The sequence below is a fragment of the Niallia yueguangensis genome, assembly GCF_052663115.1.
Window position 1 is genome coordinate 1 of record NZ_JBQTCX010000012.1, and the last position, 115,343, is coordinate 115,343.

At 36.4% G+C, this 115,343-nt stretch carries 100 protein-coding genes, 4 tRNA genes and 5 pseudogenes (1 of these 109 running past the window's edge); 40 read left to right on the forward strand and 69 right to left on the reverse strand.

Annotated features, from left to right (window positions below; translation table 11 throughout):
- Positions 1-90: 90 nt before the first annotated feature.
- The 3 genes from ACTYA4_RS12515 to srtD all read left to right on the forward strand — a co-directional run bounded on the left by ACTYA4_RS12515 (position 91) and on the right by srtD (position 1,931).
- On the forward strand, positions 91-333 hold the full coding sequence (locus ACTYA4_RS12515) for a processed acidic surface protein (protein WP_443482667.1): 243 nt from the start codon (positions 91-93) through the stop codon (positions 331-333).
- A gap of 153 nt (positions 334-486) precedes the next feature.
- Positions 487-1,266, forward strand: a complete 780-nt coding sequence (locus ACTYA4_RS12520) for a processed acidic surface protein (protein WP_445505683.1) — start codon at positions 487-489, stop codon at positions 1,264-1,266.
- A 2-nt stretch (positions 1,267-1,268) separates the two neighbouring features.
- Positions 1,269-1,931 carry a class D sortase, LPxTATN-specific gene (gene srtD, locus ACTYA4_RS12525; RefSeq protein WP_443482668.1) on the forward strand — a complete coding sequence of 221 codons (663 nt, stop codon included), beginning with the start codon at positions 1,269-1,271 and terminating at the stop codon, positions 1,929-1,931.
- Between the two features lie 83 nt (positions 1,932-2,014).
- Here the strand turns inward: srtD and ACTYA4_RS12530 are convergent, their stop codons facing one another.
- A complete protein-coding gene (locus tag ACTYA4_RS12530) occupies positions 2,015-2,686 on the reverse strand; it encodes a YdeI/OmpD-associated family protein (RefSeq protein ID WP_443482669.1) in 672 nt (223 codons plus the stop codon).
- Positions 2,687-2,895: 209 nt separating this feature from the next.
- On the opposite strand from ACTYA4_RS12530, the gene guaC reads away from it, so the two are divergent.
- Together guaC and ACTYA4_RS12540 are read left to right on the forward strand one after the other, a co-directional pair.
- Entirely contained in the window at positions 2,896-3,879 is a 984-nt protein-coding gene (guaC, locus tag ACTYA4_RS12535) for a GMP reductase (RefSeq protein ID WP_443482670.1), read from the forward strand.
- 206 nt (positions 3,880-4,085) lie between these two features.
- A complete protein-coding gene (locus tag ACTYA4_RS12540) occupies positions 4,086-4,943 on the forward strand; it encodes a hypothetical protein (RefSeq protein WP_443482671.1) in 858 nt (285 codons plus the stop codon).
- Between the two features lie 153 nt (positions 4,944-5,096).
- Here ACTYA4_RS12540 and ACTYA4_RS12545 read toward each other — a convergent pair whose 3' ends face one another.
- Complete coding sequence (locus ACTYA4_RS12545) at positions 5,097-6,809, reverse strand: AAA family ATPase (protein WP_445505677.1); 1,713 nt, start codon at positions 6,807-6,809, stop codon at positions 5,097-5,099.
- A 590-nt stretch (positions 6,810-7,399) separates the two neighbouring features.
- Here ACTYA4_RS12545 and ACTYA4_RS12550 point away from each other — a divergent pair.
- Positions 7,400-7,627 (forward strand): ferredoxin, encoded by a 228-nt coding sequence (locus ACTYA4_RS12550; RefSeq protein ID WP_443482673.1) that lies wholly within the window; start codon positions 7,400-7,402, stop codon positions 7,625-7,627.
- 88 nt (positions 7,628-7,715) lie between these two features.
- On the opposite strand, the gene ACTYA4_RS12555 is transcribed toward ACTYA4_RS12550, so the two are convergent.
- Genes ACTYA4_RS12555 through ACTYA4_RS12575 form a run of 5 tightly spaced genes read right to left on the reverse strand, consistent with a single transcriptional unit; the run spans position 7,716 to position 11,951 of the window.
- Positions 7,716-8,537, reverse strand: coding sequence for a PHP domain-containing protein (locus tag ACTYA4_RS12555; protein ID WP_443482674.1), 822 nt, complete (start codon positions 8,535-8,537; stop codon positions 7,716-7,718).
- Positions 8,538-8,559: 22 nt separating this feature from the next.
- Positions 8,560-9,378: an energy-coupling factor transporter transmembrane component T family protein gene (locus ACTYA4_RS12560; RefSeq protein WP_443482675.1), complete on the reverse strand. Its 819-nt coding sequence runs from the start codon at positions 9,376-9,378 to the stop codon at positions 8,560-8,562.
- Entirely contained in the window at positions 9,353-10,294 is a 942-nt protein-coding gene (locus tag ACTYA4_RS12565; RefSeq protein WP_443482676.1) for an energy-coupling factor ABC transporter ATP-binding protein, read from the reverse strand. The genes ACTYA4_RS12560 and ACTYA4_RS12565 overlap by 26 nt, the downstream gene beginning before the upstream one ends.
- Entirely contained in the window at positions 10,291-11,082 is a 792-nt protein-coding gene (locus ACTYA4_RS12570) for an energy-coupling factor ABC transporter ATP-binding protein (protein ID WP_443482677.1), read from the reverse strand. Before ACTYA4_RS12570 ends, ACTYA4_RS12565 begins: the two co-directional genes overlap by 4 nt.
- Positions 11,079-11,951, reverse strand: a complete 873-nt coding sequence (locus ACTYA4_RS12575) for a DUF8171 family membrane protein (RefSeq protein ID WP_443482678.1) — start codon at positions 11,949-11,951, stop codon at positions 11,079-11,081. The genes ACTYA4_RS12570 and ACTYA4_RS12575 overlap by 4 nt, the downstream gene beginning before the upstream one ends.
- Before the next feature lie 190 nt (positions 11,952-12,141).
- Here ACTYA4_RS12575 and ACTYA4_RS12580 point away from each other — a divergent pair, with 190 nt between their 5' ends.
- The 8 genes from ACTYA4_RS12580 (at position 12,142) to ACTYA4_RS12615 (ending at position 20,074) form a co-directional block, all read left to right on the forward strand.
- A complete protein-coding gene (locus tag ACTYA4_RS12580; RefSeq protein WP_443482679.1) occupies positions 12,142-12,975 on the forward strand; it encodes a MurR/RpiR family transcriptional regulator in 834 nt (277 codons plus the stop codon).
- A gap of 243 nt (positions 12,976-13,218) precedes the next feature.
- Positions 13,219-13,551, forward strand: coding sequence for a Na-translocating system protein MpsC family protein (locus tag ACTYA4_RS12585; protein WP_443482680.1), 333 nt, complete (start codon positions 13,219-13,221; stop codon positions 13,549-13,551).
- Between the two features lie 289 nt (positions 13,552-13,840).
- The gene (locus ACTYA4_RS12590) at positions 13,841-14,893 is read left to right on the forward strand and encodes a Rieske 2Fe-2S domain-containing protein (RefSeq protein WP_443482681.1); all 1,053 of its coding nucleotides are present in this window, start codon (positions 13,841-13,843) and stop codon (positions 14,891-14,893) included.
- A 55-nt stretch (positions 14,894-14,948) separates the two neighbouring features.
- Positions 14,949-15,944 carry an NAD(P)/FAD-dependent oxidoreductase gene (locus ACTYA4_RS12595; RefSeq protein WP_443482682.1) on the forward strand — a complete coding sequence of 332 codons (996 nt, stop codon included), beginning with the start codon at positions 14,949-14,951 and terminating at the stop codon, positions 15,942-15,944.
- A 304-nt stretch (positions 15,945-16,248) separates the two neighbouring features.
- Positions 16,249-16,488, forward strand: a complete 240-nt coding sequence (locus ACTYA4_RS12600; protein ID WP_443482683.1) for a ferredoxin — start codon at positions 16,249-16,251, stop codon at positions 16,486-16,488.
- A 130-nt stretch (positions 16,489-16,618) separates the two neighbouring features.
- Positions 16,619-17,629: an aromatic ring-hydroxylating dioxygenase subunit alpha gene (locus ACTYA4_RS12605; protein ID WP_445505678.1), complete on the forward strand. Its 1,011-nt coding sequence runs from the start codon at positions 16,619-16,621 to the stop codon at positions 17,627-17,629.
- A 155-nt stretch (positions 17,630-17,784) separates the two neighbouring features.
- A complete protein-coding gene (locus ACTYA4_RS12610) occupies positions 17,785-19,155 on the forward strand; it encodes an NCS2 family permease (RefSeq protein WP_443482685.1) in 1,371 nt (456 codons plus the stop codon).
- 574 nt (positions 19,156-19,729) lie between these two features.
- Positions 19,730-20,074 carry a Na-translocating system protein MpsC family protein gene (locus ACTYA4_RS12615; protein ID WP_443482686.1) on the forward strand — a complete coding sequence of 115 codons (345 nt, stop codon included), beginning with the start codon at positions 19,730-19,732 and terminating at the stop codon, positions 20,072-20,074.
- A 92-nt stretch (positions 20,075-20,166) separates the two neighbouring features.
- On the opposite strand, the gene ACTYA4_RS12620 is transcribed toward ACTYA4_RS12615, so the two are convergent.
- The 4 genes and pseudogenes from ACTYA4_RS12620 to ACTYA4_RS12635 all read right to left on the reverse strand — a co-directional run bounded on the left by ACTYA4_RS12620 (position 20,167) and on the right by ACTYA4_RS12635 (position 24,225).
- The gene (locus ACTYA4_RS12620; protein ID WP_443482687.1) at positions 20,167-20,877 is read right to left on the reverse strand and encodes a GntR family transcriptional regulator; all 711 of its coding nucleotides are present in this window, start codon (positions 20,875-20,877) and stop codon (positions 20,167-20,169) included.
- A 122-nt stretch (positions 20,878-20,999) separates the two neighbouring features.
- Positions 21,000-21,739: pseudogene (locus ACTYA4_RS12625) on the reverse strand (glycerophosphodiester phosphodiesterase).
- A pseudogene (locus ACTYA4_RS12630) lies at positions 21,714-22,532 on the reverse strand (inositol monophosphatase family protein). Before ACTYA4_RS12630 ends, ACTYA4_RS12625 begins: the two co-directional pseudogenes overlap by 26 nt.
- Positions 22,533-23,013: 481 nt before the next feature.
- Positions 23,014-24,225 (reverse strand): chromate transporter, encoded by a 1,212-nt coding sequence (locus tag ACTYA4_RS12635; protein ID WP_443482688.1) that lies wholly within the window; start codon positions 24,223-24,225, stop codon positions 23,014-23,016.
- Positions 24,226-24,470: 245 nt separating this feature from the next.
- Between ACTYA4_RS12635 and ACTYA4_RS12640 the strand changes: the two genes are divergently transcribed.
- The 7 genes from ACTYA4_RS12640 to ACTYA4_RS12670 all read left to right on the forward strand — a co-directional run bounded on the left by ACTYA4_RS12640 (position 24,471) and on the right by ACTYA4_RS12670 (position 31,089).
- Positions 24,471-24,890 (forward strand): MarR family winged helix-turn-helix transcriptional regulator, encoded by a 420-nt coding sequence (locus tag ACTYA4_RS12640; RefSeq protein WP_443482689.1) that lies wholly within the window; start codon positions 24,471-24,473, stop codon positions 24,888-24,890.
- An 18-nt stretch (positions 24,891-24,908) separates the two neighbouring features.
- Positions 24,909-25,301: a rhodanese-like domain-containing protein gene (locus ACTYA4_RS12645; protein WP_443482690.1), complete on the forward strand. Its 393-nt coding sequence runs from the start codon at positions 24,909-24,911 to the stop codon at positions 25,299-25,301.
- A 4-nt stretch (positions 25,302-25,305) separates the two neighbouring features.
- Positions 25,306-25,737: an EVE domain-containing protein gene (locus ACTYA4_RS12650; protein WP_443482691.1), complete on the forward strand. Its 432-nt coding sequence runs from the start codon at positions 25,306-25,308 to the stop codon at positions 25,735-25,737.
- A gap of 545 nt (positions 25,738-26,282) precedes the next feature.
- Complete coding sequence (locus tag ACTYA4_RS12655) at positions 26,283-26,855, forward strand: cysteine hydrolase family protein (RefSeq protein ID WP_443482692.1); 573 nt, start codon at positions 26,283-26,285, stop codon at positions 26,853-26,855.
- Between the two features lie 1,012 nt (positions 26,856-27,867).
- Entirely contained in the window at positions 27,868-29,055 is a 1,188-nt protein-coding gene (locus ACTYA4_RS12660; RefSeq protein ID WP_443482693.1) for an O-fucosyltransferase family protein, read from the forward strand.
- A gap of 28 nt (positions 29,056-29,083) precedes the next feature.
- Positions 29,084-30,130: an O-fucosyltransferase family protein gene (locus ACTYA4_RS12665; RefSeq protein ID WP_443482694.1), complete on the forward strand. Its 1,047-nt coding sequence runs from the start codon at positions 29,084-29,086 to the stop codon at positions 30,128-30,130.
- Positions 30,131-30,135: 5 nt separating this feature from the next.
- A complete protein-coding gene (locus ACTYA4_RS12670; RefSeq protein WP_443482695.1) occupies positions 30,136-31,089 on the forward strand; it encodes an O-fucosyltransferase family protein in 954 nt (317 codons plus the stop codon).
- Between the two features lie 185 nt (positions 31,090-31,274).
- Here the strand turns inward: ACTYA4_RS12670 and ACTYA4_RS12675 are convergent, their stop codons facing one another.
- The 14 genes from ACTYA4_RS12675 to ACTYA4_RS12740 all read right to left on the reverse strand — a co-directional run bounded on the left by ACTYA4_RS12675 (position 31,275) and on the right by ACTYA4_RS12740 (position 45,686).
- Positions 31,275-32,084, reverse strand: a complete 810-nt coding sequence (locus tag ACTYA4_RS12675) for an HAD-IIA family hydrolase (RefSeq protein WP_443482696.1) — start codon at positions 32,082-32,084, stop codon at positions 31,275-31,277.
- A gap of 14 nt (positions 32,085-32,098) precedes the next feature.
- The gene (locus ACTYA4_RS12680; protein WP_443482697.1) at positions 32,099-32,899 is read right to left on the reverse strand and encodes a sugar phosphate isomerase/epimerase family protein; all 801 of its coding nucleotides are present in this window, start codon (positions 32,897-32,899) and stop codon (positions 32,099-32,101) included.
- 259 nt (positions 32,900-33,158) lie between these two features.
- Positions 33,159-34,247, reverse strand: coding sequence for an ABC transporter ATP-binding protein (locus ACTYA4_RS12685; RefSeq protein WP_443482698.1), 1,089 nt, complete (start codon positions 34,245-34,247; stop codon positions 33,159-33,161).
- A gap of 12 nt (positions 34,248-34,259) precedes the next feature.
- Positions 34,260-35,084 (reverse strand): carbohydrate ABC transporter permease, encoded by an 825-nt coding sequence (locus ACTYA4_RS12690; protein WP_443482699.1) that lies wholly within the window; start codon positions 35,082-35,084, stop codon positions 34,260-34,262.
- A complete protein-coding gene (locus ACTYA4_RS12695; protein ID WP_443482700.1) occupies positions 35,074-35,982 on the reverse strand; it encodes a carbohydrate ABC transporter permease in 909 nt (302 codons plus the stop codon). Before ACTYA4_RS12695 ends, ACTYA4_RS12690 begins: the two co-directional genes overlap by 11 nt.
- A 157-nt stretch (positions 35,983-36,139) precedes the next feature.
- Entirely contained in the window at positions 36,140-37,438 is a 1,299-nt protein-coding gene (locus tag ACTYA4_RS12700) for an ABC transporter substrate-binding protein (protein ID WP_443482701.1), read from the reverse strand.
- Positions 37,439-37,468: 30 nt separating this feature from the next.
- Positions 37,469-38,365 (reverse strand): nucleoside hydrolase, encoded by an 897-nt coding sequence (locus ACTYA4_RS12705; RefSeq protein WP_443482702.1) that lies wholly within the window; start codon positions 38,363-38,365, stop codon positions 37,469-37,471.
- Between the two features lie 225 nt (positions 38,366-38,590).
- Positions 38,591-39,199: a glycerol-3-phosphate responsive antiterminator gene (locus ACTYA4_RS12710; RefSeq protein WP_443482703.1), complete on the reverse strand. Its 609-nt coding sequence runs from the start codon at positions 39,197-39,199 to the stop codon at positions 38,591-38,593.
- 632 nt (positions 39,200-39,831) lie between these two features.
- On the reverse strand, positions 39,832-40,395 hold the full coding sequence (locus ACTYA4_RS12715) for a DUF4825 domain-containing protein (protein WP_443482704.1): 564 nt from the start codon (positions 40,393-40,395) through the stop codon (positions 39,832-39,834).
- A 37-nt stretch (positions 40,396-40,432) separates the two neighbouring features.
- Positions 40,433-41,485 carry a YncE family protein gene (locus ACTYA4_RS12720; protein ID WP_443482705.1) on the reverse strand — a complete coding sequence of 351 codons (1,053 nt, stop codon included), beginning with the start codon at positions 41,483-41,485 and terminating at the stop codon, positions 40,433-40,435.
- A complete protein-coding gene (locus tag ACTYA4_RS12725) occupies positions 41,482-42,675 on the reverse strand; it encodes an ABC transporter permease (protein WP_443482706.1) in 1,194 nt (397 codons plus the stop codon). Before ACTYA4_RS12725 ends, ACTYA4_RS12720 begins: the two co-directional genes overlap by 4 nt.
- Positions 42,662-43,366: an ABC transporter ATP-binding protein gene (locus ACTYA4_RS12730; protein WP_443482707.1), complete on the reverse strand. Its 705-nt coding sequence runs from the start codon at positions 43,364-43,366 to the stop codon at positions 42,662-42,664. Before ACTYA4_RS12730 ends, ACTYA4_RS12725 begins: the two co-directional genes overlap by 14 nt.
- The gene (locus ACTYA4_RS12735; RefSeq protein ID WP_443482708.1) at positions 43,363-45,105 is read right to left on the reverse strand and encodes a hypothetical protein; all 1,743 of its coding nucleotides are present in this window, start codon (positions 45,103-45,105) and stop codon (positions 43,363-43,365) included. Before ACTYA4_RS12735 ends, ACTYA4_RS12730 begins: the two co-directional genes overlap by 4 nt.
- A 95-nt stretch (positions 45,106-45,200) precedes the next feature.
- Positions 45,201-45,686: a hypothetical protein gene (locus ACTYA4_RS12740; protein WP_443482709.1), complete on the reverse strand. Its 486-nt coding sequence runs from the start codon at positions 45,684-45,686 to the stop codon at positions 45,201-45,203.
- A gap of 652 nt (positions 45,687-46,338) precedes the next feature.
- On the opposite strand from ACTYA4_RS12740, the gene ACTYA4_RS12745 reads away from it, so the two are divergent.
- On the forward strand, positions 46,339-46,677 hold the full coding sequence (locus ACTYA4_RS12745) for an AAA family ATPase (RefSeq protein ID WP_443482710.1): 339 nt from the start codon (positions 46,339-46,341) through the stop codon (positions 46,675-46,677).
- Positions 46,678-46,915: 238 nt separating this feature from the next.
- Here the strand turns inward: ACTYA4_RS12745 and ACTYA4_RS12750 are convergent, their stop codons facing one another.
- The 5 genes from ACTYA4_RS12750 to ACTYA4_RS12770 all read right to left on the reverse strand — a co-directional run bounded on the left by ACTYA4_RS12750 (position 46,916) and on the right by ACTYA4_RS12770 (position 51,595).
- A complete protein-coding gene (locus ACTYA4_RS12750) occupies positions 46,916-47,947 on the reverse strand; it encodes an alpha/beta hydrolase (protein WP_443482711.1) in 1,032 nt (343 codons plus the stop codon).
- A 146-nt stretch (positions 47,948-48,093) separates the two neighbouring features.
- A complete protein-coding gene (locus tag ACTYA4_RS12755) occupies positions 48,094-48,252 on the reverse strand; it encodes a hypothetical protein (RefSeq protein ID WP_443482712.1) in 159 nt (52 codons plus the stop codon).
- A gap of 416 nt (positions 48,253-48,668) precedes the next feature.
- On the reverse strand, positions 48,669-49,334 hold the full coding sequence (locus tag ACTYA4_RS12760) for a response regulator transcription factor (RefSeq protein ID WP_443482713.1): 666 nt from the start codon (positions 49,332-49,334) through the stop codon (positions 48,669-48,671).
- Positions 49,327-50,517, reverse strand: a complete 1,191-nt coding sequence (locus ACTYA4_RS12765; RefSeq protein ID WP_443482714.1) for a sensor histidine kinase — start codon at positions 50,515-50,517, stop codon at positions 49,327-49,329. The genes ACTYA4_RS12760 and ACTYA4_RS12765 overlap by 8 nt, the downstream gene beginning before the upstream one ends.
- Before the next feature lie 547 nt (positions 50,518-51,064).
- Complete coding sequence (locus ACTYA4_RS12770; RefSeq protein ID WP_443482756.1) at positions 51,065-51,595, reverse strand: ABC transporter permease; 531 nt, start codon at positions 51,593-51,595, stop codon at positions 51,065-51,067.
- Positions 51,596-51,717: 122 nt separating this feature from the next.
- Here ACTYA4_RS12770 and ACTYA4_RS12775 point away from each other — a divergent pair, with 122 nt between their 5' ends.
- Both ACTYA4_RS12775 and ACTYA4_RS12780 read left to right on the forward strand, forming a co-directional pair.
- Positions 51,718-51,960, forward strand: a complete 243-nt coding sequence (locus ACTYA4_RS12775) for a MerR family DNA-binding transcriptional regulator (RefSeq protein ID WP_443482715.1) — start codon at positions 51,718-51,720, stop codon at positions 51,958-51,960.
- A gap of 16 nt (positions 51,961-51,976) precedes the next feature.
- Complete coding sequence (locus tag ACTYA4_RS12780) at positions 51,977-52,486, forward strand: DUF3995 domain-containing protein (protein ID WP_443482716.1); 510 nt, start codon at positions 51,977-51,979, stop codon at positions 52,484-52,486.
- A gap of 401 nt (positions 52,487-52,887) precedes the next feature.
- On the opposite strand, the gene ACTYA4_RS12785 is transcribed toward ACTYA4_RS12780, so the two are convergent.
- The 3 genes from ACTYA4_RS12785 to ACTYA4_RS12795 form a co-directional block, all read right to left on the reverse strand.
- The gene (locus ACTYA4_RS12785; protein ID WP_443482717.1) at positions 52,888-53,721 is read right to left on the reverse strand and encodes a hypothetical protein; all 834 of its coding nucleotides are present in this window, start codon (positions 53,719-53,721) and stop codon (positions 52,888-52,890) included.
- A 134-nt stretch (positions 53,722-53,855) separates the two neighbouring features.
- The gene (locus tag ACTYA4_RS12790) at positions 53,856-55,424 is read right to left on the reverse strand and encodes an alpha-amylase family glycosyl hydrolase (protein WP_443482718.1); all 1,569 of its coding nucleotides are present in this window, start codon (positions 55,422-55,424) and stop codon (positions 53,856-53,858) included.
- Between the two features lie 18 nt (positions 55,425-55,442).
- Complete coding sequence (locus ACTYA4_RS12795) at positions 55,443-57,974, reverse strand: glycoside hydrolase family 31 protein (RefSeq protein ID WP_445505679.1); 2,532 nt, start codon at positions 57,972-57,974, stop codon at positions 55,443-55,445.
- Positions 57,975-58,600: 626 nt separating this feature from the next.
- Between ACTYA4_RS12795 and ACTYA4_RS12800 the strand changes: the two genes are divergently transcribed.
- The 6 genes from ACTYA4_RS12800 to ACTYA4_RS12825 all read left to right on the forward strand — a co-directional run bounded on the left by ACTYA4_RS12800 (position 58,601) and on the right by ACTYA4_RS12825 (position 68,583).
- Positions 58,601-60,394 (forward strand): cache domain-containing sensor histidine kinase, encoded by a 1,794-nt coding sequence (locus ACTYA4_RS12800; RefSeq protein WP_443482720.1) that lies wholly within the window; start codon positions 58,601-58,603, stop codon positions 60,392-60,394.
- Position 60,395: 1 nt separating this feature from the next.
- A complete protein-coding gene (locus ACTYA4_RS12805) occupies positions 60,396-61,970 on the forward strand; it encodes a response regulator transcription factor (RefSeq protein ID WP_443482721.1) in 1,575 nt (524 codons plus the stop codon).
- Between the two features lie 245 nt (positions 61,971-62,215).
- Positions 62,216-63,415, forward strand: coding sequence for an extracellular solute-binding protein (locus ACTYA4_RS12810; protein ID WP_443482722.1), 1,200 nt, complete (start codon positions 62,216-62,218; stop codon positions 63,413-63,415).
- Between the two features lie 433 nt (positions 63,416-63,848).
- Positions 63,849-66,680: a response regulator gene (locus ACTYA4_RS12815; protein WP_443482723.1), complete on the forward strand. Its 2,832-nt coding sequence runs from the start codon at positions 63,849-63,851 to the stop codon at positions 66,678-66,680.
- Positions 66,681-66,902: 222 nt separating this feature from the next.
- On the forward strand, positions 66,903-67,220 hold the full coding sequence (locus tag ACTYA4_RS12820) for an Hpt domain-containing protein (RefSeq protein ID WP_443482724.1): 318 nt from the start codon (positions 66,903-66,905) through the stop codon (positions 67,218-67,220).
- Complete coding sequence (locus tag ACTYA4_RS12825) at positions 67,210-68,583, forward strand: diguanylate cyclase (RefSeq protein WP_443482725.1); 1,374 nt, start codon at positions 67,210-67,212, stop codon at positions 68,581-68,583. Before ACTYA4_RS12820 ends, ACTYA4_RS12825 begins: the two co-directional genes overlap by 11 nt.
- Before the next feature lie 140 nt (positions 68,584-68,723).
- Here the strand turns inward: ACTYA4_RS12825 and ACTYA4_RS12830 are convergent, their stop codons facing one another.
- Positions 68,724-69,365: a hypothetical protein gene (locus tag ACTYA4_RS12830; RefSeq protein ID WP_445505680.1), complete on the reverse strand. Its 642-nt coding sequence runs from the start codon at positions 69,363-69,365 to the stop codon at positions 68,724-68,726.
- Positions 69,366-69,782: 417 nt separating this feature from the next.
- Positions 69,783-71,246, reverse strand: coding sequence for a protein adenylyltransferase SelO (locus tag ACTYA4_RS12835; protein WP_443482727.1), 1,464 nt, complete (start codon positions 71,244-71,246; stop codon positions 69,783-69,785).
- Positions 71,247-71,667: 421 nt separating this feature from the next.
- On the opposite strand from ACTYA4_RS12835, the gene ACTYA4_RS12840 reads away from it, so the two are divergent.
- Both ACTYA4_RS12840 and ACTYA4_RS12845 read left to right on the forward strand, forming a co-directional pair.
- Positions 71,668-72,741 carry a sulfite oxidase gene (locus ACTYA4_RS12840; RefSeq protein ID WP_443482728.1) on the forward strand — a complete coding sequence of 358 codons (1,074 nt, stop codon included), beginning with the start codon at positions 71,668-71,670 and terminating at the stop codon, positions 72,739-72,741.
- A gap of 94 nt (positions 72,742-72,835) precedes the next feature.
- Entirely contained in the window at positions 72,836-73,498 is a 663-nt protein-coding gene (locus tag ACTYA4_RS12845) for a CAP domain-containing protein (RefSeq protein WP_443482729.1), read from the forward strand.
- Positions 73,499-73,794: 296 nt separating this feature from the next.
- Here ACTYA4_RS12845 and ACTYA4_RS12850 read toward each other — a convergent pair whose 3' ends face one another.
- From ACTYA4_RS12850 to ACTYA4_RS12870, 5 genes and pseudogenes are all read right to left on the reverse strand, one after another.
- A complete protein-coding gene (locus tag ACTYA4_RS12850; RefSeq protein ID WP_443482730.1) occupies positions 73,795-74,166 on the reverse strand; it encodes a hypothetical protein in 372 nt (123 codons plus the stop codon).
- Positions 74,167-74,192: 26 nt separating this feature from the next.
- Entirely contained in the window at positions 74,193-74,711 is a 519-nt protein-coding gene (locus ACTYA4_RS12855; protein WP_443482731.1) for an acyl-CoA thioesterase, read from the reverse strand.
- A 372-nt stretch (positions 74,712-75,083) separates the two neighbouring features.
- Complete coding sequence (locus tag ACTYA4_RS12860; protein WP_443482732.1) at positions 75,084-75,959, reverse strand: LysR family transcriptional regulator; 876 nt, start codon at positions 75,957-75,959, stop codon at positions 75,084-75,086.
- 230 nt (positions 75,960-76,189) lie between these two features.
- Positions 76,190-76,360 (reverse strand): annotated as a pseudogene (locus ACTYA4_RS12865) (ABC transporter permease); the annotation flags it as partial.
- Positions 76,287-76,854: pseudogene (locus tag ACTYA4_RS12870) on the reverse strand (ATP-binding cassette domain-containing protein); the annotation flags it as partial. The pseudogenes ACTYA4_RS12865 and ACTYA4_RS12870, both read right to left, overlap by 74 nt.
- 408 nt (positions 76,855-77,262) lie before the next feature.
- On the opposite strand from ACTYA4_RS12870, the gene ACTYA4_RS12875 reads away from it, so the two are divergent.
- Together ACTYA4_RS12875 and ACTYA4_RS12880 are read left to right on the forward strand one after the other, a co-directional pair.
- Positions 77,263-78,084: a glycosyltransferase gene (locus ACTYA4_RS12875; protein WP_443482733.1), complete on the forward strand. Its 822-nt coding sequence runs from the start codon at positions 77,263-77,265 to the stop codon at positions 78,082-78,084.
- A gap of 9 nt (positions 78,085-78,093) precedes the next feature.
- Complete coding sequence (locus tag ACTYA4_RS12880; RefSeq protein WP_443482734.1) at positions 78,094-79,056, forward strand: aldo/keto reductase; 963 nt, start codon at positions 78,094-78,096, stop codon at positions 79,054-79,056.
- Positions 79,057-79,781: 725 nt separating this feature from the next.
- Here ACTYA4_RS12880 and ACTYA4_RS12885 read toward each other — a convergent pair.
- From ACTYA4_RS12885 to ACTYA4_RS12900, 4 genes and pseudogenes are all read right to left on the reverse strand, one after another.
- Complete coding sequence (locus ACTYA4_RS12885; protein WP_445505684.1) at positions 79,782-81,050, reverse strand: cation:dicarboxylate symporter family transporter; 1,269 nt, start codon at positions 81,048-81,050, stop codon at positions 79,782-79,784.
- Positions 81,051-81,262: 212 nt separating this feature from the next.
- Complete coding sequence (locus tag ACTYA4_RS12890) at positions 81,263-82,117, reverse strand: MurR/RpiR family transcriptional regulator (protein ID WP_443482736.1); 855 nt, start codon at positions 82,115-82,117, stop codon at positions 81,263-81,265.
- 309 nt (positions 82,118-82,426) lie between these two features.
- Positions 82,427-84,168 (reverse strand): annotated as a pseudogene (locus tag ACTYA4_RS12895) (GMC family oxidoreductase).
- A gap of 291 nt (positions 84,169-84,459) precedes the next feature.
- Positions 84,460-84,597 (reverse strand): hypothetical protein, encoded by a 138-nt coding sequence (locus ACTYA4_RS12900; RefSeq protein WP_443482737.1) that lies wholly within the window; start codon positions 84,595-84,597, stop codon positions 84,460-84,462.
- Positions 84,598-84,939: 342 nt separating this feature from the next.
- Here ACTYA4_RS12900 and ahpC point away from each other — a divergent pair, with 342 nt between their 5' ends.
- The 3 genes from ahpC (at position 84,940) to ACTYA4_RS12915 (ending at position 88,101) form a co-directional block, all read left to right on the forward strand.
- Positions 84,940-85,503 (forward strand): alkyl hydroperoxide reductase subunit C, encoded by a 564-nt coding sequence (ahpC, locus tag ACTYA4_RS12905; protein WP_443482738.1) that lies wholly within the window; start codon positions 84,940-84,942, stop codon positions 85,501-85,503.
- A gap of 12 nt (positions 85,504-85,515) precedes the next feature.
- Positions 85,516-87,045: an alkyl hydroperoxide reductase subunit F gene (gene ahpF, locus ACTYA4_RS12910; RefSeq protein WP_443482739.1), complete on the forward strand. Its 1,530-nt coding sequence runs from the start codon at positions 85,516-85,518 to the stop codon at positions 87,043-87,045.
- A gap of 495 nt (positions 87,046-87,540) precedes the next feature.
- The gene (locus tag ACTYA4_RS12915) at positions 87,541-88,101 is read left to right on the forward strand and encodes a sugar O-acetyltransferase (RefSeq protein ID WP_443482740.1); all 561 of its coding nucleotides are present in this window, start codon (positions 87,541-87,543) and stop codon (positions 88,099-88,101) included.
- Between the two features lie 218 nt (positions 88,102-88,319).
- Here the strand turns inward: ACTYA4_RS12915 and ACTYA4_RS12920 are convergent, their stop codons facing one another.
- The 4 genes from ACTYA4_RS12920 to ACTYA4_RS12935 all read right to left on the reverse strand — a co-directional run bounded on the left by ACTYA4_RS12920 (position 88,320) and on the right by ACTYA4_RS12935 (position 92,449).
- Positions 88,320-89,840, reverse strand: coding sequence for a malate:quinone oxidoreductase (locus ACTYA4_RS12920; protein ID WP_443482741.1), 1,521 nt, complete (start codon positions 89,838-89,840; stop codon positions 88,320-88,322).
- Positions 89,841-90,201: 361 nt separating this feature from the next.
- A complete protein-coding gene (gene rlmH / locus ACTYA4_RS12925) occupies positions 90,202-90,681 on the reverse strand; it encodes a 23S rRNA (pseudouridine(1915)-N(3))-methyltransferase RlmH (RefSeq protein ID WP_443482742.1) in 480 nt (159 codons plus the stop codon).
- A gap of 80 nt (positions 90,682-90,761) precedes the next feature.
- A complete protein-coding gene (locus ACTYA4_RS12930; protein WP_443482743.1) occupies positions 90,762-90,923 on the reverse strand; it encodes a CxxH/CxxC protein in 162 nt (53 codons plus the stop codon).
- A gap of 317 nt (positions 90,924-91,240) precedes the next feature.
- Complete coding sequence (locus ACTYA4_RS12935) at positions 91,241-92,449, reverse strand: S1C family serine protease (protein WP_443482744.1); 1,209 nt, start codon at positions 92,447-92,449, stop codon at positions 91,241-91,243.
- Between the two features lie 212 nt (positions 92,450-92,661).
- Here ACTYA4_RS12935 and ACTYA4_RS12940 point away from each other — a divergent pair, with 212 nt between their 5' ends.
- Both ACTYA4_RS12940 and ACTYA4_RS12945 read left to right on the forward strand, forming a co-directional pair.
- The gene (locus ACTYA4_RS12940) at positions 92,662-93,138 is read left to right on the forward strand and encodes a DsrE/DsrF/DrsH-like family protein (protein WP_443482745.1); all 477 of its coding nucleotides are present in this window, start codon (positions 92,662-92,664) and stop codon (positions 93,136-93,138) included.
- A gap of 77 nt (positions 93,139-93,215) precedes the next feature.
- Complete coding sequence (locus ACTYA4_RS12945; protein ID WP_443482757.1) at positions 93,216-94,745, forward strand: aminotransferase class V-fold PLP-dependent enzyme; 1,530 nt, start codon at positions 93,216-93,218, stop codon at positions 94,743-94,745.
- A 221-nt stretch (positions 94,746-94,966) separates the two neighbouring features.
- On the opposite strand, the gene ACTYA4_RS12950 is transcribed toward ACTYA4_RS12945, so the two are convergent.
- The 17 genes from ACTYA4_RS12950 to rpsF form a co-directional block, all read right to left on the reverse strand.
- Positions 94,967-95,755, reverse strand: coding sequence for an MBL fold metallo-hydrolase (locus ACTYA4_RS12950; RefSeq protein ID WP_443482746.1), 789 nt, complete (start codon positions 95,753-95,755; stop codon positions 94,967-94,969).
- A gap of 6 nt (positions 95,756-95,761) precedes the next feature.
- Positions 95,762-96,574 (reverse strand): two-component system regulatory protein YycI, encoded by an 813-nt coding sequence (locus tag ACTYA4_RS12955; protein ID WP_443482747.1) that lies wholly within the window; start codon positions 96,572-96,574, stop codon positions 95,762-95,764.
- On the reverse strand, positions 96,561-97,883 hold the full coding sequence (locus ACTYA4_RS12960; RefSeq protein WP_443482748.1) for a YycH family regulatory protein: 1,323 nt from the start codon (positions 97,881-97,883) through the stop codon (positions 96,561-96,563). Before ACTYA4_RS12960 ends, ACTYA4_RS12955 begins: the two co-directional genes overlap by 14 nt.
- Positions 97,880-99,727: a cell wall metabolism sensor histidine kinase WalK gene (walK, locus tag ACTYA4_RS12965; protein WP_443482758.1), complete on the reverse strand. Its 1,848-nt coding sequence runs from the start codon at positions 99,725-99,727 to the stop codon at positions 97,880-97,882. Before walK ends, ACTYA4_RS12960 begins: the two co-directional genes overlap by 4 nt.
- Before the next feature lie 10 nt (positions 99,728-99,737).
- Positions 99,738-100,448 (reverse strand): response regulator YycF, encoded by a 711-nt coding sequence (gene yycF / locus ACTYA4_RS12970; RefSeq protein WP_443482749.1) that lies wholly within the window; start codon positions 100,446-100,448, stop codon positions 99,738-99,740.
- Between the two features lie 956 nt (positions 100,449-101,404).
- A tRNA-Phe gene (locus ACTYA4_RS12975) sits at positions 101,405-101,477 on the reverse strand.
- A gap of 120 nt (positions 101,478-101,597) precedes the next feature.
- Positions 101,598-101,674 (reverse strand) — tRNA-Asp (locus tag ACTYA4_RS12980).
- A gap of 13 nt (positions 101,675-101,687) precedes the next feature.
- Positions 101,688-101,759: transfer RNA gene (locus ACTYA4_RS12985), tRNA-Glu, on the reverse strand.
- 13 nt (positions 101,760-101,772) lie between these two features.
- Positions 101,773-101,848: transfer RNA gene (locus ACTYA4_RS12990), tRNA-Lys, on the reverse strand.
- Positions 101,849-102,057: 209 nt separating this feature from the next.
- Positions 102,058-103,350, reverse strand: coding sequence for an adenylosuccinate synthase (locus ACTYA4_RS12995; RefSeq protein ID WP_443482750.1), 1,293 nt, complete (start codon positions 103,348-103,350; stop codon positions 102,058-102,060).
- Between the two features lie 503 nt (positions 103,351-103,853).
- Complete coding sequence (gene dnaB / locus ACTYA4_RS13000; protein ID WP_443482751.1) at positions 103,854-105,218, reverse strand: replicative DNA helicase; 1,365 nt, start codon at positions 105,216-105,218, stop codon at positions 103,854-103,856.
- Between the two features lie 341 nt (positions 105,219-105,559).
- Entirely contained in the window at positions 105,560-106,009 is a 450-nt protein-coding gene (gene rplI, locus ACTYA4_RS13005; RefSeq protein WP_443482752.1) for a 50S ribosomal protein L9, read from the reverse strand.
- Positions 106,006-107,979, reverse strand: a complete 1,974-nt coding sequence (locus ACTYA4_RS13010; protein ID WP_443482753.1) for a DHH family phosphoesterase — start codon at positions 107,977-107,979, stop codon at positions 106,006-106,008. The genes rplI and ACTYA4_RS13010 overlap by 4 nt, the downstream gene beginning before the upstream one ends.
- Before the next feature lie 103 nt (positions 107,980-108,082).
- Positions 108,083-109,027, reverse strand: coding sequence for a YybS family protein (locus ACTYA4_RS13015; protein ID WP_443482754.1), 945 nt, complete (start codon positions 109,025-109,027; stop codon positions 108,083-108,085).
- 756 nt (positions 109,028-109,783) lie between these two features.
- Positions 109,784-110,020: a 30S ribosomal protein S18 gene (gene rpsR / locus ACTYA4_RS13020; protein WP_443483431.1), complete on the reverse strand. Its 237-nt coding sequence runs from the start codon at positions 110,018-110,020 to the stop codon at positions 109,784-109,786.
- 44 nt (positions 110,021-110,064) lie between these two features.
- Positions 110,065-110,580 carry a single-stranded DNA-binding protein gene (gene ssb, locus ACTYA4_RS13025; protein ID WP_443483432.1) on the reverse strand — a complete coding sequence of 172 codons (516 nt, stop codon included), beginning with the start codon at positions 110,578-110,580 and terminating at the stop codon, positions 110,065-110,067.
- 62 nt (positions 110,581-110,642) lie between these two features.
- Positions 110,643-110,933, reverse strand: a complete 291-nt coding sequence (gene rpsF / locus ACTYA4_RS13030; RefSeq protein ID WP_443483433.1) for a 30S ribosomal protein S6 — start codon at positions 110,931-110,933, stop codon at positions 110,643-110,645.
- A 398-nt stretch (positions 110,934-111,331) separates the two neighbouring features.
- Between rpsF and ACTYA4_RS13035 the strand changes: the two genes are divergently transcribed.
- Entirely contained in the window at positions 111,332-111,967 is a 636-nt protein-coding gene (locus ACTYA4_RS13035) for an NAD(P)-dependent oxidoreductase (RefSeq protein WP_443483434.1), read from the forward strand.
- Positions 111,968-112,079: 112 nt separating this feature from the next.
- Here ACTYA4_RS13035 and ACTYA4_RS13040 read toward each other — a convergent pair whose 3' ends face one another.
- The 4 genes from ACTYA4_RS13040 to ACTYA4_RS13055 all read right to left on the reverse strand — a co-directional run.
- Positions 112,080-113,234, reverse strand: coding sequence for a glycosyltransferase family 4 protein (locus ACTYA4_RS13040; protein WP_443483435.1), 1,155 nt, complete (start codon positions 113,232-113,234; stop codon positions 112,080-112,082).
- 417 nt (positions 113,235-113,651) lie between these two features.
- Positions 113,652-114,752, reverse strand: a complete 1,101-nt coding sequence (gene ychF, locus ACTYA4_RS13045) for a redox-regulated ATPase YchF (RefSeq protein WP_443483436.1) — start codon at positions 114,750-114,752, stop codon at positions 113,652-113,654.
- 330 nt (positions 114,753-115,082) lie between these two features.
- The gene (locus tag ACTYA4_RS13050; protein WP_443483437.1) at positions 115,083-115,280 is read right to left on the reverse strand and encodes a DUF951 domain-containing protein; all 198 of its coding nucleotides are present in this window, start codon (positions 115,278-115,280) and stop codon (positions 115,083-115,085) included.
- 12 nt (positions 115,281-115,292) lie between these two features.
- Positions 115,293-115,343, reverse strand: the final stretch of a protein-coding gene (locus ACTYA4_RS13055; protein ID WP_443483438.1) for a mechanosensitive ion channel family protein. The gene runs 819 nt beyond the window's last position; only the last 51 of its 870 coding nucleotides appear in the window; its start codon lies off the right edge, out of view — the gene reads right to left on this strand; its stop codon occupies positions 115,293-115,295.

A 115,343-nucleotide genomic window follows, 5' to 3' on the forward strand; every position in this document is an offset into this window, starting at 1 on the left:
AGTTTTGTAGAAACACTTTATTGTTTCTAAATCCATTTTTTACAATTATAATAATCTTGAACAAATCTATTTAAAATCTAGGAGGAAACCATGAAGCGCATATTATGTCTATTATCTGCTGTTATGATTGGATTAAGTTTTTCACCTGCTGCAACTTTTGCAATCGAATCTGATGACAAAGATTTAGAACTATTTTTACAAGATATTGGCTGGGATAAACAAGATTACATAGATTATTTAAAAAGCAAAGATTGGAATTTAGAAGAGTTTGAATCTACTGATGACCTAGGCACCCCTATTACGGAAGAATCTATTCAACCTGTCCTCGAGTAGTTCGGATTAGACCGGGAAAAGTTAAATGCTCTTCTTGTTGAAAACGGGGATTTAGAAGAGGGAGAAGATGTATTAGAAGGTACATCCATCCTTTTTAGCGAAGAACTATCTGATTATGTCGACTTTTACTTAAACGGCTCAGAAGGTACTCCGATTGATGATAACAATCTGCAAAAACTTTTAGATACGTATGGCTACAAGTCCAAAGATGAGTTAGAGAAGTTTTTACAAGAACAAAGTGATTCGATAGAAAACTATCAATTCATCGAAGACCTTGAGTATACCGTGGATTATTATCAAAATGGCGGTGGTGACATCGACGAGGAGATGTCAAATCTATTAAATGCAGTCCAATTATCAAAAGAAGAGAAAGAGGAACTATCTGCACATTTTGAAAAGCTTGTTGGAGAAGATCCAGCTTTCATAGAGAAGTTGACAGCACTTGGCGATCGAATGATGGCCTTTGAAAACTTTGATTCTGCTAATGACCTATCCGCTGAACAAATTGCCGAACTTCTAGGCATATCAAACAGCATGCTTCATCTTTTACAAGTAAATACAAAATACTATCTTGTACAAGATGGGGAGAAAAAGCCAGTATCTTTTGATTCGTTAATGACCATGACCACTACAAAAGGCGCTGACTTATTAATTGAAATATACAACAACCAAGGAGATTTCCTTGCTGATGTTTTGTTGACTGCCGATATGTTTAAATCCGAACTCATAAAAGAAACAGGAAATGACATAAAGGAAGTGGAGAAAGTAGTATCACATACTCCTGCAAAGGCGAAAACACTTGTTGTTAAAACAGTCAAAGGAGGCAAACTTCCAAATACAGCTTCCGATTACCTGCAAAACACTTTAGTTGGATTAGCATTTGTTTTCATTGGCATCGTTCTATTTCGCCGTATTCTGATTAAAGGAATGTAAAAATGAGAGCAAATAAAAAGAAGATTAGAAGCAAAAAAAGAAGACGTTTTCTGCTTCTTTCTCTATCTGCAGCAATCATTTTGTTTGGAATTTGGTTTAGCGGCACAAATGCTTATACTTTTTTAAAGGGCTACTTCCTTTTTAAAACAGGGCAAGTACACGCTGATGCTGACAAAAAACAACCGAATGAAAAGGTGGAGAAAAAACAGAAAGAAGAAAAAGAACAAGCTTCCCTTTATCCTGAAAGCCCTAAAAAAGGAGAAAACGTCGGGGAGCTGATTATTCCAAAGCTTAATGCTAACCTCCCTATTTTTCATGGAACAGATGAAGAGGAGCTGGAAAAAGGCGTCGGCCATTTTGCAGGAAGTGTTTTACCAGGGGAAAAAGACAATTCTGTGCTTTCAGGCCACCGAGATACCGTCTTTCGAAAACTTGGAGAAGTTGGCAAGGGAGACCTTTTAACGGTAAAAACCTCTGCTGGTGAATTTACGTATAAAGTGAAAAAAGTACGGATTGTCGATAAGGATGATCGAACAGTCATCGTGCCAAAACCAAAAGCGACGCTGACCGTTTCAACCTGCTATCCGTTTAACTTTATCGGAGATGCACCAAGGCGCTATATCCTTGTTGCCGATTTAGTTTCTTCGGAATTGGCTGAAGAGTAGCTGAGTATTATTAAAAAACGTGTCACTTCATTCCAATATGACACGTTTTTTTTTTATCGGAATGCATTCGTTTTAACAAACATTTATTTATTATCTCTACGATAAAGATCCCGACTTTTATATCCTTTCCCTAATATCATCTTCATTTCCTCGCGCCGTTTTTCTTTTGTCGCCTCTTGTTTAGCGCTGTACACATAACGAGCCCAATCTTTACGGTAACCTGGTGTAAGGGATTGATACAATGTCAGCAGCTCGGGAATATCTTGCAAATCTTTTTCTATATGCGGTATTAACTCTATATAATCATCTACACATTGACTTGGTGTTGTTGACTTTTTATGTCGATTTTTGCTATCTTCTTTCAAACCGACAACCGTAAAAACTTCATCCAGTCCTACCATTCGCGCAAATTTTATGTTGCTTGTCCCAACATACCCATCTTCATCTGCACCTAGACCAACTAATAATTCATCACGATGAATAAACGTTGGATATACTTTATTCCCCTTTTTTGGATACGCTGCGAATAAATAGCCATTTTTATTTAGATAGTTTTTTTCAATAACCTTGTTTACAAGCTCTTTTAAAGCATCCATCTCTAGTACAAAAGCAAAAATAAGATCATACTGCTCGTTACTGTTTAACTCAACCTCATAATTCGCTAACGTATCTAAATAATCTGCACCTTCTGGTAAATTGAGGACCGCTGCTTTTTCATATTTTTGCAAATTTAGTTTTTCTACTATTGTTTTCACTTCTACCCCCCCATTCCGTATCCTATCGTTTCTAGTATAAAATTCCTTCTTTTCATTCGCAATTATAAGGGTAAATAATATTAAGATCACTTTTTTATACATAAATTACAAAATACTTTGACATATTAATAAAAATAATGTACATTACCAAATGGACGAACAATTTTATATAAACAGTTTAAAATATTCGTGTTTAGGGAGTGTAAACCATGGAAAATGTGTTTGATTATGAAGATATTCAATTAATTCCTGCAAAATGTATTGTGAATAGCCGTTCTGAATGTGATACAACTGTAACATTAGGTAGACATACATTTAAACTGCCTGTCGTACCTGCAAATATGCAAACTATTATAGACGAAAAGATCGCTATTTATTTAGCGGAAAATGGCTACTTCTATATCATGCATCGTTTTCAGCCTGAAAAGCGTATTTCTTTTATTCAAGATATGCAGTCGCGTGGATTACTCGCTTCTATTAGTGTTGGTGTGAAAGAAGAAGAGTATGGTTTCATTCAACAATTAGCAGAAGAAAATCTTATTCCTGATTACATTACAATCGATATTGCACATGGTCATTCAAATGCTGTCATAAAGATGATTCAGCATATAAAACAATACTTGCCTGAAACCTTTGTTATTGCGGGAAATGTAGGAACGCCAGAAGCAGTAAGAGAGTTAGAACATGCAGGGGCAGATGCAACCAAAGTGGGCATTGGACCAGGTAAAGTATGTATTACAAAAATTAAAACAGGATTTGGAACTGGTGGATGGCAATTAGCAGCATTACGTTGGTGTGCAAAAGCAGCAAGCAAGCCGATTATTGCGGATGGAGGCATTCGTACAAATGGTGATATCGCTAAATCCGTTCGATTTGGTGCTTCTATGGTTATGATTGGTTCGTTATTTGCTGGACATGAAGAATCTCCAGGAGAAACATTTGACACAGATGGAAAGCTTTTTAAAGAATACTTTGGTTCTGCTTCGGAATTCCAAAAAGGCGAAAGAAAAAATGTAGAAGGCAAAAAAATGTTTGTCGAGCACAAAGGTTCCCTGCAAGATACGTTGACAGAAATGGAGCAAGATCTTCAATCCTCTATTTCCTATGCTGGAGGAAATAAATTAGAAGCAATCCGCAACGTTGATTATGTAATTGTTAAAAACTCTATCTTTAATGGAGATAAAGTATATTAAAAACACAAAAGAGGCGTAAAATACTATTTTTTAGTATTTTGCGCCTCTTTCAATCTAAAAAATTCACAAAATTTTCTAAATTTATCTCTTTTATATTAGTGAGATAACATGTATAATACGGATTAACTCCTAGTAACCCTCTTATTACCTCTCACTTAGTATTTTTCCTAATTAAAAAAATTGTATAGAAAGTTGGTTGATATTTCATGAAAGATTTTTCTTATTGTTTATGCGGCAGCGGAAAAGCAAAGGAAGATTGTTGTGAACGTACCCCTCAAACAAAAATCATGCTCCATCCTATTGAAAATTCTCAAGAACGCCAAAAATTTTTAAAGAAAATTCAAATTAGTTCTCATTTTAATATGAGGTTTCGTGCTCTCTTTGAATTTTATGGGGATGATTTAATCGAGTATAAACAAGATCATTTTTCAGATGACCATCGCAATGAATTTCTCCGGATATTCTCCAGTTATATGACCGATTATTTAGAAGATAAAATTCCTTCCTCTTGGAAAAAGTGCAAAACTCCCTTTTGGGAAAAACTAATTTTCCTCTATTTTCCTCTCTCTATCAAAATTACGCCAGAAAAAAAAGAAGCAGAAGCATTTATGTCAGAATTGCAGAAATTTAGCCAATGGCTTGATCATCGTGCCAATACAGGATTCTGTAAGGTAATAGGCAAGTATACAGAAGCATTTAATGATCTTAAAGCTTGTGAACAACTGCTAAACCACCTCTTTTTAAGTACTTTTCCGAACATTCACCAAAAAGATTGGGATTATAATCGTGATTTAGAAAAATTAGAAGAAGAGTTCTCCGAGTTTAAAGATACAAAAGACAGTTTATTTGAAGTAACTAGAATCTTTAGCGACACCATTGTATTAACAGATATACATTCTAAACGCATTTATAACATAAAAGGTTTGCCCCTTGATTTAGTCATACCAGGAATGATTTTACATGGCGTAATAGGTAAAAAGGCAAATAATTTATTTTGGAAATGGCATCACACAGACGGTGTTTATCCGCAAAAAGCGAAAAGATACTTTAGTTTTGTCAGCTGACAATTTATGAGAATCCCTGCAATTATTATGTTGAAAACATTTTTGCAATAATAATTCATAACCGATTAAGGATGTATGGAGTTTAAAAGCACATTTTTAGTATGTAAAAAGAGGCCACGATAAGTTGATCATACCAACTTATCGGACAACCTCTTATTCAACACGTTCAGATGAGTTTGCCGCTACTTGATCGATTGCATCAAATACGACATGTACTTTTATCTCTGGTACTTCTTGTCTAGCATGACCGTTTAACTGAATATAAATTTGCTCAATTTCCTCTCCCGTAAGATCGCCGCGCTTCAGTAATTCTTCGGCAATTTCGTGAACAAAGTTTGACTGTTCTTTTATTAACTTTTTGACTTGATTCATTTGGTCATCTAATAACTTATTAATCTTTGGTCGCAATTGCTTTAAGGCATCGGTATGAGATCCTGTTGTTAGCCAACTGAACAGCTCATCACCCATCCCAACCATACCAATATAAGCTCCAGCTAATTGTGTAGCTTGTTGTAGATCGGAAGTGACACCGTTTAATTTCTTCCCTAGGAATTCCTCTTCAGCGGCACGTGCTGCTAAACAAACTTGAATCTCTGCTAACATTTCACTGTCACTGCGGTTATAGCGCTCTTTCGTCGGTTTTGTTGCTGCAAGCCCGAGCGCACCGCCTCTTCGGATAATCGTCACCTTCCACACTCGTTCGTGAGGCTTTAGCAAGTATTGGGCTACCGCATGGCCAGCTTCATGGTAAGCGACATTTCTTTTCTCATCCTCACTCATGGAACGGAGAGGTTGTTTAAGCCCCCACTCATACGTCTCCATAGCATTACGGAAGTCCTCATAGCTGGCGTCTTGGGCACCTCGTTGATGAGCTATTACGATCGACTCATTAACGATATGTTTGATCTGTGCTGGACTATAGCCAATCGTGTCTAAAGCTACTCGATCCGCAGTAAGGGTAGCATCTCGCTTCACCTTTTTAAGATAATATTGGAAGACATCTACCCTTCCATCATAATCTGGTGTATCGACCCAAAGTTTCCGATCGAAACGACCTGGCCGAAGCAATGCTTGGTCTAGGACATCAGGCAGATTGGTTGCTGCAATGGTCAATACCGCTGGTCGATCTGCCTTTTTACGGCGCAGCCCAACTAAACGGAGCAATTTTGCAATCCTTGAGTTATCGATATTCGGCGGGTCCATTTGTAAAAGGAGCTCATTTAGTAGACCTGTGCCGCCGCCCATGCCGAACATTCCACCAGCTGCACCGCCGCCCGACTGACGCGACATTCCAATGGCGTCGACTTCATCGATAAAAATGATGCACGCACCATACACTTTTGCTAACTTTCTAGCTTTTTTATATAGTCCCATCACTTTTAAGTTTCCGACACCAAAAAACATATTTTGAAAACTTGGAGCTGAAGCATATGCAAATGGGACTTGAGCTTCATTGGCAATAACTTGTGCAAGATAAGACTTACCCGTTCCTGGAGGTCCACAAAGCAGCAATCCACGAATCGCTTCGCCACCCATTTGCTTAAATTCCTTCACACCCTTTAAAAGCGTCACGATCCGTTTTGCATTCTCAACGATTTCAGGATTGCCCCGATAATCATCCCAGGAAGAACCAGTCTCTCCCGGTAAAATCCAATACGTTCGTCCTCGAGCCAAAAACCAAAAGAGTGCTACAAATTGAATAATAATAAACACTACAGCAAAAAGTAATTGCAGCAAAACATTGAGAATGCTTAGTGCGACATTCCAGGCTTTTGGACCTCCCGCCCATAATAATATGCCTAAAGCGGCTAAAATGATGAATCTAATAAGGAAAGTACGCCACTTGATCCAATGAAATCTCTTCATGATCTCACTCCCATTCTGAAAATTTAGTTAATTTTTATGTTAGATCATGTCGAGTGGTGACACATATCTAATATAGTTCGTACATGGACACCCCTATATTAAAAGCACCCAATTTCCTTCCCCTTTTCTTCAAAAATCCCCAATATGAAAAAACCATACCTTCAAGTCATTTTTAAGATTCAGAGATTCAATAATTTCTATATTTTAAAAATAGACTTTCTATTCAGTGAAAAAACACTTACTCTTCATACGTGAATACTTATATTCATATGTATTTCATGCGTACTTTTATGCTAATATCGTCAACCATTCTAGTTTCATAATAAAAAGAATAGCCTCCCCATCATGGTTGTAAATAATTATAGTATACCTAAATTAAAAACGTAAGCGAATTGCTTGATAATGTCAGCATTTTTGTGATAAATCGTTTAATTCATTTTTGGCTCCATCTATGTTCTAAAATGAAGTTTCAAAAGATCCTAGAAACTATTCCAAAACATGTTAAAAAATAGCCACAATTTTCCGAAAAAAATTGTCGGTTTTAGAGTTACTATAATTATAGAAAAATCAGTTTGAAAGGAGAATAGATAATGGGGAAATTTACAATCGTTGAAAAAGATACTTGTATTGCTTGCGCAGCATGTGGGGCAATCGCTCCAGAAATCTTTGATTTTGATGAAGACGGCCTAGCTGAAGTTACCCTTGATAATAATACGGGTACCGCAACAGTAGAAGAAGAAATGTATGATGATTTAATGGAAGCGCAAGATAGCTGCCCAGCACAATCCATTAAAATAGAAGATCAGCCATTTTCATAGAACATTTATGTTGTCTGTTGAAAAAAGTGGGAGCTTGAAAATATGTTTCCTAAAAACTCCCACTCATTTACAAAAATCCGAACCTTCTCTAGTCCATTTCTAAAGTAACTGCTTCTTTTTCGCTGTTCTTCTTCTCTTTTGGTGTATATTGAACATCTGCTTTTAACAATTTTTTCAATAAATCTTTTACAAGAGTTGCTGATTTTACTTTTAACTGTAAATCTTGTGAAGTATTTACTTGATAGTTTCCAGAAGCAATACAAGCCTTTAAATCAGCAACATTATTGCATTCCTGCTCAAAATCATTATATACACTGCCATATTGTAAAAATTGATGTGTATCGCTTCCGCCAACAATCGAAAGACCAACCTTCTCTGCAAACGCGGTTAATTTTTCACGATATGGGTCTAGTCCTTGAGCATATAAATCTTTTCCGTTTAGATCAAAGGCATCTAAGCGGCGGAGCTGTTCTACTTTAAGATGATAGAGCGGCGTGCTTTCTCTAAACGGGTGTGCTCCAATCTTTAATACATGATACTGTTCCGCTATATCCATTAGCATATCAAAAGGGATAAAATTGTCTGCCTTTGTGTTGTTATCTAGTAGTTTTCTAATAGATAAAACATCTTCTCTGCTTCCTATAAGCAGAATATGACCAATCTCTTTCACATCTACTTCAATACCAGGAAAAAGCTTAAATCCTTCTATATCATAATATCCATTTTTATATGTGTAATGCTGTTCAAGATAATCATAAATATCAGTAAAACGTTTTGTATTAAAATGCTCAGTCAATGCCAGCGCTGTTAAGCCACTTGCCTTTGCCTCTTTCATCATCTCTTTGAAATATTCAGGCATAAAATTCGATTTTTTCGAAAATTTTACATGACTATGAAAATCTATTCTCATTATTTTAACTCCCTATAGTTTATTAATATAATTTAGCAAAAGTAAACAAGACCACGACATACAATATAGAAATAGCTAGAAAAAGGTAATCACGAGATTGAAGAGACAGATGTGCAAGCTTGATTTTCTTCACCTCAGGTCGGCTAAACGCATAAAAACTTCCCTTTGTTTCTAACGCTTCCACTGTTGTTCTCGCTCTTTTCGCTGTGCTTAAAAGCAACGGATAAAAGGATAATACGGCAATTTTCGAAAAATAAATAATCGAGCGCCAGTACAAAATACCGTTCTTCTTTGGAGCCTTTCCACGTAATCGAAAAGACAGAAATACATGGTGATACTCTTCTAATAAGCTAGGAAGCATGCGGTATCCGTAAGCGATGCTAAAAGATACTTGCCCCGGCACCCCTATCTTAAGAAGACCATTGCTTAATTTTTCAGGATCCATGGAGCAGAACACTGTAATACTTGCTAAAGAAATAATCGAAAGCTTTAAGGTAAGAATCATAAGCGGCAGAATCGCCTGTAAATTCCCTCCAAAAAACCAAGAGGCAATCAATAGATATCCTCCTTGCCCCAACAATCCTAAGCAGAGGATGATGATAATTAATAGTGATACTCTTGACATAAACGTTGTCACAATCATAAAAACAAACAAACCTACTAAGATAGTTTGATTATGAATAAACCAAGGAGCAACTCCGAAGAATAAATACCAGATAAATAGAGTTCGAGGATCTAACTTGGCTAAAAATGTTTCACTATTTCCATATGCTGTATTTAATAGTTCAATCTTTACCTGTTCTACTGATAGTTTTTCAGACAGTTTCCGAGTATACTCCACTTTCTCTTTCCTCCCTCCTCTTAATCGATTGAACAAAATCATCGACGGTATATGCTAGTGGTGACATATTCAGCCTTCTGCTTAACTCTAATATTTGCGGAGACTTAAGCCCTGCTTTCTCTAGTAACTCAACATTGCTGAATACCGTTTCACGGTTTCCATCATGAATAACCTCACCTTCATGTAAGACGATGATTCTATTCGCCCACTCTGCAACAAGCTGCATATCATGCGTAGCAATAATAACCGCACCTACTTGTTCTTTTAACGAGTCGATTAGTTTCGTGATATGCTTGCGTGTTGCAATATCAAGGTTCGCTGTCGGTTCATCTAACAAAATAACAGACGGATTCATTGCAACTCCTATAGCCAATGAGGCTCTTCTTTGTTGGCCGCCGCTCATTAAACGACTGTCCTTGTCTTGTAATTCTGTCAGTTCAAACTGCTCCAGAACTTTATCTACTGTCTTCTCATACCCAGGAATTTTCCGTGCTTTTAAAAAGAACTCCACATCTTTTCGAACACAATCTTCAATAAACATCTCTTCAGGGTTTTGGTAAATATACGTGACAATATCAGCCAACTTCTCAGGTGAAAAGTGGCGAGTATTCATCCCATGTACCATTACATCCCCTTGTTCTGGTTTAACAAGTCCAGTAAGCAGTCGCATTAATGTTGATTTTCCTGCACCATTATTGCCTACTAGTGCGATTAAGTCCCCTCGATGAATATCCAAGCTGTTTCCCTTTAATATCTTTCTTTTAGAACGGTCGATTATTTTATACGAGAAGCTGACATTTTTTATTTCAAGGATTTTCTCTTCCTTATCCTGAACACGGGTATGTTCACTAGGGAGCTCTTCTTGATGATTATTTACAGGCGACTTAAAAACCTCTTCCGCTTCTTCTAACGTCACCGGCAATTTAACTTTTTAAAAGGTTGTAATTGGTACGCTGCTTGTGTAACCTGCGGTGGATATATTTGGCTCATCATAAGCTCCTCTACCGCTGTTAAGGCATCCTTTGTCTGCCTTTTCCAAACAACTTGACCTTTATTCATTAATACGACTTGACTACAGTAATTAGCGATAAATTCCGTGTGATGCTCAATGACAATAATTGTTTTTCCAAAATCTTGATTGAGCTTTTTTAAAATTTTATATATTTCTTCTGCATGGACAGGATCAAGCTGTGCAATAGGCTCATCAATGATCAAGATTTCAGGATCAAGAGACAGTGCACCAGCTAAGGCAAGCTGATGCTTCTGCCCACCGCTTAGCTGCCAAACGAATTCATTATCATGACCATGAAGACCAACTATTTCTAGCGCACGTTTTCCTCTTTCTTTATAATCAGCATAACCAAAATTAAGTGGTGCAAAGCTAGCATCCTCCAACACACGTGGACTAACAAGCTGATTTTCAAAATCCTGATACACATACCCAACATGATGGGAGAGATCAGCCACCTTATGCTCTGTCGTTAATAACCCATTAACGACGACCTTTCCTGAGAAGTCACCTACATAATAATGAGGAATCAGTCCGTTTAGCAATTTACATAGTGTAGACTTCCCACTGCCATTACTGCCTATAATGGCCATAAAATCGCCTTTATTAATAGTCAAAGAGATATCATTTAAAACTGGTTGATCCTCTCCTGGATATCGAAAGGTAACTTGATCTAGTTCGATTTGTACCGTCATAAAGAAATCCTCTCATTAGAACTGTTTTTCTTTTTCATCTTCCGCATGATAACTACTGAGATCACAGCAACAATTGCAGCAGCACCAATACTTACCCAAATAAACCAATCTCCAATCGCTTCAACAAAATCTGCTTCCCACTCGACATTAAAACCAGCCTCAGATAAGTATTCAAATAAAAAGGCAGAGCATGCAAGCAGAATACCGATGATAAATAATTTTGGAGATACTACATCGCTAATTGAATATTTCATCTTGTTATCTCTTGGCTTCATTCCTAGCAACGGCTCAATTTTTCCATATAAACGCGGCACCAAATATACAGTTGGCAAAAGCGCAAAGAATATTCCAGAAAACAAAACATCATTTAAGAAGGAAAAGCCTTCAATAACGACCACACTCTCTGCTAATCCAGGAACAGCCTCTAACTCTTCCACTCCAATCCAAACCTTGCCAATGTCAATCATACCGTTTATTGCCTGATGGATAATAACCCCAGTAATTGCCGCAATACCAACTTGTCTTTTATTTTTAGGATTATTAACAAGAGAACCAGCGATAAACATAGCGAGTGAGAAAACAATAAATTTCTCTAATTCCCCGAATCCGCCAAACTGACCTAGCATAATTTCACCAAAAACTATCTCTCCTAGTGAAGCACCGATTGCCGCATATAACGGGTGGAATAACATACATAATGTCAAAGGAATAAAAGCGAAATACTCAATGGAAAACTCAACTGGGCCAAGATTTACGGACGGAATTAATTCTGTAATCATATTAGATAGCCCGTATAAGGACATAGATAGAATAAATACCATCATTTTTTGGGACTGAGTTAATACATACCTATCTTTTAATTGACTCATTCATCGTTCCTCCTTTAATTGGTTGCTCTTATCGTAAAACACGTACTTTAATAAAATATGGTAGGAACGTAAAACCATTGTAAATTTATTAACTTTTTATAACATTATGTAAAAAAATTATCATTTCTCTATTGAAGAAACTTCGAATCTGCTATGCTAATGTCAAAATCAACTAGTGAGGAGATTTCATTTGCTTACTTTTAATTGGAATACTAAATCGATGTCACCTAGCCAATATAAGATTGCTGATTATATCCAAAAAAATACGCAGCAAGTGCTGCTATCGACGGAGCAAGAAATTGCTGATGCTGTAAGGGTAAGTATTGCTTCTGTTTCCCGCTTTTGGCGCTCAGTCGGCTACAAAAACTTTAAAGATTTCAAAGCGAAAATGGCCTCCCAGCTCGAGGTTTCCCCAGCAGGAAAAATGAAACATGTCATGAGAATGGTAGAAAAAGAAGCGCTTCAATACCATACACTCAATTCATCTATCAATCATCTGTATAAAACGGTGGAGCAATTTAAAGAAAGCACATTTAAACAAGCGGTTAATACGTTAATTTCAGCGCGGACCATTTATTTGCATTGCCCAGGCCCTTCCCTAGGAATAGGAGAATTAATGAAGTATCGCATGTCTAGATACGGGATGGATCTTCGCATTATCCATAAAGGCGGAAGTGAATTGCTCGAAGATTTAATGCATGTTACAAAAGAGGATGTGATTGTCTTATTTGGATTTATCCGTTTGCTTCCTGAAGCACAGGTTATCTTGGATTATGCAAAGCAAACAGGGTACAATACAATAATCATTACAGATCAGCTCGTCTCTGAATTTGCCACTCATGCAGACATCGTATTATTTGCTAGCAGGGGAGATATAAGAGAGTTTCATTCTATGATTGCCCCTACCTTTTTAGTTGAGAATTTAATTATTGCCATTGGAATGGAACATAAAGAAGAGAATGTCAATCGACTAGAACAGCTAAGCAAGCTGAGAAATCGCTATTCAGTGGAGCTGCCAAGATGAATTTAAGATCTCTAACACTTGATTTTTTTAGCAACACAAAATTCAAACAAATACATGATCAAAGCGAAGATGTTTTATTAGGATAATATAAAAAACCATTTTATCTTCATTTAGTATAAATAACACTTTCCATAAAAATGAAATTTTTCAAAAAACATGTTAGAAAACCTAACAAAAAGATTGATTTATTGATAAGCTACTAGTAACATAATTACTTAATGATAGTGATAAAGGTGAAAACAAATGGATTATTCTTTTAAGAAAAAATTAGCTACTCTTTTTAATGACACAAATAAAGAAATTTTTCATGTTGGTGTGCATGAACAAAAGATTAATATAATAGACAATAAAATTCTTATTTTAGCAAAAACACAGCGTGTTCCAGCACTAGATGCTTTAGGTGATGAACATAGCGAGTTGGTGTTAGCACTCGATTCTGCTTTATCTTCTCGATATAAAAAGTTATTAAAAGCAAATTTTGAAGCTATGTTTGATCTAAAAATATCGTCCTTGTTTAGAGATTATGATCCTAATAAAGGAATTTCTTGTACAGTTATTTGTATTGAAAATCAATAACGATATAACATTATTGTAGAGAATGCGTTCAAATCGTTTTTTCTGCAATATTTAACATATTAGTGTGTGTTCAAAAAGGAGGACAATCGGAACGAAGAGGTTCGCAAGCTTATGTTCCCGGACTTTTTGAACAACCTAATATTAAATAGTAGCGGATGCTTAACCTCTGTTTACGGATGGAAAGAGCCGCGAAGACAAAAGAAACATGTTTTATGTTTCTTTTGTCTTCGCGGCTCTTTTTTATAACTACAGAGAAAAAATAAATATATTTCAGAAGGGATGAATTACTATGCAAAATAACACGACAGAAACAAAAAAGAGAGATTTACCTCCATTTCCTAGAGACTGTACATTTAGTAAAGAAGATTGGACTGTTTTAAGCAAGTATTGGTACCCTGTTGCACAAAGCTCGGAAGTAACAGAAAAACCACTAGCGGTTAAGCTGCTTGATGTAAACTTAGTTGTTTATCGAACAAAGACTAAAATCGTTGTTGCACGTGATCTCTGTGTTCACCGAGGTACTCCACTTAGCATGGGATGGGTAGAAGACGAGGAAATCGTTTGTCCTTATCATGGATTCCGATTCCATACAGACGGGAAATGCACCTCTATTCCAGCACATCCTGATGCAAAAATAAATCCACGTCTATGCATGGCTGTTTTTCCTGTTGTTGAACGTTTTGGTTTAGTTTGGACCTCTTTAACAGGAGAAGGAGATAATATCCCTTCCTTCGAGGCTTGGGATAATCCAGATTTTCAACAAATTGTTTGTCCGGAATTTGAAATCAAAGGATCTGCTGGAAGACAAATGGAAGGTTTCCTTGATGTAGCTCATTTTGCTTGGGTGCATACGGAATCTTTTGCTGATCGAGAAAATCCATTTGTCCCTCGATACCAAGTTGACAATACAGATTACGGTCTCCATGTAGAATATTTAAGCACCGTTAGCAATTACCCAAAAGCATTACAGCATCGTAATCCGGAAGACTTCAAATGGCTGCGTGTCTTTGATGTTTATCCACCTTTTACAGCTACATTAAAAGTGTACTTCCCTAATGATGGAGAACTATGGATTATGAACGCTGTCTGTCCAGTTTCTGCTAGAGAAACGAAATTATTTGTTCCACTTGCAAGAAACTTTGACAAAGATTCTTCTATCGAGGATGTTTATGCCTTTAATCTGCAAATATTTACAGAAGACAGAGATATGGTAGAAAATCAAAAACCTGAAGATTTACCGCTTGACTTACAAATGGAAACGCATATCATGGCTGATAAAACATCTGTCGCTTATCGAAAAATTCTTATTCAACTAGGTCTTGGAGCAAATTATACAAGTTAATTTGTGACTTAACTTAATTCAACAATAAATTGGCTTCACTTTGGAGGTTTTCAACTTGGAAAATGATAAAAAAATATATGATATTACAATAATTGGAGGAGGACCTATAGGCCTATTTGCTTCTTTTTATGGAGGAATGCGAAATTCATCTGTAAAAATCATTGAGAGCTTGCCTCAACTTGGCGGCCAGCTCTCCACTTTGTATCCTGAAAAATATATTTACGATATAGCAGGATTTCCAAAAATTAGAGCGCAAGAATTAGTCGACAATTTAAAGGAGCAAATGGGACAATTCAATCCGACCATTTGTTTAGAACAAGTCGCTAAAGATCTTGAGATAAAAGATAACGGCACAATAAAGCTCACCACTGATAAAGAAGAACATTTATCACGAACCATTATTATTACTGCTGGAAATGGTGCTTTCCATCCTCGCAAAATCGAGCTGGAAGATGCTGAACAATACGAGAGCGAAAACCTCCATTATTTCATCAACGACTTGGAAAAATTCCGCAACAAAAAAGTGATGATCTGTGGGGGAGGAGATTCCGCTGTTGATTGGGCGCTTATGCTTGAGCCGATCGCAGAAAAAGTCATTCTCGTTCATCGCAGGGAAAAATTCCGCGCGCATGAACACAGTGTAGAACAGCTGCACGCTTCAAACGTTAACATCATGACACCTTATGTACCAGTTGAATTTATCGGCGATGATAATCGCATCACGAAAGTTGTCTTAGAAAAAGTAAAAGAAAACGTGAAAGAAGTGATTGAAGTCGATGATGTCATTGTTAACTATGGCTTTGTATCATCATTAGGCTCTATTAAAGATTGGGGATTGGAAATTGAAAAAAATTCAATTGTTGTCAATTCCCGAATGGAAACGAATATACCAGGAGTCTATGCAGCTGGTGATGTATGTACATTTGATGGAAAAGTAAAGCTAATTGCGACTGGATTTGGTGAAGCACCTACAGCAATCAATAACGCCAAAGCTTACTTAGATCCAAAATCAAGAGTACAGCCGCTTCATAGTACATCCGTTTTTGCTTAATAAAAAAAGTGCAAGCGCCTTGCTCATCCCTGGAGAAAAATGTTCTTCTACCAGGTTTTAACGGGCAGTTTTTAATCCATTCTCCCAATTTTTCAGTATTAATATACTGCCCGTTAAAACCTGGTAATGGAAATACGATGAGCAATATGGCTAATCAATTGTTGACTCACGGAAGCGAGAAGATTTGAAGTACGGCCCTGACCGGCTAATGACGCAAAAGAGGTAAATCGACTAACTACGCACGTCCTGTACGTCGGAGCTAGACAGTTATTATAAATTCTAAATAAAGAAAGGAGTCTGTTATTTGACTAAATTTACAATTGTTGATAAAGATACTTGCATTGCTTGTGGAGCTTGTGGTGCTGCTGCTCCAGAAATTTTTGATTATGATGAGGAAGGGTTAGCGGAAGTTATTCTTGATAACAATATGGGAACTGCAGAAGTAGAAGATGACTTACATGATGATTTATTGGATGCACGAGACGGTTGTCCAACGGAATCTATTAAAGTTGCTGATGAACCATTTAACGGAAATCCAGAGTAAAAAAGGATACGGAGCTGCACCTATTTTAACAGTATTGATATAAATAGGGTGCTCCGCTGACTAAAAAAGAGCGAATTTTCTTTATATTCACTTTGTTAATGTTCAATATTTAGATATGGAGGTATATAGAATGTTTAAAGATCCAGTATTAGCAAAATTTTGGCAGCCCGCTGCTTATTCTCATGAACTAACAGATAAGCCGATGCAAGTATATGTTTTAGGTGAACGTATTGTCCTATTTCGAACAAGCAAAGGTGTTCAAGCTTTTAAAGATTTGTGCATCCACCGTGGAGCTGAATTATCATTAGGAAAAGTCGTACATGATTGCATTGTTTGTCCATATCATGGCTGGGAATACAATACGGATGGTAAATGTGTAAAGATTCCACAACAGCCGCCTACTCGTGTCATTCCACCGAAGGCAAAAGCCGTTGTCTATAGCTGTACTGAAAAATATGGACTCATATGGGTAAAACTAAGCGATGATGCATCTGATGGTGAATTTCCATTCCCAGAATACGTCGAGTATGATGATCCAACATTTAAGACCGTCTGTGCCAATCCACATACGATGAATGCTGCCGCTCCAAGAGTAGTAGAGAACTTTTTAGATGTTAGTCACCTGGCATTTGTTCATGAAGGCATTCTCGGAGACTCGAATTATGCGGAAATCCCTGACTACAAAGCTCATTGGCGCGAAGATCGAATTGTTACAGATGAGATTCCTGTATATGCAGATGCAGATGGAACAGGCAATTATGCGACCATCCATTATACGTTTGAAGTATTAAGCCCGACAGTAGCTCGATTAAAGAAAGTAAATTATGAATCAAAAGAAATTTTCGCTATGTTGTTTGCTGCTCGTCCTGAACAAGAACGAAAATCTACAGTACTTGCTTTGGTTTCAAGAAACTATTCATTTGATGCATCCGATCAATATTTCGTTGATTTTCAACAAACCATCATTGAACAAGATACGGCGGTCGTTGAAAGTCAAAAACCAGAGGAGCTGCCGCTTGACTTACAAGAAGAGCTGCATTTAACACCAGACAAACTTAGTATTGCGTATAGAAGATGGCTTGCGGAATTAGGCGTTACTTTCGGCAGCGATGTTGGCCGTAAAAAGGAAAGTATTAACTGAATATTCATATAAACATGTGCTTTTATACAATGTTATCAACTTGGTTTTATTAGACAAAAGATTCAAACACGGATGTTATTTAGCACATTAAGTGTAATTAAGTCTACAATATTACTTTTTCCATTCTAAATGATTAAAGGAGAATAATAGATATCATGCCGTTGAATAGAAAATTGGAGACGAAAAATGTTGAAGTAATAAAACCATCCAATCCTTACTGGTTAGATAAGCTTTTTCAATTAACGAAACGGAAAACGAATGTAAAAACGGAAATTCTTGCAGGTATTACGACATTTATGACGATGAGTTATATCATTTTTGTCAACCCAACTATTTTATCTGATGCAGGAATACCAAAAGAAGCAGCAATTGCTGCCACCATTTTTGCTAGTGTATTTGCAACTCTTCTGATGGCCTTATGGGCTAATATGCCAATTGCAGTAGCACCAGGAATGGGACTTAATGCTTTTTTTGCTTATACTGTCGTACTAGGTCAAGGTTTAACTTGGCAAACAGGATTAGGCGCCGTTTTTATTTCAGGGATGGTATTTTTTATTCTTACGATAACCGGTTTACGCAAGAAAATAATTGACGGGATTCCTCCTGTCTTAAAAAGTGCTATTGCTGTCGGGATAGGATTATTTATCGCCTTTATCGGTTTTAAACAAGCTGGCATTATTGTAAGTAATGAGGCAACTTTTGTTTCACTTGGGCAAATTACAAAACCTGCACCTTTGCTTGCTTTAATTGGTTTTATTATCGTAACCGTTTTAACTGCTCGAAATATTAAGGGAGCAGCCATTATTAGCATCTTGCTAGTATCAATTTCTGGGATGATTTTAGGAATTGTAGAAACACCAAAAAATATTAATAGCATTATGTCATTTTCACTTCCAAGTATCTCTGAAACATTTTTACAAATGGATATTAAAGCTGCTGTCCAGTACGGTCTCTTTTCTATTATTTTTTCATTCACCCTCGTGGAACTATTTGATAATTTAGGCTCTATGATTGGATTATCCAAGAAAGCTGGATTGATGAATAAAGAAGGCGAGATTGAAGGGTTGGATAAAGCGCTTATGGCAGATTCTATCGCTACGATGGCAAGCGCTGCAATGGGTACTACAGCAATGAATGCATATGTAGAAAATGCAACTGGTATTGCTGAAGGAGGAAAAACAGGGCTTAAAGCGCTGGTAGTAGCATTCCTTTTCTTGTTGAGTATTTTGTTTACACCATTAATCAGCATTATTCCAGCGTTTGCAACAGCTCCTATTTTAATCATGGTTGGAGCATTTATGCTAACAGAAATAAAGAATATCTCCTTGGATGACTTAACTGATGCTGTACCTGCTTTTCTTACCATTATTCTTATGCCATTAACCTTTAGTATCGGAGAAGGGCTAGCATTCGGTTTCTTATCCTATACTTTCATTAAATTATTGACAGGGAAAGCGAAAGAGATTCACTGGATTATGTATGTTATCAGTGCCGCTTTTATTGTGAACTTCATTTTTCATGTTTGAAAAAACTTCTTTAAGGTAGACCTGAAGCTTGTAGAAAACGTCCATTATTAGAGGGCGAATCTACAAGCTTTTTAAAAGAAAGGCTCTGTTAAATTTCAGTGTTGATTTATAATGGTCAGGAAATTCACTCGCTTTCCGCGAACGAACTGGCAAGCCTTCCTCGTTCGTACCTCACTGCGGGGTCTTTCCATCCCGTTTTTCCGCAGGTGTCTCGCAAATTTCCTTCCAAAATCAACATTATCGTTTAACAGAGACACCCATACTAATAAAAATTCGCACCATGGGGATGAAAATAAGTAGTGTTCATTCAGCATGAAGATATAAGGAGTTAGAGCTAAGAATGATATTGGTTTGGAGAAGCGTTCGCTCGACTCCTGCGGGATTAGCGAGACAGGCGAGACCCCGCAGAGGAGGCTCGGCGCTCGCCCCGCGGAAAGCGAGTGATAAGCTTCGGAAAACCCCTTTTAACAGAGCTTATTTTCAGGGTAGCCAAAAGAAACTAAAAAATGGACACTAGATGAGTTTGTTAAATTTAAATTGATTCAGAAAACATTATTTTAAAAGGTGAAAACAGATGTATTCTATCTCTAAAAAGAAAATTGCTAGTATTTACAATGAAATTAATCAAGAAATTTTTAGTTTTGGTGTGCATGATCAAAAGATCGAAATAGTCGGCAACAGCATAATTATTTTGGCAAGAACAAAGCGTGTTCCAGCATTAAATGCTTTAAGTGGAAATCATCATGATGAACTAATCTTCGCTCTAGATTCTGCATTGTCAACAAGATACAAAAAACGATTAAAAGAAACATTCGAACAAATATTTGATATAAACGTAACCGACTTATTTAGAGATTATAATCCAAGCACTGAAAGTTCCTGTACCGTTATTTGTTTTGATAAACCACTAGGTAAGTAACATTGTTTGCAACGCACATAGACGGAAACTCCCACCTGCGCTTTATTTACAGGTGGGAGTTTATTAATCATATTCACTGGAATATCAATCTATCATTTTTGTCTTCTCACCCAAAAATTAAAGATATCATTCCTTAAGTAGTCTAATGAATACATCACTTGTTGATTTTTTTCATTATAGTTAAGATTCTTAAGTAATAAAACAGTTGTATCTGGCGTACACATCAATTTTTGTACATGTTTATTTGAAGATAGCGGCACAACAATTTCTGTATCAGCATGCAAAATCGAGATTCCACATTCCTTTTGCAAAAATTGCAACAAGGAGCCTGAAAATGGAATTCTCTCAAACACGTCGCCTACAATTGCCTTTGGTAATATATTAATAGATGATGCTACTGGCTCCTGATCTGCCGTTCGAATTCGTTTTAAGATGTATACAGGATCTCCCTCTTGAATTCCTAATTTTTCAGCCCAATCTTTTCGGCAGCTTTCTAAAACAATACTCTCCTTTCGTTCTCCCTCCGTCAAACCTGCATACTTAATCAAGTTTCCTATACTTTGCAATTTTTCCATGCTGCTAGGAATACTAGTAGGCGGTTTAATAACAAAAGTTCCAACGCCATGCTTTACTAACAATTTTCTTTCTTGCTCTAATAATTTAACAGCCGATCGAAACGTATCTCTGCTGACACCGAAAAATTTAGCCATATTATATTCTGAAGGGAGCTTTTCTCCTATTTTAAGTTCCCCATCCTTTATCATCTTTTCGAGGTCTTCCTTAATATTTAGGTAACTATGCATCTCCTATATACTCCTAAAACGTATCCAACTTTATTAAATACTATTAAATTACTTTTTCCTAAATATAGTATAGCTTACTGAATTATTCCAATCAATTATTGTAAAGGTGATAAAACAAATTACTACCTCGTTAATTTCTTCATTACATCTGGGGTGTTCGTTTCTGCCATATTAATGCCCCATGATTGCATTTCCACCCACTTTTCTGGGTTGTCATTATGACCTCCACAAACTAGGAAGCCTGCTTGATGAAGTGCTTTAATATCTTCTTTTGAATGAAACATCCAAGGGGCATTAAAGAAATCGGCTTTCACTTGCTTGATAACACTAATTGGATCATATAGCTCGCCATATACAATAATGCCTGTTACAACATTGCTGTCCAAATCCTTCATTTTCTTAACAGCCTTGTGATTAAATGACATTACTTGAACTTGATCAATCGTCTGCGTCTTTTTAATGACTTCTAACACTTTCTCTTCCAAATGAGCATATTTTTCTTCCACTTGCTTTAATTCAATGCTGACTCCAATCTGGTCTTTAGACCACTGAAGCACTTCCTCTAAAGTCGGTATTTCCAACCCGGAAAATTCATTTCTAAACCTGCTTCTAGTTGTTTTAGTTCATCAATCGTATAATCTCTTATATTTCCTTTTCCGTTTGTTGTTCTCTCTAGTTTTGAATCATGCATCACGACTGGAACTTCATCTTTTGTTAAATGAACATCAAGTTCTACGTAGTCGGCTCCTAATTCTAATGCTTTTTTAAAGGAAAGCATCGTATTCTCAGGATAATAATGTGATGCCCCTCTATGTGCTCCTACTAATGGTACTTTTTTAGCAAATAGTTCTCTCATGTTCATCTACTCCCGTCATTATATGAATTAGCTGCTTGTGAATATTACCATTTGTTGCTAATACATCCCCTTTTTGCAAATCCAACACGCTTCCATCTGTTCCTGTAATCGTTCCGCCTGCTTCCGTTACGAGAAGAATTCCTGCAGCAATATCCCATGGCGATAATCCTCTTTGCCAGAATCCATCTGCTCTTCCACATGCTACATACGCCAAATCCAAGCTGGCAGATCCTGCGATTTTTATGTTGCGAGATTTTGCAAAGAATTTTGCAAATTCATAACGCAGCGGGCTGTCTGTTGTCTAGTCTGACGCCGCGTAGCCAGTATGCAATAAGCTTTCTCTGAGCGAACGGCTGGAAACCTGCACTTTCTTTCCGTTTAAATAAGCGCCTATTCCGCGTCCAGCAGAAAATAATTCATCTCGATTCGGATCATATATAACTCCTGCAATTGGTTCTCCGTTTTTCACAATTCCAATCGAAACAGAATAATAAGGTTCATCGTGAACAAAGTTAACCGTTCCATCAATCGGATCAACAATCCAACAATACTCAGCCTGACTAATAACGGAAAAATCCTTATCTATCGATTGATTTTCTTCTGATAAAATTGCATGCTCCGGGAATACTTGTTGAATATGACGAATGATTCTTGCTTCACTTTCACGATCAATATCCGTCACTACATCTAAATGGTTTTTCTTGTATTGAACTTTTTCGTAATTTCCTCGATTTTGTACAATCCATTTTCCAGCATCCATTGCAATTTGTTCTGCATTTTTCAACAAGATGTCTAACAATCAAAAGACCCCTCTCTTGCTTTGTCCAATTGAACTCATCTCAAATCCTTGCGTAGAGTCTAATAAGGAATGAGTAGATTATTTCTAGATGGAGAGCAAAAACTGATTTCAAAGAGGTAGTTCAAGTTAAAAATACGCCATTTATCAAAACGCTCTTTTCGTACAGATTGTTGTTATTTACCCCGCAGCCTGAATACACTTCGCTTTCCGCGGACGAGTGCCGAGCCTCCTCGTCGCTATGCCCCTGTGGGGTCTCGCCTTTCTCGCTTTTTCCGCAGGAGCCTACGTGTATTCAGGCTGCTCAGTGCTTCAACCTTGTTTATTATTTAATTCAAAAACAACAAACTTTTAGAAAACAGCCTATCAAAAAAATGCCCCTAATGATTTATTAGGGATAAATAGTAGGCGTATTATTTAGCATTATTTAGAAGAGATGATTAAAACAATAGCCGAAAAGTTATATAGACCAGCATTTAAAGAATCAAAAAAGAATTTTTAGAAGAGACCCGCCAATTGCACCTGTCACAACAATAACCCATGGTGTTAGTTTCCAAAAAACGAGCATGCTGAATAAGATGGCAGCAAATGCAAAATCGATTGGCGATAAAATAGAACTTGTCCAAATCGGCTGATAAAATGCTGCAATTAATATCCCAACTACGGCTGCGTTTACACCCATTAAAGCACCCTTCATTGCAGGATTTCGACGTAATGCATCCCAAAATGGCAACGTACCGAAAACGAGAAGAAATGCTGGCAAGAAAATAGCTACTGTTGCAACTAATCCGCCTAGCCAACCATTCATCACAGCCCCTAAATATGCAGCAAACGTAAACAATGGACCTGGAACTGCTTGTGCTGCACCGTATCCAGCAAGAAAAACTTCTTCATTTAACCATCCAGTTCTTACAAATTCATGTTCCAGCAAGGGCAAGACAACATGCCCTCCACCAAAAACAAGGGAACCAGCCCGATAAAAGCTGTCAAACATAGCAATCCAGAGCAAGGAAGTAGCTTCTCTCAAAATTGGAAGAAGAAGCAGCAATCCAAAAAACAATGCTAAACAAACGATGCCAAATCGGCGTGAAATGAAGAATAGAGTACGAGAATCATCCTCTTCTTGATGCTGTCTATAATAAAAATAACCAACAAAAGCAGACAATAGAATAATTCCTACCTGCGTATATGCTGTTTGCCATACTAACGTAACAACCAATGCGAATAAAGCAATCGCTTTCCGTTTTAAATCTGGTGTCAAACTCTTTGCCATCCCTAAAATAGCATGCGCAACAACCGCTACTGCCACCACTTTTAACCCATGGATCCAGCCAGCATCCCCAATTTCTAATCCTTGTAAAATGATAGCAAAAACAATAAGCGCTATAACAGAAGGCAACGTAAATCCAAGAAAGGAGACGATGCCGCCTAAGACACCAGCACGCATGACCCCAATTCCAATGCCAACTTGGCTGCTTGCAGGACCGGGTAGAAATTGACATAAAGCCACTAAATCACTATAACTTTTTTCATCCATCCATTTCCTTCTGCGTATATATTCTTCATGGAAGTATCCTAAATGTGCAATCGGTCCGCCAAATGATGTTAACCCCAACCTTGTCGAAACGAAGAATATTTCAAACAAAGACAGGACAAAAGCCCTGCGTTGTTGTTTTCTACCTGCTTTTTTATCCATCCGCTAATTTCTCCCTTCCTTTATAAAAACATCTCTAGTCCTTTTTAAATAATTCGTATGATAGCATATAAATTTAACTCTTTACCTAGTAATAAAAAAACTTTACAAACTATTTAAATTTTGTTTAGAAAAACTTACATTTTTCCCCTTTAACTGTTAGATACTAGATTGAGTATTGATATTTACCAATTAATCAGTTAAACTGATTATACGTTAAACTAATTAATTTAGGAGGTGATTTTTATTTGAATAAATTAAGCCATACTTATGGATTTTTGTTAGGAAAAGTTCTACAACAAATGGAAAATAAGTTTGCAGATACGCTAACTCCATTTAATATCGACGCACGACAATATGGAGTACTTTTATTTATTAAAGAAAATCCTTACTCGTCACAAAAACTTATTTCTGAAAAACTAAGGATAGATAGGACAACTATGGTAAGCCATGTTGATCATTTAGAAACATTAGGCTTTGTTGAAAGGACAAAGAATCCTAATGACCGAAGAGCCTATAGTCTCATAATTACAGAAAAAGGAAATAGTGTATTAGAATCATGTTGGGGGTTTTTAACAAGTATAGAATCAAGCGTTTTATCCCCTTTAAACGAAGAAGAAAAACAATTACTTAAAGATATACTTATCAAAATTTGGAGTTCACTATAAGAAATAGGAGGTTATTATATGAATGCACTTGATTATTTTCATACACGTCTAGAAGCAACCATTAGTCCAATGGATTATGTAAAGTCAGTTAAGAAGAGTCCGGAAAAATACTTTTTAATTGATGTAAGAAACGGTCCAGTGGAATTAAGGAATATAACCATTAAAGGTGCCAACGTTATACCCGAACAAGAACTGCATCATCGTTTAAACGAAATACCAAAAGAGAAAGAAATTATTGTTTATTGCTGGGATGTCTGGTGCAATACCGCCGCTAAAGTAGCAACATTTTTATTAGAAAAAGGCTATAAAGTGAAAGAATTAACCGGAGGAATTGCAGCATGGCAAAAAATGAACTTTCCTGTCTCAAAGTCATCACAAGAGGATAGCATATCAGATAATTGCGGGTGTTAAACAAATGCAAGTTAAAACAAAGTATTGGATTGGAGTTGCCTCTCGTGATCATGTATTAAAAGGAGTATGTGGTGGGTTTGCCCAACTTTGTCATGGCAAAGAAGCTCCTTTAAAAAAGATGAGTGCTGGTGATTGGATTATTTATTACTCATCAAAGGAAAGTTTAAATGAAAATACACCCTATCAAAAGTTTACTGCTATAGGAAGAGTTGTTGACGATAAAATCTATCAATTTGATATGGGAAATGGTTTCATACCTTTCCGAAGAAATATAGATTTTATTAATTGTAGCGAAACTTCTATTCATTGGTTAATTCCACATCTTGCTTTTATTAAGAGTAAGAAGCACTGGGGCTACCCCTTCCGTTTTGGGCACTTAGAGGTGAATGAACAAGATTTTAAACTTATATCAAATCAAATGATAAAGGGAGATTAAATTTTTTCTAATCTTCCTTTATCTTTATCATCCATGAACTTTCATACAAACTCTACTAAAATAACAAGCTTGTATAATTTAATTTTTTGGTGTTTTTCCTAATGCTTTATCTAATTTTTCTTCCATTCTATTTAATTGTTCTTTCTTTTTCATTAAAGAACGAACAGAAAATACAATAGCTATAATAGACAAAATAGGCATTAAAAGTACAAATAACTAAAAAATGATGTCCCCGATTTAAACATTTATCTCACCTCATTTTAGAATATTATTTTTTAAAAAAGTAATCAATTGGTTGCATTTTTTAATAAATCGTTTTCTGCCAATCTAAAAATAAGCCTTTCTTAAATCTTGTGTATTAACAATTTATGGAGTATGTTCAAAAGAAGGAAAAGGTTTTAAAACGTACAACTTAGAGCATCAACCTTGTGTAGGTTATATAACTCTGCATAATAATTTACTTGGATGATCACTGGCTGTGTTCTATTTGAAATAGCCTTTACTGTCAACCGTAAGTCATCCAAAAATTCCAAATAATAAAGTAAATGAAGGAGGAATTTGACATCCTAAACAAAGCATTAATCGTTATTGATTACACTGTTGATTTTGTAGCAGATGACGGTAAACTGACATGTGGTAAACCTGGACAAGTGATTGAGGATAATATTGTCGGACTGGTTGAAAAATTTTCAAATGATCAATCATGGATTGTGCTGGCAGTGGATAAGCATGAAGAGAATGATCCTTATCATCCCGAAACAAAATTATTTTCAGCCCATAACCTTATAGGTACTAAAGGACGTGATTTTTACGGTAAATTAGAATCATGGTATCAAGCGAACAAAGACTATTCTAAACTCTATTATATGGACAAAACGCGATATAGTTCTTTCGCCGGAACTGGTCTCGATATGTGGCTGCGTGCTCGGCGTATTGAAGAAATTCATGTATGCGGCGTATGTACGGACATTTGCGTCCTTCACACATTAGTGGATGCCTATAATCTTGGCTACAAAATAGTTGTCCATGCTGATAGTTGCGCAAGCTTCAACCAACAAGGCCACGAATGGGCACTGCAGCATTTTAAGCATTCGCTTGGAGCTGAAATTATCGGCTAAGAGTGAACTCATTTCAACTAACTGAACCCAAAATTAGTTTTGGCTGTTTTCTCAAAGTTTATTGTTTTTCACATAAAAAATTGGAGAAGCAATACTTAGCAGCCTGCATACACGTAGACTCCTGTGGGAATGCGAGAAAGACGAGACCCCACAGGAGCGTATGCGACGAGGAGGCTCGTCGCTCGCCCACGGAAAGCGAAGTGTATTTAGGCTGCGCGTTTAAAAGCAACAATCTATACGAAAACGGCCTTAGTTTTTATTCTCCTGTTAATCATACAAACCATTAGTGAGGACTTTATCCTACAGAAGAAAACCATTCCTTTCAAAAATAATTGATAAGTGGTGATCAATTATTATCAAAAGGGATGTTTTTCTTTTTTTATGCAAATAAATGCCCCAAATGATTCACCTTTTATTATATAAAAATAATAAATACCCGGTACAAAAATCCATTTTTATTTTAATTTTTGCTAGTCCAATCAAAAATTGCCTAATGTTAATATAATTTATAGACACAACTATTAAAGGGGTGAATGAATTGCAAAAATCACTAATTACAGGGGTAACGTGACAGGATAGATTCTATTTAGTTGAGTTTTTGTTATAGAAAGGTTATGTGGTACATTGAATTGTTCGTCGAAGCAATACCTTAATCACAGACAGAATTAACCATATAGGCCCTTGTTGAATTGCTTAAGAAAAGTAGGCATAAATAGCATTCTTGAAACCTATCCATTTAGACACGCACTAAAATTAGCAATCATATAAGAAAAGCGTAAGCGCCCTTGCTCATCGACGGAAAAAGCTGGACTGAATCGAGTGAGATAAAGGAAACACGAAGAGCGTGAGCGATTCGATGTTGACTTATCGTAGACGAGGTGAGGGAAGCGTTGAAGTCGATAGGGCGCTGGAGCTAGACACTAAACTAGGTTCGAAATTTTAAACTTTCTTATCTTTTAAAAAATGGTTAGTACCATTTAAATAAAATATTTAACGGAGGTGACGTGGTTACATGCATAATGAAAGATTTCTCTTAATTAAAGCTTATAGCAACAGCTTTTGGATGGATATTCACCAGTTAATGGAGCAGCTTCTGATCGCGGAGATAAGCAACCGAATTCCTGTTGTACACTGGGGGGCAAATCATCTATTAGATGGTACCAAGTATCAAAACGCTTTCGATATGTATTTCGAGCCAATTTCCCCTTACACAATTTATCATTTAATGCACCCATCCTATACTTTTTATCCATCAGTATGGGATTATAATAATCTTATGATGAATAATGATGATGATAGAAAAACACTTGCCCACCGTAATATCGGAGAAATGTTGAATAGTGATGCGAATGTAGTTGTTTGCGACACCTATTCGAACAAATTTCCTGTAACTCCCTTTATTAAACCTGAACATTCTGTATTCGGTATGACGCCTCTGCAAATACACCGATTTCTTTTCCAAAAATATTTAAAATTAAAGCCAGATATAGAAGAGGAAATTAACCAATTTTATGACGCACATTTCAAAGATGAGGGGCCAATTCTTGGAGTTCATGTTCGTGGAAAGTTTACTATAAATGAATTCAGTGATGAGTTTGATGACTTTAATGAAAAGTACCACTCCAAAATGTACAACATTACAAGAGGGGATGAACACAATAGCAACGCAATGGTTAAACTTCATGAGATTCACAGAATTTACAAAGTAAAAGATCTTGAGAAGCCAAACCATCTGTATCATCAAGAAATACGGCAATTATTAGGAAAATATAATATTAAAAAGTTATTTCTTTCAACCGACTGTATAGAAGTTGTCGAGGAATATAAACGTTTATATGGCCCTATGCTCGTCGTTACAGATTGTTCAAGACACTCAATAAATGATGAAGAAGCACCGTATATTGATACGCATATGACTAGCAGGAGCGACGGAATCGAAGTGTTAAAAGAAACCTACCTCGCGACCAAATGCGATTTCTTTATTGGAAACGGCTTATCAAATTTATCCCATGCCGTAACACAATTAAAAGATTGGTCCAGCACCAATATCAAACTCATATACTGGCTGCCAGAAAAGAAAAACCTCCACAATTATAAACAAGTCAATACAATCGTATATCCAGATAATGAATTTGTAGGATGGTTTAAGCAGCTCCTATTTAGAATCTCGAGATTGTGGCATCGAAAAGGCCAGAATTAAACTAATTGAAAGGAGATGTATCACGAATATGTCAAAGGATAAATTTCTGCTTATCAAAACATGGGGGTGGGGATTCTGGTCAGACATGGACCATCTCGTAGGTCAGCTCCTTGTTGCAGAGCTAACCAACCGGATCCCAGTCGTTTATTGGGGACCACATAGCCTATACAGTGAATATATTGACACAAACGCCTTTGAATTATACTACGAACCAGTCTCTGACTATTCCCTTCATGATGTAATCCGACCTGAACACACTTTTTTCCCACCGATTTGGAATGATAAAAACGTTCTTGTAGAAGATCTAGACAAGACAGCAAGGTTGTACCGCAGTCTTGGGGATTTAATGGGCAGCAAAGCAGACGTAGTCGTAAGCGATGTTCATTTTTACTCCCAACCTATCTTACCGTACATCAAAAAGAACCACTGGGCATACGGTATGACTGCTATTCAAATATACCGCATTTTAATAGAAAAATATTTAAAACTAAAACCTGATATTTTGGAAGAAATAGATGAGTTTCACCGAGCTCACTTTTTAGACGAGAAGCCTATACTAGGTATTCACGTCCGCGCAAGTGATAAAGTTCGTGAGGTCGAAAACTTAGCAAAGCTTAATAAGCAATATGATGCTGAGATTGAAAGGGTTCTCGAACAAAACGATATAAAAAAAATATTCCTCATTACCGACTCTGAAGATATGATCGAGAAATATGAACAGAAATATGGATCAAATGTATTCTATACAGAGTGCACGCGATCATCCAGCTATTCAAAAGACGACGCTCCCCATTTACAAAACTATATCATTAAAAGACGGAAAGGAATTGAAATCATAAAAGACACCTACCTTGCGGCAAAATGTGACTTTTTTATCGGCAACGGCTATTCAAACGTGTCCTTTTTTGTAAACCGTTTAAAAGACTGGAGAGAATACAATATCACCCTCTTTTACAGAACTTTGAAAGAAGACAAAAAGTCCACCAACAAAAGAGGCATGGCAGACTGGGCAACAAAGTATTATAGAGCAAAAGAGCATAAGGCAGAATATCCAAGTTTATATGGAGGTGAATAACAAAGATGAGTAGATTTCTTTTAATTAAGTCTTGGGGCTACAGCATTTGGGAGGATGTAGACCACGTAGTAGGCCAACTTCTCGTAGCAGAGTTGACTAATCGTATCCCGGTTGTTCATTGGGGAATGGACAGCTTGTACTCAGAATCCATTTCGAGCAACTCATTTGAGTTATTTTTTGAGCCAATATCCAATTACACTGTAAAGGATGTCATCCTTCCTAATCACACCTATTTTCCACCAGTTTGGACCTACGAAAACGTACTGGTAGAAGACGCCGATAAATTGAAATGGAAAAACCGTGATCTTAACAGTATGATGAACAGCGATGCAAACGTGTTAGTGAGTGATGTATATTACCATGTAAGCTCGATTATTCCTTGGATTAAAGAAGGTCATCCTGCCTACGGAAAAACACCTCATCAAGTATACCGCTACCTTTTTGACAAGTATATCAAATTTAATCCTGAAATCATTAAAGAAGCTAAGCAATTTATTCATACCCATCCTGATTTTCGAGATGAAAAGCCAATTCTTGGTGTTCACATTCGTTCCAATGCACTCGTGAATGAAATTGGACAAATATACAACCTCAATAATAACTATCATCCGGTGATATGGAATTTCATGCATAGCTATCAGTGCAGACACATCTTTTTAATGACAGATTCTAAAAAATATGTGACAGAATTCGGAAAGCTATATGGAAAATATGACAAACTTATCCCTAGCGACAGTAAAAAAACGTTTTTGAAAGGCCGTGTTCATCCAAACCGCTCCAACTATCCTAATAAAAGGCATAAAGGTATTGAGCTTGAAATAGATACCCGTGAAATCATAAAAGATACCTACCTTGCCTTGCAGTGTGACTATTTTATCGGCAATGGCTACTCCAGCCTTTCTAACACAGTACTTCGTATGAAAGATTGGTCAGAAAGCAATATTAAACTTTTATATTAGTCATCATAGTCCTTCCAATTACAAATAGAGAATGTAGCTATCGCAGAGATTCATCTGTGTCGGCTGCATTTTTTTATATTTATAGAAAGAAAACATAGTAATACATAAAGAAAGAAGAAAGAAGCAATAAGAATATTAAATTATTCTTTAATGCTTCTACTAAAGCTGCTATGTGTATCGTTAAATTAGTAGCAAGAGAACTGTCCCTTTGTTTCCTCAAACAATAATTGCAAATTTTCCGCTACATAATCAGGATAAATCTTTGCTTTTTCTATATCTTCCTTACTAGAAGATCCTGTTAAAACAAGGCAAGTTCGAAAATCATGTATTTTCCCTAACATAATATCCGTATCGAGACGATCGCCGATGATTAAGCATCGATTACTCTTAATCTGTAATCTCTCAAGAATTTTCTCTCCATAAAATGAGGATGGTTTCCCTACGATATAATGAATCGATTGACCTGATGCAACCTCTATTGCACGAGCAATCGCCAGTGTATCTGCAATGAATCCTCCAGGAACTGGACAAACTGGATCAGGATTGGTCAAGATAAGCTTTGATCCATTTCGCACCGCATTCGCTGCTAAATTTAATTTTTCATAAGTAAAAGAACGGTCTAATCCGACAAGGACATGCGTTGCCTTCAGAGGATTTTTCGTTGTACTTACCGAAAAGCGGCTAAACTCTTCTTCAATTGCTTTTTCGCCAACGATATAAACAAGGGCATTTGGATGTTTCTCCATAAAATAAACAGCTGATACAAAAGTTGCGGTGATTACTTCTGCTAGGTCGGCAGAAATGCCAAATTCCTTTAAGCGCTTTTGGCACTCGATTCTCGTTACTGTTGGTGAATTGGTAATAAACAGAATTTTTTTGTGATTCTTTCTTAAGAGATCCATCGTTTCCTTCACACCAGGCAAAAGCTCATTCCCAACATAGATCGTTCCATCTAAATCAAAGCAAAACGCATCAAAATCGTCTATATTTACCAATCTATTATTCACCTTTATTTAGCCAAAACTTCTGTTAAAAGAAGTTCCTTCCCCTCACGTAATTTTTCTAATGATGTGTTTGGAGCATATTCCAAAACCATCAGGCAATTGTTTGACACTTCCTTCAGGGCAGCAAAAATCCCCTTCCATTGAATGGTTCCTTTGCCAATCGGTAAATGCTCATCTTCTGCTCCTGTATTGTCATGAATATGAATCGCTAGTAGTCTATCTTTTGTATCTCTTATCAGCTTTGATATATCCCAATTGTTTAAATGAGCGTGACCAGTATCGATTAAGAATCCAGCTGTATCATCAACAGAATCTAAAAATCTTGCAAACTCATCTTGGGTGAATAAGGAACTTCCTTTATACCCCACATTTTCAATCGCAAGCTTTACGTTCAAAGGTTTGGCGATTTCGCATAATCGCTTAATATCATTCTTCGCGCGCTCTTGTGCTAATTTTTTATCAAAAACTGGCGAAAAACAAAAACCAGGATGTATCACAACATGATCTGCACCAATCATCCCTGCAAATTCAATTGCTTTTTTATATTCTATAAAAGAAACTTCTCGAATCCCTTTATTTTCACTTGTTAAATTAATATCCCATGCCGGCGGGTGAATTGTATAGCCAACAGGCAATGCTTTTAATTTTGGTGCAAAATCATCAAAAAGCAATTCCATTTCATCCCATTTATCTCCATCCATTAGCAGCTCGACTTTATCAGCACCATTTGCCATTAATTTCTCTATATTTTCGAAAATACCCTTCGTTAAAAGCGGCAAGTCAGAATAACAGATTTCTTTTTTCAAGAATAATCACCTACTATTTTTTTATAAGGCTGTTTTCTCAAAGTTTGTTGTTTTTACGTAAAAAAATAAGAGAAAAAGTACTCAGCAGACTGAATACACGTAGACTCCTGTGGGAATGCGAGAAAGTCAAGACCCCACAGGAGCGTATGCGACGAGGAGGCTCGACGCTCGCCCGCGTAAAGCGAAGTGTATTCGGGCTGCGATTTAAAAGCAACAATCTATACGAAAACAGCATTTTATAATGTACAACCGCGTAAATTTAAAGCTCTTTTGGATACCCAATAGAATTCGTTGTCTCACGATCAAAAAGATGAATATGGTTCATCATCGGCTTTAAGTACATCACTTCACCTTCAGCCCAATTTTTATCCTCGCTCATCGCAATGATTTCCTGACCTTCTAAATCAACATAAACACCGTAGCTGCTGCCTTGGTTTTCAACATATTTGACAATACCTTTTAAAGCATTCTCTTTAGCCGTTTTAAACATTTCAATATGCTCTGGGCGAATGCCAAACGCAAATTGGTCTACACCACTTTGTTCTATTTGCTTGATCCACATTTGAGATAGTTGGAATCCTTGTTTACCAATGATGACATTGCCATTTTGATACTCCACATCGACCACATTTGTCGGCGGCGAGCCGATAAATTTAGCTGTGAAGATGTTTGCCGGACGATGATAGACATTTTCCGGTGTATCAAGCATTTGTAAATTCCCTTCATTCATTAAAGCAATCCGATCTCCGACAGTCATCGCTTCTATTTGATCATGTGTTACATAAACAATCGTTTGTTTATACATTTCATGAATTTTCACTAATTGCTTTCGTGCTGAAACCCTTAGCTGTGCATCTAAATTTGATAATGGTTCATCAAGCAAGAAAAAATCTGATTTCTTTACAACCGCTCTTGCTAGCGCAACACGTTGTCTTTGACCGCCAGATAAATCTTTAGGCAATCTATTTTCATAGCCTTTTAGCTTTAGCATCTCCAATACTGCATCTAACCTAGTTTTGATTTCATCTTTCGGAACCTTTTGAACCCTTAATCCATACGTAATATTATCCACCACATTCATATGGGGATATAAAGCATAGTTTTGGAATACCATGGAAACATCTCTTTTTCCACTAGGAATATCATTTACTTTTCGGCCATTCATGTATAAATTGCCTGAAGTAATATCCTCAAGCCCCGCAATCATCCTTAAAGTCGTAGATTTGCCGCAGCCAGATGGTCCTAGAAGAATCAACCGTTCTCCATCTTTTATTGTGAGATTTAATTCTTTTACTACCTCTGTTTTTCCATATGATTTCCACACATTTTCAAATCTAATTTCTTTCATCGTAAACCCCCGTTACTTAATTCCTGATGAAGTGAATGTTCCGATAATATACTTCTGGAAGATTAAATATAAAGTTAAAGGTATGATTATGGTAATAACAGACACAGCCATTGCTACTGTGAAGTTCGTTCCACCTTCTGAACTAATGTACATTTGTAATGCTAAAGGCAATGTATAATTTTCAGACGTTTTTAAGATGAGGACGGGCCAAACATATTCATTCCATGAACTAATAAAAAACCAGATTCCCGTTGATGTCACAGCCGGCCTCACTAATGGAAGAACAATATCTTTTATAATTCGGGCATGTCCTAAATTATCTAATCGGGCCACTTCAATTAAAGATACTGGGATAGTTTTCATTGATTGTCTCATTAAAAAGATCCCTAGTGCATCTGCAAGCTGTGGTAAAATAACTCCCCATATACTGTTTGTTAAACCTATATCTGAAATAATCAGATAGTTCGGAATCATCGTGACCGTAAAGGGAATAAAGATGGTGCTAATTAACATAAAATACAAAAGATTTTTCCCTTTAAATTGAAAATAAACGAAAGCATACGCAGCTAAAAAAGATGTCACAACCTTAAAAAGTGTTACGCTAGATGCGATAATGAACGTATTCGTCATAATTTTAAAAGCCGGCAAGCTTTCAAAAAAAGTTTGATAGTTTTCTAGAGTAGAATGAATAGGAATAATATTTAATACATTGTTATATGCATCTTGTAATGATTTAAAAGAAGATCCTACTGCAAAGATAATCGGAAATAATAAAATACAAATTGTAATCATAAAAATAATGTGCCAAGGTATCGATACTGAGTTTTTAATTTTCATAGTAGATACCTCTCTCAACAAACTTAAATTCAAGAATTAAAAACACAAAGAAAATGATCATCGTTAAAATCGATATGGCTGCCGAATGACCTGTTCTATATAGAACAAACGCCTCATGGTATGCATGATAAATTGCATTTGAGCTTGCATAATTCGGACCACCTTGAGTAATAACTTTAATCGGGGTAAATACATACTGTAAGCCTTGCACCATTGTAATAATAAATACATAAATACCAGTCGCACTACTCATCGGCAAAACGATTTGAAAGAAGATTCTCCATAATGGAACATTATCCAAACGTGCAGCCTCAATTAATTCACGAGAAATACCATTGATTGATGCATAAAGGACGATAAAGTTATAGCCGAATACCTTCCAAGAAGTAATTAAGCTTAATACGAAGATAACCCAACCATCTAATTTGCTCCAAATCGGCATTTCAATCCCAAACCAGCCTAAAATAATCGCAACAGGTCCTGAGACTGGATTTAAAATCCAAGTAAATAGAATCGACCCTACCACTAAAGAAATAAATGCTGGCAAAAACAATGTGCCTTTATAAAAGCCGTTAAATTTTTTTAAAACCATATCAATCACAAAAGCGAAAATATACGGGACAATACAATTTAAAACGAGTAAAAATGCAATATAAATAAATGTATTGCCAAATATTTTATATGTTTTAGCATCAGATAACACGTCTATATAATTTTGAAAACCGACAAATTTCTTCGTAGGACTAATCATATTCCACTCAAAAAAACTCAAATAAATGGTATATATAAACGGCCAAAACATAAATAAAGCAAATATAATAATGGAAGGAAATATTAAGCAATATGCGGTCCAATTTTCTTTATTAAGTCTTTTCGTTCTTGTTGTGATAGAACTCATTTTCTATCCTCCAAACTTTCTATAATGGTGAAGGTGCTTTGGCAAGCCACCTCAGGCTGTCGACAAACATTTTCGATCAGCCTGAAGTTTCTGCTAAAATCACTTTTATCTACACGCTGAAATGACTTTCGCAAGCCACCTTCATCAATATCCTAAATTACTTTAATAGTTCGTTGATTGCTTCTTCTGTTGGTTTCAACCCTTCTTCTACTGAAGTACTGCCGCCAAGAATTTGATCACGAATATCTAATAATTGTTGTTCCGCTTGTAAGCCTGCATCACCTGGGAATGATGTCCAAGGTACAACAGCATCCATCTGATTTACAGCTGCTTGCATCATTTCATTTTCAGCCAAGAAAGTTTTCAAACCATTTTCTGCTTCTGCAACGTCTTTACGCGGCGGAACATATCCTGTTCCTTCCGTCCATTTTGCCATTGATTCCACACTATAAAGAAATTTCATAAACTCCCATGCTGCTTTTTGTTGATCTTCATCTTTTCCCGTAATAGCCAGCATAGATCCACCTGCTGGAAGTTTCGGTTCTTTTCCTTCCCATACTGGAGATTTAATAGCCGTTACATCAAACTTTGCATTTGTTTGAATATTGGAACGCTGCGCAATCGTTGTATAAACCATTGCTACGTTTTTATCAATAAAACTTTGCACCCCTTGATCCCAAGGTAAATGAGCCGCTGATTTATCTTTCACAATCATATCAGCCCATAATTGGTAGGCTTCCTTTCCTTCTTCTGAAGCAAATGTTGCCTTTCCGTCTGTAATCATTTTTGCCCCATTACTTTCAAGCAAAGCTTGTGTAGCCCAGTTATCAGCTGGTTCTTGTATATATAATCCGAATTTCCCTGTTTTTTCTTTAATTGTTTTCGCAAATTCCTTCACTTCTTCCCATGTTTGCGGACCATTTTCATCTAATCCCGCTTCTTTTAACATGTCCTTATTAATGTAAAGAACAGGTGTACTTAAAGAATAAGGAATTCCTACTTGTTCTTTTTTTGAATTTACAGCTAAACCTAAAACATTTGGCAAAAAATGATCCTGTAAAAATGTTTTATCTTCTGAGAAATGTTGATCAATTACCGTTTGTGGTGATGTGTATTGAAAATTATTAGAAAAATAATCTAAAAAAGCCCATCCAACTTGTACGACAGCTGGTGCTTTGCCTGCAGCTGCTTCCGCTTGTAAGTTTTGCATTAATCCTTTGTACATATCTGGGTTAAATTTCGCAACAACTTCTGTTGTCTCACTTTGTGCATTAAATTCTTTCACTAATTCTTCGACAGTTTTTCCACCTTGTGTTTCAGCATTAACATGCCAGTACTCAATAACCGTTTTACCATCCTTTTTTGCTGAAGAATCACTTGCTGCTTGATCATTTGCACATGCAGTCAAAAGAAATATGATTGATAATAAACTAAATAATTTAAATAATGCCTTCATTTTTTTCTCTCCTTTATACTTCTAAAATTGTTACGAGAAAACTCGGTTCATTAATAACTCAAACACTCCATCATAATCCACTTCGAGCGCAACTTGAACATTTCCATTTTCACTTAATTCAGCAATGGTAAGTCCAAACATATCCCGATGATCATATTCAACATGTACATTCATTTGTTTCGTTTGGACAAGAGAACGATTTACTAATACACTAATGGCCAGCGGGTCACACATATAAGAAAAATCTCTGTTCATAAAATGCATATAGTCTTCAATCATCTTCGTTAATGTGTTCGCTAGTGGTGTACCAGAGGCGGCAAATTCCTCGTTTTTCTCTTTTGAAAAGATCAACTGCCTCGTCACATCAAGACCGATCATGACAATCGGAGCACCAGATGAAAAGACAACAGAAGCGGCTTCTGGATCACACTTGACGTTATGCTCCATTGTTTCAAGCTTCGTCCCATTTTTCCCTAGACGAGTTACGCCCCCCATTAGAATAATTTCTTTTACATAACTTGCAATTTTCGGCTCACGAATAAGGGCTGTCGCAATGTTTGTCAAAGGTCCAATCGGCACTAAGGTAATTCCTTCAGGATTGTTCATAATCGTTTCGATGATGAAATCAACTGCATGTTTCTCTGATTTACAAAAATCATCCTTTAATTCTGCTCCGTCATGTTCAAGGCCTGTCCAATAAATTTTTCTTTTTTGCAACAACGGCTTTTCAATCCCTAGGTATATTGGTATTTGCGACTCGCCACCCAATTGAATAATCTGATGGGCAACCTGAGCCCGCGCTAGGACATCCCCATATACTGTCGTTACCCCTACTACCTCGATTTCTGGAGATTTAAGAGCTAAGGATAATGCAACCGCATCATCAGCATTCGTACCTATATCTGTATCTAAAATAATTTTAGACATCTAAATGCTCCCTCTCTCTTTAGAGAATTAATCCCGTTATTTGTTTCAAAAATGAAACGTATCACCTCACTAAGGCACAAAATGAAAGAGACCTCAAATAAAATGTATATATTCTATACATTCGATTTGAGGTCTCTCTGCTCGCACCATTAATCTATTCACTTCATGTTCAATATAATCCACTATTATTAATTTAATATAAAATAGACGTAAAGTATTATAAATTCACATGAAGAAATTCTTTAAATCAATCTTCCACATTTCTACATTCGATGTCGTGACGGCCATTGCACCACGATTAAGTGCTTCTTTTGCATGTTCAGGTGCATTTAATAGTCCACCTGTAATAACAGGTACTGGCGATACCTTTTTTAATTTCTCTAAAAAATCTGGCGCTCTGCATGGCATTATTTCAATCATATCGGAAACAATTTGATTTTTGCTAGCATCCTTTACTAAATTCGTAAAAACATCCGTATCGATTAAAAAGACACGCTGAATAACATATAATCCGCTTGATTTTGCCTTTTTTATAATCCCTGTTTTTGTTGTTACAATAGCAGCTGGTTTTACATTTCTTTTAATAAATTCAATTCCATCGCGATCCATCTCTAAGCCACCTATTTTATCAACATGAAGTATTACTGGAAGTCCCTGCGACTGAAGGAAATCAACATATCTTTTTACCGTTAAAATCGTTCCTGTCATTAGCAATACAGCACTTAAATTGTCTTTATATTCTATCGCCCGCTCCATATATTTTGGGTCCTTCACCGCTGCCACCATTTTATATTTTTCTAATCTATTTCGTAAGACTTTCCCATCATTCTTCATTTTCATTTCCTCCCTTTTAAAGCAAGGGGACGGGCTCTTGCTTTCCAATTCTTGCATCTTGGGGTTAGTGTTTTCTAAATGAGCTTTCTTAAGTACATTCTATAGAAAATAATACTTTCCTTCTATTAAAATAAAGAAGAGATACCCTATTATTTGTAACCGTCAAGACGAATTTTACACTTTCTGCTAAGTTCCCTTTTACACTTTAGATTGCACATAGCCCACTTGACATGGAGCCTCTACAGGTATGATAAACAGCCTTGAAGCCTTGGTAATAAAAGAACCATGGCTGTTGCTACAAGGCTATCATACCTGCTTCTCCAAATAAAGTGGGCGACAAATGTGGCTAAAAGTGTAAAGTTCATATTAGCGAAAACTGTAAAATTTATTCTGGCGTTCACATTATTAGGATAAATAGTTCAGATACTGTGGAGAAAATGTAAAAACGTAGACTAAATATCATAAGGAATAGTAAGCCAAAAAACAGCTTAATAAACACACAAAAACGCTTGGATTAAAAATATAATCCAAGCGTTTTAAATTAACGGTCTTATTGAATTAAAGCCCACATTCGCTTCAGTACAATTCTTCACAAACTCTCTTTCAAGGGTAACCGGATTGGGCTTTCTAAATTAATTGGAATTCATCTGTATTGGAAACTTTTTATAAAGGGCTTCCCTTTCTTTATCAGAATTTACCACCTCTACTATAAGCTCTTTTTCCCAAAGCTGTTTATCATTCTTATACTTATTAAAAAAACCAGGCAAACCCTTTTCAAGTGTATCCCTTTGAAAAGTTACAGAATAATATTTCTCAGAATCCAACTCCAATGTAATTTCCTCCGCATTTTCAATAAGAATAAACATTGCTATAACATTATAAAGAAAGTTCTTCTTTAAAGTCTCGTCATTTAACCAATAGTCTGAGAGATCCTTATCGGTTATAGAGGATTTATCTTTTAATCCATAAATAACTTTTATTGAATTGCCGTCTTCCAATTCAAATTCACGATACGTTTCCCCTCCTGGAAGAGAATTAATTATTGAACTAACTGCAGAGTTATTTCCAAGATTAGTTTCTTTATATTGCATTAAACTTTCTAACTTAACATTGTCAATGGACTTAATTTCGGTTTTACTATTACATCCAGTTATTAATAAGATGACTAACGAAATTAAAATAGATATCTTTTTCATTTAATTACAACCCTTTCTCTTATAAATATAAATGCATCTAATGAATTACTAAATCTATATTGGGAGATACGTTTTCTTCTATTATTTGCTTCACGTTACCGTCTTCTATTTTATAAACACCTTTGTTTGAGAAAATATACTTTTTATGAATAAAACCATTTATATTATCTGCCTTTAATTTTATTACTTCCTTTTTAGTATTGCTTAAATTTTTTTTATCATATTGTTCTAAATAAGAGGAGTTAGGTGTTCCAGAAATAATATAGATTTGGTTATTATCAAGCTGCATAAATTTTGGTTGATATTCCGTATTAATCTTATTTATGAATTCCTGTTTCTCTATATCATATTGAAGAATAATTTTACTCTCTTTGTTTTTATTCTTCGATTTATCATTCTGATTTTCCAATGTTTCTCTTAGCAATAACCATAATTGACCATTGTCTATTGTCGCATTAAGGTCAAATGCTCTATTTAATAACTTTACATTTTGTAAATTATCAATTTTATAATCTAAGGAATATAAAAGGGTATTGTTGTTAACTGTTAGTATATAGATTTTATTTAATTTTTGATCAATAAGCATTCTTTCAGGATTTCCCTCTATACTCCAAGTCTTTATTGGTTTCTCTAAGTCTGTAATTTTATATTTCTTTAAATTTACACCCTTTATTGAATTAGGAGAATATACCAATGCATAGAGGTAATTATCAGCAAAAACTACCTCATGAACAGCTTCTTTAATATTCCCAATTTTTTTAATTTCGTCTTGAGTTTGAACGAATACCTGATATCCATAAGGTTCTAATTGTTGCGTAATTACTACAGTTTTCTTTTCTGTACCGCTATAAAATGTCGAAGAATAAAGGTCCTGTTCTTTTTTAATTTTATATTTTTTAGTGAGCTTCTCTTGATTAAAATTAAAGACTTTAAGAACCGGTACCTTATCTTCCTCCGACAGGTAACTAATTGAGCTACCTTCATTATTTTTAATTTTCGTATTATAGTCGATATCTGATTTAAATAAATATACTAATACTATTGAAATTAAAATGAACAGTATTGTTAAAAATATAAAATTCTTTTTCATGATGCATTACCTCGTATAATTTCAGTAATATCTGTAGACGAGGCTTTTATAATAGGTCTAAAACTTGCTAAGAAACTAACTATAATGATTAATACGAAGCTAACAATCACTTGCATTCCCGTCATATTAATAGAAAATATATATTTAATCCCACTAGTTTTATTTAAATACGATTCTAATCCCTGTATGATAATAAAGCTTAATGTAATCGAAGCGAAAAAAGATATAAGTGAAATATATAAAACTTCCACAGAGAAAAGTTTAATCAGATGGGAGCGCTCATATCCAACAGCCCTCATAATCCCTATTTCTTTATACCTTCCACGTAATGATTGACCCATTATAGATGCTATACTAATCCCTGAAAATAATAGTAATATGACTAATACAACGCCCCCAACAGTAATAATAATTTTGGCCACCATTGGAATAGATTGGGAAGATTTTAAAGCATAGCTCGTATCGTATCCAAGGCTTTCAATTTGTTCGGCTACATGTGAAATGTTTTCAACATCATCAACAATAACTGTTCCAAATTCGTAAACTAAATTTTTTCTATAATCAGCTAGAGAAAGACCCAAAAATTCTGCATTTAACTGTTCAACATAATCTAAGGTAGCTAAAGACAGGTCTTCAGGGTAATTAGCCAAATAAAATTGATTAAAGAATGAAAGGATCTTGCCCTTTTTTATTTTCCGAATGCCTTCCCCTTCTTTTACTTTTACTGTATAACTTATATTGACCGAATCACCAGGCTTTAGAGTATCCACAATATTTGAATTTAATATAATTTCATTGTTTTTAATAGATTCATCTTTTCCTGATGTGAAATATCGAACTGCTTTATTATTAACACCAACTAAGTTTGTTGACACTCTATTTACACCATATTCTAAACCAACAAATGCTTGAACTTTCGGGTAAGAAGTAATTACACCATTAATTTTATTCATTTCGTGAAAATCGTCCATTGTCAATTCTTTTTCTGGAGTAGGTACGACCTCTATAAATTTCAAACTGTCATTGTCAATAACAGTTGTGTTCATACTAGTTGTTATACTTGAAAAAAAACCAGTCACTACATTAAAAACAATTATGCCGATTGTAATAATAATAATAGGAGATAATGTTTTAAAGCCATTTCTTAAAAAATTATTCCCACCTAACTTAAAATAATCACTTAGCCTCATTATTGTCCTTAACCTCCTCAAGTGTTCCTGATCGCATCTTGTAAAAACGATCTGCATATGCTTTATAGATAGGATTATGAGTAACAACGATTAAACCAACACCTGACAATGACAGTTTTTGGAATAATTCAATAATATTAATTTCATTTTCTTCATCAACATTACCTGTAGGTTCATCAGCTAAAAGGAGTTTCGGGTTAGTTGCAAGAGATCGTGCGATAGAAACCCTTTGTTTCTCTCCGCCTGATAAAGATTTGGGCATATGGTTTATTCTATGAGAAAGACCTACTATATCAAGTAGTTCTCTTGCTCTGTCTTCTCGCTCTTTTTTACTAATATTTTTATGAATAAGTAATGGTAAAGTTACATTTTCTAAAGTATTTAAATTAGGAAACAAATTAAAATCCTGGAAAACAAACCCTATGGTTTCAGCTCGTAACTTGGATCTCTCTTTTTCAATTAAGTTGTTTGTTTGACAAGAATTTAAGTAAATTTCTCCATCTGTGGGCTTATCAAGTAGACCAATTAGATTTAATAATGTACTTTTACCTGATCCAGAGGGTCCCATTATAATATTCATTTCACCTTGCTTTACCGTAATGTTAATATTTTTTAAGATTTGAAGAGTCTCATTTTTCATTTGAAAACTTTTCCCAACATTAACTAATCGTAATAAGTTCTCATTGCTCATTGTACATCCTCCATAAGTAGCTTGTTGGTATTCATCATAAAGTAGGTAGAATAGATATCAGGAAAACTCTCTTTATTATTTAATGCATATCCATGATTTTTGAAAAGATTTTTTACATGATTTGCTATTTTATTTTTATCATAGGGTAAATCTAATTCTTCAAGTAAAGAGGTTTTATAATAAATTAGGTAAGCTGCAATATCAGAATTGATATCAATATTCACTTTATTTATAAAGGGTTCAGTTTTTTTTATTTTATTTAGATACACCCCTGTTCTTGCTAAGGTATCTAAAAATACTAAAGTTGAAATATTATCATTACTCTCAAAATAACTTTTTTGAGAAATAACGATTTGATTTAATATATCTTCTGTGTTTTTTGGTAGCATGTCTTTAGAAATATCACCTTCTAATATTTGTAGAGATCTCGTATAAAAACTCCAGCTCATGATATTAGAACGAACGATTGGTTCTTTTACTTTTTTAAGCAAAGCTTTTTTTAATTCTTCTTTTTTATTTTCCTCTATTTCTTCCCCATCTATTAATTTTAAAAGTGAAACAAAGCTAAATACTTCAAGCGAGTCTAGTTTAATTAATTCAGATATATCAACCTGTTTAATATGTTTAAAAATAGTTTTATCGTATTTAGTAGTTTTATATTTAGAATATTCAACTGAATCTCTTCCAATAAAGGTAGGGCTAAAAGGATTATTAAATGAACTAATAGTTGGAAACATTCCATCTTTGTATACATATGCAGAAAAATCTCTTAATAAAAGTTGTTTTTCCTGTTTCTTAATAGATTTATTTAAGTTTGATAAAATGTTTAATTTATAATATTCGCTTTGAATATCAGATAATCCAAAATGATAATTATCAAGCTTGTTTAAGATAATTGATATTGTCTTGTTTTCAAGTTTAAAATTATTTTGAAACTTATTAATATTTGTAAGACTATTTAGTTCCAAAAGATCATTAAAATTATAACTCTTAAGGTTTACTAACTGATAAACTTTATTATTATCAATTTCAAATTCTGTTTCATAACCCAACATTTTATTTATTTTTATTACAGTATCTATTCTATAAAAATCCTCTAGGATGATTGTATCAATCCAGTATTTTATTTTCTTTGTGTCTATATCTTCTAAAAAACCATAGTTAGATGCTAAATATAACATCATGTAAGTTTGTTGTATCTTTACATCCATATATTCAGGCTTATTTTTAAATTTTTTAAATTCTTCTGAAAGAAAAAATCCTTGTTCATTATATGTGGTATTAAGTAAATATTTTATGTGCTTCCTTAGTAATAGAGCTGCGTTCTCTTGACATAGTTCCATAGATTTCTGTGCTCTGAAAACTCTCTCAATTCCTGAAAATATTAAATTTTCTTGTTCTTTAGGAAACGAATCTTTATGAAGCATTTGAAGGAGAGTTTGACAATAATTTTTATTAGGAGAATGACCTAAAAGTGATGCGGTTTGGTAAACGTAATAAGTAACATACTCATCCTTAGATCCATCTATAGCGTTTATAGGTCTAAATAACGTTTCATTTCCCCAACTTCTTTCTAACATAGTTGCACTAGCCTTTTGTTGCATTTCCAATTTCGAGAATAAATCATCAGTCAATGGAATACTCTCTTCCTTTTTAGGCATTTTATATAATGTAAAGTATAATGATAAAATTAATATTATAATAAAAAGAATTATAATTTTAGGTATTTTATATCTCATTATTATCTCCATTTAATTGTATAATATAATTTAGAAAGTGAATACTAAGTATATTCACTTTCTATGTATGTGGTTACAACATGTTTAATTTAATTTTAATACCAGCGGAAAATTGAAGCGGATGCTGAACGTTTTACACCACGAGCAAGGAAGGATGCAGTGTTATCAGCACCACCACTGATTGGCACTCCAGAAATAGAATAAGATCCTGAATAATCAGAGATCCAAGTATTGTAGTTCGTCCAAGTTCCGGTTAGAGTGTTATCATTGGCAGTACCACCACTAACACCGCCAATAGAAACACCTAATCCGTTTGCCTTAATAGTCCATGCGGTTTTAACCCAATCCGCATTAGGTGGATTATAACCTAAGAACTTTGCACTTACTTGATAACTTTGCTTTTGATAAAAAGCAGTATTACTCATCCAAGCATTAGATTGTATAGAGTTACCTGATAGTTCAGGAATAGGCACAGTTGTCTGATCAGAATATGCACTTGCACTATCCACTATTCCGAATGATAAAGCTCCAACTAATGCCAACGTTCCTAAAAATGTACTTACTTTCTTTCTTGTTTTCAAGATATAACCCCCCTAAAATAATTTTTGTAACCACAAAAAAACCATAACACAGTTTTAAAAAAAAACAGGATTTTCAAGATTTTTCTTAATTTTCAGCAAATAGCATTTTTTGTCGAAATTCTAGTGTGTTCTTTGTAAACGTTGTCGCTTTTTGTCTTTTCAAAGGGAAAATGATCGAAAAGTTTTTTGTAATAATTGAAACATTACTTATAAAAAAACGGGTTGATTTGAAATAAAGTTTGATTTAATTAAGGCTAATATTGATATAAGTGCAAATAAAAAAACATGTTTTGAAAAAAAGATTGATCAAAACATGCTTTTAATTAATGTGATGAATAAGCTTCTTTATGAAAAAGATTGATCATTTTTGAAATCCTTGTTGCACTAAAGCACCCGTTGAATAAGAAAAAACTGGGCTTAAGGACAGCCCTGGACAATAATTCATTGGATAAATTGCACTAAGACCTAATGAATTCATAAAAGACAATCAAGGCTTATATTGATGTTTATAAAGAAAGTGTAAAGCGCCAATATCAATGTTTAATGCTTGATATTTTTGAGAATGAGAAAAAACTTGTCGTTATTATTCTAGATGAAGCTCATCACTTTTCCGCAGGAACTGCGCTTCATTCTAAATTTTAAAGAAGACTCCATGTCTCCTATTTCCCTTGTTGTAGTAGGACAACCTAGCCTACGCAACCTATTAAAAGTGAAAGAGCTAGAGGCGATTGACCAGCGTATTCAAATGCGATATCAAATGAGTAGTTTAACAGAGAAGGAAACGAATGATTATATACGCCACCCGTTAAAGATGGTCGAAACACCTCATGAAATCTTTTCAAAAGAAGCCGTTCAAGTCATTTATAACTTCAGTCAAGGAGAGCCAAGAAAAATCAATACGCTCTGTAGTCAAAGTCTGATAGATGCCTTTATTCAAGGAAATAAAATTGTGGGGGCATCCCATATTCATCGAGTAATGAATGAACAGTAAGAAAGTGAATGCCCAGTATTAAGCCCAATTAGAAGATAGAATTGTCGAAATGGAAGGAACTAATAAAGGATTTTCTAATAGATTTTCTCGACAGTTAAACAGACGTCTTTAAATGCCCGTGGCAATGAGGGTGACCGTTAATCAGTTGCCACTGGCTAGATAACCGACATCGAAGGTGGCTGCGGGCAGTTAACCAACAGTCCTTAATTTTACTGGATTGAGATTAACTCAATTGTATCTATTTTGTGAATGTATCGGACATCCATTCATAAAATTTTTCCTTCTCTTCAAATTGTGGATAATGGGCTGATTGCTCAAAAGAAATAAATTCTTTTTGTTTGGCTTCAATCATATCAAAATATTTTTTTGCTGCATTAGAGGAAGTCATGTAGTCATATTTACCCATTACAAAATAGCATGGTAATTTAAGTTTTGTTACTATATTAGGTAATGGATTTTTTAATACTTCATTTAACAAAATCTGTTGAGAATAGGCTAACCCATAGTTATAACGGATTACATCCAATAAATTATACTCGCTACTGAATAAAATACCTATGTTATCACCATCTGGGTTATCAATAAGTCTTGAAGCCCCACCATATTTCATAACATAATTTCGTGGGGTAAACGTATCACCATTTTTGATTTTTTCAGTTAAACCTTGTAAATACAATACATCATCCTTATTGCCAGCCTTTTGAGCCTGATTAATAGAATAGTTCAAACTGTCAGTTTCGCTTTCTACTGTATCACTCATCTGTCCAATACCAATATATGCTTCATATTTTTCAGGGGCTTTATAGGCAGCTTGAGTTGCAATATATGTACCATAAGAATGACCAATTAGTATTACCTTTTCTTTTCCAAAACGTTTTGATATATAATCCGTCATAGCCAATAAGTCATTCACCAGTAAATCTGATGTAAGATTAGAATAGTCTTCAAAAAAATGATATGATTTCCCACTAGCTCTTTGATCATAATTAACAACCGTAAAATTAGTTTCTAATAAGTTTTGGTATTTATCAGCATATGGTATTTCCGGACATCCAGGTCCTCCATGTACAAAAATAATAACTGGATTATCCTTATCTTTGCCGCGTATCATAATTTCATGACTACTTCCATTTATCTCTACTTGTTCTAATGCACTTATACTGTTATCACCTTTTATATGTGGAGTCCATGTAGGGAAAAAAAGTGCTATGATTAGTAATATTATAATAATTACTCCGATACATTTTATTATTTTCTTTATTTTTTTCATCTAATTCCCTTAAATCCTTTCTGCTTAATGCAATTCAAATATATAATTGATTAAAACATGCTCTTATTTAATGTGATGGATATTGATTATTTTTGAAATCCTTTTTGCACTAAAGTACCCATTTCTTGAAAAAGAAAATTAGAATATTATTTATTTTTTAATTCCATATGTTCTTCATTTTCTCCCCATTTTACAGTAAGTTTAATTGTTGTATCTTTATTTAATAATGTTCCACCTTCGCTACTACCATTTCCTTTTAATGTATCTTTTTTTACGTCTTCTCCAACTTTATCAAAAATAAACACTGCATTATTTACTTTAAGACAGGTACAGTTTACAAGTTGCAATAGATTTGAGCATGTATTTTTTTACTTCCTTTCTAAATTTCATTTCATATTTCATACTTCTACTCTACAAATAAAAGGTAATATACTGTAGTGCCGTAAGTCATTAATAAGTCATAACTATAAAAAAAACGACAAATTATGACCATTGGCTAAATATATTACTTCTTTTAAAATAAGTGGCTATTGAAAACTTATTGATGCCTTCTTTTATAGCGAAAATCTAAAAAACGATCCACCGTGAAATTTTGTGAATAATGGACCTTATGAATTGCCATGGAGTAAACAAGTTCAAAACGTTCCAGTTCGTTGCAATAAAAAAAGATTGTAGACAAAGTCGATTTAACTTTATCTACAATCCCTTACTTTAATGTTTCTTATCTTCTTATAAGACTCTCTTCCATTGCTTTAATAATAGCAGAAGATCTGTTTTTTACATTTAATTTCGAATAAATGCTAGAAATATAATTTTTCACGGTTCCCACTGAAAGAAACATCTTTTCTGAAATGTCTTTATTGGATAATCCTTGAGTTAAACAGTTTAAAACTTTTAATTCTTGATTATTTAAATCATATGGATGATTCATAGAGTTATGGTCAAGTTGTTCCGAGTGTTCGTTATTATTTGATTGCATCTGACCAAACACCTCTTTTGCTAATTGTTGAGGAATGAGGGAACCTCCGTGATACACCATTTTAATTCCCTGAACTAAAAATTCAGGATCAACAGCCTTTAATATATAACCCTCTGCACCAGCATTTAAGGCATTCAAAACATGTGTAACATCTTGAAAAGTAGTAAGTATTATAACTTTTATATTGGGCCAACGTTTTTTAATTTCACCTGTCGCCTTTACACCATCCATCACCGGCATTTGAATATCCATTAAAAGAATATCAAGGTTTTCCCTTTCGCATAAAGCAATTGCCTTTTCTCCATTTTCCGCAGTTCCAACAATCTCAATATCAGAAATACTTTCAATCACAATTTTTAAGCTTTTTCTTAAAATCTCTTGATCTTCAACTATTGCCGCTTTAATCATTATACTTACACTTCCTTTGCCATAGAGGTATGTTACACGTTATCCTCATACCATTATTCAATTTAGAATAAAAGTTAACTGTACCCGCTAATGCCGATATTCGATCTTTCATTGAGCGTAAACCAAACCCTAAATTTAATTCATTACACCCATTTCCATTATCTTCAATAAGAACAATCAATTCTTCTTGTTTAAATGAAATATTTACTTTAATAAAAGTTGCCTTACCATGTCTTTTCGCATTTGTAAGTCCTTCTTGTATACAACGAATAATGGCAAACTTTATCCTTTCACCGACTTTGGTCGCTTCCCCTTCGACATTCAGTTTTATATCTGTTGATGTATGTTTCATAAAATCAACAATCAATTCTTTCACCGATTCAACAAGCGTTTGATCATTCGTTGGCGACATCTGGTGAATTGTTTTTCTCACATCGTTCAATCCATTTCGTGCTAAATCTGAAATCTCTTTTATACTTTTTTCTGCTTCTTTTTTATCTGCCTGATATAGAAAAGGAAGGGCATCTAAACTTGTTATGACCGATGTGAAAATATGGCCAACTGTATCATGCAAATCTTGTGAAACTCTATTTCGTTCTTCCTTAATTGTCAGTTCCTCAATCTTTTTTGAGTAATATTCCAAATCCCTGTTTTTTTCCTCAATAGAGGCAATTAACTCTTTATTAGCGTTATTGACAATGGTCATCCTTCCTAAACATAACCCAATACCATAAAAAATAGTTGTGTCAACAATGGGTGCAAAGATATCCTTATCAGTAAAGAAATTGCCGACCCATGTACCAGCTAAAAAAATTGAGATGTATAAGAAAGGTCCTAACCAAATTAACGGCTTAACTTGACAAGCATAAGCAATAGTAAGGATAGGTACGAATAAAAAATCGTAAGTCTCTGATATTTCATATTGACTCGATAAGTAAATAAACAAAGAACCCGTTAACAACACCTCGGCAATTAAATAATATTGGAATTTTATAAGCCCAGGCCGATAAAATAGTTGGGGTATTATATAAGAACAACTAGCCCATAAAAGTAAAAACCACTTTTCCGAACCTGTCGTACTAACGAATATCGAGTAGCCATTAAAAGTAATCCATATCGTACGAATGAGGAATAGAAAATAGTCCAACCAATGCCATTTCCTTTGATCTATTACTGCTTCCATATTTTTATCCCCCCCATCTCCGGCGTCTATACCATCGTTCCTAAAACTACTTCGCCATTTTCGAATCATGCCTGGAGAAGATAAATAAAACTGCACTGCAGTTTCTAAAGGAGACAGCCCATTCTTGTTCATATAATTGATTATGTTTAGTTTATCTTCAAGCGAGAAACTTGAATAGCTTTTCTTTAAGGCTTCCAGCCCATAATAATGATATATTTTCACAAACACTTCATTTATTTTAACATAAAATTACAATTACCATTTGTACGCATAAGAATTAACATAGTAAATAGCACACCTTTTAACATCATAATTCTCGCATTGACAACAGCTATTGTCATTATGTGAATTTTATTGGGATTTGCCCTGCGATTTCTAATGTTAAAATCTAATAATCGTTGAGATAAAAGGTGAAAAAAAGACCAAATCAACTATGTGATTTGGTCTGCTAATTGGTATGTTATTTCATACATTTCTCCAAGATAACTGAACTACTTATTATTAGAAGTAACCCCTCTTTAAAAGTATATTCGATCATTCTTTATTTTTAACGCATCTGTCTACTATTAGCTGGTGACAACACCCGCTCTAACCATCCCATTAATAAGTCAGCAACAACTGCCATTAAAGCTGTAGGAATTGCTCCTGCAAGGATGATTCCTGCACCATCAGAAGCATTTGTTCCACGGACAATAATAGACCCTTGACCGCCTGCTCCGATAAATGTTCCAATCGTAGCGATGCCAATTACAATGACTAAAGCTGTGCGCAGCCCTGCCATGATAACGGAAAGGGACAATGGCAGCTCGACCATTCGAAGGATCTGCATACGCGTCATTCCCATCGCATGTCCTGCCTCTAAAAGCGTATGGTCAACGCCCATAATTCCAGTATAAGTGTTTTTTATAATAGGAAGTAAAGAGTGTAAAAATAAAGATACGACGACAGTGTTTGTTCCCAGCCCCATAACAAGCATAAGAACAGCTAGCATCGCTAACGCCGGTATTGTTTGAATGACGTTTACTAGAGAAATAATCCACGGGCTGAGCTTGTAATATTGTTCCTTATCCCAATCCATATATTGTATCTTTATATCATCAAAGAAGGTATATAGCAAAGCGATCCCGCTATAATCAAGCCATTGTACTGAATTTCTCTTGCTCGTTACTTTACGTAATAAAATACAATGGTTAATAGGAAGTGGGAGTCATAGAAGGTACAAATAAGCCTTATTTGATCGGCGAACTGGCCACAACTGGCGTAACTGTACGAACACTTCTGCACTACGATAAGATTGGGCTATTACCGACATCCGGCCGTACTGATGGCAACGTTATTATACTGAAGAAGTTATGCTTTGTTGCATCACAAACCTATATTAAACAATCAGTGAAACACTATCTAGCGTCCCAATCGATTTCGAATTTGAACATTTCACTCTGAGAGGAGTTGTTTATAATTGATCTTAAAGAAACAAGGAACTCGAGAAATATTTGATGAGAGATCAAAAAGAGTTGTTTGGGCTGGATACGCATCATTTATTTGGGTGACCGTATTTATTTTATTCCATATTTATTGGTACTATGGCGGGCGCTTTGGCTTAGGTGATGCATCTGATTCGATTCCTCCACCACCTACGACTCTTTCACAATGGATTTATTTTTATATTGTTATTATCATGTTTATTGCAGGTACCATTGTTCCCCTTGCAACGATTCAGTTCTGGGGAAGGTTTATCCCGCGCAAAATTATACTTATAGCCTGTTGGCTTGGATGTGTGATTTTGGTTCTGAGAGGACTAGCTGGGATGGTTGATGATCTGTCTCGATCATTAGGTTTGCTGCCAACTGGTCTCACCGGATTAACTTATGAGCAAACTACTGGAGATGAACATATAACAACATACACGCTTTGGTCAAGCCGGGCAATAGATGATATTTCTTTTTGGGCGGGATTTTATACGGTTTAGCGGCTAGGTTTTTTCAGCATAAAGTACGTAAGAAATGAACACTTATTGTTACTTATGTATAAGAAATACGACTATTTTAATTGTAGGCCAAGGCTGTTTTCGTATAGATTGTTGCTTTTAAACGCGCAGCCTGAATACACTTTGCTTTCCGCGGACGAGTGCCGAGCCTCCTCGTCGCTATGCTTCTGTGGGGTCTCGCTTTTCCCGCAGGAGTCTACGTGTATTCAGACTGCTCAGTGCTTCAGCGATGTTTACTATTTTATTCAAAAACAACAAACTTATAGAAAACAGCCTACCAAAAAGAATAGTATGAAATCTATAAATAACTACTTTCTACTTTTATGGAACTGATTTGTTCAAATCCAATCAGTTCTTTCTTTTCCTGTTCAGAAGGACCTTCGTCAATTTAATCCAGAATCTGCATCAATTATTTTATCCATTGGATGCCCGCTATCTGTTAACGTTTTAATCTCGGATCCTAAATACAAATCTGTCTGAAAGTACCCGTTTGGTAGATTCACATCTACTGTATATGTACCTGGTCCATATACTTTTGTAACATTGTCGTATGGAGTCTGCACCTCATATGGTTTGCTGTAGTCTTGAGGTCCTGTTCCTTCCGGATAAGAATAGCTTGTAAAACTAATCTCAACCGGCTTCATCCCTTCAGGTACGGTAAAAGTTGCTTCTCCACCATTTACGCTGGATTGAAAGAACTGGTCTAACGGACGCTGTGGTTCAATCTGCTCATTTGATTTTGAAATTTCATTAACTTTTATGGATTCACTCCACAATACTCCTGTTCCTGGATGATCTAGACGCTGGTAGGCTTTAAACATATAATTTCCTTCTGCCATCTTATCAGAGTGATAGGTTAAAACTTGAGTTTCACCAGGTGCTAACGCTTTAACCTCTCCTGACGCAATAACTGTTCCATCTTTAGGATTTCCATCTTCCGACCAGTAAACCTCATACACAACTTCTCCCTGCATTGCTCTTGAATCCTGACCATTTTTAATGGTAGCAGAAATACCATTCGACGTTGTACCTGTTGTTATAAAAGACAATGAACTTTTATCCCATGCTGATTGAACGTTTTTTCCCTTTTGTTGATTATCTATTTTTGTTTGTACATGTTTTGCTGCAGCCAATGTGGCCTGTCCAGGTTGTACACATGGAAGAGCCAGCAATGATAAAGCTAGTATGCCTGCCGTTATTTTATGTATCTTTTTCAATATTCTCCCTCATTTCATTGGATTTGGAAATCAAAAGTTTGTTCGTCCATTTCACCGTTTAAATTAAAGAAGGAACTAACATGTTGGTTAGTCCCTTCTTCATTTTCTTCCATCCAGTAAGAAGTCCTTAAAAATTACTTTAAAATAATGGTCGATGAGGCTGGGAGGGTGATTTGAATATTCCCGTCAACACGCTTCACCTTAGTTTTTCCACCGTTAGAAAATAATCGTTTGTTGCCTTTGACTGTTGGATCAGTTATGGTTACTGTGACTGTTTCCTTCGACAGATTGTGCAAAACGAGCACGGAATCTTCCTGATAATTTCTGGTATAACTTATCACCCTGCTGTCGCCGGTTTTTACTTCGTTAAGATCCCCTTTCGTTAAAGCTAGAGAGGATTCACGAACATGAATCAAATCTCGATAATGATTAAGTAAAGAATCCTTGTCTTTATCTTCTGATTCAACAGAAACAGCAGTGGTTCCCACGTTATAACGCGGTGCTTCCCAAGTTGTTTGGCCTTCGCCATCCCCTTGATACCAGCGGAACGGTTCACGTTTATATTCATCCGGCCCCTCACCAAGCATACCGATTTCTTCCCCATAGTAAATGTACGGATTACCTGGCATTGTCAGGAGTATTGATGCTGCCATTTTCGCTTTATCCATGTCTCCGTTCAGCACCGACATGGTCCGTGCTTGGTCATGGTTGGTTAAAAACGGTGCATCAATCACTGATGTACTAAAACTTTGATAGAGATCAAGGGTGTTCGCTTCAAAGGAAACTAGTCCATTATCTACACCGGATTTCACGGAATCTACAATTTTTCCCGCAAGGTCAAAATTGAAATTGGAGTCCAGTGCCTGATAGTATGGTGCGATATTATTTGGACGATCCCAAACTTCTCCGACCAAATAAGCATCCGGTTTCACTTGTTTTAACCCTTGACTGAACTCTTTTAATAAGGCAACGTTTTTATCCGTCTCGCCTGTATAAATATGCATGGCCGCATCCAGTCGGAATCCATCAGCACCTTGTTTCAGCCAAAACTGTCCAATATTGATGGCTTCTTCACGCACTTTTGGATTATCGTAGTTCAGGTCTGGCATTGCTTTATCAAATACGGCATAATAATAGTCTCCTGAACCGGGATAACTTTCCTGCCAAACCTGTTGACCCCAAGGTCCTTTTTCGTTTATATCCGTATCTTTGTCCGCCCAAATATAATAATTTCTATATGGGCTGTTCTTGTCTTTCATTGCTTCCTGGAACCAAGGATGCTTGCTGCTCGAATGATTCAGCGCAAGATCCAGGATGATTTTAAGTCCACGCTTATGTGCTTCATCGGCCATATGACGGAAGTCTTCAAGCGTTCCATATTGCGGATCGACATTATAGAAATCTGTCGCATCATACTTATGGTAAGTTGGCGATGGGTAGATCGGCATTAGCCAAACAGCGTCAACACCTAAATCTTTTTTCGTATGACTATTTCCGTCGTTTAAATAATCCAGCTTATGAGTTACCCCATTAAGGTCGCCATGACCATCTTCATTTGAATCATAGAAAGAGTTGACAAATAGTTCATAATAGACACCAAGATTATCGTTTGCACCAGCAGATGGCTGATCTTTTGCCAGCACTGCAGGCGCAGCGCTGAATAATAAACTCGCTGTCAATATTAGAGAGAGCGGTTTTTTCATGTTCACATTCCTCTAATCTTATTGAATTTGTAGTTTTCCTGACAAGTCAGCTGGTATTTTTACATAAAGTACTGAAGCGTCATGATCGAAATAGTAGCTGTTTTCTTTTAATGAATCCAGACTGTCTGCTTTCGTATAGTCTTGATTTTTAGCTTTGATTTTCTTTGGTTCTTCTGCTTGATTTAATTTCAATGTATACGATTGAAGTGCTGAATCGTAATTTTGAACCTTTTTGTTTTGTTTAAATTCAATGTGATTTCCTTTTTTAGCTACATAGAAGTCAGTCACATTAAACTCGCCGTTATTTTCGTCAAGCGTTTTACCATCATCTTCATAGAAACTATAAGTTGCTTCATTATCTAAATAAGTATCAAGCGTAAGATTTGTTAACTCGTTCTCACCAGTGTGCTGCTGTATTTCACGAGTCGGAATAATCGAGTCCTTTTTCACAAAAATCGGCATATAGTCTAAAGGAGCATTGATATTGATTGTTTGTCCGCCCTGATATTCTTTGTGATCCCAGAAGTTCACCCAAGTTTCACCTTGAGGCAGGTATACATCGCGGGATGTTTTACCCTCAGCGACAACTGGAGCAATCATCATTGAATCGCCAAACATAAACTGATCATCGATATTATACGTGCCTTTATCCTTTTGGAACTGATAAACAAGTGGCTGTTGAACAGGTTTCCCAGTTTTTGCAGCGTCATTAAAGGCATTGTACAGGTAAGGTAGCAACTGATAGCGCATTTCAATATATTTTTTGCTGATCTTTTCAACATCTTCACCGAATGACCAAGGTTCCTGATGATAGCTTCGATCACTCCATTGATCGTAGTGAACACGAGCAAATGGCAAGAATGAACCGAGCTCAATCCAGCGTGCAAATAGTTCAGGATTTGCCTTGCCGCCAAATCCGCCGATATCATTTCCGACAAATGCTGCTCCTGATAGACCAAGATTCATATTCATCGGTACAGACATTTGCAAATGTTCCCACGTGCTTAAACTATCCCCTGTCCATACAGCAGCATAGCGCTGAGTACCAGCAAACATATCGCGAGTAAGGATAAACGGTCTTTCATTTGGCTTGCTAAGCTTCCATGCGTTATATGTCGCTTCGTTTTCCAAGTGTCCGTATAAATTATGGAATTCTGTATGAAGCACTTTATTCCCTTGATCATCTTCCCCATAAGAATCGAGCGGCAATGTATGGAAGAATCCATCCCCATCATTAAATACGGCAGGTTCATTCATGTCGTTCCAAATCCCATCGACACCTTTGTCGAGAAGAGAGGATGCAGTATGTCCAGCCCACCAGTTGCGTACATCGCTTTTTAGAAAATTAGGAAATGCTGAATTTCCTGGCCAAACAGGACCGATATAAGGTGTTCCATCTGCTTTTTTCACCCAGAAATCTTTTGCTGTTCCTTCATTGTAAATGGAATATTGATCATCTTGTTTCACTCCCGGATCATTGATAGCTACGGTGTGAAAACCTCCCATATTTTCAATTTGATCAAAAGCATTTTTGAACGGGTCGTTCCACGTAAAGACTCTATAGCCATTCATATAATCAATATCAAAGTTCAGTGTATCGAGCGGAATTTTTTTATCACGATACGTTTTAGCAATGCTGGTAAGCTGTTCAGGTGTATAAGCCCATGCACTTTGTTGAAGACCTAACGCCCATTCCGGAGGCAGATTGATTTTACCTGTTAACTCTGTGTATTGATCCAACACGTGAGAAATATCAGGACCGTTCATAAAGTAGTACGTTAATGGACCGCCATTTGCGTAAAAATAGTAGTAATCATCTGATTCGCTCGCCATTTCGTAGTAAGAACGATAAGAGTTATCGAACAAAATACCATATGCTTTTCCATCTTTTAGACCCATAAAGAAAGGGATGGAAGTATAAACATATTTTGTACTATTGTTATATCCATATGAGTCCGAGTTCCACATTCCTAAACTCTTTCCGCGTTTATTGAATGTGCTGCCTGTTTGTTCGCCGAATCCATAAAAATTCTCATCTTTGGATGTTTTTTTGAAAACGTACGGCTTTCCGTTCTCGTAACCGGCTGTTGCCTCATTATTTAAGTAGTCTTCATTGATAACTTGTCCCTTTTTATCTAGGACCTTAATGCCAAAAGACTGTTCGTTTACAACCACTGTGATTTCGCTTGACTTCAGTGTGTACTTCCCGTCCTTTTCTGCAGCTGTAAACTTAGGAGTCTTCCAATCTTTCTTCTGAATGGCTGGTGAGTCTTTTTCTTGCGTACCTTCAGGAAGAATAGAAACTTTGATCATATCCTCAGATAACATATGGATATAACCATCATAGTTTCCTAGATCAAATTTAACACCGTCTTTGATTTTTTCTGTATCATTCACAGAAAGTTTTTGTAAATTATTCTTATTTAAAGGTGTATCTGGCTCCGGCTGTGCAGCGGAAGCTGGTGATATTACAGTCGATAACCCCATGATTAAAGCAAGTGACAGAGAAGCGATAACTTTAATTTTTGGTTTTAGAATGGACAATGACATTTACCTCCAACGAAATATAATAAAAAAACTCCAAAGGGAACCGGTTACCTTGGCTTGCTCTTAAATTAGCAATTAATGGAGCCCGTAACAATCGGGAAAAACTCCTACGAATATTTGAATGCACTTTTACATCAAAAAATGCTAAAAAAGTAGTTTTAAATAAAAGCATCAAAAAACAACATAGACATTGATTGCGCCTTGTTTTTGTTAATCCATTTCCATGTGGCAGATCACGTCTAGTTTTTAATAAATAGAAAGGATAATTTCAGAAAAACATAGACCGAGAGTACTATAGGACTTTGCTCTTTGTTTATATTCGTTTGAATTGTCACCATTTTTCTTCTCGTGTTTCCCTAAAAATAATACACTTATAAAAAGTAAAATTACCATATTAAGTATTAAATTAAAAATAATGGGTTTTTATCATTCGATTTTATGTTCCATTATCAGTGTTCTATTTTTCTCTTTTTGTTCAAAATAGAACACTTTGACATATAGTTGAAAAAAAAATGATATGTTAATTTTAAATAATAGGATAGACAGACATATTTTCTACAAAACTTAATTGGTCAAATGCCCTTTTGACCATTACAATAAAAAAAGGAAGATATGAAAGGCGGGGTTTTATGGTAAAACAACTTTTATGGCGAAAAAGCTTTTCATCTAAGATTATCGTTGCCTTTCTGCTTGCATTTTTAATTCCGACACTGTTTACTTGTTTGTCTTTCTACTTGGAGTCTAATTCCATATTGAAGAATAATGTGCGGATATCGACCATACAAATTGCTAAACAAACAGCAGATTCTCTCTCTTCCATTTTAAACGTTGGCATGGATTCCTCTGATTTTATCAGCAGTGATCCAAATATTCAGGATGCCGCTTTACAATTGAAGTATACTTCAGCATCCGAACAGAGGAAGAATTCCAATTATATAAATTCGCTCTTAAATAATTATGTTTACTCCAACTCCTTTGTCAAAATTGTTTATGTATTAAACGAGAAGGGAAATGGTTGGGGAAGCGGTACTTTTTCTGAAAAAAACCTAAAAAGAATACAACTCTATAACCAAAGCTGGATCAAAGAAGCCAAACAAAAGGATGGTGCATTGGTTTGGCAAGGAATTCAGTATGATCCTTTCGACGGCGGTGGTATAAATACCGATTTAGTTCTTCCCGTCAGCAGGGTGCTTAAAAATTTTGATTCCATGAAAAATATCGGGTTTGTTCAAGTTCACTTGGATGGGAGAACGATTCTCAAAACGATTGGCCAATTGAAACTCGGCAAAACAGGAACGTTTTTCGTTGTTGATACGGAGGGAAGAATCATGATAGATTCTAATCTTCATTTAATCAACAAAAAGGTGGATAACCCTGATTTATATAGGTATGTAGTGCAAAAGGATGCTGAAGAATTTGAATTTAAAATAAATGGTGTTCCCTACTATGGTGTCAAACAGCTTCTCAGCAATGGCTGGATGCTTGTAGGTACCGTTCCCGTGAATGAAATCAGCGGACAGTTGGACAGTCTGCAAAATCGGATTTTATTCTACTCTGCTATTTTTTCCTTACTTGCATTCTGTATTGGACTTTTCTTTGCAGCAAGGGTGACAAAACCAGTAAAACAGCTAACAAAAAAAATGATGAGCGTGCAGCAAGGAGACTTAAAAGTAAGAACAGATGTCCAATCTTCTGATGAAATTGGCTTTTTAGGGGAACAATTTAACAAAATGCTTTATGAGATTGAAAATTTAATGCAGCAGGTGGAAATGGAGCAAAGTGAAAAATATCATGCGGAACTTCGAGCAGTTATGCATCGAATCAACCCTCACTTTCTATTTAATACACTCAGCACTCTCCGTTGGCTTATCGATTCGAAACAAAACGACCGTGCTTCTTTAGTATTATCAGCATTAACTCATCTATTAGAAGCGAATATGGGGAAAAGCGGAAGTATTATAACTGTAGAAGAGGAACTGAATATTATCCAAAAGTATTTGGTTATATTGGAGCTTCGCTATGAAAAAAACTTTCACCTTCAACTGCATTTGGAAGCGGGAATAGAACAGACTCCTATCCCCCGAATGCTTCTGCAGCCTATAGTGGAAAATTCCATCTTTCATGGCATAGTGCCAAAAAATATAGATGGAGAAATCACCATTTTGATTCGTTCCTATCATGTTGATGGATTAGAATTGCTTATAACCGATAACGGGCTAGGAATCAATAAAGATAAGCTGCAGGAATTGAATAACCCAAAGACTGCTTTAGAAAAAGGAAAAGTTGGAATCGGGCTGCGCCATATTTTTGATACGCTCCGACTATATTATCCAGATAATTGGGATTGGGCTATTTCAAGCTGTCCAAAACAAGGAACAACAATTCGAATCCTGTTAAAAAAATTAGCAGAGCAGGGGGAATAACATGTATAAAATTCTTATTGTAGATGACGAGCCTGTTATCCGTAAAGGAATCTCTTCTTTTATTGAATGGGAAAAAGAAGGCTTAACAGTTGATGACAACTACGCAAATGGCTTAGAAGCACTTGATGCTCTTAAAAAAAATTCATTCGATATTCTCATAACGGATATCAAAATGCCATTAATGAATGGGATTGAACTTATGAAGCAAGCAATGGAGCTTTATCCTTGGCTAAAGGTGATCCTAATCAGCAACTACAGTGACTTCGAATACGTAAAAGAAGGACTTAAACTTGGTGCTGTTGATTATTTGTTAAAATTAACACTTAAAAAAGATGATCTTATTACCGTTCTGCGGAAGTGTATTTCCTCTTTGGAGGAAGAACGAAAAAAGAATTCTGAACTCATTCATTACCAGCAAGACGCAATCTATCTAAACCGCAAAAGAGTCGAACAAGAGATTAAAAGATTGATTGTTCAAGAGAAGATTTCCTCCTCTGATACAAGTTGGGCCCCAGCATGGCTGGAACAGCAATATTCTTGTGTTTATCTTATTCTCGATGGCGCAGAGGAATGGAGAGAAAATCATGGCTATCTCTATGTACAGTTCCTTTTAGAGGAATTGCAAAAAATGTTTTATGAACAAATGGAAGAAGGAGTCGCATTGCTAGTGTCTGAAAGCGGCCTGTTTTTTATCATGCCTAACAGCGACGGAAATGCACAGCACCTCTTTCTCGAGTGGAAACAATTAATAGAAAAGACATGGAAAATTTCCATGTCTGGAGGCTTTGTGACAGAAAGGGAAGCAAGCCATATTCTTGAAGGATTTTCAAAAAGCCATTCAGTCTGCCAAAGACGCTTTTTTGAAGGATTAGGCAGCCTTTATTCTATCCATTCATCCGATTATTCCACGAAGAATACTGTAATTATCAAAAAACAACAAGATGAATGGAAGCCTTTCTTTGATATGATCCGCAATGGAGACCCTGTTTCCTCTGCGATTGAAATTGCTTTTGATCGCTGGAAAAGCGGAGCATTAAATCCAGAACAAGTCAAACAAGAGGCGTGCAACCTTCTTAAAAGAACTTACGAATTAAATGCAGATACCGAAATACTGCTTTCTGAGCAGTTTGAACTTCTTTGTCGTGCTGAAACGCTCGAAAACATGACAGCTATTCTGATTAGTCAACTAGAAGAAATTTGGACACCCATAATACCAAAATTAGCGGATAAAGATTATAATGAGCAGTTGATTATAAAGGCTTTGGAATATATAGCTTCCCATTATACGGAAAATTTGACCCTACAGAGCGTAGCAGATACTGTCCACCTCAGTAAAAGTTATTTCAGTCTTTATTTCAAAAAGAAAACTGGCCGAAACTTTGTTGACTATTTGATCGATCTTCGTATTAGAGAGGCAAAGCGGCTTTTGGTGGAAAATGAAAGCCGCATCTATGATATTGCAACGGCTGCAGGTTTTAATGACGCAAAATATTTTAGCAAATTGTTTAAAAAAGTAACAGGATTAACTCCAAATGCGTACAGGGAAAAGCACCAAGCAACAAAATTGTCGATTTAAAGAAAAGCGGAAGCGCCTTGCTCAGCCCCGAAGAAAAATGTTCGCATGACTCAAAAAGCGTTTTTTACTTTTAGAGGCATGGGGTTATTTTTCACAAGAGATAGGTGCTTGCACTAGACACTCATCTAAGTTGAAAATTTTATATTTTCTTATCTTCTAAAGAAAGGATGATTAACGTTATGTTTTGGCGGTATGTATCCTTCGTACTGATTATACTATTAATGACCGGATGCAGTAACTTTTCCATGATCTCGAATCCAAATAAAGTGCGTAAGCTTCATGACAGTGAAAAACAGATCATCACTTTTTGGCACACTTACAACGATAAAGAAACCGAAGTTTTGGAAGAGAAATTAATTCCTGCTTTTGAGAAGGAGTATCCAAATATTCAAGTACGATCAGTAAACCTAGCCTTTGATATTGAATTAAAGAACAGCTTAATGGCACGTTCCTTTTCCAACCGAGGTCCTGACGTGGTACGAATCAATATATCGTGGATTCCAGAGTTCTCACAGAAAGGTTTTCTAGAACCTTTAAATACGTTCCCAGACTTCGAAAATATCCATAACAGGTTCAATCCAAAATTCATAAATATAGGCTTACGTAATAATATTTATTATTCTATCCCACTCAATATCTACACGAAAGCTGCCATTTTTAATCGTGAAATTTTGGAGAAATTAGGATATTCCAAGCCGCCAAGTACAATGAATGAGGTTCTAAATCTTGCCAGGCAGCATCACTTTTCCATTGGAATGGCTGGTCTAAGTTCTTGGGATAGCTTCGCATACCTATACAGCCTTGGAGGGACTGTAACTGACAAGAACTTCCATAAGGCTTCCGGCTATTTAAATGGAGATAAAACCCTCCATGCAGTGAAGCAGTTAACAGAACTTTACAAAGATAAACTGATTGATCTCCCTGTAGACAAATTGAGTGCTAGAGAAAACTGGAATAGAATGGAATCCGGAAATATGCTAATGGTGGATGATGGACCATGGTTTTATAGTTTATTGAGTGATGCGAGTTTAAATCAGGCTCACAAGTTGACCTTACCTGTACCGTTTCCCAATAATAATCGTCCTGTATCCATAATTGGCGGTGAAAATCTAGTGATCATGAAAGGAAGCAAACATCCAGAGGAAGCGTGGATATTTATGAAGTGGATGACAGCAAAGAAAGCTCAGCTTCTTATGGCACAGACAGGATTGATTCCAACTAATATGGAAGCCGCAAAAATATTAGAAGAATCCGGTAAATCCTACCCTTATTCTTCTTATGTGGAAGCTATGAATTATGCCTTCCTTTGGATATCTGATAAAAATTGGTATAAAATTGATAAGGTGTACACCGATTATTTAATTAAAATATTCGCTGGTGAATTGTCAGTAAAAGAAGGATTAGACCGTGCAGCAGCTGAAATAGATGAGCTGTTAGCAGAATAGAAATATTTTTGGGAAAAGGAAGGATCCTTCCTTTTCCATTTGTTTATTTGTGATACGGTTCACCTTAACATCTCTGCACTGAAATTCCGCTGTCTCCACAAAAAAACCTCATAAAAATTCCATTTTAAAAAAGAATAGTACGAAATCTATAAATTAATACTTTCTACACTTTAACTTTTTGTTATAATATATCGGTAAATTATATGGAAACGTTAAAGACATGACAAACTAGTATTAATTTGTCGCTATAGTTTCAAGCTTAACGCTTGCCAATCCTTCAAAGATTGGTAGTTTTTTGTTTTAGGCTCTGTTAAATTCCCTTGTTGATTTTCAAAAGGTCAGGGAATCTACTCCCTTTCCATAAACAACATTATCGTTAAACAGAGCCTTGTTTTAAAAGAAGAAAAATAGGATAGATTTGGGAGAAGACTGCATGTTTCTAAAGAATGTAACATTGGCAAAAAGAATTAATTTACTTCAAAGTGTGATATTAGCATTAGGATTTATTGCACTAATCTTAACCATTCTAAAAGTTGTTTATGGAAGCAGCCTTCAGAAAGCGGAGCAATATGCCGAGCAAAACTCTCTTTATTATGCAAGACACGTCGAAAATGAATTTAATAAATCCAAAAGGTCACTGGAACAGGTATTAGATACTATAATGCTGCTGAGAGACGATCATTCACTTACACGCGAGCAAGCTAATCAGCTCCTGATTCAACACCTTAAAAGGAATGAGAATGTAGTAGATAACTATATGGTATGGGAATCTAACGCATTTGATGGAAAGGACGAGTTTTATAAAAACAAGCCAGGGTATGATGAGACAGGCCGATTTCTTCCATGGTGGAATCGAATGGACGGGGATATAAAGCAGCAGCCGATTCCTGATTACAATGATCCAAAAGCAGACTGGTACCAGATTCCTAAAAAAACGTTAAAACCTTATTTTTCAGACCCCTATTATTATCCTATTAATGGACAAAAAGTATTAGTTACTTCGCTTATCCTTCCAATTATCGATTCATCCGGAATGTACTTAGGAGTCATAGGCATTGATTACAAGATGTCTACCATTCAAAATATGATGACGGAAATTCGGCCAATGGAGGGTTTTTCAGGACTGCTGACATCTGAAGGAAAATATATTGCTAATAGCCACGATAAATATTTAAATGGACAAGTAAATCCCGTCATTAAGAAGATTTCTCCAGCTTTAAAAGAAGGAAAAACGAAGTATATTTATGATGACTTTGAAGGCAAATCCGTCCTTCGAGTCTATCGATTGATACAAGTAGCAGGAATAGACGATTACTGGCTCTTCGAATCGGTTATCCCACAAGAAAATATTATGAGCGATTTTAATCGTATACTGAACTGGTCTCTTTTCTATGCAGTGATCATTCTTACGATTATGCTAATGATGATTTCTTATTTCATTCGCCGTTCGCTTCTTCCATTAAAACATACCGTTTTCTTAATGGGCGAAATAAGCAAAGGGAATTTTCATGTCAAAATTGATCAAAATCAGTTTACAAAAGATGAGTTCGGTACATTAGCAAAATCCGCTGATAAAATGGCGCGAAACCTTCATGATCTCATTGAAAATTTAGAAGCCCAAAATGAAGAGATTATTGCTCAAAGCGAAGAAATACAAGAACAACAAAAACACAAAGATCAGATTCTTATGGAACTAACTCAAGCTAAAGAAAAAGCGGAGGCAGCCAGTCTTGCTAAAAGTGATTTTCTCGCTAGCATGAGTCATGAAATTCGTACACCGATGAATGCCATTATTGGAATGGCAGAATTATTATATGAAACATCTTTGACGGAAGAGCAGAGATTTTACGTGGAAACGTATAAAAAAGCAGGGGATAACCTTCTGAATTTGATTAACGATGTATTGGATTTCTCTAAAATAGAATCCGGATATATCAAGCTAGAGCAAGCACCATTTGACCTTGAGGAAATGGTGGGAAAAACAGCTGAAATTATGGCGATCCGTGCTCATGCTAAACAGTTGGAGATGTTGATCCACGTCGACTCTTCCGTACCAAAGTTTGTACTTGGAGACGCTGATCGAATACGTCAAGTATTGTATAATCTTATTTCCAATGCAATCAAGTTTACGGAGCACGGTGAGATTGTTGTTTCCGTTAAAAAAGTAGAAAATGAATACCTATTCTCCGTGACTGATACAGGTATTGGAATCCCGCAAGAAAAACTAGCGGCCATCTTTGATAGATTTACACAGGCAGATACGTCCATTACCCGTAAATACGGTGGTACAGGACTTGGATTATCCATTTCCAAAAAGCTGGTCGAGCTTATGGGTGGACACATCGGCGTAGAAAGCAAAGAAGGTAAAGGAAGTCATTTCTATTTTAAAATTCCTTTAAGTCAATCTAGTAGTGAAAAACCAAAATCACTTTTGGATGAAACGCAATTAAAGGGGATTAAAACGTTGATTGTCGATGATAATCTAACCAACCGCATTATTTTACGTGGCTTGTTGGAAAAGTTAGACATGGAAGTCGTTGAAGCTGCAGACGCAGAACAAGGTTTAGAACGATTAAAAACAGCTTCTCAAAATGGAGCTCCTTTCCAACTTCTTCTGTTGGATTATCATATGCCATACGTAAATGGAATTGAAATGTTTGAGAAGATCCAAAAAAATAAGATATCTAAGAATCTAGCTATTATGATGCTTACATCAGATGATCAGCATCAAACGATTAAATCCTGCAAGAAGATCGGCCTACATTCTTATCTCATTAAACCAATCAAAAAAGGCCCACTTATTCAAATGATAAGAGAAACAATCGGACAGCAAACGATTGAAACTAAACCGTTATTCATACCGCAGCCTTCCTTATTGCCAGACACGAAATCTAACTTGAAAATATTGTTAGTGGAGGATCATGAAGATAATCAACTATTATTTACGTCTTTCCTAAAGAAAACGAATCATCAAATTGCTATCGCGGAAAACGGAATTCAAGCTATCAAAATGTTTAAGGCTGATCAGTATAATCTTGTATTTATGGATATTCAAATGCCAACCATGGATGGCTATACAGCGACTCGAGAAATTCGCCATTGGGAACAAACTCATCGGAAATTTAGAACACCTATTGTCGCCTTAACCGCTCATACGTTAAAGGAAGATCGAGATCGCTGCATAGAAGCAGGTTGTGATGATTATTTAACAAAACCTATTAAGAAGAAAGAGCTTCTTGCGTTTATTGAAAAGGCTGTTTTCTAAAAGTTTGTTGTTTTTGATAATAAACATGACTGAAGCACTGAGCAGCCTGAATACACGTAGACTCCTGCTTAGAAAAGCGAGAAAGACGAGACTTGCGCAGGAGCATAGCGGCGAGGAAGCTCGGCACTCGTCCGCGAAAAGCGAAGTGTATTCAGGCTGCGGGGTAAATAACAACAATCTATACGAAAAGAGCCATTGCAAAACAAAGTCGAGGTGAATAAATTGGAGCTAACTAAAGAGCTTTATACAGTACATATAGATATAGATCTTGAAGCACTCATCCCAGGATATTTGGAAAAAAGACAAAAAGATATACAAACAATAGAGACAGCACTTCACTCCGATAACTTCGAAACGATTAGAATGATAGGCCACAGTATAAAAGGCAGTGGAGAAGGGTATGGTTTTGACCTGATCACGGAGATTGGAGCTCAAATCGAATTAGCTGCTATAGAAAAAAATCAAGTACTCATTCAGAAAAGTCTAGAAACTTTGGCAGATTTCTTACATCATGTAGTGGTGGTTTTTTATGAAGAGTAGTTATGAAAATTTAGATCAATTATTTAAGCATATCGAAAAAGCGAATCCTGCTCATGCGGTTTCCATGAACTCGCGTATCATATTAGTGGACGATGATGAAGACTTAAGAAAATTAATTATCCATAAATTTAAAAAATCACCGCTTATTATTGATGAATCGAGCAGTGTACAAGAAGCTAAGCATATGCTATATGAAAACGATTATGAGTTGATTCTTTTGGATCTTATGATGGAGCCCGAATCAGGATATTTCTTGTTCGACTTTTTGAAGCACGATCCTAAATTAAAGTGGATTCCATTGATTGTTTTATCTGGGAGCAACGATATTAAAGACAAAGTAAGATGCTTAAACATGGGAGCAGATGACTATGTAACCAAGCCTTTCCATTTTGAAGATCTAAACGCACGCGTACAACGCATTTTGGCCAGATCGAAGCAGTTTGAACAAATGGCCTTCTGCGACGCGTTAACTGGCATATACAATCGGAGATATTTTGATAATCAGCTTATTATTGAAATGGAAAGAAATAAAAGGTATCCGGCCCCTATCACATTAGCACTTATTGATATTGATCACTTTAAGCTAATTAACGATATATATGGCCATCCTATAGGAGATCAAGTTTTACAGAGATTAGCTTATCTATTAAAACAAAATCTGCGTAATTCTGATTTAATAGCCCGATATGGCGGTGAAGAGTTTGTCGTGCTGCTCTCTAATACCACAGAGGAGCAAGCCACAGTTCTCATGAATAGAATTCTTGAAAAAGTAAGAACATTTTGTTTTGCCGAGGTAAACACTGAAACGATTAATATTACCTTCTCTGCAGGTATTGCCCCTTTAAGTCAGGACCTCAAGGGTCAAGAATGGATAAAAAGGGCTGACACCATGTTGTATCAAGCAAAACAATTGGGACGCAACCGTGTAATGGCATGGAGTGAGCTTCCTGATCTACTATCCGAGGAAAAAGGGATCCTCCAGAAAAAGTTATCCAAAACGATTCTCATCATCGACGCTGCTTCGATGATACACTCTATCTTAGATGTAAACTTAAAAAATGACGCCTTCTCCTTAACGCTATTAAACGTTAAAAACGAGGAGAATGCGATGGTTTATTTAGAACAGTATAAAGTAGACCTTTGTATTATCGATATCGGTCTACCTCAGATGACCACTTTAACATTCTTAGAGAAGATTAAACATAATAGCAGATGGAAGCATATGAAAGTGATGGCACTCACTAGCAGATCTTTAGAACCTACACTTCACAACCTTTCCAACTGGGTAGATGATCATATGGTAAAACCATACTCGATACTAGAATTCAACTTACGATGCAATAAATTGTTAAATTTAATCTAAAATAAAAATGGCTGTTTCCCAATCCTATGGGAACAGCCATTTTCATCATTTTGCTTCTTTATTCTTTTCTCAGCCAAACCATTGGGCTCTCTTAGTAGAACAATTAAACAAAAATATTAAATTATTAGATAATAACACCATTACATCCCTGGATATGTATAATTACCTGACCCATAAACATTAACGTTGTCATATGGATTTGGCTCGTAAGGAGTCGGCTCATATGGATTATTGTTTTCTGGAGATTCTGGATTTTCCGGATATTCAGGTTCTTCTGGAACTGGGCTTGTTTCCTCCGTGCCATTTCCGCTAACGGTGATGGATTCACTCCATAATACTCCTGTGCCTGGGTGATCTTCTCGCTGATATGCTTTAAACATATAATTTCCATCTACAATCTTATCAGGGTTATAAGTTAAAACCTGTGTTTCTCCAGGCGCTAACGGTTGAACAACTCCTGAATAAACAATAACTCCATCCTTTGGATTTCCACTTTCTGACCAGTAAACTTCGTACCTTACTTCTCCTTGCATAGCTTCAGAATCTTCACCATTTTTAATGGAAGCAGAAATGCCATCTGGAGTTTCATCTGCTGTTGTAAAAAATAAGGAGCTTCTATCCCACACTGGTTGACCTTTTTGTTCCTTTTGTTGTTTATCTTTATGTAATTGTTCTTGCTTTGCCTTAGCCGCCAGTGCAGTATGTCCAGTTTGTACGAATGGAAAAACCAACAATGATGCCGTAAGAATTCCAGCCGTTACTTTAGATGCCTTTTTCATCATTCTCCCTCTTTTCATTTGGTTTGATTGAATGGTACTTATCTCTTCATTATTTGCGAGAATATAATAAAGTTAGCAACAAAAGTACTGTTTAACAATAGGAAATAACTCCTAGCAAATCCTTAAAATAGGCCATCATCCTTTTTGGAAACAATTACAATATCTTCCGAAAATAACCTTAAAACTAGCATCAGACTTCGTTTAACATGATGCTTATTATTTCTTTTTACGATACAAAATTCCCACCAGATCGATAACAAAAATAGTTCTATAGAACCAAATAATTTTTATATTGCCATTTCTGAAAGAAACTAGAAAGGCAAAAATCATAAACTAAAATAATGCTGCCTCAAAGAGGCAGCATTATTTTAGTTAAAGATTAGCACAAAAGACAGCCCTAATTTCCAAATGACTTCTATATCAAGTACCACAAAAAGTTCGGTAAGGGGTGGTTGATACAGGTACGGTACAATACTCGGCTTGTTCAGTGAAGTAGGCGTAAGGATTTGAAAGAACAGCCAAAAGCCTTTCCATCACGCTGTAGTCTCCTTTTTCCACTGCAGCTTCTAGCGCCTCTTCCACCCTGTGGTTACGCGGGATGATCGCAGGATTGGTGTTCCGCATCAATTCGTTAGAGGCGTCTTTCGATTCCTGCTGTCTCTCCAGTCTCTCCTGCCAGAGCTTATGCCACTCCGCAAATTCTGATGACCCAAACAAATCCGCATCCTTCAGCGTATTTAAAGTTAATGTGCGGAAGGTATTGGTATAGTCCGCACGATACTTCTTCATCATACTAAGGAGGTCATTAATAAGTGCTTCATCCTCTGCCTCTTCGTTAAATAGCCCCAGTTTTGCTCTCATTCCCGCTAGCCAATTAGATTGATACATTGCAGTAAAGTTTGAAATTATTTCCTGGGCAAGTTTTACTGCCTGATCCTCGTTATCATGCAACAGCGGCAATAAGGACTCAGCGAATCGAGCAAGATTCCATCCGGCAATTACCGGCTGATTGCCATAAGCATAGCGGCCTCGACGGTCAATGGAGCTGAATACCGTTTCCGGGTCATAAGCATCCATAAATGCGCAAGGACCATAATCAATCGTTTCTCCGCTAATCGTCATGTTGTCCGTGTTCATCACCCCATGAATAAAGCCGACCAACTGCCATTTGGCAATAAGCTCAGCCTGTCGCTTAACCACTTCCTCAAGCAGAGCAAGATATCTGTTTTCAGTGGCTTCCACTTCTGGATAATGGCGCTTTATCGTATAGTCAGCTAGGATTCGAATTTCCTCTACTGAGCCCCAGTTTGCAGCGTATTGAAAAGTACCTACGCGCAGGTGACTAGCAGCCACACGGGTTAGAATGGCACCAGGTAGTTCGGTTTCGCGAATTATGGTCTCACCAGTTGTCACCACCGCTAGACTGCGGGTCGTAGGAATACGAAGGGCATGCATTGCTTCGCTAATAATGTATTCGCGCAGCATCGGTCCAAGTGCAGCGCGGCCATCACCCCCGCGGGAATATGGCGTTCTACCTGGACCCTTAAGCTGAATATCCACCCGCTCACCTTGTGGGAGGATGTGCTCACCTAGCAGCACCGCGCGGCCATCACCCAACATATTAAAATGACCAAATTGATGTCCTGCATAAGCTTGAGCAAGAGGCGAAGCATCTTCAGGAATCTGATTTCCAGCAAAAACTGCTGTGCCATCTTCACTTTGCAGCGCCTCAACGTCCAAACCCATGGATGCTGCCAACTCATTATTAAAAATTATCAATTTCGGCAATCGCACAGGAGTTGGAAGAATGCTGGAAAAAAATAATTTTGGCAGACGGGAATAACTGTTGTCAAAGTTCCATCCTTGTTCTTTAGTATTTAGCATAGCTTCTCCTTTCTCTTTCATTTTTGAATACTAATTTTTTTATGTCTTATACATTCTATAAAAGCTTTAAACATCCCTTTTTAATATCTACTTCTGCCTATTTATTATACTATTTTTACATAAAGATAACGCCCTTTTTAGTTAGACTCTGTTAAACTTGCCTGTTGATTTCCGTTTCAGTCGTTCGCTTTCTACGGGCGGTCCGGGAGCATCCTCGACGCTGTGCGCCTGTGGGGTCTCCCTCTGACTCGCTTTTCCCGCAGGAGTCTCACGCCTTCCACTCCAATCAACATAGTGCCAAAATCAACAAGGAGCTTTAACATAGCCTTTAGTTAAAAAATAATCACTAGCATAATGACAATAGCCTAATTAAAAATCAAACAACATACAATTAATCATAACCCTTTCTAATTAGGAGGAAATGATGCATCCAAAACACCAGGTAGTGAAACCCTATTTAATAACACGTAGTTTACAACCCGAAAATCAGGAAACGCCTATTCAATTTGTTGAGACTGATACAATAAATCATCATTTATTTTATAGACGAAACCACTTTTCTTATCCAACAATTTCTTTTTCCAGTTATTTGATTCCAATTAACGGGCTTGTTTCAACACCAAAACTGTTTTCTATCCAAGATATCCTTCAATTCCCTTCGAAAACTTTTAAAGCAGTTCTCGAATGTTCAGGAGACAAACGTAGTTTATTTAAACCAAAAGTATTTGGGGAGCAATGGGAAAAAGGGGCAATCAGCCAAGGGTATTGGAAAGGAATTTCGCTGCGACTCCTTCTGGAACTATGTGGAATAAAAGAAGGGGCAAAAGAATTAGTTGTAGAAGGATATGATCATGGAAAAAGAACGGACTTACATAACGTTTATACTTATGCTAGGAGTTTGCCTATTGAAAAGGCACTTCATCCTGACACCATTATAGCTTATGAATATAATAATCAGCCTATCCCATTCAAACATGGTTATCCATTTAGACTAATCGTTCCACAGTGGTATGCTATGGCTTCGGTTAAATGGATTAAACAAATTACCGTTATTGACTACCCTTTTACAGGTCCCTTCCAATCCATCGACTATGTTTATTATCCTTATAAAGAATCTGACAAAGATACTCAGCCTGTTACAAGAATGAATGTGAATTCCACTATACAAAAACCTTTAGATATGGATATTCTTACTACTGGCAAGCACGTAATTAAAGGAATTGCATGGACTGGAAACGGTCATATAACAAAAGTTGAAATCAGTACAGATAATGGAAATACATGGGCAAGTGTAGAGGTCAATAATACAGAACAGGCAGGTTATGAATGGGTTTCTTGGTCTTATACATGGACAGTATTCAAGAAAGGTGAATATACAATCATGTCAAAAGCAACCGACTCATATGGTCGAGTTCAGCCAATAATGCCTCTTTGGAATAGAAAAGGCTATGGGTATAATGCCATCGATAATATTAAGGTTAAGGTAGTATCATAACATTCTTTAGTGTCCTTTTGTTTTAACTTTCCAATTTTATTTTCTTAAAAAAGAGAGACAATAAAATAAAATAAAACAAAAGGAGTAATTTATCATGAAATTTAAACATCTTTGTAGTATCTTCATTAGCATGCTTTTTCTGTTAACAGCTTGTAACATTAATGATAAAGAAAAAAACAACCATATTAACGAAAATGACACCATCTCCAGCTTACAAACAGGTTTGAGCAGTGATCGTTATCCTCATACTCAACCAGTAAAAGTGCAAGATGCTAAATATGACTTCGAACCCATAGAGAATGACCAAAACATGCAGCAAGATAATAGACAGCAGCCGTTACAAGCTGAAACTCCTCAGAATGTCAGCCAAAATCAAGGGGGAAGCGAATTTGTGACAGCTGTCATTGAATTAACGAATGCAGAAAGACAAAAAAATGGCCTACCTGCTTTAGAGGCATATCCTGAGTTAAGTAATGTAGCAAACGTAAAAGCACAAGACATGAATGAAAAAGGATACTTTTCTCATACGAGTCCAACGTATGGGTCACCATTTGATATGATCAGGGACTTTGGAATTTCCTATCAATCCGCTGGTGAAAACATTGCTCAAGGTCAACAGACACCGGAAGAAGTTGTAAATGCCTGGATGAATAGCGAAGGTCATCGTGCAAACATTTTAGACAATAAGTTCACCCATATCGGAGTTGGATTTGAAGAAGCGGATAATGAATGGGTACAGATGTTTGTAAAAAAATAGAAAACTGTTCATCATGGGGTATTGACCTTAGCCAAAAAATGTTGAACAAAATAAAAGCAGCTACCTATTAGCTGCTCAGATTGTCAAAAAAGTAAGACTGCAAACTTTCATGCTGATTGAAAGCGTTTATCTATCGAGGAACGACCCTTTTTGAGGAGCGGAGTTACCGTTTTTGGGGTAATGAGCACCGCAAAAAACGGGGAGTGACGAAGAGAGCGAACGTTTTTCAACAGCCTGAGCAGCTACTTATTAGCTGCTTTTATCTACATCATATACGATTATGAGAATCAGGTGTCTTATCGTACTACTTTTGGACCCACTAATACTTCTGGACTTTTCCCCATTACTAAAGCGCTTAGATTAGCGTATCCAATTTTTTCATAATCAGCCAGCAGCCTCTTTAAATCTAAAAATTTGCTTTCTACTTTTAGCTTTTCTATTTCTCTTTGATATAAAGCCAATACATAATCATCCTGAACGTTAGGAAGAAATTCATTTGGCTCTTCATCCATAATTAAGCAGCCCATATATTGAAATTTAAATTGTAGCTGACGTGTTAAGTTTATAACATGCAGAAAATTATCATAAATTATTGGCATTGTCTCTTTTAATTCATCAATCTCGCTTTTTGCGTTCATTAATTCACTAAAACTTGATGTTACTAGCATTTAACTTCCTCCTTCAATATAATAAATTATTCATCCCAAGGGCTATTAATAGAAAGTATAGCTACTAAATCTTTGTTTTGCTCTCGCTTAAGCTTTCGTATTTCCGCTCTCTCTTTTCCTGTTTCGAAAAGATATGTTTCTTCTTCTGATTCTGGAATAACAGGCGGCACATTGATTGGCTTTTTGTTTTCATCTAGTGCTACAAAGGTTAAGAAGGCAGTAGCAGCAATTTTTCGCTTTGCTGTAATCATATCCTCAGCAATTACCTTACAAAAGATCTCCATTGAACTTCTTCCTGTATAAACAACAAACGATTCAATACAAACAGAATCACTCTGCAGAATCGGTTCGATAAAGTTGACTGAATCTGTCGAGGCTGTAACACATTCTTTTACTCTTGCACATTTTTGAGCAGAAAGCGTTGCACAAGCATCTAGCTTCTTCATTAATACGCCACCGAATAAAGTATGATAATTATTCAAATCATTAATTAGAACTTGATCATTTTGGATAATACGAGTTTCTTTAATTTTTTTTGTTATCATAAAATTATCACCTTATCCTCGCATCTAATTTACAGTATTAACAACTTCCTTATATATAAAACTCTTTATTAACTATTATAGTGCGCATTTTAAGCGGAAGTACAATGCCAATAAAACATACAGTTCATACGAAAGTGTTATGTAATTGCTTTCAGCGTTAATTAGAAAAGGGGAAGCGCCTTGCTCAGGCCCGAAGAAAAATGTTCATTTGACTCGAAAAGTGTTTTTTACTTTTAGAGGCAAAGGGTTATGTTTCACAGGGACTGACTGCTTGCGCTAGACATTCATCTAACTTGAAACATATAAATTCTGATACTATGAAAGAAGGCTTCCTCCCTTTATGAGGAAACCTTCTTTTACTTAATTATTTTTTTAAAGTCTTTCTTTGAAGAATCGTATAAATTCCTTTGACACCTTTGATAACTGCTCGCCATTTTTCCATATGATAGAAAGATTCCAATCAATCTTTGGATTGGATAAATTTATTGCTCTAACATCAGCGGTCAAATCTGCAGACGTACTTTCAGGCAATAATGTTATTCCAAGATTGGAGGCGACCATTTCTTGAATAAAGTCTAATTGTGATGTTTCTGAAATAATGCTTGGCACAAAACCTTCCTTCTTACAAGCTGCAATAATCCAATCTCGAAGTAAAAAATCCTGATTAAACATGATAAAAAATTCATTCTTAAGTTCTGCCAAGGAAACTGCTTGCTTATTAGCAAGACGATGGGAAGGCGGTACAATAAGCTTTAACTCTTCTTTAACAAAAGAATAATAATCTAATAAATCATGATTGTCCGACACAACCACAACTCCAAGATCAAGCTTATCATTCAACACTTTTTCTTCAATTCGCTTGGATCCATCCTCCACCAATTGAAAAGTTATTTCTGGATATTTTTTATGAAAGGAAGCTATTAATTGAGAGAAAAAAAAGGAGTTAACAATAGAGGGAAGACCAATACGAATATGCCCTTTTTTTAGGCTGGTCAAATTATCCATTTCAGCTTTCAGCAACTGAAATTGCCTATCAAATACTTGTGCGTGTTTATAAAGAACGCGGCCAGCATCTGTTAACTCCAACTTTTTCCTGGAACGAATAAAAAGAGAAACACCCATCTCCGTTTCCAATGATTTAATGATTCTACTGATGGCTGGCTGTGTAATGTATAATTGATCCGCTGCACGGGTAAAGCTGCCTAAACGAGTAACCTCTATAAAATAGAGTAAATGCTTCATTTCCATATTTTCACCCACTTTTAGTTCATTTGGATATAGGTTACCATATTATTCCGAATTTTTCTGCTATTTTACTAGCATAAACGTTGATTAGTCTAGTAAACTTCGCGTAAATTCGGAAGTTTTAATCAGATACGAAGCAAATTTTTTTATCAAAAAACAGAAAAACTGCATAAATAGCTAACCTAGGATTAACTACATACACAGTCTATTATACCTCTAAAATTTCCTCTTAACTAAGTCCGACGCATATATGCACGTACCGTTAGTGGTGCGAAGATTGCCACAATGACAGCAGCGCCAATGAGGGAGACGGTTAAGTCCCAACCCATTGTTCCAGAGTTGGTCATTTCTCTGACGGCTGTTACAAGGTGCGAGATTGGGTTTATCTTCACAAACCACTGCAATGAGACTTGCCGCCAGATCCAATCGGCGACGCATACCGCCAGAGAAATTCTTCAACGGACGCTTCGCTGCTTCCGTTAAACCAAATTCCTCCAGTAATTCCGCGGCCTTACGTCGGTCGTGACTCAGCACGCCCCAGACCTAGTAGTCGGGAGAAGATAATCAGATTCTCCGTAGCGCTGAGGGACTCATCGACCGAGGCATACTAACCAGTCACCCCAATCAATTGACGTACAATCTGCGGCTCCTTCACCACATCGTATCCAAAGATCTTCGCAGAACCTGCGTCCGCACGAAGTAAGGTCGCCAGCATTCTGATTGTCGTGATCTTTCCTGCTCCATTTGGACCAAGCACACCGTAGATAGTACCAGCGCGTACGTTCAGATTTACACCATCAACCGCTCGATTATTGCCAAACGTTTTAACGAGTCCATGCGCTTCAACTGCCCATTCAACATTGTCTGGAACTGTTACTCTGCTGTGTACATAGTTCATTCCAATTCCTCCCTTTTTGTATAACTATAATTTGTATTTGCTATTTTAAAAATGAGCTTACGTTGGGGAATCCCTCCGTCTTACGGCGTATTTTTCATGTCAAACCAAAATGTTCGCCTGTATATGTCTATATAATACCGATTATATAGGAAGGATAGTCCATATTTATGAACTGAATATGAACAATGAATATTGTTGAAATGGATGCACTTCTTTTAATACAAAGAATCTGTCTGACCCCAAATGCATTAAAGTAATACAGAACAGGTAGGCATTCATATTCCCCGAAATCCAGGAACCCTATCAAATATGTATTCTTGTTAATTTGAAAATCTCTACACGCACACATTTCCATATTTCACATAAAATAAATTATCAACTTGACTCAAGGAAGCGTAGGGGAGAACATTGGACAAAATATCTATTGTAACGCCTTGCTATAATGCTGAAAAATATATTATGGAAACCGTTCAGTCGATCATTACGCAGTCGGCCGTAGAATCGGGAAGAGTTGAATTGGAATATATCATCTGTGATGGCGGTTCAACGGATAGAACGATTGAACTGATAAATAGTGTAAATAACGGATTAATTAAGATCATATCTGAGCCTGATACGGGGATGTATCAGGCCTTATCCAAGGGGTTCCAGCTCGCGACTGGAGACATCTGCGCGTATCTTAATGCTGGAGATTATTACTCCAAGCACGCCTTCGATGTTGTTCTCGATCTTTTCGAAACAAAACCAGTTAAGTGGCTTACAGGATTGAATGTAAGCTATAATGACCGTTCACAGTTTGCTTCGTCCTTCCTGCCTTTTAAATACAGAAAAAACTTGCTAAGCTGCGGATATTACGGCATGAAACTCCCCTTTATACAACAGGAATCCACATTTTGGAGCAGTGAATTAAATACGTTGATTGATCATGATTTTTGGCCGACATTCAAGTATGCCGGAGATTATTATTTGTGGCGGCAATTCTCGAAGGTCACCGAGCTAAAAATTGTCGATGCTTATTTGGGAGGCTTTCGTTTTCACGAGGGCCAGCTTTCCGAGAACCTTGAAGCGTATTTCGCCGAAATGCGGTCCATTGGAACGAAAGCCGGTATAAAAGAATTTATCACTCTTCAATTTGACCGGCTAATCTGGATGGGAGACGCGAAGTTAAAGAAACGGCTGAACCGTGATGGGCTGTTTCGGTATAATCATCAGCTGCAGAAATGGGAATGAAGACAGGGGGTGGTTATAATAAAATATATATCTGTTCAAGGTCTCGACAAATCATGTTCACAATTGGTTATAGGAACAGCAGATTTTTCCCGGAAGCGTTTGGATGCTGCATTTGAAATGCTCGACGCCTACGTCGAACGTGGCGGAAACACAATCGATACGGCAAATGCCTACGGGAACGGTGAAAGTGAGCTTGCGGTTGGCCAGTGGTTAAACTCCAGACAGCTTCGTAAAAATATCGTAATCATCGACAAGGGCGGCCATTTTCATGTGGATGCCCATCAAGCCATAGTAAACAGGCTGAATCCCCAAGCTGTTGCAGAGGATCTGGAGCGCAGTTTAGAGAGACTTCAAGTCGATTATATTGATATTTACTTGCTTCACCGTGATGACCTTTCTGTTCCGGTGCACGAAATAATAGATTTTCTTCAGGAGCCTATAAACTCCGGTCTGATTAAAGCTGTTGGAGCTTCCAATTGGTCGTATCAAAGGATAGACGAAGCGAATCGATATGCGGACAAAAAGGGCTATAACCGTCTAGTGGTCAACAGCCCTTCACTAAGCTTGGCAGCAATCAATGAGCCCCGCTGGCCTGGAACGGTGTACGTAGATCTAGCTTATCATGACTGGCAAAAAAAAACACAGATTCCATTATTTTCATGGTCAGCTCAAGCAGGCGGTTTCTTCTCAGGACGTTACGCGCCCGGGATTCGCTTAAGCGGGGACATCTTCCGAGTATATTACAATGATGATAACTGGGAACGATTCAATCGTGCGACAGAATTAGCCGCGCACAAGGGAAAGGGAATTACAGCAAATCATATTGCTTTAGCTTATGTACTAAACCAGCCCTACCCTGTTTGTGCAGTCATTGGACCTGAGTGCGCCGATGAATTAATCTCCAGCTTCAAAGTACTAGATATACGTTTGACTGATGAGGAACGTCTATGGCTTAACCTGGAACAAAGGTAGGGGGCAGGCTACTTCTCAATGCGGGTTTTTATTTAATGTATTTTGATAGGAGAAGTAAATGTGTGTTTTCTATTTCCTAAATGCCACTTTGAAGTCGTCTCCTAATCCCGATAAATTTCTGTTCTTTTACCTCAATTGTTTCATGGTCAGTATGGAAAATATAGTATTCACGAGAAGGGTCGGCTAAATGTAGTTTTTTGTATTCTTTCCATGCCAAAGTTGATTCGGGGAAATTTGATATGACTGATAGTTCTTCAAGATAGCGGATGGAATTTTTTGAGTAGGCAGAGATGGCTTCAACAAGTACCCATTGTTCTGGATAATGTTCACGAATTTACTCCCATTTCAATTTTTATATCCCTCCTACCCAATTCATGAGCGATATCTTGAAAATAGAAAAAGGTTCATATAACTCTAAAGCATCTTTATGAACCTTTTCATTTCCCCTACTATTTTTTCAGTGCCAAAATGGCCAGTCAGGAACAATACAGGTGCAGAACAAGTAATCCCCCCATCTAACTTAGCCTTTTGCCCGAATCCAATGATTTTGAATACCCTAACAAAATTCAGCTAGCACTGATAAATGGTTATGATTATGTAAAAGCATGAAGATTAAGCTGTTTTGGTTGATTTTCCGCATGAGTAAAAAAAGAAGCTATTTTGAAAATAATTAATCAAAATAACTTCTTTCTCTACTCATCTAGATAATATTTATACCTGTCCTATTAAGCTGCTGCAGACTTCTTAATAGAATCTATATAAGAATTTGCTTTTTCTTCATCAAATTGACCTTCCCATTTGGCAATAAAAACCGTTGCTACACAGTTTCCAGTCAAGTTAACAGCAGTACGCGCCATCTCTAAAATTCGATCAATACCCGCGATAAAAGCTAATCCTTCTACGGGAATGCCTACGGAACCTAGTGTTGCTAAAAGCACCACAAAGGATGTACCTGGAACAGCTGCAATTCCTTTTGATGTTAACATCAATACTAACATTAGTGAAATTTGCTCGGCGATAGATAAATGCACCCCATACATTTGGGCAATAAACAGCGCTGCTAACGCTTGATATAATGTTGCACCATCAAGATTAAATGTATATCCCGTCGGCAGCACAAATGATGTAATTCCTTTCGGACATCCATATGACTCTAACTTTTGCATTACCCGTGGCAAGACAGTTTCTGAACTTGCTGTGGAATAAGCGAGCAAGAGTTCATCTTTTACTAAACGCAGCAAAGGCATCAGTTTAATTTTGGCTATTTTACAAATCAATCCGAAGACTACCACAACTAAAAATAACATACTTGCATACACAAGTAGCGCAAACTTTCCTAGAGGAATCAGTGAAGATAATCCAAATTTAGAAACCGTTATCCCAATTAACGCAAATACACCAAATGGCGCTATTTTCATAATTTGGTTTGTCACCCAAAACATCGTGTCTGCAACACCTTGGAAAAAGGCTAAAACGGGTTTCCCTCTTTCTCCAATTGCTGCAACACCTATTCCAAATAGAACAGAAAAGAAAACTACAGCAAGCATGTCTCCTTGAGCGAAAGCATTAAAAATATTGGTAGGAATAATATTTACAAATGTATCTATAAAACTATGTTCTTCCACATTTTTTGTTGTTTCTACATAGGAAGAAATATCGGTTTTAGAGAGATGAGCCATATCGACTCCTGCTCCCGGCTGAAAAATATTCCCGAACAATAAACCTAAAATAATAGCGATTGTTGTAACAACCTCAAAATAAAGAATTGTCTTAAAACCTAGCTTCCCTATCTTCTTTAAATCACCAACACCTGCAATGCCAGCGATAATGGAAGAAACGACGATAGGCAGGACAATCATTTTAATAGAATGCATAAATATATCGGCAATTGGCTGTAAATAGGTAGATACAGACGGATTGCCGTAGTAAACAGCGCCAATAATAATCCCAAGGATCAACCCTACGAATATCTGCACTGCTAAAGAAAATTTTATTTTCTTCACCTTTTTCACTCCTTGCTTAAACAAAATATTTCATAATAAAATTAAAAATGGAATATATATTTCATAATAACCGTACCTTTACAAAAAAGAAAGGGGGTATCAAAATTTTTTGACATTTTAGAGTAGACGTTTAATATACACCAAAAACCAAATATCATTATTTTAGAAAAACAAAAAAACATAAGCCCATTAAAGACTTATGTTCATTGTTTTTTATAAAAAACATCTAAGTTTTCCCAAACATCTTCCAGCAAAGCCAGTTTATCTTGAAAATTTGTTTGGTTTGCTTTTGCTACAGCAATAATTAAGGCATTAATAAGACTAAACGGTGCAACAAACGATTCGATAAAACTTAGCATTTGACTGTTTGCCGTTAATGTTATATCTGCATGTGGAACAAGAGGAGACAGCAAGTTATCCGTAATCGCAATAGTGGTCGCTTTTCTTTTCTTTGCATAAGACAATACTTGTACCGTACTTTTCGCATACCGTGCAAAACTAATGCCAACCACAACATCCTCTTCACTCAAATCGTAAAGATGCTCTGAAGCAGTTTCGATCAGATGGATTAGTTCTACTTTTTCTAACATAAATTGGAGATAATATTGTAGAAAAACACCTAATGCCGTCGCACTCCTATTTGCTACAATATAGATGCTTTTTCCCTTAGCTAATGCTTCTACAGCTTCTTTAAAAGCTTCCATATCCAACTTTTCGATGGTGGCTCTAACATTTTCGATATCGCCTAAAAAGATATCGTATACTGCTTGACCTTCATCCACATACATCTTCTTTGACAATGCAAATTTTTCAGTTGAGGTAAGCTGCCGTTGTGCATTACTTTGCAGTTCCTGATGTAATTCTGGATATCCGGAATAGCCTAAATAGGTGGCAAACCGAATAACCGTTGCATGACCGACACCTGCAACTTGTGCCAATTTATCCGCCGTTAAAAAAGGAACTGTATTAGGATTTCCCAAAATATATTTGGCAATTTTTTGATAAGACTTGCTCATACTTGGAAAAAGCTCTGCGATGCGCTTATTAATATTTCCCATTAAATCTGTAATCTCCTTTTCCTATCATTGCTTTTATGTACTGAACTCCTGATCATATTTTCTTAATAATCTAAAAACTAAAACAGCAATATTTTTTATTTTAATATAATAATTTTCTTGTGTGTGTTTCCTAAAAACTAGTGATAAATAAAAATGTAGTACCAGAAATAGTAGTATACATTCTTTTTCCATTGCGATAACATATCGTTCTTCACAATATCATACCATAAAAATTTTGATAGATATAATTGCAAAAAGTGCCTGACCTCCAATGCATTAAAGCATTACCGTAACGAGGGCCAGGCTACTCTATTCATCTTCTAATTCATCATCAAAGTCATCATCATCTGCCACGTAAGGGTGGGGATTGTTTTGAATAAAGCGTACTGCATTTAACCCAATCATTTGAGCGGGTATGGATGTGTTGCCATCTGGCAAAATAGGAGAAATGGATAGGTCGGCTACTTTAAGGTTTTTTGTTCCGAAACATCGAGGAATTCATTGACAACTCCATCTTCAATGCATTTCGCCATTTTACATTGCCCCCCGTAATGGAAGAAATTCGAATAAGACGCTCTTACATAATCCCCAAGCTTTCTCCTTTTTTCCGCCTCATTAGGAATAGTAAAGATCTCTTCCGAAGGGTATACCACTTTATGAATACCGCTGTTATTTTTTCTAGCCTCTTTAATAATATTGTATATGTTGATATATTGATCAACCAAGAAATCTAAATCATTCGTATTTGACTGCAAAGGATTGAAGGAAAACGACGGAAGGGCCTCTGGATCGCTATGGGAGGCCATAATTGTACCCCTGCTTCCTGGGTTGAGATCTATAAGACCAAAACTCATAACATTGGTTTGCTTAGTTAAATCTAGATCCCACTCATTACTAGCTACATCAGGAGCAGGAATAAAGAGGGGTGCAGGAGCTCCTAGTATTTGAAGACGGCGGCCTTCCAAGCTATCCTTATGCTCTGATATAAAAGCACCCAAGGCAATAGGCTGATTTGGATCAGCTGCAACAATCGGTAATATCTGAGATGTATCCAGCTCAACTCCAAAGCCGGCATACGCTTGAGTTTGCAGATTGTAGCCTACGTTGGGATTTTCAATCATTGGTATAATTCCTGCATTAAACAAATCGCTGGATTTGCCAATTCCTGATCGTTGTAAAATGACAGAGGAAAAAAATCCTGCCGAAACGACAACACCTTTTCGGGCAAACGTTTTATGAGAAATACTATTCTTGACATACTGGACGCCAATGGCGATCATCTGCCCTTTCTTTTTCTTAAATAAGATTTTATTCACCGTCGTTTTAGCGAAAATGAACAGCTTTCTCTTCCCAGCCCCCAGTTCATCTGAAAAAAACTCATTACCCTGAGTTACAATCCCCTCATTCAAATATCCCGTTGCGGTCGATGATCGGGTAATGGTACCACCAACCTCCTTCTGGATAAATTGGTTTTTATAAAAGGTACAGTCTCGTACACCTGTGTTATAGTCCTCAACAATATCAATGTCTAATACTTCCGCTGTTGCATTTGTCAGCGATTCGATAAGTCCATTCGATGGTATATGCTGTTGCCTAACAAATATAGGTCCCTTTCTTCCCCTTTCACTCGGACTTTGTGTTTGTCCTGTATAGGTTTCATTTTCAATAAACAGACGACGGACTTGATCGTAGCTCCATTGGTCGTTGCCAACAAGAGCTGCCCATTCGTTATAAAGTTCTCTACTCCCGCGGACAGCATACATATCGTTAACTTCTGAGCTTCCACCAATGACCCGCCCATTGACCGTAACAAGCTGCCGTACAAGGGATGGCTCTAATCTAGAGATAAGGTTGAAGGCAAATTTATTGTTACTTGCCAAAGTAATAGCTTCTAAAATATCCGGACTGCTTAACTGATCCGTACTATTTATTCCCTGTTCAAGGACAAGGACGGAAGTACGTCGGTCATCCGTTAATTTTTTAGCTACTACCCCGCCCGCTGTTCCGGCACCAATGACAATATAATCAAAAACATCCTTTTTATGTCCCATAAATCTATCTACCTACTTTCATATTTAAATATTGACCTTATAGGTATCAAGATATGATATGTAGACAAGCTCTTTTTGTATAAATAGAGTTACTAAAGTGTATAACTCATTTTTAGCCCTATTCACCATTCAATATTGCTGCTACGGTTACCTTTAGCAAATGTTATTAATCTGCCATGACAAGACTCGGAAACATGCTTAGAACTAGAAAATGATTATTACTTATGATACGGTTCTCCGTAATGTGTCTAAAAGAGTTTTTATTTTTAAATACTAATGGATTAGATTATACTATTGATAAAGATGACACGATAAAGAAATTTTTAACATCTTAGAAACTTCAACGGTAAACACTTCATAATAATGACCAGCAATCCCTAAATCTTCTATGTTATTTGTCACTTCAAAGTTTAAGATCGTTTTGTACAACGGAGATAGACTCCATAGCCAATTGAGAAAACATTGATTGTAATTGAAAATTAAAATTTTACCATCAAAATTATTTTAAATACTATGCATTCTGAACTTACAAAAAATACCACAACTATTTTACAATGGTTATTAAAATAAATCACGATAAAATTACGTATAATAAAATTGAGTTTTATTCTTGACAAAACAATAAGATTTATATAATAATAAATTTGAAATTAGAATTATTATTTTTAACCAATAATAATAAAAAACAATTATTTTTGATTATTTATTGGTTATTTAAAGTTTTGACTATATGTCTAAACTTACTAATAAAAACACTAGGAGGAATTTATTATGTCTTTAATCGGAAAAGAAGTACAACCATTCAAAGCACAAGCTTTCCAAAAAGGTCAATTTATCGAGGTTACTGAAGAAAACTTAAAAGGACAGTGGAGCGTATTTTGCTTTTATCCAGCAGACTTTACATTTGTGTGCCCTACTGAGCTTGAGGATCTACAAAACCAATACGCTGCTCTAAAAGAACTTGGAGTTGAAGTATATTCTGTTTCAACGGATACTCATTTTACACATAAAGCATGGCACGATCATTCAGAAGCTATTGGTAAAATCGAATATATTATGATCGGCGACCCTTCACAAAAAATCTCTCGCAACTTCGATGTATTAAACGAAGAAGAAGGTCTTGCAGATCGCGGTACTTTCATCATCGATCCAGACGGCATCGTTCAAGCAGTTGAAATCAATGCAGGCGGCATCGGCCGTGATGCAAGCACTCTTGTAAACAAAATTAAAGCAGCACAATATGTTCGCAACAATCCAGGTGAAGTTTGCCCAGCAAAATGGCAAGAAGGTTCTGAAACACTTAAACCAAGCCTTGATCTTGTAGGAAAAATTTAAGGAGTACGATCAATGATACTAGATGCAGATATAAAAGCACAATTAGCCCAATATCTTCCATTGATGGAGGGCGATGTGCTACTTAAAGTAAGTGCAGGATCCGATGATGTATCTCGCGACATGGTGGCTCTAGTGGATGAATTAGCCACCATGTCATCCAACATTAAAGTGGAAAAAACACAATTACCGAAAACTCCAAGCTTCAGTGTAAATCGTATCGGCGAAGATACTGGAGTAACTTTCGCTGGAATCCCTCTTGGGCACGAATTTACTTCATTAGTGTTGGCTCTCTTGCAGGTAAGCGGCAGAGCTCCGAAGGTTGACCAGAAAGTAATTGATCAAGTGAAAAGCATTAAAGGCGACTATCACTTTGAATCTTACATTAGCTTAAGCTGTCACAACTGTCCTGATGTTGTGCAAGCACTGAACTTGATGAGCGTTCTTAACCCTGGCATTACACATACTATGATTGATGGTGCAGCGTTTAAAGAAGAGGTTGAAAGCAAAAACATCATGGCAGTACCAACTGTGTTCCTAAATGGGGAATCATTCGGCAGCGGTCGTATGTCACTAGAGGAAATACTTGCCAAGGTAGGTAGTACTCCAGATGCATCAGAATTTGCCGATAAGGATCCATTCGATGTGCTTGTTATTGGAGGCGGACCATCTGGTGCAAGTGCAGCAATCTATGCAGCACGTAAAGGTATTCGTACAGGCATTGTTGCTGAACGCTTTGGCGGTCAGATTATGGATACAGTGGGCATTGAGAACTTTATCAGTGTAAAGTACACCGAAGGTCCTAAGCTTGCAGCAAGCCTTGAAGAACACGTGAAAGAGTATGACATTGATGTCATGAATTTACAACGTGCTAAACGTTTAGAAAAGAAAGACTTAATTGAAGTTGAATTGGAAAACGGTGCTGTTCTAAAGAGCAAAAGCGTAATCCTTTCAACAGGTGCTCGTTGGCGCAATGTTGGTGTACCAGGAGAAGCCGAGTTTAAGAACAAAGGTGTAGCATACTGCCCTCATTGTGATGGTCCATTGTTTGCAGGAAAACGTGTAGCCGTTATTGGCGGCGGTAATTCCGGTGTTGAAGCAGCAATTGATCTCGCTGGAATTGTAAAACATGTAACAGTTCTAGAATTTAACTCAGAACTGAAAGCTGATTCTGTATTGCAAGAACGTCTTTACAGCCTGCCTAATGTAACAGTCATAAAGAATGCTCAAACAAAAGAAATTACCGGCACTGACAAAGTAAACGGCATTTCCTACATGGAACGTGATACAGAAGAAGTGAAACATATTGAACTAGAGGGTGTGTTTGTTCAGATCGGTCTTGTACCAAATACGGATTGGTTAGGTGAAACCGTTGAACGTACTAGAATCGGTGAAATCGTTGTAGATAATCATGGATCAACGAACATACCTGGAGTGTTTGCTGCAGGAGACTGCACAAATAATCCATATAAGCAGATCATTATTTCAATGGGATCGGGAGCTAATGCATCTTTAGGTGCCTTTGATTATCTCATCCGAAATTAATGGACGTTTATTATTTTACCTTATAAGATACGAATAAAACCCTCATTTAGGTTCACTGTTGATGTACCTAAATGAGGGTTTTTAATGTATTTTGATAGGAGAAGTAAATGTGTTTTTCTAATTCCTAAACACCTCTTTTTATCCCAATAAATTTCCACATTCTTTCAATCTTTCTATATTTGATTGTTCCTTTACCAGCAGGTCCAAGAAGTTTTTTAACTTTTTAACATTGTACTTGAGAAGTTGGATCAACCTCTTCATTCAGATGTAAGTACATCTCAATGCTGGAGTAATTTCGGTTAATCTTACATTATTGCTATTATCATAAGAAAGTTGTACTAAAACTCCACCCTTATCTATTTACGTTTGTTAAAATTCAAAGAGTAGTTTTTTAATACTCAAGCAGGTTACCTAAAGAAAAACTTAAAACAACTTGTACATCCAGGTATTGTTAAGGTATAACATTAACAGGATTTATGAAAGTAGGTAGTTTGAATGAAAACTGAAAAAGAAAAAATGTTAGCGGGAGAAATGTATAATCCTGCTGACCCAGAATTATTAAAGGACCGAAAAAATGCTAGAAGACTAGCTAGAATGTATAATCAAACTTTAGAAGACGAAGATGACAAACGACTTAAACTATTAAAAGAGTTATTGGGTTCGACTGGAGAAAACGTATATATGGAACCAAATATAAGGATTGATTATGGCTATAACACATATGTAGGAGATAACTTTTTTGCAAACTTTGACTGTACTATCTTAGATGTTTGTGAAGTACGATTTGGGGATAATTGTATGCTTGGACCTGGCGTAAATATCTACACTGCATCTCATCCTCTTAATCCAATTGAACGGAACTCTGGAAAAGAGTACGCAAAACCAATTACGATCGGAAACAATGTATGGATTGGTGGGAGTGCAATAATAAATCCAGGAGTTACGATAGGTGACAATGTTGTTATTGCATCAGGTGCAGTTGTTACTAAAGATGTGCCCGATAACGTTGTAGTTGGAGGTAATCCAGCTAAAGTAATTAAAAAAATTGAAATGTAAGTTATCTTTTATCGGGCATACTATAATAAATTAGGGAAACCTTTTGTAGTTCTGGTTTCCCTATTTTTTAAATTAAAGCTGTATAGGAATCTTATAATACTATAGTTCGCTTCCTTATAGAAAGACAACGGTCAATAAAACCTAAAGAAATTGCAAAAATATTTCAAGTTCATCCTAGGACTATTACAAAATGGGCAGAGACTTGGTTTAAACTGTTTCTAAACTACATCCACAGAATTAACTTTATTCGGCAAGTTTTCGCTTAGACCAAGTGCCTGCGCTGTTGAAGTATGAATTTCGTGGAAAAGCTCTGGGTTTTCCACTAGTGACACGCCATAAGAAGGAATCATTTCTTTTATTTTCGGCTCCCACTCTTTTATATGCTGCGGGAAGCATTTTTTTATTACCTCAAGCATGACGTGAACAGCGGTTGAAGCACCCGGTGAAGCGCCGAGCAATGCAGCTATCGAGCCATCAGCGGCACTAACAACTTCCGTACCAAATTGAAGCGTTCCTTTGCCGCCTTCAACAGTATCTTTGATAACTTGCACACGTTGGCCCGCTACCACTAAATCCCAATCCTCGCTTTTGGCATTTGGAACAAACTCACGTAATTCTTCCATGCGCTGTTCTTTCGATAACATAAGTTGCTGGATCAGGTATTTTGTCAATGGAATGTTTTTTGCGCCTGACGCCAACATAGTGACAAGATTATCCGGTTTTACGGAAGTTACCAAATCGAACATTGAACCAGTTTTTAAAAACTTTGGTGAGAAGCCAGCAAACGGTCCAAATAGCAACGATTTTTTGTTGTCGATATATCTTGTGTCAAGATGCGGAACAGACATTGGCGGAGCACCAACCGAAGCTTTGCCGTATACTTTTGCATGATGCTGCTCTACAATATCCGGATTGTTACACACCATAAATAGTCCACTTACAGGGAATCCTCCAATATGTTTCCCTTCAGGAATACCAGATTTTTGCAGTAAATGCACGCTTCCTCCCCCAGCGCCGATAAAGACGAATTTTGCAGTATGGCGTTCGACAGTACCGGTATCGAGATTTTTCACTTTCAATTCCCACAATCCGTCGCTAGTACGTTTAATATTATTAACACTATGTTTGTAGTTTATATCGACATTATTACTCTTTAAGTGGTCAAACAACATACGCGTTAAAGTGCCAAAGTTGACATCAGTTCCAGAATCGATTTTTGTTGCCGCTATAGGTTCATTTAAAGTTCGGTCTTTCAACATAAGCGGAATCCATTCCATCAGTTTTTCCGGGTCATCGGAAAATTCCATCCCTTGGAACAGAGGGTTGTTTGAAAGGGCTTCAAAACGTTTTTTCAAAAAATTCACATTTTGTTCCCCATGTACGTAACTCATATGAGGCAATGGCATGATAAAGTCCTGCGGATTACGTATCAAATTGCTATTTACAAGATAAGACCAGAACTGTCTTGAAAGCTGAAACTGTTCATTAATTTTTATAGCTTTGCTAATATCTACAGATCCATCCGCCTTTTCGACAGTATAGTTAAGCTCGCACAGTGCAGCATGCCCCGTTCCCGCATTATTCCATTCGTTAGAGCTTTCCTCTCCTGCGTCTGCGAGTTTCTCAAACACGGTAATTTTCCAGTTCGGTACTAGTTCTTTCAGCAGTGTCCCCAAAGTCGCACTCATGACTCCGGCACCAATTAAGATAACGTCTGTTTTAGTTTGTCTATTACTCATTTTTACCATATCCTTACCCTAAGATTTACAGAAAGGATGTAGACGCTCCTGCTTAAGCGTCACAGTAAGCCAAAACGCAACCTAGGAACACACCTTTTCTGTATCGATTATAACCTGATTATATAAGTCGCATTAATACGAATTATCTATTCACTTCTCTCAATCTTCATAAAACTATCTTCTCTAGTATTGTATGCCTTATTTTTTCTGGAGACTTAAAAACCTACTGTTTTTGCTCCTCAAATTTTTATTATACCATTATTAATCCATCAATTAAATCAAGCATAATTTACACTTATATCCAAAAACACACAAAGAAAAAACCATACCTTTTACAGTACAGTTTTATAAAAAAACTTATTTACTTGTGGTATGGTTCCCCCCGATTAATCCGAAACGCCCGATAAACCTGCTCCACCAATATCAACCGCATTAACTGATGTGGGAAAGTCATCTTACTGAAAGACAGTTTATCATCTGCACGCTTTAATACTTCGTCACTTAGTCCTAAAGATCCGCCGATAATAAAGGTGACTTTGCTTTTTCCGTATGTTGCGAGTTTATCTAATGTATCGGCCAATTCTTCGGAGGATTTTTGTTTTCCTTCGATGGCGAGTGCGATGACGTGGGCATCTGCCGCAACTTTGGCTAAAATTCTTTCTCCCTCTTTTTTCTTAACTTGTTCCATTTCGGCATCGCTTAGAATTTCTGGGGCTTTTTCGTCTGGGACTTCGATTATTTCTATTTTAGAATAGCTTGATAGTCGTTTTGTGTATTCTTCGATTCCTTGTTTTAAATATTTTTCTTTTAGTTTTCCAACCGTTATTATTGAGATATTCACATGTATTCCTCACTTTACGAACAACATATCCACATAAGTTATCCACATATCCACATTTCAAATCCACATATAGTGGCAGATCACTTGTTTGCCACCATATATATTGCAGTATTTTTGCAATATTCACAGGTTGTTGATAACTTTTCTTCGTCTGAAATTTTTTCTAATATCGGAAAGGTTTCATACTCATTTACTACCGTATCTATTGCTATATCTATATGTTCTTCACAACTATAAATCATTTTCCTACTCCTTTTTGCTTATATTTGTCGTTATTTTCTGATTATATTTGTGGATAACTTTATTTTTCTTTGTTTTAATACTTATCCACACTTCATCTTAACATTCCAGATAAAAACTGCAACTATTCCACAAAAAATTTATCAACAAATCAACAAAAGCGCAAGCGCCGGCCAGCTAAATGCGCCACGTCCTATGGTAATGCCGGCACTAGTACATCCTGTACGTCGGAGCTAGACAATTATCTAACTTGAAACATCTAAATTCTGATATTACGAAAAAACAGGAAGGAACTTCATCCTTCCTGTTCTTATGCAATTTACATCTTATCCTCTGACAGCTTTACCTCTGTCGTTTGCAGCTTTCCATTTCGATAAAATTTAATTTGTAAGGTGTCGCCTATTTTTTTCTTCGTATAAAGATGTTTGCGTAATTCAATTAAGTCTGGCATTTTTTCTCCATCTAACTGTACGATCACGTCTAATTCTTTTAAGCCTGCTTTTTGTGCTGGAGAATTAGGACTTACACCTTTAATCGCTACACCAGCTGTTACTCCTTCAGGCAGTTTTAATGCTTCTCTTTGATAATATCCTGGTATATCACTAACGGACTGAAGCTCTACTCCCATATATGGTCTTTTTACTTCTCCATGACGCTCTAAATCGTTGATGATTGGCTCCGCTGCGTTAATAGGAATAGCAAGGCCGATTCCTTCTACTGCTGATTCGGCAATTTTCATGCTGTTGATTCCGATAAGCTGGCCGGCAATATTAACAAGAGCGCCTCCGCTGTTTCCCGGGTTAATCGCTGCATCGGTTTGAATGACTTCTGATTGCCAATCGGTAACACCATCTTCATTAATATCCACAGGAATGGTTCGTTCTAATCCGGACACAATCCCTTGGGTAACAGAGCCGGAGAATGTCATGCCAAGTGGATTTCCAATCGCGATAACAGGCTCTCCTGTTTTTAGCGTATCCGAGTTGCCAAATTCAGCTATCTTGCTGATTTCTTTTCCGTTTACCTCTACTACAGCTAAATCGGTCCATACATCGCTGCCGACGAGTTTTGCACCTATTTTTTTTCCTTCTGCCAATGTTACCTCTAGCTCGGTAGCACCTTCAACGACATGATTATTCGTAACTATATAGGCTTTATCGCCGCTTTTTTTATAAATCACGCCCGAACCTGTCCCGGCTTCTTGTGCGGCCGTATCTTTCCAAAAGTTTGCCGATTGTAAATTGCTTATCGCAACTACCGCATCTGCGGCTTTATCGACTGCCTTCGTTACATCTGTTTCTACATTTAAGGAAACATTTTTTGTTTGTGTGCCATTTTCATCCGTTGTAATCGTATTTTCCTCTACTTGTCCATAAGAAAAAATGCCATACTCTGCTAACCAAGGTAGAAATAAAAGGACAAGCAATGCACCAATAATTGCTCCAATTAATCCAGAAAAGAAGTAGCCGCGCCTTCTTTTCGTTGGTTTTTCCCTACTATTATCATAATCGTAATCACCGTAAGGCATTTACATCATTCCTTTCAGACTAATTATTTTCTAGTATGTCCTTACCGAATAAGAAACAACAAAATAAATTCTTTATTATTTTTCCTAACTCGTTACAATTTCATGAACCTTTGGTCAACATTACATAAATTGCATCTTCATCCGGGGAAAATATGTTTCATGATAGAGCTTTTTTAAACATGTACTTCGATGAAAATGGAGGCTTCAATATAATGGACAAAAAAATGAATCTGATTGTGTTTAGTGGTGACTATGATAAAGCAATGGCTGCACTTATTTTGGCGAACAGTGCAAGGGAATTAGAAGTGGATGTAACGATTTTTTTCGCCTTTTGGGGTTTATCCTTGATACGAGACCCTGAAAAAATGAACAACGAGGACAAAACTGCTTATGAGAAAATGATCGCGATGCTGACGCCTAAAGGTCCTGAAGAGCTTTCCTTATCAAAGATGAACTTTGCTGGGCTGGGCAAAAAAATGATGCTTGAGATGATCGATGAGCACGATGCTCCACATCTGATTCATTTTTTAAAAGGAGCACGGAAAAAACAAGTGAAGTTCTATGCTTGTAAATTATCTGTTGAGATTATGGGATTTAAAGCAGAAGAGTTTATTCCTGAAGTGGAAATTGTCGATGCCAAAACGTACTTGCGTGATGCATTGGAGGCGAATATCCAGCTATTTATATAAAGATTATGGCAAAATGATGACATTTGCCCACATATATTAACCCAGATGCAGCTATGAACATACATTTACATCATGATATGGAAAGGAGATACTTCACATTGCTGCATGTAAAAATCGAAAATACTTCTTATGAATATTACGGCGAACTGGAAACGTATTTTGGGCAATTTAGAAAACATGTCATTGGCATCGATCAGCACTTTATTTCCCGACATGGAAGCAAAAAAATCATCTATGCGGATTGGACCGCCAGCGGACGGTTATATCGTCCGATTGAGGAAAAGATTATCAATCAGTTTGGCCCTTTCGTCGCAAATACACATACTGAAACGAATGTAACGGCTACGATTATGACGGATGCCTATAATCAAGCGAGAAAAATGATTAAGAATCATGTTGGTGCTGACGAAGATGATGTGCTCATTTCAGCAGGCTCCGGAATGACTGCGGCTATCAATAAGCTTCAGCGCTTATTAGGATTAAAAATTCCGGAAAAATTTAAAAAACGTATGAAGATTGCTGAAGAGGATAGACCTGTCATTTTCGTTACGCATATGGAACATCACTCCAACCAACTATCATGGATCGAGACGATTGGCGAAGTGGTTTGTCTTGAACCGGCTTCCGATGGCACCATTGATATCGGCCGTTTGGAACAATTACTACTGTTGTATAAAAACCGAAAAATGAAGATCGGATCATTCACCGCTTGTTCCAATGTCACTGGCATCCAAACTCCTTACCATCAATTAGCGAAAATCATGCATGAACACGGTGGAATCTGTTTTATCGACTTTTCGGCTTCTGCCCCATACGTTGATATCAATCTGCACCCTAAATCTCCTCTTGAAAAATTAGACGGCATTTTCTTTTCTCCCCATAAATTTTTAGGAGGTCCCGGCAGCAGCGGCATTTTAGTAATGGATTCAAAATTATGTCTAAGCAATATTCCTGATCATCCTGGAGGAGGTACTGTCTTATGGACGAACCCTTGGGGCGGCCATCGTTACCTCCCAGATGTTGAAATGCGTGAAGACGGGGGAACACCTGGTTTTTTACAGACGATAAAAACAGCGTTGTGCATAAAATTAAAAGAAACGATGGGAATTGACAACATCTTGCAAAGAGAAAAAGAAATATTGCATATTTTGCTGCCTCCATTGTCAGCGATTCCTGGATTGCATATTTTAGATGAGCTAATAGAAGATAGAATAGGGATTGTTTCATTTTATATAGAGAAAATCCATTACAATCTGTTGGCAAGGGTGCTAAACGACCGATTTGGCATACAAGTAAGAGGAGGGTGCTCATGTGCAGGAACCTATGGACATTATTTATTCGACATGAATAAAGAAAAATCAAAAGAATGGACCGATTTGATTGATCAAGGAGATTTATCATCCAAACCTGGCTGGGTGCGACTTTCCATCCACCCGATAATGACAAACGCAGAAATCTACTACATCATTAAATCCATTAAAGATACGATAAAGCATATCGATGAGTGGCAAAAGGACTACATTTATGAAAGAAAAACCAATGATTTTCACCACAAAGACTATCAAAAAAATGATAACATTCAAGATTGGTTTGAGATGAACCACTAGGTGTGATCTTTTTCATGTATGCAAGCCTCCCACGCAATAAAGGCGGCGCGAGCGAAGCCTCACCTTACTCTTACACAAAATATGAAGCACTCTATTTATTTACAATAGGCGTAGCTCCGCCCCTTTTCCACTAGCAAAAGACGATTGGGATGAATCCAATCGTCTTATTATAAAAACATTTAACGTAGTTTAACGATTAAAGCACGTATTCAAACTTCCTCTTAAATAGCTGTCAACACAGTAGGAACTTTAGGATCTGTATCATGTAAGGCTAGACCATCATGCAAGGAAATTCCTCTGCTTTCCAGCGTCTGGCTGACTGACATTCTTGCTAAATCCTTTATGTTGTTATCCTGGCTTAAATGAGCCAAATAAATACGTTTTGTTCGATCACCGATTACTTCGCTCATGGCGATGGCTGCATCTTCATTCGATACATGTCCAACATCACTTAGTATTCGTCTTTTAATATTCCATGGATATTTTCCCATCCGCAGCATTTGAACATCGTGGTTGCTTTCAAATACGTAAGAATCGGCATTAGTGATGATGCCTTTCATCCGGTCGCTGACGTATCCAGTGTCTGTAATCAGCACAAGCTTTTTATCCCCTTCATGAAAAACATAAAACATTGGCTCTGCCGCATCATGGGAAACTCCAAAAGATTCGATGGACAGATCGCCAAATGTTTTCACTGTTTCCATATCAAAATGGAATTTCTGTTCTAAAGGAATTTCCCCAATTAAAGGATTCATTGCGTTCCAAGTTTTTTCATTTGCGTATATTGGCAATTTATATTTACGAGCAACAATGCCAACCCCTTTTATATGGTCGCTATGCTCATGGGTTACTAATATTCCGGTTAACTTATCCATTTTTCGGTCGATTTGTTGAAACAGCGACTCCATTTGCTTGCCGCTTAATCCAGCATCCACTAAAAAAGAATATTCCCCACTTTCCACATAAATGGCATTCCCCGTACTCCCACTAGCGAGAACACTAAAATGCATTTTCTCTCACTCCAATTTATCTTGCTCGCTGTTTATTTTTATTATTTGTCTGTCAAATGCAAAAGCTTTTACAAATAAATTTTTCCCATTATCCCCTATAACCCGCCATGCTGGCGACAATACTTGTGTAGAAGAAGATTGTTGTTGTGAATAATAACCAAACTCTACATCTTTTATATCGCTTCCATTATCGATATAACTATTCATAAATAGCGTATAGATGGCATCCACAGGTCGACTAAGTGCTTCTTTTTCTCCTATTTCTTTAATATTTTCTAGATAAGTTTGGTTATAAGAAACTACTTTATTTTGTTGATTTAAAAAAAAGGTCAACTTCCCATTTGAATTTTGATAAAGCATTTTTTCATTATATTGTTGATAATAAGTTACAGTATTATCTGTTTTTTCCCAGTAACGATATTGATCTCCGTACATAACATGGTGATGAATAAAATCAGTTAAATCCTCTTGTTTAAACGGATCACTAAGACTTATCGGATTTTCTAAAATAGATTGCAGAATATTACCATCAATAATCGTAATCTCTTGTCCTTTTAAAAGTTCCTGTTTCCATTTTTTCACTTCTTCATTACTGAATATTTTGGATTTAGCAGCTAAATACTGATCCTTTAGTCCACTTTTTGACAAAGCACTAGCATTATACGATATATCATTTGAAGCCAATGTATTTTCAACAGAAGCTTCTTCTCGATTATCAAAATGCTGCGATTGTTTCAGATCTGTATATTCATAAATCAAATATATATCAAGAACAAAAAAGGCAATAATAAAGATCGTTTTAATTTTATTCCAATCCAATTTCTTTGCCCCCTAAGTCGCTTGATTCCACTTGATACCATTGATTGTTATATTTATAAAACCAACTCGGCTTTAAATTTATTATATTTTGGGAATCTACTACCATGTCATAGCCAATGGTTACATCCTGCAGCATAGCCTTGTTAAAACCTTTTATCTTCTCTAGATGGTCTTCTACAGCCTTTCCGGGCATTAATGTTGTTGAAGAAGAATCAAGGTCTGTCCAAAATGTACTGAGATCAAGATTGCTTGTATAAAATTTTTTGACGTCATTATTTTCCCACACTACCTGAATTTCAGATATGTTATTATCTAAATTAAAAATCGGATATCCTACAGAAGTATACAACCGAAACATCGTTTGATGCAAACTCTCGTTTTTACTCACATAACGATATTCGTTTATCCAGCCGCCATGTTGATTTACATACTCAATACTATTTTGAATCAACTGATTATTGAATGTTTTATTGGTTGTGACTCCAGAAGGCTTTAAAAAAGAAACAATATGTGTATCTTTATCTATTCGTAAAAGCCCTGTATCATCCGTAAACTCCTCTTTATTGGCAAGCAGACTTTTTTGTACTAAGCTTGGATCGTTGAAAAGTGCTCTTTTCAGTTTAGCAGACTCAATCGTTTCGTATAAGTATTTGTATTTTTTCATTTCACTTTCATTAATCGGCAAGTAGAAAAGATTATCTCCTGACACTTCATAAATAAAATGAACCTTATAAACTGTATTTTCAGCTGTAACATGATTCGTAAATTTTTTCAAATCATCAATATACGATGCTGAAACAATACTTTGATATACTTTTCCATTCGTTCTGGAGATAAAATAGACAATTCCTTCTTGATTTTTTGAAAGATCATAAGAAATAAGCATCGTGTCAAAATCAAATTGATTTTCTTCTTTCACATTTAAAATACTTTTATATAAAGTAAACGGTACCTCAGCAGGAAATCGAATCTCCATACTATGATTTTGCTGCTGAATAAAGGAAGCTACTTGATTGATTTCCATCTTTTTCACATGATGAAAATCCCATTTTTTAATTGTATTCACGACATGATTTATTTCACTCGAAGCAATCGTACCATAATGATCTCCGTTTAAATGCTGGTAAATTTTATCGGGTTTAACAACATCACTAACTTCCTTTTCTAAACCAATTTTCTCAAGTTCTATAGTGGAACCACCCTTTGAAGTCTGATAATTTCCTTGATGTGTCCATAATACATAATATAAAAGGAGGCTTACTAGCACAAGAACCGTTAATATGACAGTTTTTACGTTTTCGTATGTCATACCCAATCATCATCCTCTTCTGATTGAATATAAGGAAGGGTAAAAGAAACCTTTGTTCCTTTTCCTTCTTTACTTGTTGCCCATATTTTTCCACCATGCGCTTCTACCATTTCTTTCGCAATAGCAAGGCCCAGTCCTGTACCGCCAAGTTTTCGCGTCCTTGCTTTATCGACACGATAAAAACGCTCAAATACTTTATCTAAGTTTTCTTTTGGAATTCCGACACCTTTATCTGAAACACTGACAATAATTTGTTTCTCTTGCTCTTTAATTGCGAAAGTTATTTTTCCGCCTTCTGGAGAATACTTTAATGCGTTCGAAATAATATTGTCCAAAACTTGCGTTAATTTATCTTCATCAATTTCCACAAAAGCAGCATGATTTGGCAACTTCCGCTCAAACGTCACATTTTGCTCTTTTGTCAGTTCAAAACGGTCAATAATACGGTTATAGAATACAATAAAATCAACTAACTCCTTATTTAGCTGGTAGTCTCGGCTATCTAGCTTCGACAATTGCAGAAGATCATTGACCAATCGAATCATTCGCTCAGTTTCATTTTGAGTTACCTCTAAAAAGTTAGGCGCTAGTTCTTCATCCTGCCATGCCCCTTCCGATAACGCTTCAACATAGCTTCGCATCGTCGTTAATGGTGTACGCAGCTCATGCGATACATTAGCAACAAATTCTTTGCGCTCCATATCAATTTTTTCCTGCTCGGTAATATCATGCAGTACAGTGATAAGACCGTTGACAAAGCCTGTTTCCTTTTGAATGACTGAAATATTAGCACGAAGGATATACGGTTCATAATGTGTACTATAATCCAAAATAACGGATTCTCTTTCTTCTAACAACTCTTCAAACGTATACTTTCCCTCTAATCCCAGCAAGGTAATAACCGGCTCGGATAATACTGTTTCACGTGAAACATCCAGCATTTTCGCTGCCGGCTCATTAATTAAAATAATTCGTCCTCTTCTATCTGTTGCAATTACTCCATCTGTCATATAAGAAAGAACGGACGAAAGCTTTCTTCGTTCACTTTCTGTTGTAGCCTGTGACTCTTGAAGTTTTTTCGTTAAATTATTAAACGTTATTGCCAATTGCCCAATTTCATCAAAACCGTACACCTTAACTTTTCTAGAAAAATTCCCTTTCGAAAGAGCAAAGGCATGCTTTTGCATATCTGAAATCGGCCTTGTTATCGTTCTAGCCAGCAATACACCTAATATAGCTGTTACTACTAGCGTTATAATCGTTCCCTTTTGGAATATTTGATTGATTTCATCCAGTTGCTTGTATACATTTTCAATTTTTCCAACTAAATAGATTGCCCCGATTGTTTCTCCCCCTTGAGGTTTGATAGGGGTAATCCACACATAAATTCTTTTTTTCGTGTTTTCGTCAATCTTTTTAATAGGTTCAGAAGGTAGTGAAGAAGAATTAGCTAGTGTTCTTCTTACATCGGGATTGATCATTTTTTGTCCTACTAAATTTTGATTTTCTAGATCAGATGTTCCAATAATGATTGAATTACGGTTGACTACTCTAATTTCCTGAATATCGGTGCTGTTATTATCATCGCTTAACAGTCTTTTTACATCATCTTCTAATGTCGGATCCCCATTTTCAATAGACCGCTCTTTTAAAAATTGTTCTTCTAAAGAAATCGATAAAATATTCATTTTATCTTTAATGGATGTTTCAAAGTTATCCTCTAATGTATTTTCTAATGATCCTACAAAATAAACACCAATAATTTGAATAGAAATAAGAATAAGCAATACGATGATCATCACTAACTTTAAATGAATAGATCGAAAAAAACTAACTTTCTTCATCAATTTACTGTTACTCCTGTTCAGGGTTTCTTAAGTAGTAGCCAACACCTCGTCTAGTAACAATCCACGTTGGATGACTCGGGTTATCCTCAATCTTCTCTCTTAATCTTCGTACTGTTACATCTACTGTTCTTACATCTCCATAATAATCATAGCCCCATACTGTTTGCAGCAAATGCTCTCTCGTCATCACTTGTCCAATATGTTTCGCCAAATAATGAAGCAGTTCAAATTCACGATGGGTGAGCTCAATCATTTCTCCTCGTTTCGAAACGATATAAGCATCTGGATGAATCGTTAAAGATCCTACTTCAATTTCATTTGTTTCATTTTCTTCTTCTGCTGTGGATGGAATTTGTTGCTGCCTCCGCAAATTCGCTTTGACACGAGCAATTAACTCTCTTGTACTAAACGGTTTTGTTACATAATCATCTGCTCCAAGCTCGAGTCCAAGCACTTTATCAATTTCGGAGTCTTTTGCAGTCAACATAATAATTGGCATATCATATTTTTTTCGAATTTCCCTGCATACTTCCATACCGTCCCGTTGTGGAAGCATAATATCAAGCAGCACTAAATCTGGATGAATTTCCTCTACCTTTTCAATAGCTGCATTGCCATCATAAACACAATGGACTTCAAAGCCTTCTTTTTTTAAATTAAATTGTAATATATCTGCAATCGGTTTCTCATCATCGACAACTAGAATCTTCTTGTTCATACCATTTTGCTCCTTTATATAAAATATATCTATTGTTATATGTGTATTATTGTTTACTACTACTGTCTACTTTACCATTTTATATTTATATATTCACTTTTTTTCCTTTGACTAACCCTGAAAAGAAGTTCCGCAGCGTGAATACACTACGCTTTCCGCGGGCGAGCGCCGAGCCGCTTCGTCTCTACGCTCCTGCAGGGTCTCGGCTGTCTCGCTTTCCCGCAGGAGTCTTCGTGTATTCACGCTGCTCTGCGCTATAAATGTGGAGACTGCTTCTTTCCATGCACCATGGTGCGAATTTTATTAGCATGGAGGTTCTCTGTTAAACGATACTGTTGCAACGTGATTGACTCGCATCCTGCGAACAAGCACTTGTAAATCCTGTACGTTATATTAGACAATTATCTAAAGCCACTTATTAGCTAAGACTGCTTAATTTTGTTATTAAATGTATAATAACCCTCAAAAGTGAGGGTTATCCATTTGAATTTATTTAACTAGAAAACGACTTGGAACAATTTTTTGCAAGCTTTAAAACAAAAATGAAACTTTTTTGTATTCTAAAACGTCTTTATAGATGAGTTTCATTTTCCTTTACTTTAGGCAAGAGACAGCTTTTTAAATCTTTTTCACTTCTCTTGCCTCTCCTTTTTATATCAAATTATAAATTACTTATTCTTTTAACCCCATACTTATTAACTCTATCATATATTTTTTCCCAAAAAGCTTTTGTCTTTATTTTGTAATGAAATTGTATACGTCTATTAAAAGGAAGCTTATTCTTTTCATATACTTTTTATTACCTTCTGCAAAATAAACTTATCCTTATTTTAACAGGAATCCATTCTATAGTATTCATTTCTATGAAACTAGTATTTGTTTATATTCTACATCCCTATGAAAATCTTAGTAAATACAAAAAAAACGACTATGAGGTTCATAATCGTCTTTGGGAGTGGCTCAGGACGGAATCGAACCGCCGACACAAGGATTTTCAGTCCTTTGCTCTACCAACTGAGCTACTGAGCCATATTAAAATTTATTATCTGTATCTATATACTGCTTTTTCTTCAACCTGATTTTTGTTGATGTTTCTCTCAAGAAGAAAAAAATATATGTAAAATATGCTAGATGCATATAGAAAAAATATGGCGGTCCGGACGGGACTCGAACCCGCGACCTCCTGCGTGACAGGCAGGCATTCTAACCAACTGAACTACCGGACCATATATTTTAAAGTGACCCATACGGGATTCGAACCCGTGTTACCGCCGTGAAAGGGCGGTGTCTTAACCGCTTGACCAATGGGCCAAAATAATAGAAATGGTGAGCCATGGAGGATTCGAACCTCCGACCCTCTGATTAAAAGTCAGATGCTCTACCAACTGAGCTAATGGCTCGTTTTTTTATTTAATGTTTTATCATTTGCGACGCTTCTTATAATAGCACAGGTTTTAAATAATATGCAATACTTTATTTTAATTTTTTTTAAAAAAGTTATTTTAATTCATTTTAAGGCTTATTAGTAGCTTTATTCATTTTCAAGATTTGCATAAAAAATGTCTAAATAAAGGGTCTATGCCCCTTATTTAGACACCCTATCAATTAATTATTTTAGTCTCCAAGGACTATGCACTACATTTGTTTGAGAACGATCTGGTCCTACAGAGAAAATAGAAAGTGGAATACCAGTAAGCTGGGACACTCTTTCTAAGTAATGACGAGCATTTGCTGGAAGCTCACTTAGTGATTTGCAGCCAGTGATATCTTCTGTCCAGCCTGGAAGCTCTTCATAAACTGGCTCACACTGTGCCAGTATTTTTAAGCTGGCAGGGAATTCTTCGATTACTTCCCCGTTATACTTGTATGCTGTACAAATCTTTAATGTTTCAATTCCTGTTAACACGTCAATTGAATTTAAAGAAAGATCTGTTATACCGCTAACTCGGCGAGCATGACGAACAACAACGCTGTCGAACCAGCCAACACGTCTTGGTCTGCCTGTAGTTGTTCCATATTCGCGGCCAACCTCACGAATTTGATTTCCAATTTCATTATCTAATTCTGTTGGGAAAGGTCCGTCTCCAACTCTTGTTGTATAAGCTTTTGATACCCCAACAACATGGTTGATTTTTGATGGACCGACACCTGAACCAATTGTTACTCCACCAGCCACTGGGTTAGAAGAGGTAACGAATGGGTACGTACCTTGGTCAATGTCTAACATAACACCTTGTGCACCTTCAAATAGAACACGACGGCCTTCATCTAATGCATCGTTTAATACAACAGACGTATCGCAAACATACTGCTTGATTTGTTGTCCATATTCATAATACTCATCAAGAATATCTTCAATTTTAAAGCCTTCTGTTTCATAGATGCGCTCTAATAGACGGTTTTTCTCTACTAGATTTCGAGCTAATTTTTCTTCAAAAACTTCTCTGTCTAATAAATCAGCAATACGAATTCCCGTTCTTGCAGCTTTGTCCATATAAGCAGGGCCGATTCCTTTTTTCGTTGTACCGATTTTATTGTCGCCTTTGCTTTCTTCTTCCACTTCATCTAGTTTTAAATGATATGGCAAGATAACATGTGCACGATTGCTGATTCTAAGATTGTCAGTTGTAATACCACGATCATGTAAGTACTTTAATTCAGTAATAATGGCTTTGGGATCAACAACCATTCCATTGCCCACTACACAAATTTTATCACTATAAAAAATCCCAGATGGAATTAAGTGCAATTTATATGTTTCACCATTAAACTTGATTGTATGTCCTGCATTATTACCGCCTTGGTAACGCGCGATCATTTCTGCATTTTCAGATAAAAAGTCTGTAATCTTACCTTTTCCTTCGTCTCCCCATTGTGTTCCTACCACCACTACTGATGACATTATCCGAGCACCTCCAAAGGTTACTATCATATTTTATATACTTAATCAAACATTCCTATTTTATCAATACATTCAGGTAAAAGTCAATCAAACACGAACAATCAAAATAAAAAATATATTTTATGTTCGTAACTACTCTTTTAATATAGTTATTTATTGATTTTTTTCTTATAATCAAAGGATTATTTACAAACTTTTTGACTAGCTTAATTGAACTTGGACAGAGAAAAGGAAGTTCTGCGAGCATTAAAATAGAACTTCCTCTTTACCTAAAGCTGTTTTCTTAAAGTTTGTTTTTTTACGTAAAAAAATGGGAGAAGAAGTACTCAGCAGACGGAATACACGTAGACTCCTGTGGGAATGCGAGAAAGACGAGACCCCACAGGAGCGTATGCGACGAGGAGGCTCGACGCTCGCTAAACGGACGAAGTGTATTCAGGCTGCGAGTTTAAAAGCAACATTCTATACGAAAACTGCCTTATCTAACTATATACTTTCCCAGCTTAAGCGCCAGGTGGTATGGCCCCATCATCAAAACGCCGTTCTAAGTTCACAAATTTATTATATTCTTTCACAAATGCAAGCTGAACAGTGCCAGTCGGGCCATTACGCTGCTTTGCAATTATTATTTCAATAATATTTTTGCTCTCCGATTCTTTATCGTAATAATCATCACGATATAAAAATGCTACAATGTCCGCATCCTGCTCAATACTTCCTGATTCCCGGATATCTGACATCATCGGGCGTTTATCTTGACGCTGCTCTACGCCACGGGATAGCTGTGATAAAGCAATTACAGGCACTTTTAATTCCCGTGCCAACGCTTTTAAGGAACGGGAAATTTCGGAAACTTCCTGTTGTCTGTTTTCTCCTGATCTTCCGCTTCCTAAAATCAATTGCAAGTAATCAATTAAGATCATGCCAAGTCCATGCTCTTGTTTTAAACGACGGCATTTCGAACGAATATCGGTGATTTTGACACCAGGTGTATCATCAATAAAAATACCTGCATTTGATAAGCTCCCCATCGCCATCGTTAGTTTTCCCCAATCATCATCCGTTAAGGAACCTGTCCGAAGACGCTGTGCATCAATATTTCCTTCTGCACAAAGCATACGCATAACCAGCTGCTCAGCCCCCATCTCTAAACTGAATATAGCTACATTTTCTTGCGTTTTTACAGCTACATTTTGTGCAATATTTAGGGCAAATGCTGTTTTACCAACAGAAGGACGGGCCCCAACAATGATAAGATCATTTCGCTGAAATCCTGCAGTCATCTTATCAAGCTCTGCAAAACCTGTTGCGATGCCAGTAATATCCCCACTGCGATTATGCATTTCCTCAATATTATCGTATGTGCGGACCAATACATCTTTTATATTATGAAAGGCACCTGCATTCTTGCGTTGAGCAACTTCTAAGATGCTTTTTTCCGCTTCACTTAGCAGCACTTCCACTTCATCTTCTCGCGTAAATCCATCTTGTGCAATGCCCGTTGCAGTACGAATCAACCTGCGAAGCAATGATTTTTCTTCCACAATTTTTGCGTAATACTCGATATTGGCAGCAGTCGGAACAGAACCCGCCAGCTCACTTAAATAGCTAACGCCCCCTGTGTCTTCCAAGTTCTTGCCTGCAGCAAGCTCTTCCGTTACTGTAATTAAATCCACTGCTTTTCCTTGATCATTCAATTTTAGCATTACAGAGTAAATACGCTGATGAGCACCACGATAAAAATCTTCTGGTATCAGAATTTCAGAAGCCAATGTTAGGCTTTGCGGATCTAAAAAAATCGCTCCTAACACCGCTTGTTCTGCTTCAATATTTTGCGGTGGAACTTTATCTGTTAATAATTCACTCATTTTTAAGAAACCTCCTTTTATAGGAAAAGGGGGCGGAGCTTCGTCTACTTTTATAAAAATAAAAACGAAAGATAGTGTTCTATCGTTTGTTTTTTATCCTTATGAAGGTTGGAGTAGCTTCGCTCACGCCGCCTTTATTAGGTTTGTATCTGCCCTCATTTCCCTTTTTATATGGAAAAGACGAGGTAGGAGTCTCCATTGGAGTTTTGTATGAAAAGGACAATCTATCATAAAACATACTATATCATGTAAATGAAAAAATGTGACCAGCATTACCTGAATCACATTTTTTCAGAACTATTCTATTTTAACATTTTTATAGAGAATTGGTACTTCCAATATTAGCTTAATTCTTTCACATGTACATTAAGTGTTGCTGTTACCTCTTGGTGAAGCTTCACAGGCACTTTTGTATAGCCTAATGTACGAATAGCATCTTGTAATTCAATTTTACGTTTATCGACCTTAATTTGCTGTTTTTTATTTAGTTCTTCTGCTATTTGTTTACTTGTTATGGAACCAAATAGTCTTCCGCCTTCACCAGATTTTGCAGAAAGTTCTACTGTAATTTTTTCCAGCTTTTCTTTTAATTGTTTTGCTTCATTTAATTCTTCAATTGCTAATTTTTCTTCTTTTTTCTTTTGAGCATTTAACGTACTAACTGCACTTGTATTTGCTTCTACAGCCAATCCTTGTTTCAGTAAGAAGTTATGTGCGTATCCATCCGCAACATTTTTTACTTCTCCTTTTTTCCCTTTCCCTTTAACATCTTTTAGAAAAATTACTTTCATTCCATTTTTCTCCCTTCAAAATATTCATCAATCGCACTCTCAAGCCTAGATACAGCTTTATCTATCGTTGTATTGGACAGCTGTGTTGCGGCATTTGTTAAATGACCTCCGCCTTCAAGACTTTCCATAATTAATTGCACGTTTATATCTCCCAATGAACGAGCGCTAATGCTAATAAATCCATCCCCTCTATGGGAAATAACAAAGCTTGCAATTATTCCGTCCATTGTGAGCAGTGTATCTGCCGTTTGTGCAATTAATACGCCATTATATATTTCATTATTTTGGGCTTTTGCTATGGCAATTCCAGGTTTATAGAACTTTACACTTTGAATTAATTTTGCTCGTTTTATATAGTTATCAATATCTTCTTTTAAAAACTTTTGTACGAGTACGGTATCTGCTCCTTGCCCTCTTAAATAAGAAGCAGCATCAAAGGTTCTTGCGCCAGTCCGTAAAGTAAAGCTTTTTGTATCTACAATAATCCCCGCTAATAATGCCGTTGCCTCTAACATATCAATTTTAACATTTTTCGGCTGATATTCCAGTAATTCGGTTACTAGTTCTGCAGTGGAAGAAGCATACGGTTCCATATAAACGAGCAATGGATTTTCAATAAAATCTTCTGCTCTTCTATGGTGATCGATCACGACGACATCTTCAATTTTATGCAGCAAGCGGTCATCAATAACTAACGAAGGCTTATGTGTATCAACAATAACTAATAACGTATCTTCTGTCGCCATTTCTAACGCTTGTTCTGGTGTAATAAATTTTTTATATAAGCTTTCTTGTCTTTTTATTTCTTCTACAAGTCGTTTTACACTGTTATCAATTTCTTGAAAATTCACGACAATAAAGCCTTCTTTTTGATTCATCTGCGCTACTTTTTGGATCCCGATTGCGGCGCCTATTGCATCCATATCAGGATTTTTATGCCCCATTATAATGACTTTGTCTCTTTCAACAATCAATTCCTTCAGCGCATGAGATATTACCCTTGCTCTTACCCTCGTTCGCTTTTCAACTGGATTCGTTTTGCCGCCATAAAACTTTACTTTCCCATTTGTTTGTTTAATGGCAACTTGATCTCCGCCTCTTCCTAAAGCTAAATCAAGACTAGACTGGGCAATTGCTCCTAATTCCGGCAAGGAGGATACACCTGATCCAACCCCAATGCTTAATGTTAATGGAACATTTTGTTTTGACGTCATTTCTCTTACATCATCTAATATCGTAAACTTGCCTTTTTCAAGATTTTGCAAAATATGTTCATTAAAAATCGCTATGAAACGATCAGATGATATTCTTTTTAACAAAACACCATTATCTGTCGCCCATTTATTTAATATGGACGTGACACTATTATTTAAACTGCTTCTTGTTTGATCGTCCATACCTTGGGTTAAATCATCATAATTATCTAGAAATATGGTAGCAATGGCAGTTCGTTCATCTTCATATAATTTCTCAATTTCTGTTTGCTCCGTTACATCAAAAAAATAAAGGAGGCGTTCTTCTCTTTTATGAATAACCCGAAATTTACGTTCATGCAACGTGATAATATCTGTCTCTACTTCTTGTTTTATTAATGGAATGACAGATTCAGCTACATCATACAGTGATCTCCCTAAAAGGGTATCCTCTGTGAAACAAGATGCTAAAAAAGGATTTGTCCACTCGATATAATACTCATCATTTATTAGCATAATCCCGATAGGCATTTCCATTAGCGCCTCTTCTCCTACTTTTTTCACACGGTAGGAGAGGGTCGTTATATATTCTTCTGTTTCCTTCCTTTGTCGAATATCCATTCTTAAAATAAAATAAAAAGGAATAACAGAGAAAACTAACCCTAATAAGGAAAATAGCCAATTATAATAGGAGAGGATACCAAGAAGGATCATTGTAATACCTATTGAACAAATTAACGGATACCTGATTGACCCTTTTTCTAAAAACGCAGGCATATTTTTCAACTCCTAATAACATGTCATTTTATGAGGATGTTCAAAAAGTCATTCAATTAAAGCTTCTAATTTATTACCTTTTTGAACACACATATTAAAATTACTAAACTTGTTTACGATGGAAAAATTTTCTCCAATCTGTTCCTAAATCAATAACCCCTAACATTTTTAATAGAAAAGAAAAGGTTGGATTAAGAAACAAGATAATCGTTACAATGATAGCAATACCTTTTGATACATTATATTGGAAACATACAAAAAAAAGAAAAGATATACCTTGTAGTAAAAGCAATAATTGCAGTATGTAATACATATTCACAAATACAATATATGCAAGGCTGCCTTCTTGTTCGGGAATTAGAAAAGAAATTCCTATCACTACTAAAAAAATCCATAGTATATAGCGAGGTAGCCTCCATGATCTTATAGGCTGCCATGGTTCTGCTTTAATACCGAATCGCTTAATTATGGGAACCGAAACTGCTTGAATTACTAATACAGTAAATATAGCGCCTAATACAAAGATACTTGGAATAATCATTTTAACCATATGAACAGCATCATTTAATTGGGTAATACCTTCTTGAGAAGCCTTCTGATCAAACATTTTCATTATAGATTGACTTTGATCAAGTGCTTCTTTTTGTAGTTGCATCGTTTCTTGAATATAATCAATCTGAAAAAAAAGAACAGAAATCCAGTAAAATAAAACAAGATTAATGAAAAGCGCAAAAGATGCCCCTAAAATCATTCTAATTCTGCTTTTATTTCTTATGATATAATCCCCTAATATGATCCCCGTTATTCCATAGAAAACGGTTAGTGGAATAGCATATACAGACCCTGCGATAAAGGATAGGAAAATAGCTGCAATAAAAAAAAGCCCTGTTGCTTTTCGATTAAATCTTCCTCTAAATAAAATAAAAGGAAGAGCTAAAAACAAGTTTGTTACAATATTAAGAACTGGTATGTAAAGGGTAATAAAAAGCAGTACAGTGTATATAGCTAATAAAACTGCACCTTCAGTTATTATTCTTGTTTTCCTCATCTACACCTTCCCCTCTGCTATATACATATTCTACTATCTTATAGCTATTCATTCAATCTTTCCTTATTTTTCGTAATCTATATCGGTATATCACGTTTTCTATAAATTTAACAAATCATATTCGGCAATACAGTTAAATGAAAAGAACATCCTGAATAAAGAAAGGGCTGTTTTCGTATAGATTGTTGCTTTTAAACTCGCAGCCTGCATACCCTTCGCTTTCCGTGGGTGAGCGTCAAGCCTCCTCGTCGCATTCGCTGAGGCCACTGAAAAAGTGAATGCTATAAAATATAGGTAGTGACAATCCAAGCAACGCAGAGGTTTTCGTTCGGTTTTCCGAGGCTTACCACACGCTTTCCGCGGGGCGAGTGCCGAGCCGCTTCGTCGCTACGCTCCTGCAGGGTCTCGCCTATCTCGCTAATCCCGCAGGAGTCGTGTGGACGCCTCTCCTAACCAAAATGATGGTCGTTTTCAAACTCTCTATACCATTTTTACCCTAATAAATTTAAGTGTTTCACCTATCATTTATCTAATTAAACACTTTTTCAGTGCCGTCGTATACGCTCCTGCGGGGTCTCGTCTTTCTCGCATTCCCACAGGAGTCTACGTGTATTCAGTCTGCTGAGTACTTCTTCTCCCATTTTTTGTAAAAAAAAACAAATTTTGAGAAAGCAACCAAAAGGAAAGAACATTCTATTGGATAAAGAAGTTGAATAAAAAAACACTCATTTTACAATGAGTGTTTTTTGTATCGTATTATTCACCAGATACATATGGTAATAAAGCCATAGTACGTGCACGTTTAATAGCAATCGTTAATTTACGTTGATATTTAGCACTAGTACCTGTTACACGACGAGGTAAAATTTTACCGCGCTCAGAAATGAATTTTTTTAGAAGATCTACATCTTTATAATCGATGTGCGTGATGCCGTTAGATGTAAAGAAACAAACTTTACGACGTTTTGCACGTCCACCTCTGCGTCCTCCCATTGCCATGTGGTTTCCCTCCTTTTTCATTTAAATTTCCGGACTACTTAGAATGGTAAATCATCATCTGAAATATCGATTTGACCGCTATTTGCAAATGGATCTTCATCCACTCTTGTATAGTCTTGGTTGTTTCGATTATTTTGAGGTCGCTGATTCTGATAATTATTGGATCCAAAAGGATTATCTTGATCTCTTGGGGCACCATAATTCATGTTGTCATTTCTATTATTTCCAGAACTATTTCTAGGTTCAAGGAATTGTACGCTTTCCGCTTGAACTTCTGTAATATAGACTCGCTTACCGTCTTGTCCCTCATAACTGCGAGTTTGAATTCTTCCGTCTACTCCTGCTAAACTTCCCTTTTTCAAGAAATTCGCCACATTTTCAGCCGGTTTTCTCCAAATAACACAGTTAATAAAGTCCGCTTCTCTTTCCCCTTGTTGATTCGTAAAAGTACGGTTCACCGCAAGTGTAAAAGATGCCACAGCTACTCCATTAGGTGTGTATCGCAAATCAGGATCTTTCGTCAAACGGCCAACAAGAACTACACGATTCATCATCAGTCTCAACTCCCTTCTCACTTGTATGTTTCACGTGAAACATAACAACATTTATTTATATATTATTTAACTTCTTCTTTAATTACGATATGGCGAATGATATCTTCGTTGATTTTTGCTAAACGAGAGAATTCTTCAACAGCAACTGGTGCAGCGTTCACTTTCACTAGTTGGTAGTATCCATCGCGGAAATCATTGATTTCGTATGCAAGGCGACGTTTACCCCACTCTTTTGCTTCAGCTACCTCCGCTCCATTATCAGCAAGGATGCCGTTAAAACGCTCGATAAGAGCTTTTTTCGCTTCATCTTCAATATTTGGACGGATGATGTACATAATTTCGTACTTTTTCATCACTTTCACCTCCTTTTGGTCTAAACGGCCCAATTGGGCAAGGAGCAATTAAACATTACTCACAAGAACAAATTATAACATAGTAAATAGACATTAGCAATGAAGCAACTTAAAATTATAATAAATTTCATAATTGTTTTTCCTATTAATGTGTGTTCAAAAAGGTAACAAATTAGAAGCAAGAAGGTCGAGGCGGCTTAGCTTTGAGCAACAGAACGTATGCAATTCGATACGTGAGTAGCGGAAAAGCAAGCCAACGAAGAGATTCTCCGCTTATCATTTGGTGCCTTTTTGAACATCCTCTATTATTTCAAAACAAACAATAAATATGAAACGTAAGGATCCTTTTATACGTAAAAAGAAAAGGAGTAAAAATATCATCACTGGAGGGATTATTTTTGGAGGGAACAACTAGGATTGCAATTATTGGGGGAACGGGTAAAGTAGGTCGTTACCTTGCGAAAAAAGCAGTAGAAAATGGCTTCAAAGTTCGTATGCTTGTTAGAAATCCAGATAAAGTAGCATTTCGTGATGAAAAAATAGAGATTATTAGTGGAGATGCTCAAAACCTTCAGTCTATTCGCACTTTGCTTGAAGGTTGTTCGATTGTCATTAATACGCTTGGACAACCTGTAAAGGAGATGCCAATATACAGCAGTGTAACGCAAACGATCATTACCACCATGAAAGAATATAGAATTAGCAGATACATCGGCGTTACAGGAGCGTCTCTTACATTAAAAAGTGACAACAAATCATTCATCAATACAATAGGAGCAAAAGCGTTTGAAATTTTATTCCCTAAGATGATGAAGGATAAAAGAAACGAGCTTGACCTGCTAATAAATAGTGACATTGATTGGACAATCGTGCGATTACCATTTGTAGGGGAAGGTCCGGAAACCAGTATTATCAAGGAACATTTAACAGACATGCCAGGAAGAAATATTTCTAATGCAGATATAGCTAGATTCCTCATCAGTCAGATTAATGAAAAGAAATATATAAGGAAAACTCCTTTTATCTCAAACTGACACACAAGATAACGAGATCGACATTTTATTATAATATTTATTGTAAACAAAGAAGCAGCTATATAAACTGAAATTCAGACTGCCGAAAAACCTTCGACAGTCTTTCTTGAGTTTAGGCATATTTTGTATTTATTATTAAATTAGTTGCAATAACTTCACTATAATCTACTAATAAACGATCTAAAATCACATCCCAGGATTTTGTTAACGCATATGTTCTAGCTTCCATTCCCATCATTAAACGTTCATCATCATTTATTAATAAATCATTGATAGCACTAGTAAAATCATCTGCATTGCCTTTTTCGCATATTTTCCCCGTTCTATTGTCCTCCACTATCTCTGCCACGCCACCAGCGTTCGCTACAACGGCAGGGGTTCCACATGCTAGTGATTCTAATACGACATTTCCAAATGTTTCTGTATAGGAAGGGAAAACAAAAAGGTCGGCACCTGCATATATTCTCGCCAATTCCTCTCCTCTTATATAACCAGTCAACGTAATATTTTTTTGAGCAATGGCTTTTTCTTTCCATTCTTCCATATTTGGTCCATCCCCGACCATTAACCAATGAACGTTTTGATTTAAATGAACAGGCATTTTCTCCATAACTGCAGATAATGTTTTTAAATCTTTTTCTGGAGCCAATCTGCCTACATATAAAAGAATATATTTTTCCTTTATATTATATCTTTTTCTTATATAATCACTTGCATTTATTATTGGTTTAAATTGCTGACAATCTATGCCTCTTCCCCAAATTTTTAAAGAATTAAATCCTTGTGATTGTAATTTTTCCATTGTTTCTTTACTCGGTACAAATATTTTTTCTGTAGAATGGTGGAACCACTTTAAATACTTCCATAGAAGAGGAGATAACCAGGCAACTCGGTAATATTTAAGATATTGATCAAAATGTGTATGATAAGACGAAACAACAGGAATATTTAATTTTTTTGCAGCAAATAAACCATATAACCCCATCGTATAAGGTGTAGCGAGATGGATAAGATCAGGCTTGAATTTATGCAGATTATTTTCTATTTTTCTAGGACTAGTAATGACTGTTCGGCACTCAGGATAGAGAAAAAGTGGAAGGCTAGGAAATTGATGGATATTAGGGTATGTAGAGGAATCATTGATATCAGGAGAGTATATTTGGTATAAAATTTCATTTTTTTCAAAATGATTCGTCAATCTTTTTAACGTCTGTGCCACCCCGTTTACTTGTGGAAAATAAGTGTCTGAAAAAATAGCGATTTTCAAATGAATCGCTCCCTTCATTTTTCATAAACTTTTATCCCTTAAAATGTACCACTTCTATACTAAATTAATGTAAATTAAATGTAAAAAAAACGAAAAGCGGAAGTGCCTTGCTCAGCCCCGAAGAAAAATGTTCTCTTGACTCAAAAAGTGTTTTTTACTTTTCGCTCTTTTCATATAGATTGTTGTTAGTTAACCCGCAGCCTGAATACACTTCGCTTTCCGCGGACGAGTGCCAAGCCTCCTCGTCGCTATGCTCCTGTGGGGTCTCGTCTTTCTCGCTTTTCCCGCAGGAGTCTACGTGTATTCAGGCTGCTCAGTGCTTCAGTCATGTTTATTATTTTATTCAAAAACACCAAACTTTTAGAAAAATAAAAAAAAGTTGCCATTTATGATAAAAATGACAACTTTTTTAAATGATTATACGTTAAAGCGGAAGTGAATGATATCTCCATCTTTTACAATATATTCTTTTCCTTCAAGACGAACTTTACCAGCTTCTTTTGCAGCAACCATATTGCTGCTTGCTAATAAATCATCGTATGAAACAGTTTCCGCACGGATAAATCCTCTTTCAAAGTCGGAATGAATAATTCCTGCACATTGAGGTGCCTTCATGCCTTGAACAAATGTCCATGCACGAACCTCTTGTACACCAGCTGTAAAATAAGTAGCTAAGCCTAGTAGGTGGTAGGCAGCACGAATCAACTGATCTAAACCTGATTCCTCAATTCCTAGTTCTTCAAGGAACATTTCTTTTTCTTCGCCTTCAAGCTCTGCAATTTCTTCTTCTATTTTTGCGCAAATTACAATCACTTCAGCATTTTCATTGGCAGCAAATTCTTTTACTCGTTGCACATATTCATTGTTTTCTACGTCAGAAATTTCATCTTCGCCAACGTTTGCAACATAAAGAACCGGTTTAATCGTTAATAGATGCAAGCCTTTTGCAATCTTAGTTTGTTCTTCCGTAAATTCTACTGTTCTTGCAGGCTTTTCTTCTTCAAATGCTGCTTTCAGCTGTTCTAACACATCAAGCTCTGCCATTGCATCCTTGTCTTTTTGTTTCGCCATTTTTCCAACACGGGCAATTCTTTTTTCAACAGATTCTAAGTCTGCAAGAATCAATTCTAAATTAATCGTTTCAATATCAGAAATCGGGTCTACTTTTCCAGATACATGGGTAATATTATCATCAGCAAAACAACGAACAACTTGACAAATCGCATCCACTTCGCGAATATGGGATAAAAATTTATTGCCAAGACCTTCTCCTTTACTTGCTCCTTTTACAATCCCAGCAATATCCGTAAATTCAAAAGTTGTTGGCACCGTTTTTTTCGGTTGTACTAATTCTGTTAATTTTGTTAAACGCTGATCCGGTACTTCTACAATTCCAACATTCGGATCTATTGTACAAAACGGATAGTTAGCTGATTCAGCTCCCGCTTGTGTGATTGCATTAAATAATGTTGATTTACCAACGTTTGGTAATCCTACTATTCCAGCAGTTAATGCCATACTGTCACTCCCCTATATAAATTTCTAATTGACGAACATTAGAAAGTAATCTCCATTTACTAATAAACCTTTAACAATTATAGATTCAACACATCAAAAAGACAAGTAGCCCTTCAAAGAACACACTTAATTAAAACGTATTTCAGGTTTTATCTTTCAAAAAGGCTCTGGTAAACTTGCCTGTTGATTTCCTCTTGCGGGCGGTCCGGGAGCTTCCTCGGCGCTGTGCGCCTGTGGGGTCTCACTTTGACTCGCTTTTCCCGCAGGAGTCTCACGCCTTCCGCTCCAATCGACAATTAGCTTTAACACAGCCTACAAAAAAAGCATGAATCATTGTTCATGCTTTACTAATACCTTCTTCATTTTCCTAGAAAATTCTTTTCTTGGAATGAGAACGCTATGGTCGCATCCTTCACATTTAATTCTTATATCCATGCCCATGCGAATGATTTTCCAACGATTTGTACCGCATGGATGTGCCTTTTTCATTTCTACTATATCATTAATTCCATACTCTTTCGGCTCCATATTCCCTCCTAGTTACTTGCTAGTCTCCGGTTTAGAATACATAACTAATCTTGGCAAAGGACT

Excerpts from the sequence above, each read along its gene's own strand:
- ACTYA4_RS12945 (WP_443482757.1), top strand. The coding sequence starts at position 93,216 with ATGGAAAGGAGATACTTCACATTGCTGCATGTAAAAATCGAAAATACT.
- ssb (WP_443483432.1), bottom strand. The coding sequence starts at position 110,580 with ATGATGAATCGTGTAGTTCTTGTTGGCCGTTTGACGAAAGATCCTGAT.
- ACTYA4_RS12805 (WP_443482721.1), top strand. The coding sequence starts at position 60,396 with ATGTATAAAATTCTTATTGTAGATGACGAGCCTGTTATCCGTAAAGGA.
- ACTYA4_RS12705 (WP_443482702.1), bottom strand. The coding sequence starts at position 38,365 with ATGTCTAAAATTATTTTAGATACAGATATAGGTACGAATGCTGATGAT.
- ACTYA4_RS12915 (WP_443482740.1), top strand. The coding sequence starts at position 87,541 with ATGAAAACTGAAAAAGAAAAAATGTTAGCGGGAGAAATGTATAATCCT.
- ACTYA4_RS12710 (WP_443482703.1), bottom strand. The coding sequence starts at position 39,199 with ATGAAGAATGATGGGAAAGTCTTACGAAATAGATTAGAAAAATATAAA.
- rplI (WP_443482752.1), bottom strand. The coding sequence starts at position 106,009 with ATGAAAGTAATTTTTCTAAAAGATGTTAAAGGGAAAGGGAAAAAAGGA.
- ACTYA4_RS12770 (WP_443482756.1), bottom strand. The coding sequence starts at position 51,595 with ATGGATTGGGATAAGGAACAATATTACAAGCTCAGCCCGTGGATTATT.
- ACTYA4_RS12545 (WP_445505677.1), bottom strand. The coding sequence starts at position 6,809 with ATGAAGAGATTTCATTGGATCAAGTGGCGTACTTTCCTTATTAGATTC.
- ACTYA4_RS12610 (WP_443482685.1), top strand. The coding sequence starts at position 17,785 with ATGCCGTTGAATAGAAAATTGGAGACGAAAAATGTTGAAGTAATAAAA.
- ychF (WP_443483436.1), bottom strand. The coding sequence starts at position 114,752 with ATGGCATTAACTGCTGGAATAGTAGGATTACCAAACGTTGGTAAATCA.
- ACTYA4_RS12615 (WP_443482686.1), top strand. The coding sequence starts at position 19,730 with ATGTATTCTATCTCTAAAAAGAAAATTGCTAGTATTTACAATGAAATT.
- ACTYA4_RS12645 (WP_443482690.1), top strand. The coding sequence starts at position 24,909 with ATGAATGCACTTGATTATTTTCATACACGTCTAGAAGCAACCATTAGT.
- ACTYA4_RS13050 (WP_443483437.1), bottom strand. The coding sequence starts at position 115,280 with ATGGAGCCGAAAGAGTATGGAATTAATGATATAGTAGAAATGAAAAAG.
- ACTYA4_RS12845 (WP_443482729.1), top strand. The coding sequence starts at position 72,836 with ATGAAATTTAAACATCTTTGTAGTATCTTCATTAGCATGCTTTTTCTG.
- ACTYA4_RS12590 (WP_443482681.1), top strand. The coding sequence starts at position 13,841 with ATGCAAAATAACACGACAGAAACAAAAAAGAGAGATTTACCTCCATTT.
- ACTYA4_RS12950 (WP_443482746.1), bottom strand. The coding sequence starts at position 95,755 with ATGCATTTTAGTGTTCTCGCTAGTGGGAGTACGGGGAATGCCATTTAT.
- ACTYA4_RS12995 (WP_443482750.1), bottom strand. The coding sequence starts at position 103,350 with ATGTCATCAGTAGTGGTGGTAGGAACACAATGGGGAGACGAAGGAAAA.
- ACTYA4_RS12930 (WP_443482743.1), bottom strand. The coding sequence starts at position 90,923 with ATGATTTATAGTTGTGAAGAACATATAGATATAGCAATAGATACGGTA.
- ACTYA4_RS12670 (WP_443482695.1), top strand. The coding sequence starts at position 30,136 with ATGAGTAGATTTCTTTTAATTAAGTCTTGGGGCTACAGCATTTGGGAG.
- ACTYA4_RS13010 (WP_443482753.1), bottom strand. The coding sequence starts at position 107,979 with ATGCCTGCGTTTTTAGAAAAAGGGTCAATCAGGTATCCGTTAATTTGT.
- ACTYA4_RS12665 (WP_443482694.1), top strand. The coding sequence starts at position 29,084 with ATGTCAAAGGATAAATTTCTGCTTATCAAAACATGGGGGTGGGGATTC.
- ahpF (WP_443482739.1), top strand. The coding sequence starts at position 85,516 with ATGATACTAGATGCAGATATAAAAGCACAATTAGCCCAATATCTTCCA.
- ACTYA4_RS12765 (WP_443482714.1), bottom strand. The coding sequence starts at position 50,517 with ATGGAAGCAGTAATAGATCAAAGGAAATGGCATTGGTTGGACTATTTT.
- walK (WP_443482758.1), bottom strand. The coding sequence starts at position 99,727 with ATGAAGAAAGTTAGTTTTTTTCGATCTATTCATTTAAAGTTAGTGATG.
- ACTYA4_RS12695 (WP_443482700.1), bottom strand. The coding sequence starts at position 35,982 with ATGAGTTCTATCACAACAAGAACGAAAAGACTTAATAAAGAAAATTGG.
- ACTYA4_RS12960 (WP_443482748.1), bottom strand. The coding sequence starts at position 97,883 with ATGACATACGAAAACGTAAAAACTGTCATATTAACGGTTCTTGTGCTA.
- ACTYA4_RS12650 (WP_443482691.1), top strand. The coding sequence starts at position 25,306 with ATGCAAGTTAAAACAAAGTATTGGATTGGAGTTGCCTCTCGTGATCAT.
- ACTYA4_RS12715 (WP_443482704.1), bottom strand. The coding sequence starts at position 40,395 with ATGAAAAAGATATCTATTTTAATTTCGTTAGTCATCTTATTAATAACT.
- ACTYA4_RS13015 (WP_443482754.1), bottom strand. The coding sequence starts at position 109,027 with ATGAGGAAAACAAGAATAATAACTGAAGGTGCAGTTTTATTAGCTATA.
- ACTYA4_RS12790 (WP_443482718.1), bottom strand. The coding sequence starts at position 55,424 with ATGAAAAAACCGCTCTCTCTAATATTGACAGCGAGTTTATTATTCAGC.
- ACTYA4_RS12620 (WP_443482687.1), bottom strand. The coding sequence starts at position 20,877 with ATGCATAGTTACCTAAATATTAAGGAAGACCTCGAAAAGATGATAAAG.
- ACTYA4_RS12555 (WP_443482674.1), bottom strand. The coding sequence starts at position 8,537 with ATGAGAATAGATTTTCATAGTCATGTAAAATTTTCGAAAAAATCGAAT.
- ACTYA4_RS12810 (WP_443482722.1), top strand. The coding sequence starts at position 62,216 with ATGATCTCGAATCCAAATAAAGTGCGTAAGCTTCATGACAGTGAAAAA.
- ACTYA4_RS12840 (WP_443482728.1), top strand. The coding sequence starts at position 71,668 with ATGATGCATCCAAAACACCAGGTAGTGAAACCCTATTTAATAACACGT.
- dnaB (WP_443482751.1), bottom strand. The coding sequence starts at position 105,218 with ATGAGTGAATTATTAACAGATAAAGTTCCACCGCAAAATATTGAAGCA.
- ACTYA4_RS12550 (WP_443482673.1), top strand. The coding sequence starts at position 7,400 with ATGGGGAAATTTACAATCGTTGAAAAAGATACTTGTATTGCTTGCGCA.
- ACTYA4_RS12700 (WP_443482701.1), bottom strand. The coding sequence starts at position 37,438 with ATGAAGGCATTATTTAAATTATTTAGTTTATTATCAATCATATTTCTT.
- ACTYA4_RS12655 (WP_443482692.1), top strand. The coding sequence starts at position 26,283 with ATGAAGGAGGAATTTGACATCCTAAACAAAGCATTAATCGTTATTGAT.
- ACTYA4_RS12720 (WP_443482705.1), bottom strand. The coding sequence starts at position 41,485 with ATGAAAAAGAATTTTATATTTTTAACAATACTGTTCATTTTAATTTCA.
- ACTYA4_RS12935 (WP_443482744.1), bottom strand. The coding sequence starts at position 92,449 with ATGCCTTACGGTGATTACGATTATGATAATAGTAGGGAAAAACCAACG.
- ACTYA4_RS12890 (WP_443482736.1), bottom strand. The coding sequence starts at position 82,117 with ATGGGAAATATTAATAAGCGCATCGCAGAGCTTTTTCCAAGTATGAGC.
- yycF (WP_443482749.1), bottom strand. The coding sequence starts at position 100,448 with ATGAACAAGAAGATTCTAGTTGTCGATGATGAGAAACCGATTGCAGAT.
- rpsF (WP_443483433.1), bottom strand. The coding sequence starts at position 110,933 with ATGAAAAAGTACGAAATTATGTACATCATCCGTCCAAATATTGAAGAT.
- ACTYA4_RS12660 (WP_443482693.1), top strand. The coding sequence starts at position 27,868 with ATGCATAATGAAAGATTTCTCTTAATTAAAGCTTATAGCAACAGCTTT.
- ACTYA4_RS12570 (WP_443482677.1), bottom strand. The coding sequence starts at position 11,082 with ATGACGGTACAAATCGAACTAGATCAAGTTACCTTTCGATATCCAGGA.
- ACTYA4_RS12825 (WP_443482725.1), top strand. The coding sequence starts at position 67,210 with ATGAAGAGTAGTTATGAAAATTTAGATCAATTATTTAAGCATATCGAA.
- ACTYA4_RS12760 (WP_443482713.1), bottom strand. The coding sequence starts at position 49,334 with ATGATTAAAGCGGCAATAGTTGAAGATCAAGAGATTTTAAGAAAAAGC.
- ACTYA4_RS12860 (WP_443482732.1), bottom strand. The coding sequence starts at position 75,959 with ATGGAAATGAAGCATTTACTCTATTTTATAGAGGTTACTCGTTTAGGC.
- ahpC (WP_443482738.1), top strand. The coding sequence starts at position 84,940 with ATGTCTTTAATCGGAAAAGAAGTACAACCATTCAAAGCACAAGCTTTC.
- ACTYA4_RS12730 (WP_443482707.1), bottom strand. The coding sequence starts at position 43,366 with ATGAGCAATGAGAACTTATTACGATTAGTTAATGTTGGGAAAAGTTTT.
- ACTYA4_RS12605 (WP_445505678.1), top strand. The coding sequence starts at position 16,619 with ATGTTTAAAGATCCAGTATTAGCAAAATTTTGGCAGCCCGCTGCTTAT.
- ACTYA4_RS12515 (WP_443482667.1), top strand. The coding sequence starts at position 91 with ATGAAGCGCATATTATGTCTATTATCTGCTGTTATGATTGGATTAAGT.
- ACTYA4_RS12725 (WP_443482706.1), bottom strand. The coding sequence starts at position 42,675 with ATGAGGCTAAGTGATTATTTTAAGTTAGGTGGGAATAATTTTTTAAGA.
- ACTYA4_RS12815 (WP_443482723.1), top strand. The coding sequence starts at position 63,849 with ATGTTTCTAAAGAATGTAACATTGGCAAAAAGAATTAATTTACTTCAA.
- ACTYA4_RS12850 (WP_443482730.1), bottom strand. The coding sequence starts at position 74,166 with ATGCTAGTAACATCAAGTTTTAGTGAATTAATGAACGCAAAAAGCGAG.
- ACTYA4_RS12795 (WP_445505679.1), bottom strand. The coding sequence starts at position 57,974 with ATGTCATTGTCCATTCTAAAACCAAAAATTAAAGTTATCGCTTCTCTG.
- guaC (WP_443482670.1), top strand. The coding sequence starts at position 2,896 with ATGGAAAATGTGTTTGATTATGAAGATATTCAATTAATTCCTGCAAAA.
- ACTYA4_RS12685 (WP_443482698.1), bottom strand. The coding sequence starts at position 34,247 with ATGAAAGAAATTAGATTTGAAAATGTGTGGAAATCATATGGAAAAACA.
- ACTYA4_RS12750 (WP_443482711.1), bottom strand. The coding sequence starts at position 47,947 with ATGAAAAAAATAAAGAAAATAATAAAATGTATCGGAGTAATTATTATA.
- ACTYA4_RS12585 (WP_443482680.1), top strand. The coding sequence starts at position 13,219 with ATGGATTATTCTTTTAAGAAAAAATTAGCTACTCTTTTTAATGACACA.
- ACTYA4_RS12920 (WP_443482741.1), bottom strand. The coding sequence starts at position 89,840 with ATGAGTAATAGACAAACTAAAACAGACGTTATCTTAATTGGTGCCGGA.
- ACTYA4_RS12735 (WP_443482708.1), bottom strand. The coding sequence starts at position 45,105 with ATGAGATATAAAATACCTAAAATTATAATTCTTTTTATTATAATATTA.
- rpsR (WP_443483431.1), bottom strand. The coding sequence starts at position 110,020 with ATGGGAGGACGCAGAGGTGGACGTGCAAAACGTCGTAAAGTTTGTTTC.
- ACTYA4_RS12745 (WP_443482710.1), top strand. The coding sequence starts at position 46,339 with ATGTCTCCTATTTCCCTTGTTGTAGTAGGACAACCTAGCCTACGCAAC.
- ACTYA4_RS12855 (WP_443482731.1), bottom strand. The coding sequence starts at position 74,711 with ATGATAACAAAAAAAATTAAAGAAACTCGTATTATCCAAAATGATCAA.
- ACTYA4_RS12635 (WP_443482688.1), bottom strand. The coding sequence starts at position 24,225 with ATGGATAAAAAAGCAGGTAGAAAACAACAACGCAGGGCTTTTGTCCTG.
- ACTYA4_RS12690 (WP_443482699.1), bottom strand. The coding sequence starts at position 35,084 with ATGAAAATTAAAAACTCAGTATCGATACCTTGGCACATTATTTTTATG.
- ACTYA4_RS12830 (WP_445505680.1), bottom strand. The coding sequence starts at position 69,365 with ATGATGAAAAAGGCATCTAAAGTAACGGCTGGAATTCTTACGGCATCA.
- ACTYA4_RS12835 (WP_443482727.1), bottom strand. The coding sequence starts at position 71,246 with ATGCTAAATACTAAAGAACAAGGATGGAACTTTGACAACAGTTATTCC.
- ACTYA4_RS12800 (WP_443482720.1), top strand. The coding sequence starts at position 58,601 with ATGGTAAAACAACTTTTATGGCGAAAAAGCTTTTCATCTAAGATTATC.
- srtD (WP_443482668.1), top strand. The coding sequence starts at position 1,269 with ATGAGAGCAAATAAAAAGAAGATTAGAAGCAAAAAAAGAAGACGTTTT.
- ACTYA4_RS12575 (WP_443482678.1), bottom strand. The coding sequence starts at position 11,951 with ATGAGTCAATTAAAAGATAGGTATGTATTAACTCAGTCCCAAAAAATG.
- ACTYA4_RS12940 (WP_443482745.1), top strand. The coding sequence starts at position 92,662 with ATGGACAAAAAAATGAATCTGATTGTGTTTAGTGGTGACTATGATAAA.
- ACTYA4_RS12540 (WP_443482671.1), top strand. The coding sequence starts at position 4,086 with ATGAAAGATTTTTCTTATTGTTTATGCGGCAGCGGAAAAGCAAAGGAA.